This window comes from Lamprobacter modestohalophilus (assembly GCF_016583905.1).
In the GTDB taxonomy this organism is placed as follows: Bacteria; Pseudomonadota; Gammaproteobacteria; order Chromatiales; family Chromatiaceae; genus Lamprobacter; species Lamprobacter modestohalophilus.
The window spans coordinates 1-88,383 of sequence record NZ_NRRY01000021.1 but is presented as its reverse complement, the minus strand read 5'-3'; the positions used below and the strand labels follow the sequence as shown (position 1 = coordinate 88,383).

General features: G+C 62.9%; 77 protein-coding genes and 2 tRNA genes. 44 read left to right on the top strand and 35 right to left on the bottom strand.

The window, feature by feature from the left end:
- Window positions 1-538 (top strand): nickel-responsive transcriptional regulator NikR (gene nikR, locus CKO42_RS13660; RefSeq protein ID WP_420844296.1); only part of this gene is annotated, 538 nt, incomplete at its 5' end.
- A gap of 48 nt (window positions 539-586) precedes the next feature.
- Here nikR and CKO42_RS28530 read toward each other — a convergent pair.
- The 3 genes from CKO42_RS28530 to CKO42_RS13645 all read right to left on the bottom strand — a co-directional run bounded on the left by CKO42_RS28530 (window position 587) and on the right by CKO42_RS13645 (window position 3,902).
- Window positions 587-763, bottom strand: a complete 177-nt coding sequence (locus CKO42_RS28530; protein WP_420844298.1) for a BPTI/Kunitz-type proteinase inhibitor domain-containing protein — start codon at window positions 761-763, stop codon at window positions 587-589.
- Window positions 764-881: 118 nt separating this feature from the next.
- Entirely contained in the window at window positions 882-2,630 is a 1,749-nt protein-coding gene (locus tag CKO42_RS13650; RefSeq protein ID WP_200244894.1) for a sugar phosphorylase, read from the bottom strand.
- A gap of 3 nt (window positions 2,631-2,633) precedes the next feature.
- Window positions 2,634-3,902 (bottom strand): glycosyltransferase family 4 protein, encoded by a 1,269-nt coding sequence (locus CKO42_RS13645; protein ID WP_200244892.1) that lies wholly within the window; start codon window positions 3,900-3,902, stop codon window positions 2,634-2,636.
- Between the two features lie 353 nt (window positions 3,903-4,255).
- On the opposite strand from CKO42_RS13645, the gene CKO42_RS13640 reads away from it, so the two are divergent.
- Complete coding sequence (locus tag CKO42_RS13640) at window positions 4,256-5,740, top strand: glycosyltransferase family 4 protein (protein WP_200244890.1); 1,485 nt, start codon at window positions 4,256-4,258, stop codon at window positions 5,738-5,740.
- A 70-nt stretch (window positions 5,741-5,810) separates the two neighbouring features.
- Entirely contained in the window at window positions 5,811-6,851 is a 1,041-nt protein-coding gene (locus tag CKO42_RS13635) for an HAD family hydrolase (RefSeq protein ID WP_200244888.1), read from the top strand.
- A 35-nt stretch (window positions 6,852-6,886) separates the two neighbouring features.
- On the opposite strand, the gene CKO42_RS13630 is transcribed toward CKO42_RS13635, so the two are convergent.
- Entirely contained in the window at window positions 6,887-7,675 is a 789-nt protein-coding gene (locus tag CKO42_RS13630) for an HAD family hydrolase (protein ID WP_200244886.1), read from the bottom strand.
- A gap of 155 nt (window positions 7,676-7,830) precedes the next feature.
- On the opposite strand from CKO42_RS13630, the gene dksA reads away from it, so the two are divergent.
- Window positions 7,831-8,265 (top strand): RNA polymerase-binding protein DksA, encoded by a 435-nt coding sequence (gene dksA / locus CKO42_RS13625; RefSeq protein ID WP_200244885.1) that lies wholly within the window; start codon window positions 7,831-7,833, stop codon window positions 8,263-8,265.
- 82 nt (window positions 8,266-8,347) lie between these two features.
- The gene (gene gluQRS / locus CKO42_RS13620; RefSeq protein WP_200244880.1) at window positions 8,348-9,304 is read left to right on the top strand and encodes a tRNA glutamyl-Q(34) synthetase GluQRS; all 957 of its coding nucleotides are present in this window, start codon (window positions 8,348-8,350) and stop codon (window positions 9,302-9,304) included.
- A 135-nt stretch (window positions 9,305-9,439) separates the two neighbouring features.
- Here the strand turns inward: gluQRS and mgtE are convergent, their stop codons facing one another.
- A complete protein-coding gene (gene mgtE / locus CKO42_RS13615) occupies window positions 9,440-11,110 on the bottom strand; it encodes a magnesium transporter (protein WP_200244878.1) in 1,671 nt (556 codons plus the stop codon).
- 493 nt (window positions 11,111-11,603) lie between these two features.
- Between mgtE and CKO42_RS13610 the strand changes: the two genes are divergently transcribed.
- A complete protein-coding gene (locus CKO42_RS13610) occupies window positions 11,604-13,451 on the top strand; it encodes an AAA family ATPase (protein ID WP_200244876.1) in 1,848 nt (615 codons plus the stop codon).
- On the opposite strand, the gene CKO42_RS13605 is transcribed toward CKO42_RS13610, so the two are convergent.
- The 3 genes from CKO42_RS13605 to ppk2 form a co-directional block, all read right to left on the bottom strand.
- Window positions 13,434-13,634 carry a type II toxin-antitoxin system PemK/MazF family toxin gene (locus CKO42_RS13605; protein WP_200244872.1) on the bottom strand — a complete coding sequence of 67 codons (201 nt, stop codon included), beginning with the start codon at window positions 13,632-13,634 and terminating at the stop codon, window positions 13,434-13,436. The genes CKO42_RS13610 and CKO42_RS13605 overlap by 18 nt on opposite strands.
- Before the next feature lie 138 nt (window positions 13,635-13,772).
- Window positions 13,773-14,723, bottom strand: coding sequence for an Rpn family recombination-promoting nuclease/putative transposase (locus CKO42_RS13600; protein ID WP_200244862.1), 951 nt, complete (start codon window positions 14,721-14,723; stop codon window positions 13,773-13,775).
- A gap of 194 nt (window positions 14,724-14,917) precedes the next feature.
- Window positions 14,918-15,808, bottom strand: coding sequence for a polyphosphate kinase 2 (ppk2, locus tag CKO42_RS13595; protein ID WP_200244903.1), 891 nt, complete (start codon window positions 15,806-15,808; stop codon window positions 14,918-14,920).
- A gap of 402 nt (window positions 15,809-16,210) precedes the next feature.
- Here ppk2 and CKO42_RS13590 point away from each other — a divergent pair, with 402 nt between their 5' ends.
- The 5 genes from CKO42_RS13590 to CKO42_RS13570 all read left to right on the top strand — a co-directional run bounded on the left by CKO42_RS13590 (window position 16,211) and on the right by CKO42_RS13570 (window position 22,721).
- Window positions 16,211-18,595 carry a phosphoketolase family protein gene (locus CKO42_RS13590; RefSeq protein ID WP_200244859.1) on the top strand — a complete coding sequence of 795 codons (2,385 nt, stop codon included), beginning with the start codon at window positions 16,211-16,213 and terminating at the stop codon, window positions 18,593-18,595.
- A 76-nt stretch (window positions 18,596-18,671) separates the two neighbouring features.
- The gene (locus tag CKO42_RS13585; RefSeq protein WP_200244858.1) at window positions 18,672-21,167 is read left to right on the top strand and encodes a glycogen/starch/alpha-glucan phosphorylase; all 2,496 of its coding nucleotides are present in this window, start codon (window positions 18,672-18,674) and stop codon (window positions 21,165-21,167) included.
- Between the two features lie 46 nt (window positions 21,168-21,213).
- The gene (locus CKO42_RS13580) at window positions 21,214-21,576 is read left to right on the top strand and encodes a hypothetical protein (RefSeq protein WP_200244857.1); all 363 of its coding nucleotides are present in this window, start codon (window positions 21,214-21,216) and stop codon (window positions 21,574-21,576) included.
- Between the two features lie 274 nt (window positions 21,577-21,850).
- On the top strand, window positions 21,851-22,357 hold the full coding sequence (locus CKO42_RS13575; RefSeq protein ID WP_200244856.1) for an SCP2 sterol-binding domain-containing protein: 507 nt from the start codon (window positions 21,851-21,853) through the stop codon (window positions 22,355-22,357).
- Between the two features lie 121 nt (window positions 22,358-22,478).
- Window positions 22,479-22,721 carry a hypothetical protein gene (locus CKO42_RS13570; RefSeq protein ID WP_200244855.1) on the top strand — a complete coding sequence of 81 codons (243 nt, stop codon included), beginning with the start codon at window positions 22,479-22,481 and terminating at the stop codon, window positions 22,719-22,721.
- On the opposite strand, the gene CKO42_RS13565 is transcribed toward CKO42_RS13570, so the two are convergent.
- From CKO42_RS13565 to CKO42_RS13535, 7 genes are all read right to left on the bottom strand, one after another.
- Window positions 22,718-24,250, bottom strand: coding sequence for a DUF3422 family protein (locus tag CKO42_RS13565; protein WP_200244853.1), 1,533 nt, complete (start codon window positions 24,248-24,250; stop codon window positions 22,718-22,720). The genes CKO42_RS13570 and CKO42_RS13565 overlap by 4 nt on opposite strands.
- Window positions 24,240-24,902, bottom strand: a complete 663-nt coding sequence (locus tag CKO42_RS13560; protein WP_200244851.1) for a hypothetical protein — start codon at window positions 24,900-24,902, stop codon at window positions 24,240-24,242. The genes CKO42_RS13565 and CKO42_RS13560 overlap by 11 nt, the downstream gene beginning before the upstream one ends.
- 121 nt (window positions 24,903-25,023) lie before the next feature.
- The gene (gene pstB, locus CKO42_RS13555) at window positions 25,024-25,854 is read right to left on the bottom strand and encodes a phosphate ABC transporter ATP-binding protein PstB (protein WP_200244850.1); all 831 of its coding nucleotides are present in this window, start codon (window positions 25,852-25,854) and stop codon (window positions 25,024-25,026) included.
- Between the two features lie 25 nt (window positions 25,855-25,879).
- Entirely contained in the window at window positions 25,880-26,788 is a 909-nt protein-coding gene (gene pstA, locus CKO42_RS13550; RefSeq protein ID WP_200244848.1) for a phosphate ABC transporter permease PstA, read from the bottom strand.
- A 3-nt stretch (window positions 26,789-26,791) separates the two neighbouring features.
- Window positions 26,792-27,760 (bottom strand): phosphate ABC transporter permease subunit PstC, encoded by a 969-nt coding sequence (pstC, locus tag CKO42_RS13545; protein ID WP_200244847.1) that lies wholly within the window; start codon window positions 27,758-27,760, stop codon window positions 26,792-26,794.
- Window positions 27,761-27,942: 182 nt separating this feature from the next.
- Window positions 27,943-29,010, bottom strand: a complete 1,068-nt coding sequence (gene pstS / locus CKO42_RS13540) for a phosphate ABC transporter substrate-binding protein PstS (protein WP_200244846.1) — start codon at window positions 29,008-29,010, stop codon at window positions 27,943-27,945.
- A 176-nt stretch (window positions 29,011-29,186) separates the two neighbouring features.
- Entirely contained in the window at window positions 29,187-29,642 is a 456-nt protein-coding gene (locus CKO42_RS13535) for a hypothetical protein (protein ID WP_200244842.1), read from the bottom strand.
- Window positions 29,643-29,908: 266 nt separating this feature from the next.
- Here CKO42_RS13535 and mfd point away from each other — a divergent pair, with 266 nt between their 5' ends.
- The 5 genes from mfd (at window position 29,909) to CKO42_RS13520 (ending at window position 34,526) form a co-directional block, all read left to right on the top strand.
- Window positions 29,909-33,562 (top strand): transcription-repair coupling factor, encoded by a 3,654-nt coding sequence (gene mfd, locus CKO42_RS13530; RefSeq protein WP_200244841.1) that lies wholly within the window; start codon window positions 29,909-29,911, stop codon window positions 33,560-33,562.
- Between the two features lie 101 nt (window positions 33,563-33,663).
- Window positions 33,664-33,786: a hypothetical protein gene (locus tag CKO42_RS27960; RefSeq protein ID WP_274608918.1), complete on the top strand. Its 123-nt coding sequence runs from the start codon at window positions 33,664-33,666 to the stop codon at window positions 33,784-33,786.
- Entirely contained in the window at window positions 33,747-33,842 is a 96-nt protein-coding gene (locus CKO42_RS28725; protein WP_476737471.1) for a hypothetical protein, read from the top strand. The genes CKO42_RS27960 and CKO42_RS28725 overlap by 40 nt, the downstream gene beginning before the upstream one ends.
- An 18-nt stretch (window positions 33,843-33,860) precedes the next feature.
- On the top strand, window positions 33,861-34,094 hold the full coding sequence (locus tag CKO42_RS13525; protein WP_200244840.1) for a FitA-like ribbon-helix-helix domain-containing protein: 234 nt from the start codon (window positions 33,861-33,863) through the stop codon (window positions 34,092-34,094).
- Window positions 34,095-34,106: 12 nt separating this feature from the next.
- The gene (locus tag CKO42_RS13520) at window positions 34,107-34,526 is read left to right on the top strand and encodes a type II toxin-antitoxin system VapC family toxin (protein ID WP_200244839.1); all 420 of its coding nucleotides are present in this window, start codon (window positions 34,107-34,109) and stop codon (window positions 34,524-34,526) included.
- A 295-nt stretch (window positions 34,527-34,821) separates the two neighbouring features.
- Here the strand turns inward: CKO42_RS13520 and CKO42_RS13515 are convergent, their stop codons facing one another.
- From CKO42_RS13515 to CKO42_RS13505, 3 genes are all read right to left on the bottom strand, one after another.
- On the bottom strand, window positions 34,822-35,181 hold the full coding sequence (locus CKO42_RS13515; RefSeq protein ID WP_200244836.1) for an HVO_A0114 family putative DNA-binding protein: 360 nt from the start codon (window positions 35,179-35,181) through the stop codon (window positions 34,822-34,824).
- 86 nt (window positions 35,182-35,267) lie between these two features.
- Window positions 35,268-35,699, bottom strand: coding sequence for a PIN domain-containing protein (locus tag CKO42_RS13510; protein WP_200244834.1), 432 nt, complete (start codon window positions 35,697-35,699; stop codon window positions 35,268-35,270).
- On the bottom strand, window positions 35,696-35,983 hold the full coding sequence (locus CKO42_RS13505) for a type II toxin-antitoxin system Phd/YefM family antitoxin (protein WP_200244833.1): 288 nt from the start codon (window positions 35,981-35,983) through the stop codon (window positions 35,696-35,698). Before CKO42_RS13505 ends, CKO42_RS13510 begins: the two co-directional genes overlap by 4 nt.
- Before the next feature lie 526 nt (window positions 35,984-36,509).
- Here CKO42_RS13505 and CKO42_RS13500 point away from each other — a divergent pair.
- Together CKO42_RS13500 and CKO42_RS13495 are read left to right on the top strand one after the other, a co-directional pair.
- Window positions 36,510-36,749 (top strand): CCDC90 family protein, encoded by a 240-nt coding sequence (locus tag CKO42_RS13500; RefSeq protein ID WP_200244832.1) that lies wholly within the window; start codon window positions 36,510-36,512, stop codon window positions 36,747-36,749.
- 126 nt (window positions 36,750-36,875) lie between these two features.
- Window positions 36,876-37,670 (top strand): Fic family protein, encoded by a 795-nt coding sequence (locus tag CKO42_RS13495; RefSeq protein WP_242479376.1) that lies wholly within the window; start codon window positions 36,876-36,878, stop codon window positions 37,668-37,670.
- A gap of 91 nt (window positions 37,671-37,761) precedes the next feature.
- On the opposite strand, the gene CKO42_RS13490 is transcribed toward CKO42_RS13495, so the two are convergent.
- On the bottom strand, window positions 37,762-38,709 hold the full coding sequence (locus tag CKO42_RS13490) for a DUF1186 domain-containing protein (RefSeq protein WP_200244831.1): 948 nt from the start codon (window positions 38,707-38,709) through the stop codon (window positions 37,762-37,764).
- A gap of 249 nt (window positions 38,710-38,958) precedes the next feature.
- Between CKO42_RS13490 and CKO42_RS13485 the strand changes: the two genes are divergently transcribed.
- On the top strand, window positions 38,959-40,701 hold the full coding sequence (locus CKO42_RS13485; RefSeq protein WP_200244829.1) for a chloride channel protein: 1,743 nt from the start codon (window positions 38,959-38,961) through the stop codon (window positions 40,699-40,701).
- An 83-nt stretch (window positions 40,702-40,784) separates the two neighbouring features.
- On the opposite strand, the gene CKO42_RS13480 is transcribed toward CKO42_RS13485, so the two are convergent.
- From CKO42_RS13480 to CKO42_RS13470, 3 genes are all read right to left on the bottom strand, one after another.
- A complete protein-coding gene (locus CKO42_RS13480; RefSeq protein ID WP_200244826.1) occupies window positions 40,785-41,720 on the bottom strand; it encodes a patatin-like phospholipase family protein in 936 nt (311 codons plus the stop codon).
- 146 nt (window positions 41,721-41,866) lie between these two features.
- Window positions 41,867-41,942, bottom strand: a tRNA-Glu gene (locus tag CKO42_RS13475).
- Window positions 41,943-42,020: 78 nt separating this feature from the next.
- A tRNA-Ala gene (locus CKO42_RS13470) sits at window positions 42,021-42,096 on the bottom strand.
- 379 nt (window positions 42,097-42,475) lie between these two features.
- On the opposite strand from CKO42_RS13470, the gene htpX reads away from it, so the two are divergent.
- The 3 genes from htpX (at window position 42,476) to odhB (ending at window position 48,102) form a co-directional block, all read left to right on the top strand.
- Entirely contained in the window at window positions 42,476-43,363 is an 888-nt protein-coding gene (htpX, locus tag CKO42_RS13465; protein WP_200244822.1) for a protease HtpX, read from the top strand.
- Between the two features lie 375 nt (window positions 43,364-43,738).
- On the top strand, window positions 43,739-46,663 hold the full coding sequence (locus tag CKO42_RS13460) for a 2-oxoglutarate dehydrogenase E1 component (protein ID WP_200244820.1): 2,925 nt from the start codon (window positions 43,739-43,741) through the stop codon (window positions 46,661-46,663).
- A gap of 41 nt (window positions 46,664-46,704) precedes the next feature.
- The gene (gene odhB / locus CKO42_RS13455) at window positions 46,705-48,102 is read left to right on the top strand and encodes a 2-oxoglutarate dehydrogenase complex dihydrolipoyllysine-residue succinyltransferase (protein WP_200244818.1); all 1,398 of its coding nucleotides are present in this window, start codon (window positions 46,705-46,707) and stop codon (window positions 48,100-48,102) included.
- A gap of 114 nt (window positions 48,103-48,216) precedes the next feature.
- Here odhB and rplI read toward each other — a convergent pair whose 3' ends face one another.
- From rplI to rpsF, 3 genes are all read right to left on the bottom strand, one after another.
- Window positions 48,217-48,672, bottom strand: coding sequence for a 50S ribosomal protein L9 (gene rplI, locus CKO42_RS13450; protein WP_200244816.1), 456 nt, complete (start codon window positions 48,670-48,672; stop codon window positions 48,217-48,219).
- A gap of 43 nt (window positions 48,673-48,715) precedes the next feature.
- A complete protein-coding gene (gene rpsR, locus CKO42_RS13445) occupies window positions 48,716-48,940 on the bottom strand; it encodes a 30S ribosomal protein S18 (protein ID WP_200244815.1) in 225 nt (74 codons plus the stop codon).
- A 195-nt stretch (window positions 48,941-49,135) separates the two neighbouring features.
- The gene (rpsF, locus tag CKO42_RS13440) at window positions 49,136-49,585 is read right to left on the bottom strand and encodes a 30S ribosomal protein S6 (protein ID WP_200244814.1); all 450 of its coding nucleotides are present in this window, start codon (window positions 49,583-49,585) and stop codon (window positions 49,136-49,138) included.
- Between the two features lie 203 nt (window positions 49,586-49,788).
- Here rpsF and CKO42_RS13435 point away from each other — a divergent pair, with 203 nt between their 5' ends.
- Window positions 49,789-50,916 carry an NAD(P)/FAD-dependent oxidoreductase gene (locus CKO42_RS13435; RefSeq protein WP_200244813.1) on the top strand — a complete coding sequence of 376 codons (1,128 nt, stop codon included), beginning with the start codon at window positions 49,789-49,791 and terminating at the stop codon, window positions 50,914-50,916.
- 7 nt (window positions 50,917-50,923) lie between these two features.
- Here CKO42_RS13435 and CKO42_RS13430 read toward each other — a convergent pair whose 3' ends face one another.
- On the bottom strand, window positions 50,924-51,385 hold the full coding sequence (locus CKO42_RS13430) for a hypothetical protein (protein WP_200244811.1): 462 nt from the start codon (window positions 51,383-51,385) through the stop codon (window positions 50,924-50,926).
- A gap of 207 nt (window positions 51,386-51,592) precedes the next feature.
- Complete coding sequence (locus tag CKO42_RS13425) at window positions 51,593-52,414, bottom strand: arylesterase (RefSeq protein WP_338034915.1); 822 nt, start codon at window positions 52,412-52,414, stop codon at window positions 51,593-51,595.
- A 238-nt stretch (window positions 52,415-52,652) separates the two neighbouring features.
- Here CKO42_RS13425 and CKO42_RS13420 point away from each other — a divergent pair, with 238 nt between their 5' ends.
- The 10 genes from CKO42_RS13420 to rfbC all read left to right on the top strand — a co-directional run bounded on the left by CKO42_RS13420 (window position 52,653) and on the right by rfbC (window position 65,385).
- Window positions 52,653-53,327, top strand: a complete 675-nt coding sequence (locus CKO42_RS13420; RefSeq protein ID WP_338034919.1) for an ABC transporter ATP-binding protein — start codon at window positions 52,653-52,655, stop codon at window positions 53,325-53,327.
- Window positions 53,324-56,083: an ABC transporter permease gene (locus CKO42_RS13415; protein ID WP_200244803.1), complete on the top strand. Its 2,760-nt coding sequence runs from the start codon at window positions 53,324-53,326 to the stop codon at window positions 56,081-56,083. The genes CKO42_RS13420 and CKO42_RS13415 overlap by 4 nt, the downstream gene beginning before the upstream one ends.
- A gap of 146 nt (window positions 56,084-56,229) precedes the next feature.
- Window positions 56,230-56,568 carry a DUF2782 domain-containing protein gene (locus CKO42_RS13410; RefSeq protein WP_200244801.1) on the top strand — a complete coding sequence of 113 codons (339 nt, stop codon included), beginning with the start codon at window positions 56,230-56,232 and terminating at the stop codon, window positions 56,566-56,568.
- A 117-nt stretch (window positions 56,569-56,685) separates the two neighbouring features.
- Entirely contained in the window at window positions 56,686-57,720 is a 1,035-nt protein-coding gene (locus CKO42_RS13405; protein ID WP_200244800.1) for an amino acid ABC transporter substrate-binding protein, read from the top strand.
- Window positions 57,721-57,771: 51 nt separating this feature from the next.
- Window positions 57,772-59,160: a DUF1015 domain-containing protein gene (locus CKO42_RS13400; protein ID WP_200244799.1), complete on the top strand. Its 1,389-nt coding sequence runs from the start codon at window positions 57,772-57,774 to the stop codon at window positions 59,158-59,160.
- Window positions 59,161-59,232: 72 nt separating this feature from the next.
- Window positions 59,233-60,150: a Uma2 family endonuclease gene (locus CKO42_RS13395; protein ID WP_200244798.1), complete on the top strand. Its 918-nt coding sequence runs from the start codon at window positions 59,233-59,235 to the stop codon at window positions 60,148-60,150.
- Between the two features lie 16 nt (window positions 60,151-60,166).
- A complete protein-coding gene (locus CKO42_RS27315) occupies window positions 60,167-62,746 on the top strand; it encodes a RelA/SpoT family protein (protein ID WP_242479375.1) in 2,580 nt (859 codons plus the stop codon).
- Window positions 62,747-62,873: 127 nt separating this feature from the next.
- Window positions 62,874-63,932 carry a dTDP-glucose 4,6-dehydratase gene (rfbB, locus tag CKO42_RS13380; protein ID WP_200244797.1) on the top strand — a complete coding sequence of 353 codons (1,059 nt, stop codon included), beginning with the start codon at window positions 62,874-62,876 and terminating at the stop codon, window positions 63,930-63,932.
- Between the two features lie 14 nt (window positions 63,933-63,946).
- Window positions 63,947-64,831 carry a glucose-1-phosphate thymidylyltransferase RfbA gene (gene rfbA, locus CKO42_RS13375; protein ID WP_200244796.1) on the top strand — a complete coding sequence of 295 codons (885 nt, stop codon included), beginning with the start codon at window positions 63,947-63,949 and terminating at the stop codon, window positions 64,829-64,831.
- Window positions 64,828-65,385, top strand: a complete 558-nt coding sequence (gene rfbC / locus CKO42_RS13370) for a dTDP-4-dehydrorhamnose 3,5-epimerase (protein WP_200244791.1) — start codon at window positions 64,828-64,830, stop codon at window positions 65,383-65,385. The genes rfbA and rfbC overlap by 4 nt, the downstream gene beginning before the upstream one ends.
- 8 nt (window positions 65,386-65,393) lie before the next feature.
- On the opposite strand, the gene CKO42_RS13365 is transcribed toward rfbC, so the two are convergent.
- Window positions 65,394-65,801, bottom strand: coding sequence for a globin domain-containing protein (locus CKO42_RS13365; RefSeq protein WP_200244790.1), 408 nt, complete (start codon window positions 65,799-65,801; stop codon window positions 65,394-65,396).
- Window positions 65,802-66,236: 435 nt separating this feature from the next.
- On the opposite strand from CKO42_RS13365, the gene CKO42_RS13360 reads away from it, so the two are divergent.
- Window positions 66,237-68,195, top strand: a complete 1,959-nt coding sequence (locus CKO42_RS13360) for an SLC13 family permease (RefSeq protein ID WP_200244789.1) — start codon at window positions 66,237-66,239, stop codon at window positions 68,193-68,195.
- On the opposite strand, the gene CKO42_RS13355 is transcribed toward CKO42_RS13360, so the two are convergent.
- The gene (locus CKO42_RS13355) at window positions 68,192-68,803 is read right to left on the bottom strand and encodes a hypothetical protein (RefSeq protein WP_200244788.1); all 612 of its coding nucleotides are present in this window, start codon (window positions 68,801-68,803) and stop codon (window positions 68,192-68,194) included. The genes CKO42_RS13360 and CKO42_RS13355 overlap by 4 nt on opposite strands.
- Window positions 68,804-68,900: 97 nt before the next feature.
- Window positions 68,901-69,947, bottom strand: coding sequence for a cyclopropane-fatty-acyl-phospholipid synthase family protein (locus CKO42_RS13350; RefSeq protein WP_200244787.1), 1,047 nt, complete (start codon window positions 69,945-69,947; stop codon window positions 68,901-68,903).
- Between the two features lie 128 nt (window positions 69,948-70,075).
- Here CKO42_RS13350 and CKO42_RS13345 point away from each other — a divergent pair, with 128 nt between their 5' ends.
- A complete protein-coding gene (locus tag CKO42_RS13345) occupies window positions 70,076-70,885 on the top strand; it encodes a hypothetical protein (protein WP_200244786.1) in 810 nt (269 codons plus the stop codon).
- Between the two features lie 21 nt (window positions 70,886-70,906).
- Window positions 70,907-72,577 carry a sensor domain-containing diguanylate cyclase gene (locus CKO42_RS13340; protein ID WP_200244784.1) on the top strand — a complete coding sequence of 557 codons (1,671 nt, stop codon included), beginning with the start codon at window positions 70,907-70,909 and terminating at the stop codon, window positions 72,575-72,577.
- Here the strand turns inward: CKO42_RS13340 and tsaC are convergent.
- The 5 genes from tsaC to CKO42_RS13315 form a co-directional block, all read right to left on the bottom strand.
- Window positions 72,537-73,118, bottom strand: coding sequence for an L-threonylcarbamoyladenylate synthase type 1 TsaC (gene tsaC, locus CKO42_RS13335; protein ID WP_200244782.1), 582 nt, complete (start codon window positions 73,116-73,118; stop codon window positions 72,537-72,539). The two genes, CKO42_RS13340 and tsaC, sit on opposite strands and share 41 nt — an antisense overlap.
- A gap of 154 nt (window positions 73,119-73,272) precedes the next feature.
- Window positions 73,273-75,624 (bottom strand): type I DNA topoisomerase, encoded by a 2,352-nt coding sequence (gene topA / locus CKO42_RS13330; protein WP_200244778.1) that lies wholly within the window; start codon window positions 75,622-75,624, stop codon window positions 73,273-73,275.
- Between the two features lie 157 nt (window positions 75,625-75,781).
- Window positions 75,782-76,258 (bottom strand): Smg family protein, encoded by a 477-nt coding sequence (locus tag CKO42_RS13325; RefSeq protein ID WP_200244776.1) that lies wholly within the window; start codon window positions 76,256-76,258, stop codon window positions 75,782-75,784.
- Window positions 76,259-76,323: 65 nt separating this feature from the next.
- Complete coding sequence (dprA, locus tag CKO42_RS13320) at window positions 76,324-77,574, bottom strand: DNA-processing protein DprA (protein ID WP_200244774.1); 1,251 nt, start codon at window positions 77,572-77,574, stop codon at window positions 76,324-76,326.
- A gap of 3 nt (window positions 77,575-77,577) precedes the next feature.
- Window positions 77,578-78,786, bottom strand: coding sequence for a LysM peptidoglycan-binding domain-containing protein (locus CKO42_RS13315; RefSeq protein WP_200244768.1), 1,209 nt, complete (start codon window positions 78,784-78,786; stop codon window positions 77,578-77,580).
- Between the two features lie 225 nt (window positions 78,787-79,011).
- Between CKO42_RS13315 and def the strand changes: the two genes are divergently transcribed.
- The 8 genes from def to CKO42_RS13275 all read left to right on the top strand — a co-directional run.
- Window positions 79,012-79,551 (top strand): peptide deformylase, encoded by a 540-nt coding sequence (gene def / locus CKO42_RS13310; protein ID WP_200244764.1) that lies wholly within the window; start codon window positions 79,012-79,014, stop codon window positions 79,549-79,551.
- Window positions 79,552-79,618: 67 nt separating this feature from the next.
- A complete protein-coding gene (gene fmt, locus CKO42_RS13305; RefSeq protein ID WP_200244762.1) occupies window positions 79,619-80,569 on the top strand; it encodes a methionyl-tRNA formyltransferase in 951 nt (316 codons plus the stop codon).
- Window positions 80,550-81,950, top strand: a complete 1,401-nt coding sequence (rsmB, locus tag CKO42_RS13300; protein WP_200244760.1) for a 16S rRNA (cytosine(967)-C(5))-methyltransferase RsmB — start codon at window positions 80,550-80,552, stop codon at window positions 81,948-81,950. Before fmt ends, rsmB begins: the two co-directional genes overlap by 20 nt.
- 56 nt (window positions 81,951-82,006) lie before the next feature.
- Window positions 82,007-82,579 carry a DUF4390 domain-containing protein gene (locus tag CKO42_RS13295; protein ID WP_200244758.1) on the top strand — a complete coding sequence of 191 codons (573 nt, stop codon included), beginning with the start codon at window positions 82,007-82,009 and terminating at the stop codon, window positions 82,577-82,579.
- A 2-nt stretch (window positions 82,580-82,581) separates the two neighbouring features.
- Entirely contained in the window at window positions 82,582-84,786 is a 2,205-nt protein-coding gene (locus CKO42_RS13290; RefSeq protein ID WP_200244756.1) for a sensor histidine kinase, read from the top strand.
- The gene (locus CKO42_RS13285) at window positions 84,783-86,150 is read left to right on the top strand and encodes a sigma-54-dependent transcriptional regulator (RefSeq protein WP_200244754.1); all 1,368 of its coding nucleotides are present in this window, start codon (window positions 84,783-84,785) and stop codon (window positions 86,148-86,150) included. Before CKO42_RS13290 ends, CKO42_RS13285 begins: the two co-directional genes overlap by 4 nt.
- A gap of 277 nt (window positions 86,151-86,427) precedes the next feature.
- Window positions 86,428-87,804, top strand: a complete 1,377-nt coding sequence (trkA, locus tag CKO42_RS13280) for a Trk system potassium transporter TrkA (protein WP_200244752.1) — start codon at window positions 86,428-86,430, stop codon at window positions 87,802-87,804.
- Between the two features lie 80 nt (window positions 87,805-87,884).
- Window positions 87,885-88,383 (top strand): potassium transporter TrkG (locus tag CKO42_RS13275; protein WP_274608917.1); only part of this gene is annotated, 499 nt, incomplete at its 3' end.

Genomic DNA, 88,383 nt, shown 5'->3' with positions numbered 1-88,383 from the left:
CCCCGCTCAGCGACACGCACCCGACCCCCAGCCAAGGCGACTGACTACGATGCAACGCGTCACCATCACGCTAGACGATGCCCTGACCGACGCCTTCGAGGGCTACATGGACAGACGCGGTTATGGCAACCGCTCCGAGGCCATCCGCGACCTGATCCGCGACCGGCTGCATGCCGAGCAGCTCGCCGGCCAGCCTGAAGGCGATTGCATTGCGACCTTGAGCTATGTCTACAACCATCACGAGCGCGAACTCGCTGCGCGCCTGACTAGCGCCCATCATCAGCATCACGACCTCACGGTCTCGACCATGCACGTACACCTGAGCCACGATCACTGTCTTGAGACCGTCATCCTGCGCGGACCCAGCAACCGGGTGCAGGCGTTTGCCGACGCCGTCATCGCCCAACCCGGGGTCCACCACGGCCATCTCGCCATCCTGCCGGTCAAGACCCGCGAAGAGGCGCATCGGCACGGGTCTGAGGACATCGCCAGCGCGAGCGACAGTCATCGGCACCTGCATCTCGAGCCACTCGCCTAGCGCCGGCCCTGCTGCCCATCCAACCCCTAGTCCCGGCGATAGGCCTGCTCAGGGCGACGGGCGTCCTCCGCAGGTCTTGACACAGTCGCGTAACGACTGGAATGGCCAGTCCGGATCACAAACGCCCTGCCTGAACGGCCTGCAGCTATCAGACTGGTAGTCATAATAGAAGGCCGGGCGAGATCGACTACAGCGGCCAGGCTGCGGCTCCTGCAAACAGCTCACATGCAACAGATCCCCCTTATCGCCAGCATCCGGACCGCCCGCACAGCCGACGAGCAGGCTCAAAAGCAGCAGCAAGACCAGCGCGGCAACCGGAGGCGAGCCCCGAACAGCGCGCCGATCATCGCCCGACCAGCCAGGCCACCTGGTAGGGCTCCAGCTCGAAACGGCTCGGTAGTTGCTCTCCACTTTGGTGCCAACCTCCAATCAATTCCGTCCATTGCAGCTCGCGCGGCCGCCGCACGAGGCGCGCAAACCCCAACTGCACCGGCGCGCCGGTCAGATTAGCGACCATCCAGAGCGTTTGGCTGTTATCCGGCGCCACACGACGCACACCAAACAGCCCCGCCGGCAGCTCCAGCACCCGCTGCGGGCCGTCCGGATGAAACGCCGCCTGCGAGCGACGAATCCTAAGGCGTCGCAGGTACTCGGGCAATAGGCGCTGCGCCTGATGGCTCGAGTCCTCGCCCAACATCACCTCGAGCTCTGGAAGCGCCCATTTTTGTCGATTGATGGTACGTGCGCGGCCACTCTGCTCGGCCCCGCGCAGATTATTGGACGCACCGAGCAGGCTATTGAAGTAGATGCCGGGCAGGCCCTGCAGACTCATCGCAATGGTCTGGACACAGAGGAAACGCCGAATCGAGGCCTCCTGATCACCGGGGATGCCAACCGCATCGAAGTAGGTGATATTCAGCTCGTAGGGCGTTGCCAAGCCGTCGGGATTACTCCGCCTCGAGATCAGCCCACCGCGCTCCTCCATCGCGGCGACCAACCCATCGAGCTGCGATTGGGGCAACAGCCCCTCGAGCGGCCGCACCCCAATGCCATCGTGCGAGGCAGTGAAATTGAAATAGGTACAGCCTGGCGGCGGCGGTGCCAGCGCCGCCGCCCACTCGGTCAAATAGCGCCCATTGCCGCTATGCATCGCGTGCAACAGGAGCGGCGGCAGGCTGAATTGATAGACCAGATGCGCCTCGTCGCCATGGCCAAAATAGCTGATGTTCTCGGCATGCGGAACATTGGTCTCGGTCATCAGCAGCACCGTTGGCGCCACCAGCGTCAGCAGGTCTCGCAGCAGCTTGACCACCTCATGCGTCTGCGGCAGATGGATGCAGGCACTACCCAGCTGTTTCCAGAGATAGGCGATCGCATCCAAACGGATGATCTGCGCGCCGTGATGGACGTAGAACAGCAGGATATCCAGATACTCGAAGAGCACATCTGGATTGCTGAAATCGACATCGATCTGATCATGGCCAAAGGTGGCCCAGACGTGGCGCTCACCCTGAGGTGTCTGCACCGACCGCAGCAGCGCCGATGTCCTTGGGCGCACCACCTTAGAAAGGTCGGCCTTGGGATCAACCTCGATGAAATAATGGCGTTCAGGCGCCATGCCGTTTGTATAGGCACGAAACCAGCGGCTCTGACTGGAGACATGGTTGACCACCAGGTCCAGCATCAGCCGATAGTCTTCGGCCAGCGCGTCGACATCCGCCCAGCCACCAAACGCGGGATCAACCTGCCGATAGTCGGTGATGGCGAACCCGTCATCGGAGCTGGAGGGGAAAAACGGCAGCAGATGCAAGCTCGAGATCGCATCGCCGACATGCTGCTCGAGGAAGCGCCGCAGCGTCGCCAGCGGCGCCTCATTGTTGGCGCAGACCATATCGCCATAGGCGATCAGCACCGCATCGGTCTGGTCCCAAGGCGCGCAACCGGATGCCTCGGGCGGGCATTGAGCGCCCACGCCATAGCGCCCGATGATCAGCTGCAACCGATCCATCAAGCGCGGTAATGCATCCTCGCCATAGAGTCGGCACAGACGCTCACGAATGCGCTCATAGACGCGCCGCTCGACCACAAACATGGCTTACTCCGTCATATTGCGCACGTTATTGATCATGCTGCGCAGGCTGTCGCGCAGCACGCGGTAACTGTAGAAGCGACTGGCGACCTGATAGTTGTGCTCGACCAGCTCGGCACGATAGCCCGGGTCGGCCAAGATCGTCCGCGTCTGCTCAACCGTGGATTTGTCGATCACCCCATCGATGACCGGCAAGCGAAAGCCCTTCGGCTCGATATCGCGCTGATAAACGCTGTAGCGACCGATCACGATCGGCAGCCGGAAGTAGATCGCCTCCAGCAAGGCATTGCCGAAGCCCTCATAGAGGCTCGGGAAGGTGACCAGGTCGGCATGCGGATAGAGATCGCTCAGCACGTAGACCTTCTGCCCCGTCTGATCCAGCTGACGGCGATCGGCCATGCGCTCGCCGAACAGCTTCAGCGACACCCCTTCATCCTGCGCCAGCTGCTGGATCTGGCGTTCGTACTCATAGCCCTCGTCACCGCTATGATGCGAGATCACCAGGTGAGCATGCGACAGCTTGAGCCGGCGGATCAGATGGATGGCGTTCTCGATGCCCTTGCGTGGCACGATTCGCGTCGGCTGCAGCACCAGCAGCTCCTCAGCGGTCAGCCCTAGGGCCTGGCGCACATCGGCCGCATAGGCGTCCGGCGGACCCGGCGGGTTCTCGAAATCGAACACATTCGGAACCAGGATGCTCGGCAGGCCCTTACGCCAGGCGATCTCCTCGCGCGCGGCCTGATTGATCACCACATGCTGCAGGTGCGGCACGCGCGGCGGAAAGGCCATCTCGAGGTAATCATCGACCGCCGAGATCTGGAACCGCTGCCGCTCCCACATGAAGTCGTGGTGATGGGCAATTGCCGGCATCCCGGTCTCGAGCAGAAACTCGGTGATCGCGACGCCAAGCGGGATATGCATCGGGATCGTCAGCGCGTTCTCGACGATCAGCACATCAAGATCAAAACGCGCGCGAAACGCATACAGCGTCGACTTGAGATAGGCCGCAAGCTCCCGGATGCGACGACTCACCTCCGGGCTGCGGCGCGTGCAGCCCCAGAGCTGGGCGTTGATCCACTGATTCTCTGAATGATCGAAGAAGGCCTCCGGGATGCAGAGACTCATCGCCGGATCGCGATCGAGCACGCCGCCATACCAGGCGCTGACGTGCCCGCTCTGCCAGAGCACCTCGGCCCATTTCGCGGCCTCCAAAGAGACGCCATCGGTCCCGGCGAAGCGGGTGGAGACAAAGCCGATATTTTCCGGTTGCTTCATGCGTACTGCGGGAGCTGTCTGGGAGCTGACTGGGAGCTGTCTAGTAACTGTCTGAAAAGTCGTCAAGATGAGCGATCCGTAAGAGCCGGGCCTGGGGTCCAGCAAACTCGCGGGTCAGTCAGCCGAGGATGCAGAGCGCCCGCAGCGCACTCGATGCTGCATAACCTGTGCCCGATACGCGCATCTGTCATTGAGCCAACAAGCCAGCATAGCGTCCACTGTACCTGACCGAATTGCCGCCGTGGTGGTAACAATGGTGGTAACAGCGGTAGTGACAGTGGCGGCAAGCATCTCAATCAGATCATCGAGCCAGCCAGCCATTCGACCAGCGATCCGAGCTATGATCCCACAGCATGCGTATCGCGATCGTCCATTTCCATCTTCAGACCGGCGGCGTCACGCGCGTGATCCAGCACGCCTGCGCGGCCCTTGCGTCAGCGGGTCACTCCGTCGTCGTGCTCAGCGGCGAGCCACCGCAACAGCCAGGCTCGCTCGCGGCCCGGGTCGAGGTGGTCTCCGCGCTTGGCTACGAGGAGCGCCGGCAGCCTTTGGGTGCCAGCGCCTTACAGCAGGCCATGGAGCAGGCCGCGGCGCGCGCCCTCGGCGGACCCCCTGACCTCTGGCACATTCATAATCATTGCCTCGGCAAGAACCTCGCCCTCCCCGAAGCACTCCGCAGACTCGCCGAGGCCGGCCACCGCTTATTGCTGCAGCCGCATGATTTCGCTGAGGACGGCCGCCCTGCCCTCTACCGGCGCATGCTTGAGACCATCGGCGCCCAAGATGGTGCAGGACTCTCCGCGCATCTCTATCCAGTGGCCCCGCAGATCCATTACGCAACGCTGAACGAACGTGATCACGGCTTTCTTGCGGCGGCGGGCGTGCCGAGCACACAGCTCCATCGTCTTCCGAATGCGGTTTCCTTCGCGGGCGAGCAGGACAGCAGGGCCAGTCGTCCGCCCAGCAGCCAACAAACCGCAGCGCGCAGCGATCATCGCCGCTGGCTCTATCCGACCCGCGCCATCCGCCGCAAGAATCTCGGCGAGCTGCTGCTCTGGGCCGCACTCGCCGACCCTGAGGATCGCTTTGCGACCACCCAAGCGCCGCAGAATCCGCTCGAGCAGCCGATCTATCAGCGCTGGGTGGCGCTGGCGCAGGCACTGGCCTTGCCGGTCGACCTCGCGCTTGGCGCCGGCAACAGCGATTTCGGCGCTCTGCTCGCCTCTAGCCATGCGCTGATGACCACCAGCGTCGCCGAGGGCTTCGGCCTCGCGTTCCTCGAGCCCTGGCTCATCGGCCGCCCACTCGCCGGTCGCGATCTGCCCGAGATCACCGCCGACTTCCGCGCCGACGGGCTCGACCTCAGCGGTCTCTATCAGCGCCTGCCAGTGCCGCTCGACTGGCTCGATGCAGCAGCGCTGCGCCGGCGCCTCGACCAGGCCCTTGCGGCCGCCGCCAGCGCCTATAGTCGCGAGCGCGAGGCGGATGACCTCGAGCGTACCTGGCGCGCGGCCGTGGATGAGGAGGGCCGCGTCGACTTCGGCCGCCTCGACGAAGACGCGCAAACACAGGTGCTGCGGCACGTCCGCGCCGACCCGGCCGCCGGCTCCGCCCTCGACGCAACCTCACCGCCGCTCACCGCCGATGCCGAGCTGATCGCGCGCAACCAGGCTGTGGTCGAGCGCGAGTACCTGATCGATGGCTACCGACACCGGCTCGAGGCGATCTACCAATCCCTGCTCAACGCCCCCGCCACCCCGCTGCGCGACCAGGCCGATGGCCAAGCGCTCATCGCCCGTTTCCAGGCCCCGGAGCGCCTCCATCTGCTGCGGACCTGAGCCAGAGGCCACGAGCCGATGCCACGAGCCCCGGAATGACAAAAGCCCATCACCCGGCTGGAAGCGCCGCATGACCGACCAGACACTCATCGCACGTATCCGCGACCTCAGCACCCCGCTCGAGCCCAAGCCGACCGGCATGGCGCCATGGCTGGAGCCGCTCCCGGGGATCAAAGCGGTGCTCTTCGACGTCTACGGCACCCTGTTGATCTCCGCCAGCGGCGATATCGGACTCAGCGGCAACCCGCCGGGATCGATCGACCTCCAAGCACTGCTCGCACATGCAGGCATCAACCCAGGGATCAACGCAGGCATCAACGCAGGGATCAACCAGGAGCGCGCGCAGGCCGATCCTCAGATGCGTCACCCGCAAGCGCGGTTGAGCGGACAGGATCACCCCACAAGCGAGCCTGGTCGCCACCATCGCAATGAACAAACGCCCCAGCAATCGCCGATCGGCATCCAGCAACAGCTGAGAACCCCCATCGGCGAGCGCCTGAGCGCCGCCATCCGCACCGATCATGCACGTGCTCGGGCCAGCGGCAGGCTTTACCCGGAGGTGGATATTCGAGCGATCTGGTCAACCCTGCTCGACGCGCAGGGATACCAGCCAACCGCGCAACAGTTGGAATGGATCGCCTTGGAGTACGAGTGCCGGGTGAATCCAGTCTGGCCGATGCCCGGTCTGGCCGACGTGCTCGACGCGCTACGCCAACGCGACCTGGTGCTCGGCATCGTCTCCAACGCCCAGTTCTACACGCCCCTGATCCTGGAGGCCTTTCTCCGCCAACCCCCGGCCGCGCTCGGACTCGAGTCCAGCTGCAGCGCCTGGTCCTATCAGCGGCGCGAAGCCAAGCCATCAACCGCCATCTTCCAATTCGCACTCGATGGTCTCGCACGCGCGCACGGCATCCGGCCAGGACAAGTACTTTACATCGGCAACGACCGCCGAAATGACATCTGGCCTGCGCAACGGCTTGGACTCAAGACCGCGCTCTTTGCTGGCGATGCACGTTCACTCAGACTCCGAGAAGATGACCCTGAGCTGATTGGCGTCAACGCTGACCGCGTGATCACCGAGCTTGCCCAAGTCAAACAGCTCATTGGCTAGATCGGGTTAAAGACTCAATCCACACCCTGGAGCACCTAGCCGAACACCTGATCAAGCAGCCTGCGCAGCACATCAAGACCCACATACTCAGCACCGCCGAGGTCGCCCATCAGGGCGCTAGCTGGGTCACCAGGCTCGCCGAGTTGGTCGACCACTAGGGTGGCGCCGCCGAAGTCTTGGCTTTCGGTGTAGGAGCTGGTTGTCACCAAGAGCGCATCGAGGCCAGCGCCGAGCGCCGAGCGAACGCCGTTCTCGGAGTCTTCGATCGCCACACAGGCCGCAGCGGGCAGATTCAGCTGGGCCAGGGCGAACTCGAAGATATCCGGAGCGGGCTTCTTCTCGCGCACCACGTCACCAGCGGCAATGACCTCGAACCAATTCACCAAGCCCGGCTCCGGCCCGGAATCGAGCAGCGCCGTGACATTGGCCGGCGTGGTGGTGGTGGCAATCGCAAGCCTGACGCCAGCGTCACGGGCCTCGCGTAGCAGCCGCAGCACGCCGCTGCGCAGCGGGATACCCCCCTGCCCCAACCGCTCGACGTAGAGTTCGGTCTTGCGCTTGTGGAGCTGCACAATCAGCGTATCGAGGTCTGAATAGCGCTGCTTGTCGAGCTCGAAGTCGGGTCGGTACTGGGCCAGGTAATGCCGCATCCGCTCCTTGCCGCCGGTGACGGCGAGCAGCTCGCCGTAGAGCTCGACAGACCAATGCCAGTCGAGACCGGCCTCGGCAAAGGCCGCATTGAAGGCCGGGCGATGGCCATCGCGCTCGGTATCGGCCAGGGTGCCGTCGACGTCGAAGATCAGAGCTTGGAGACCCGTCTGCATCGGGGATTCCCTATGTCAGTGGTGAACCTAATCGGCGCGCAAGATTAGCACAGCCTCATCACTCTGCCGGCGCGCAATGCTTGTCGCGGCCGAAGCGATCTGCTAGAAGGAGCGGCTTCTATTTTTCAACATCGCATCGTCTCCGGGAGCAGATCATGGCCGAGACAGAGAAGAAAGGCGCGAGGTCGCTCGGTTTTGAGCCCTACGCAATCGCACAGGACGAGGAGTACATGAATGCGGACCAGGAAGAGCACTTCCGTGGGCTGCTGCTGGAATGGAAGCGGCAGCTCATGGAAGAGGTCGACCGCACGGTCCATCACATGCAGGATGAGGCCACCAACTTCCCGGACCCGAACGATCGGGCCACGCAGGAGTCTGAGTTCAGCCTCGAGCTGCGCACCCGCGACCGCGAGCGCAAGCTGATTCGCAAGATCGACGAGGCGCTCGAGCGCATTGATGATCACGACTATGGCTACTGCGAGGCCTGCGGGGTCGAGATCGGCGTCCGCCGGCTCGAGGCCCGGCCAACGGCGACGCTCTGCATCGACTGCAAGACGTTGGACGAGATCCGCGAGAAGCAGCGCGGCTAATCAGCCTTGCTGGCGCGGCGGCTCAGGTTGCAGCGCCAGCAAGCCGCCTCGCGAACCGCTGACCGACCCCGTCGTATCGACCATGGGCGGCACTGTATCCGCGCCTTATCGTGGTCGGTTCGCGCCCTCCCCGACCGGCCCACTCCACTTCGGCTCACTGCTTGCCGCCGTCGGCAGCTTCGCCGATGCGCGCGCCAATGCCGGTGTTTGGCTGGTCCGGATCGAGGACCTGGATAGGAATCGGACCGTTGCCGGCGCCGACGCGCACATCCTTTCCACACTCGAGACGTTTGGCCTTTGGTGGGATAAGCAGGTCGTCTACCAGAGCCAACGCAACTCGCATTACGAGGCCGCGCTCGAGCGCCTGCGCCGTGATGGATTGAGCTACCCCTGCGCGTGCACACGCCGCGAGATCGCCGCGCATGGCATCCAGGGACCGGAAGGCCCCATTTATACCGGTCACTGCCGCAACGGGCTCCCGCAAGGCCGCGTTGCACGCAGCGAGCGCTTGCGCATCGATGGCGACCAGCTCAGCCTGACCGACGCGGTCCAGGGGCCGATCACGCAGCAGCTGATGACCGAGGTGGGTGATATCGTGCTGCGCCGCGCCGATGGCTTCTACGCCTATCAACTCGCTGTTGTCGTCGACGATGGCGATCAGGCCATCACGCAGGTGGTGCGTGGCGCAGATCTTCTCATCTCGACACCGCGCCAGCTCTATCTGCAGCGCTGTCTTGGGCTACCCCAGCCAGGATATGCGCATCTGCCTTTGGTCCTGGGCGACGACGGGCGCAAGCTCTCCAAGAGCCTTGCTGCAGCCCCAGTCGATCCCAGCGACCCGCTGCCAGCACTGGATCGCGCCTGGCGCTTTCTAGGCCAGACGCCGCTCGCAGCGCAGCCCCACAGCGTCTCCGAATTCTGGCAGCAAGCCATCCCGCGCTGGGATCGTGCACGCATCCCGCGCGGACCTCTGCGGATTGACGCCGAGGCAGCCACTCGCTTAGGTCAGGCGCCAAGCCAGCAGCCAAGCGGACCATAGCCGCGAGTGCAGGTCGCTCGATTGCTTGACGGCCCCGAAGGCTTGCAGATGAGTCAAGCTTGCGTGCAGTGCAGCAACATCATGACGCGTCGGACTGAGGCGGAGCCTCGCGAGCAGCGAGCGCAACAGGCCTGACTACAACAGCACCAAGGTCGCCAAACCGAGGAAGGCAAAGAACCCGACCACATCGGTCACGGTGGTCAACACCACGCTGCCGGCCAGGGCCGGATCAATGCCTAGTCTTCGCATCACCAGCGGGATGACGACCCCAGCCAGCGCAGCGCAGAGCAGATTCAGCAGGATCGCGACGCCAATCACGGCGCCAATGGCCCACTGACCGAACCAGAGGATGGACAGCGCGGCCACGACCACCGCCCACAGCAGCCCATTCAGCACGCCGATACCAACCTCCTTGAGCATCAGGATGCGGGCATTGCCAGCGACCAACTGGCCGGTTGCGAGTCCGCGAATCACCAGGGTCAGGGTCTGGCTGCCGGCGATGCCACCCATGCTGGCGACGATCGGCATCAGCACCGCAAGCGCGACGACCTGCTCCAGGGTGCCTTCAAAAAGGCCGATCACCCCTGCCGCCAAGAACGCGGTGAGGAGGTTGATACCGAGCCAGACCGCGCGTCGACGGCTGCTGGACAGGACCGGAGCGAACATGTCGGTCTCCTCATCCAAGCCGGCCAGTCCCAGCATCGAGCGCTCGCCTTGCTCACGGATCAGGTCGACGATATCGTCGATGGTGATGCGTCCGAGCAGATGGCCGCCGGCGTCGATCACTGGAACCGAAATCAGGTCTTGATCCTCGAATCGGCGCGCCAGATCCTCGCCCGGCTGATCCACCGACACCGGCTCGAAATCGGTTTCCATTAGATCCGCGATCGAGGTTTCTGGGCGCGCGGTCAGGACTCGGTCGGCACGGAGGATGCCTTGGTAGCGCCCCTTGCGGTCGACGATGAAGAACTTGTCTGTATTCGGCGGCAGCACATCGAGCACGCGCAGGTAGCGCAGGAGTGTGCCGACGCTGATCTCGGCGCGGACAGCAATCTGATCGAGGTTCATCAGGCCGCCCGCGCTCTCTTCGTCGTAAGACAGCATCGACTCGACGCGCTCGCGCTCACGCCGGTTCAGCGCCAGCAGGATCTCCCGTCCGAGCTTGGCCGGCAGATCCTGGATCAGGTCGACCAGATCGTCGGGCTCGAGGCCGCGGGCCGACTCGACCAGGTCATCCAGATCCATCTCGGCAGCGAGCCGCCGGCGGACCTCTTCGTGTAGATGGCGCAGAACCTTACCGGCACGCTCGTGATCCACCATGTCCCAGGCCACAACGCGCTGAGCGGCCGGCAGCGACTCCAACAAACCAGCAATGCGCGCCGGATGCAGCTTGCGGAACAGCCGGGCGATCCGTTTGAGCTTACCGGCCTCGAGCGCCTCCAGCACCAACCTGAGCTGCGTCTGCACGGCCGGCTTAGACTCACCGGCCGCGTCGGCCAGCGTCTTGGTGCTCGACGTCTGGCCCTGGTCGTCCTGATCGTCGAGACCGTCTTGATCGCCCTCCCGCCTCAGTTCGTCGCGCATCGTTGGCGACAGGTGGGCAAGGACCTTTGCCTCGTGCGGCTCATCGATTTGCTGCCAGACGGCGACGCGCTGCAGCGGCGTTAATGTCTCGAGCAGACTGGCGATCTTGGCGGGGTGCATAGTCCTGAGGATGCGCCGAACGCGTTTGCGTTTACTGCGCGCCAAGGCATCGCGCAGCAGGTCGCCCTCAGTCTGGATCGCATTCTCGTGCTCTGTGCTCATCATGGATGTTCCGCCAAGTCATTGCTCCGCCAAGTCATTGCTCCGCCAAGTCAATGGGTCTCGACGCCCCGCCCGCATGACGCGCTGGCGTGCAGAAAAGATCGAGCGTCTGGCACCGGTGCTCAAGACGCCTATTGAGCCGCTGGAGCGCAGCGCCGCACTCGACCTGCTCAAGCAGCCCATCGCCTTGATGGAGCACGAACCATACCGGCTCAAGCTGCGCGTTTCGGAGCGGATATTCAACCGATGTCAGTACCGCCCAGATCGACTGGCTGACGCGCCTCCCCCAGTTGGCGGCATGCTGATGGGGCTTGGCCTCGTGTTCTACGGAATGACCGGGGATTTGCGATTGATGCTTGCCCGGCGGCAGCGTCGTTGCTTACCACAGCGGCAAGCAGCAGAACAGACGAGAAGAGCTAGGATTTTTCATCCCTCGGCGTCAACTGCCAGCTCTTCTATACTGTCCGCAAGCCTCGCTGCTCGGTCATTCGCCATGAAATTCCCTTACGGCACCGCTGATTTCCATGCCATTCGCTGCGAAGGCTACTACTATGCCGATCGCACCGACCGCATCCGCACGCTGGAGGAGGCGGGCAAGCAGCTGCTGTTTCTGCGCCCGCGCCGCTTTGGCAAGACCGCCTGGCTCACGACGCTCGAGAACTACTACGATCTCGCGCGTGTTGCGGAATTCGACGCCCTGTTTGGATCACTCGCCATCGGCCAAGACCCCACGGCGCGGCGCAATCACTACTTCGTGCTGCGCTGGGACTTTTCCATGGTCGATGCCAGCGGCAATCTAGCTGAGATTCGCCAGGCGCTGCACGATCACCTCAATAGCCAAGCCAAAGGCTTCTTTCAGCATTACCGCAAACATCTTGGCGGAACCGATCTCGGTGCACCAGCGCTTGGGTTGCGTGAAGACAATGGCCTAGTCGCCCTAGCTTCTGTGGTGAATGCCGCACGTGCTCAGGGCCATGACCTCTACCTGCTGATCGATGAGTACGACAACTTCGCCAATGAGCTGATGCATGGGCGCAGCGCGGACTACGAGGCCTTGGTCTCCGGGGAAGGTCTGCTCAAGACCCTCTTCAAGGCGGTCAAATCGCTGGCCTCAGGCCAAGGCATCGACCGGGTGTTCATCACCGGTGTCTCACCGGTGGTGCTTGCCGATATCTCCAGCGGTTACAACGTATCGAAAGACCTGAGCCTCGATGCCCGCTTTGTCGATTTGTGCGGCTTCAGCGAAGGCGAAATCGCGGCCGTGCTGGATCAACTGGCCGTCGAGCAACAACGCGATCAGCGCTGGTCCAGCCGTATGCTCGAGACCATGCGCATCTGGTACAACGGTTACCGCTTCGGCTATGAGCCTGGTCCTGGTCTCTACAATCCCACTCTGGCGCTCTACTTTTTCGAGGCCTTGGCCACCACCGGCGCGCCCCCGCGCGAAATGCTCGACAGCAACCTGGCGATGGACCGCAACCGCATCGACTTTGTCGCCCGTCAGCCGCATGGGGCGGAACTCATCGGCGCCGCGCTCGACCCCGAGCACCCGCCGGTCATCGCCAGCCTGGCGCACCGTTTTGGTGTCGAGGACCTGCGTCGTGCGCCCAAGGACGCGCCCTATCTCGGTTCCCTGCTGTACTTTCTTGGCGCGCTAACCCTCAAGGACCAGACCCCATTCGGCGAATTGGTCATGGGGATTCCCAACCTGGTCATCCGCAAGCTCTATGTCGAGAAATTCCGTGACCAGCGCTTCCCCAACTACCCCGAGCGCGAAAGCCTCCGTCAGGCCGCCAAAGCCCTGTACGCGGAGGGCGACCTCGCCCCCTTGGTCGAGGTGCTGGAGGCCAACCACTTGCGTGTCTTCGATAACCGTGACTACCGCTGGTCCAATGAGCTGACCGTCAAGACCGTGTTCCTGGTCGCGCTGTTTGCCGATATCTTCTACGTCATGGACTCCGAGACCGCCATCGCGCGCGGCCATGCCGATCTCTCCTTGATCGTGCGCGAGGAGATGCGCCGCTTCGCCCTGCTCGACCACCTGTTTGAGTTCAAATACCTGGGTCTTCAGGAGCTCGGACTGGACGCGCAGAGTCTGCGCGAGCTGTCACACGCGGCGCTCAGCGCCCAGCCCAAGGTCGCCGCCTGCTTGGATGCCGCCGAGGCCCAGCTTGCCCGCTACCGACAAAGCCTGGAGCAGGCCTATGGCGAGCGCTTGCATCTGCACACCCATGCTGTGGTCGCACTCGGCTTCGAGCGCTTGGTTTGGCGTAGCACCTCGGCTGGGCGAGCGTTAGCGGAGAGCCAGCGGTTTCGCGGAGCCTCAGCCCAGCCGCAATAGCGTTATCATTTTTGCCCTGATGTCGGCAAGCTCCACCGCACTTGCGGCTCCTTTACGCTCTGCCTGCCGACTTTTCCAGTCGAGACTCTTGACTTGGTCGGCGAGTGCAACGCCGGTTGCCGCGCTGCCTTCAAGCCTGACCTCAAAGGGATCCTTCGGCGCGACCGAAATCCTGTTCGTCATGACGGTTCTGCGGTGTGATGCCCGATAGCAAGTCCTCAAGGACGTAGCTCGGAGGCGCAGGCTCGATGATCACCCGCCCATTTTCCGCGCGGATTTCGACAGCCTGATCCAGGGGAAGCTGTAGGCCCGCCGCCACGGCTAATCCGTTGCGCCGCGCAGTTGTGCCTTGAGACGCTCAAGCTCGGCTAGGGCGGATTCCTTGGCCGCGCGTTCTAGCTTGAGTGCGCCCTGCTCTTGTTCAAGCGCCATGCGCGCCTGCGCTTCGCCCGCTCGAGCTTGCTCAGCCGCCTGGCGCTCATGCTCAGCCGCCTGGCGCTCACGTTCGGCCGCCTGGCGCTCACGTTCGGCCGTTTGCTTTGCTTGCTCAATTTCAGCCCGGCGCTCGTCCAGCTCTTGCTGGATACTCATCTGCTGACGCAGGTAGTTCTGTCGCGCTTGATAGGCATGGTAGGCACGGTCTTTATCGGAAAAGCGTTCTAGGGTGCTCATGGCTTGCCTCATCTCGGGGGTCTGCATCCAAGGGGGGAGCGCCTCGCGGTCGAGGGTGGCGCCTTCCTTGAAGAATTTTAGCCAACGCTCTTGCTCGGTGCTGACCCGCTCAGCGTGGAATTTGTTCAGTTCTAAGAGCCAGATGCCGCCGTGATCGACCAGACTGCGGCCTTGGGCGTCGCGCAGGCGAAAATCGTGCAGGTAGCGATCAGGGTCCGGAAGCAAGTCCTGGGCGAGCAGCCAGATGGCGTAGGTGGGCTTGAGCTTGGTGTAGGACTCGCCGCTGCTGAGCTGGGAGCTGTAGAGATCGGCCCAGCCATAGCTGATGCGCGCGGGCAGGTCGCGATAGCTCAACAGCTGGATCTCGATCTGGTGCAGACCGCCCTGATCATCGCGGGCCTTTACATCGACGACGCTGAGCTTGTCGTCGAGGAATTCGCGCTCGTTGTAGGGGTTAAGGATCTCGACGTTGCTGATCGGGGCGGGCAGCTCGGCGCCGAGCATGGCGTTGAGGAAGTGGATCAGCAGCGCGCGGTTGGTCTCGGCGCCGAGTAGGGCTTTGAAGACGCAGTCGATCTTGGGGTCGATGGGGTGGCGCATACTGGGAGTCTAGCTGAGACCCGGTCGGCGGAGTAGTGGCATGACGATCGGCTCCGTCTGGCCGGGGCAGATGTCAGTCGATATGGCCGGCGTCAGCACTGCAGGCGGGGCGGGCCGTCTCGGCCGTCGCACTAAGGCGATTGCCGGCAAGCCTGATGCTGCTAGACCCACTGATCGAGGGCGAGCAGGTAAAGTCAGTATCGCGCGGGCACGAAGAGTTCGTTCGGCAGCACAGCCCGGTCATAATCAGGGCTGAAGACGCGATCCGGCAGCGTGATCGACTCGTGCGGGACATCCCCATAGGGGATCTGATCCAGCAAGTGATGGATGCAGTTCAATCGCGCGCGCTTCTTGTCATTGGCCTCGACGATGAACCAGGGCGATTCTGGGATGTTGGTGCGGGCAAAGGTCTCCTCCTTAGCCTTGGTGTAGTCCTCCCAACGCACCCGCGACTGCAGGTCCATCGGGCTCAGCTTCCACTGCTTGAGCGGATCATGGATGCGCATCAAGAACCGCAGCTGCTGCTCTTCATCGGTGATCGAGAACCAGTACTTGACCAGCCGAATCCCGGAGCGCACCAGCATCCGCTCGAACTCCGGGACATCCTGAAAGAACTGCTCGACCTGATCGGGCGTGGCAAACCCCATCACACGCTCAACACCGGAGCGGTTGTACCAAGAGCGATCGAAGAGCACGATCTCACCGCCCGACGGCAGATGCGGCACATAGCGCTGGAAATACCATTGCGTGCGCTCGCGATCACTGGGCTTGGTCAGCGCCACGACCCGACAGACGCGAGGATTCAACCGCTGCGTGATGCGCTTGATCACGCCGCCTTTGCCAGCGGCATCGCGCCCCTCAAAAATGATGGCGATCTTTTCGCCGGTATGCTCCACCCAGTCTTGAAGCTTGATCAGCTCGGCCTGCAGGGCCAGCAAGGCCTTGAAGTAGGTCGCCCGATCCAGCGTTGCTGGATGCCGCTTCTTGTAGATCCGTCTCAGCTCGAGCGATAGCGCAGGCTCTGACAGCTCAAGCTCGTAGTCTTCATCGAGCTCCGCCTCAAGCTCAGCCTTCAACCAATCCATTCCTCCGAGGTCCGCACTGGTGTCGTTCACAGATTGCTCCTGGCTTCGAACATCAGCGCCGCCGCCGGACCGGTCGCAGTCGGGTCGGGCAACAGCGATTGATCAATTTAGAGTGACAGAAGATTGACAGAGGTTGATGACAAAAAGAAGACGACAACATGTCGATCGAGAGGCCGAGGTGGAGAGAGACCATCGCCGCAACAACCCTGCAATCCAAGCGCAAGCCCCCAGTTGCCAGAACCCAGCCTTAGACTAAGGTTACCGTAAAACAAGCGCTTCATCGTCTGGGGTGGCGACGCGCTACGTCCGTTAGCGTCACCAAATGTTCACTGAAACGTTCTAACTTGAACCATAACCTGGTCCATTACCTGATCCACAACACCGCGAGCTCAGGAGATCATCATGGCCGAAGAAAACACCACTGTTTCCACGACCCTCAACCAGGCTCAGCTCGAGAAGATCGACGCCTACTGGCGCGCCTGCTGCTATCTCGCGGCCGGCATGATTTATCTGCGCGACAACCCGCTGCTGCGCGAGCCGCTGCGTGAGGATCATCTGAAGCAACGTCTGCTCGGCCACTGGGGCTCCAGCCCGGGCCTGGCCTTCATGTACGTACACATGAACCGGCTCATCAACACCCATCAGCAAGAAGCGATCTTCCTCGCCGGGCCCGGGCATGGCGCCCCTGGCGTCTTGGCGCCGGTCTATCTGGAAGGCACCTACTCCGAGATCTACCCGAACAAGAGCGAGGACGAGGCCGGCATGCAGGCCTTCTTCAAGCAGTTCTCGTTCCCCGGCGGCATTGGCAGCCACTGCACCCCCGAGACCCCCGGCTCGATCCACGAGGGCGGCGAACTCGGCTATTCGATCTCGCATGCCTTCGGCGCTGCTTTCGATAACCCCGACCTGCTGGTGACGGTCGCGGTCGGCGACGGCGAGGCCGAGACCGGCCCGCTCGCGACGAGCTGGCATTCGGCCAAGTTCCTGAACCCGATCCGCGACGGCGCGGTGCTGCCGATCCTGCATCTCAACGGTTACAAGATCAACAACCCGACCCTGCTCTCGCGCATCCCGAACGAGGAGTTGGCGAGCCTAATGCGCGGCTATGGCTGGACGCCGCACTTCGTCGAGGGCGATGACCCGATGACGATGCACCGGCTGATGGCCGATACGCTGGATAGCTGCTACGCCGAGATCAAGGCGCTGCAAGACGAGGCGCGCAGCTCGGGCAAGGCGACCCGCGGCCATTGGCCGATGATCGTGCTGCGCACCCCCAAGGGCTGGACTGGACCCGAGGAGGTCGACGGCCACAAGGTCGAAGGCTTCTGGCGCGCGCATCAGGTGCCGCTCGCCGGCATGCATAATAATCCGGCACATCTACAGCAGCTCGAAGCCTGGATGCGTAGCTACAAGCCGGAGGAGCTGTTTGACGCGAACGGCCGACTGATCCCTGAGCTCAAGGCCCTCGCGCCCAGCGGCACCCTGCGCATGAGCGCGAATCCGCATGCCAACGGTGGGCTCTTACGCCGGGCGCTACGCCGACCGGACTTCCGCGACTATGCGATCCCGGTCGACAAGCCCGGCACCATCCGGCACATGAACACCAAGCCGATCGGCGCGCTGCTGCGCGACCTGATGGCGAAGAACATGGACAATTTCCGTGTCTTCGGCCCAGACGAGAACAGCTCGAACAAGCTCGACGCGATCTACGAGGTCTCCAAAAAGCTCTGGCTCTGCGACTATAAGGATGAGGATGCCGACGGCGGCGAGCTGTCACCCGACGGCCGCGTGCTCGAGATGCTCTCCGAGCACACCCTCGAGGGCTGGTACGAGGGCTATCTGCTGACCGGCCGCCACGGCTTCTTCGCCACCTACGAGGCCTTCGTCCATGTCATCGACAGCATGTACAACCAGCATGCAAAATGGCTGGCGATCTGCGAGGACATCCCCTGGCGCGCACGCATCTCGTCGCTCAATCTGCTGATCACCTCGACCGTCTGGCGCCAGGATCACAATGGCTTCACCCATCAGGACCCCGGCTTCCTCGACGTGGTGGTGAACAAGAACCCGGAGGTCACGCGCATCTATCTGCCGCCAGACGTCAACAGCCTGCTCTCGACCGTGGATCACTGCCTGCAGAGTCGCGATGACATCAATGTCATCGTCGCCGACAAGCAGAATCATCTGCAATACCTAGACATGGACGCCGCCATCAAGCACTGCACCAAGGGCCTCGGCATCTGGGACTGGGCCAGTAATGATCAGGGTGAGGAGCCGGACGCGGTATTGGTCGGCTGCGGCGATATCCCGACCAAGGAGGCGCTCGCCGCCACCGCGCTGCTGCGCGAGCACTTCGATGATGTCAAGATCCGCTTCATCAACGTCGTCGACCTGTTCCGGATCACCACCCCGAATGAGCATCCGCACGGCCTCACCGATGCCGATTTCGATAGCCTGTTCACCAAGGATCGGCCAGTCATCTTCAACTTCCACGGCTATCCTTGGCTGATCCATCGGTTGGCCTATCGGCGCACCAATCACAAGAACCTGCATGTGCGCGGCTACAAGGAGCGCGGCAACATCAATACGCCGCTGGAGCTGGCGATCGAAAACGAGATCGATCGTTTCACACTGGCGATGGATGTGATCAAGCGCGTGCCGCGGCTGCAAGTAGCAGGCGCGCATGTGATGGAACGACTCAAGGACATGCAGATCGACTGCCGCAACTATGCCCATGAGTACGGCATCGACAAGCCCGAGGTCGACGATTGGGTCTGGCCGTTCTGAAGACGGCTCTAGAACACGGTTCTAGAACACGACTCTAGAGCACGACTCTAGAACACGATTGCACAAGAGGCGCGCAATGAGCACAGCTGACAACCGCTTGGACGAAGAACGCACCCGCACCGGCTTATCAAAGGACGCACTGAACCGCGCCTTCCTCGACAACCTGTTCTATATCCAAGGTCGCTCTCTGGAGGTCGCGACCGACAACAACCTGTATCAGGCCGCCGCCTACACGGTCCGCGATCGGATGCTCGAGCGCTGGATCAAGTCGGCGCGCATCTACAAGGATCAGAGCGCCCGTACCGTCTGCTACCTCTCGGCCGAGTTCCTGCTTGGCCCGCACCTGGCCAACAACATGATCAACCTCGGCATCACCGAAGTGGCGCGCGAGGTCGCCGAGGAGTTGGGGCTCGACTTCGAGCGCATCATCGAGAGCGAGGAGGAGCCGGGCCTCGGCAACGGTGGACTCGGCCGGTTAGCGGCCTGCTACATGGACTCCCTGGCCACGACCCAGATTCCGGCCATCGGCTATGGCATTCGCTATGAGTTCGGCATCTTCGACCAAGTCATCGTCGACGGTTGGCAGGTCGAGAAGGGCGATACCTGGCTGCGTAACGGCAACCCCTGGGAGATCATGCGACCGAAGCTGGCGTTCCCGGTCGGCTTCGGTGGCTATAGCGAGGCCTATACCGACGAGCATGGCGTCCCGCGCCAGCGCTGGCGCCCGAACCTGGTCGTCAACGGCGTCGCCTATGACACCGCCATCATGGGCTATGGCGTCACCAACGTGAATCTGCTCCGGCTGTGGAAATCAGAAGCCCCAGAATCGTTCAATTTTGGCGCCTTCAATGTCGGCGACTATTACGGCGCCGTACATGCCAAGATCGAGGCCGAGACCATCTCCAAGGTGCTCTACCCGAATGACGAGCCGGTGGCCGGCAAGGAGCTACGCCTGAAACAGCAGTTCTTCTTCGTCTCCTGCTCGCTGCAAGACATGATCCGGCTCGAGCTACGCCATACCGGCCATCTGGAGCGTTTCCATCACAAGTACGCGATCCAGCTCAATGATACCCATCCATCGCTGGCCGTCGCCGAGCTGATGCGGCTGCTCCTCGACGATCATCTGATGACCTGGGACCAGGCCTGGGAGATCACCCGCAACAGCTGCCACTTCACCAATCACACGCTGTTACCGGAGGCACTGGAGACCTGGTCGGTCGAGCTCTTCGAGTGCCTACTGCCACGCCATCTGGAGATCATCTACGAGATCAACCGGCGCTTTCTCGATGAGGTGCGGGTGCACTTCCTGGGTGATGACGAGCGCGTTGCACGCATGTCGCTGATCGACGAGCAAGGGGGGCGCCGGGTGCGCATGGCGCATCTCGCCGCGGTCGGCAGCAAGGCCATCAATGGCGTCGCCGAATTGCACACCGAGCTGCTCAAGTCGACGGTGATGAAGGACTTCAATGACCTCTGGCCAGAACGCTTTCACAACGTCACCAATGGGGTGACACCACGGCGGTTCATCGTCGCCAGCAATCCCGAACTCGCCGCGCTGATCACCGAGACCTGTGGCAATGACCGTTGGGTACAGGATCTCGAGTGTCTGCGCGATCTCGAGCCACATGCCGAGGACCACGCCCTGCAGCAACGCTGGCGCGAGGTCAAGACCAACGCCAAGCGCAAGCTCTCGAACTGGCTCGGCGAGCGCACCGGCTTTGCCCCAGACCCCGAGACCCTGTTCGATGTCCAAGCCAAGCGCTTCCATGAGTACAAGCGCCAGCACCTGAATCTGCTGCATATCGTCTGGCTCTATGAGCAGATCAAGCAGCGCCCAAACATCGATCTGACGCCGCGCACCTTCATCTTTGGCGGCAAGGCCGCGCCTGGCTATTTCATGGCCAAGCTGATGATCAAACTGATCAATGCCGTTGGCGAGGTGATCAATACCGATCCCCAGGTCAATGGCTATCTGCGCGTGCTGTTCATGCCCGACTTCAACGTCAAGAACGGGCAACGGCTCTACCCGGCCGCCGATCTTTCCGAGCAGATCTCCTTAGCCGGCAAGGAGGCCTCCGGCACCGGTAACATGAAGTTCTCAATGAATGGCGCGCTCACCATCGGCACCCTGGATGGCGCGAATATCGAGATCCGCGACGAGGTCGGGCATGAGAACTTCTTCCTCTTCGGCATGACGGCGGCCGAGGTGCAGCAACAGCAGGCCGCTGGCTATGAGCCCTGGGAGCTGTATCAGCGCGACGAGCAGCTGCGCGCGGCCGTGGATCTCATCAGTTCTGGCCTGTTCTCGCACGGCGACACCGAGCTGTTCCGCCCACTGACCGAGAACCTGATCCACAGCGACCCATTCATGGTACTGGCCGACTTCAACGACTATCGTGAGCGCCAACAGGAGGTGGACCATGCCTATAAAGACCGGCATCACTGGAATCGGATGTCGATCCTCAACACCACGCGCATGGGCAAGTTCTCGTCTGATCGCTCCATCAAGGAGTATGCCGAGCGAATTTGGCAGGTGACACCCATGTCGGCCGACCTCAGCAGTCCCTTTTGACCAGCGCCAACCATCGATCTTTCAACAATCGAGCTTTCAGGCCAAGATGACTAAGACCACACTGCCTCTCACTCTCCTCCTCATTCTGCTGCTGCTCAGCGTCGCCATGCTGGGCTGCACCCAAGAGACCCAAAACAAGATTGGCCGCTCGCTTCAGAACTGGACGGGCGCCAACGGCGTGCTCGAGGTCTACTCGGGCGGCAAGGTCGTCAAGCGCTTCATCAAGATCGACAAGCTCTCGACAGCCACAGCGACCAGCGGCGGCGACATGAACCGCCCGTATCGTTTTGCCTACGGCGTCCTCGATACCAACCTCAATGGCGAGCAAGACGACAACGAGCGCAAGGTCTATTTCGAGATCAGCGACTACTCGACCAACTACGTTTTCTATGGAGACCCTGGCACCTGATACCGGCTCACAGCAAAGGTCGGTTGACTTCGGCAGCGGCCCACCTAGCCGGCGCAACGATCAGCAAGGCCTCCCGATAGGCTCATTGCCACCTTCTTGCGCCTCGCGTAGCATCCTGCTCGCCAGAGGATGATGTTTGCGCAGCCCTTTGGTCACTGACGAAGCCAATGGATCCCCAACGCCAACCGTAAACTCACTGCAGCGCGTGTTGGTATCTCCTGCGGCTCACGACAAAACACAACAGCGTCTAACGACCCCACAGGAGGAGCTGACCATGATTACAACACGCGCCACTGCCCTAGCTGCACTGCTCGCAACCGGAAGCCTCAGCGCGCACGCTGAGGTCTTCATGAGCGAGGCATGGGCCAAACAGGCCTGCGATGCCTGGAACAAGAGCAGCACCCTGACCGCCGAGCTTGCCGACTGGGCCAAGAATGACGATGGCCGCGGTTTCAAGACGATTCAGATGTATCGGGACAAGTGCGGCCTCGGCAGCAAGGTCGAGTTGAAGATCTCGAACAAAGACGGCAAGGCCATCTGTACCTATGGCGGCGCGGTCACCAACAGTAATCCAGATTACGGTGTCGACTACCTGATGCACGCCACCGACGAAAACTGGACCTGCATGGGCAAAGGCGAGTGCAAAGCGGCGGGCTCGATGATGACCGGCAAGCTCAAGTTCAGCGGCCCGAAGATGGAAGCCATGGGCGTGATGGGACCCTTTAACGCGTTTCTCGCACTGACCGGCAGTGTCGGCGGTGACAAGAGCGCTTGCCCATAAGCACCGCCTCCTCAGAACGGCCAAGGCGACCGGACGCGGATGCGACACCATGCTTCGCCGGTCGCCGCCCAGCCCGGGCCGATACGCCGAATCCTGACCGCGATTCACTTGCGGAGGGCGCATGGAGTACTACGTTTTGCTGGTCGAGAAGAACGGCGACGCAATCGCTCGCGTCATCGGTACATCGCCTTCCTCATCGGCCGCTCGCGAGTTGGCGCAAGCCCTCGACATCAAGCAACACGGACGGATCACGGGGCGGACCTTCTATCTCGACCACGATGCGCTGATTTCCTGGCGGAGTCAGGGGAAGGTCACAGCCATCGGCTCGCTCAGGCCGGAGCTTGAGGTACGAGCGCCTGACTAAGGCGCTTGCCGACGCGGACCCGGCTCAGCATCGTCTTTTGCAAGTTCGTGACCCTTGCGCGTGGGCGTGTCGGCCGAGCCGCTGCCGTCTGCTGGTGCTGTGTTCGCCTGCGAACGCTCGGCATCCTGATGTAAGCGACGTTTTGCACGCCTGAGTCCGAGCCAAGCCGTGCCCACCACCAGCGGTACCGCAATGCCGATACCGAGTGTCGCATTGAACGGCCAGCCGCTCGCCTCGAACCCCTTCAGCAGATAACCGATCAGCCCGACGCCGTAATAGCCGATCGCGACCACCGACAGCCCCTCGACCGTCTCTTGCAACCGCAGCTGAAGCTTGGCGCGCCGGTCCATCGAATCCAACAGGCCACGGTTTTGCTCCTGCAGCTCAACCTCGACTCGAGCGCGCAGCAACGCAGTCAAGCGCGCCGCCCGTTCGGCGAGATGTTGCTGACGTTGGGCGGTTGCGGTGCAGGTGGCGATCGCCGGCGCCAAACGCGCATCAAGGAATTCGGTCAGCGTCTGCACGCCTTGAATGCGCTCTTCGCGCAGCTGCTCGAGCCGCTGTCGCACCACCTGATAGTAGGCTTGCGAGGCATCAAACCGGGTTGCGGTCTCAGCCGCGACCGACTCGATCTCAGCCGCCAGTGCGGTGAGTTCGGCCAGCAGCTCGCGCTCTGGGGGCAGCGTCAGACCCTCGTCAGGGCTCGCGTCATCGCTGTCAGCGGCGTCCAATTGGCCATCGACCATGCGCGCGGCCACGCCTGCCAGGCGCCGCTCCGCATCGCTCAAGAGCAACGCCGCTTCCCGCGCGGCCGGCAGCCCCAGGAGCGCCATCGCGCGATAGGCATTGATCTCGAGCACGCGCTTGATCAGCCGACCCGCCTGCTCATCTGACAGACAGACATCGCGCAGCAGAATATGGCCAAACCCGTCGGCATGAATCCGCAGATCAGACCAGACGAAACCAGCCCCACCGGCGACCTGACCACCCACGACGGGATGATGCCCGAACAGCGTGACCAACTCGTCGAGGCTGCGCTCGGGCATATCGGCTGACTCGAGCGCTAGCTGCACCGCAGTGACCACCTGGCCGGGAAGATTACGCAGCCAGACCTGCGGCAATTCACCCAGTAGGTCGGAGCCAAACGGCTGATCAAACGGGCCCTGACGGCTGAGCGTGTAGGTGACGAATTCGGTATGCCGCTCCCAGCGCAGCCAGAGCCCACCAAGATCGATCGCGAATTGCAGGCCAACCTTGGGTGGCAGCTGAATACCAAAGTGGGAGAGCAATCGCGCCAGATACTGTTGCTGGCGCCCGCTCCCCCGCTCGCCACAGAGATAGGCAAGATGTGCGACCCGAACCGGCGCCTGCATCGGATCGAAGGTGCGGGCATGCAGTTCGGAGGTCACCAGCTCGCGCAGCGGATGCACCGGAAAGGGCAGGCCAGAGCTCTGCGCATAGGGCTCTGGCAGCACGCTTACGATGGGCGTGGCCTTGTCGCGTTTTTCGTCGTCAAGTCTAGTGACCATCAAGGTGTATCTTCTCCGCGTCCTCCTTGAGCAGGTCGGCAAATCGTTTTACCAGTTTAGGACGTTCTAGCAACAACCGCAGCGAATGTTTGCGCGAGCTCTTGACCAGCGCCGAGGGATCGAAGTAGGCCTTAGCATTCTCAACCGAGAGCACGAAGGGCGGCTTGCCGTCGTTGGCGAGTATCCAGCTCATCACCAGCGAGCCGGTGCGATGGTTGCCCTCGATGAACAACTGCGGCTGACTCAAGATATGAATGTAGGTACTCGCGGCCCGACGCCGAGCAGGTGCGCCGTTAAGACCTCGCACCCAGTTGACTAAGGATTCGACCCCGCCGTCGGTGGCCGCGTAGAAGTGTTCTTCGGTCGCCTCGAGCTGCGAGCTGCACTCGGGCCGCAGCGCGGCATCGAGCCCACAGAGTACCCGAACATTGAGTTCAAGCAGCAGCGACGAGTGCCCGGTCGCGAATAGATCCACCCCATCGGCAAGGTAGGCATCGACCAGCTCGTAGCCAAGCAGCATGCGCTCGAGGACGGCGTTGCCGAGTGGATCACGCGGCGTATCCAGGGTCGCGTTGATCCGCTCGAAGTCCGCCTGCACAGCGCGCAGTGAGGCCTCTATGGCATCAAGATTCAGTCGTCTCGCCTTCGGCATCGAGATCCATTTGCAAAACTAAAGCAAAAGCCCTGCCTTGCCAGGGAAGCCGAAGGCTCCCACAGCGTGGCATTATTGGAGGCTGAGGTGCCTAACAGCTGCCGAGCAAAGCCGCTGCCGATCAGCTGAATTCGCCGGAAACGTATTCCTTCGTCAGCTGGGCCTGCGGGTCCTCGAAGACCTGGCGCGTCTCGCCCATCTCGACCAGATAGCCGGTGCGCCCACCCTGAGAAATGTCGACCGAGAAGAAGGCCGTGGTGTCGGCGACACGCGTGGCTTGCTGCATGTTATGGGTCACCAGCGCCACCGAGTAGTTTTCCTTCAGCTCCAGCATCAGCTCCTCGACCTGACGCGTCGCGATGGGGTCCAGCGCCGAGCAGGGCTCGTCCATCAACAGCACATCAGGCTCGGTGGCCACGGCACGCGCAATACAGAGACGCTGCTGCTGGCCGCCGGACAATGACAGGCCGCTGTTCTTCAGCTTGTCCTTGACCTCGGTCCAGAGCGCCGCGCTACGCAAGGCCTTCTCGACCCGCTCGTCCATGTTGCCCTTGTAACGATTCAGGCGCAGGCCGAAGGCGACGTTGTCGTAAATGCTCATCGAGAAGGGGTTCGGCTGCTGGAACACCATGCCGATATAGCGCCGCACCAAGACCGGGTCGATTGACTTATCGTAGATGTCTTGACCGTGGTAGGTCACGCTGCCCTCAAAGCGGAAGATCGGGATCAGATCGTTCATCCGGTTGAGGCTGCGCAGTACGGTACTCTTGCCGCAGCCAGACGGCCCGATAAAGCCAGTGATCTTGTTCTTCTCGATCGGCACGATGCTGTTGCGCACGGCCAGGAAGTCGCCGTAGAAGATCTTCTGCAAGCGACAGTCCATCACCGTGTCTTTCGGGTCGACCGACCAGGCCGCAGCCTGGCTGGTCTCTGCTTCTGCAATCGCGTTCATGTCGGAGTTACCTCATCAATCGAAATCAAAACTTCTGCCGGCCGAGAACGCGGGCCAGAATGTTGAACACCAGGATTATCAGCACCAGCACCAACGAGGCCGTCCACGCCAGCTCGATCTGGTTGTCATAGGGCATGCCCGAGAAGTTGTAGATCAAGATCGACAGCGACGAGGTAGGCTCACTCAATCCTTCCCAACCATTGATGAAATAGGTACTGAACAAGGCGGTAAAGAGCAGCGGGGCCGACTCGCCTGCAGCACCGGCCACCGCCAGGAGCACACCGGTCATCACGCCCGGAATACCGGTCGGTAAGGTCACCTTGCTGATGACCTGCGCTCGGGTGCAACCCATACCGTAGGCAGCATCCTTCATCTTCTGCGGCACCTGCTTCAGCGCCTCCTCGGCGGTCAGGATCACCGTTGGTAGCATCAGCACCGCCAGCGCGATACCACCGGCCCAGGCCGAATAGCTCTTCATCGCCACCACCAGGGCCGCATAGACAAAGACACCGGCGAGGATCGACGGAAAGCCGGTTAGTACCTTGGCTAGGAATCGCGCGGTATGCGCCAACTTGGTATGCGGGTCGATCTCAGCCAGGTAGATAGCGGCGAGAATACCGATCGGGATGCTGATGGCAGCGCCGATGCCAACCATCACGCCGGTACCGACGATCGCCGGGCCGATACCGCCGCCGACCTCGAATGCCGACGGTGGCAGCTCGGTCAGGGTCTCCCAGTTGATGCGGGCGCCACCCTTGGCGATCAGCATGTAGAGCACCGAGAACAAGGGAAACGCGGCCAGGATGGCAAGCAACCAGGTGATGCCAGTATAGATGCGGCTCTTGAGGCCACGGCCCTCGAGCACCGAGCCCTTGAGCTGCGGCATCGACGCGAGATCCTGCTCGAGGATCGCTTGGCTAATGTTACCGGTCATGGCCTATCTCCCCTCAAACTTGCGCGTTGCGGCCTTCATGATCCAGAGGCCGAAGATGTTCACCAGCAGCGTGATAGCGAGCAGCGCGATGGCCGCATACATCAGCGCCTGCACCTCAATCGGCCCTGCCTCCGGGAAGCTGGAGGCGAGCAGCGATGCCAATGTGTTGGCCGGCGCGAACAATGACAGGCTGATCTGGTTGGAGTTACCGATCAGCATGGCCAGCGCCATGGTCTCGCCAAGCGCGCGCCCGAAGCCAAGCACCAGCGCCGCAAGGATGCCGCTCGAAGCGCTCGGCAGCATCACCTTCAGGATCGCCTCCCAACGCGTGGTGCCCATGCCATAAGCGGCTTCCTTGACCTTATAGGGCACGCGCTTGAAGGCATCGACCGAGATCGCCGCCACGGTCGGCAGGATCATCACCGCGAGTACCAGCGCGGCCGGCGCCATGCCAGGGCCGCTCAGCGAGGTGCCGAAGAACGGGAACCAGCCGAGCGTGTCGTGCAGCCAATTGGCCCCAGGCCGAATCAGCGGAATCAGCACGTAGATGCCCCAGAGGCCATAGACCACCGAGGGGATCGCGGCCAGCATCTCGACGATGGTGCGAAAGACATTGGAGACGCGATGGTCAAGAAAATCTTGGGTCAGAAAGATGGCGATCGCCACGCCCAAGATGCCACCGAGCAGCAAGGCCAAGAGTGAGCTATAGAGCGTGCCCCAGATCTCGGGCAGGATGCCAAATTGCTTGGCCTGGACATCCCAGGTGGTGCTGTAAATGAATTCGGGGCCAAACTCGAGCATCGCCGGAAAGGCCTGGCGACCGAGCTCGAAGACGATGTAGGCCACCAGCAGCAGGATGACCGCGGCCGCGCCCCAAACCACCCCTCGGAGCAGTTTGTCCGCTCCGTAGTCGACAGCCGAGGGCGGCCCGCTGACCTTGGTGACAACATGAGCGAAAGGATTGGAAGCCATAGCAAGTGCGCCGTTCTTGAGATCGCCAACGCTGGCGAAGCTGAGCGATAGGGAAGCGACAAGGAAGCGATAAGGAAGCGTCAAGGAATCGATAAGGATCAGGCCAACAAGCTGCCGGTGAACGGCGCGACCTCCGATCGCACCGACCCCAGCTTTGCCTCAGTCAGGCTTCAGCCGCAGCGTTATTTGCTGCTGCCGACCAGCTTCATAGCCTCTTCAACCTTGGCCTTGACGTTCTCCGGCAGCGGAATGAAGCCCATCTTGGTGGCGTCCTTTTGGCCTTCGGTCAGGCCATACTCGATGAAGTCACGCAGCACCTTGGCATTCTCTTGATCCTGGTTCTGATACATCAGCATCCAGGTGAAGGTCGCGATAGGATAGGCCTGCTCACCCGCCGGATCTTCAACCCAAACGCGCAGATCAGGCGTACCCGGATATCCCGGCAGATCAGTTGTCGGGAACTCGGCGCTCGCCAGTGCCGCTGCTCCAGTCTCCTCGCCCGGCTTGACGAAATTGCCGGCCTTGTTCTGCAAGATCGCCATCGGCTGCTTCGTCGCCTCGGCATAACCGTACTCGATGTATCCGATCGCACCTGGCGTCTGCTTGATCATCGCCGTCACGCCGTCGTTCTTCGGCGCGCCGACAAAGCTCTTTGGCCAGTTCACGCTCTTGCCGTGACCGACCTGGCTCTTGAACTCATCGCTAATGGCGGCGAGGTGACCCGTAAAGACATAGGTGGTGCCTGAAGAGTCAGAGCGACGCACGACAGTGATCTTGTCATCGGGCAACTCCACGTCCGGATTCGCCTTGGCAATGCGCTCATCCGACCAATTGTCGAGCTTGCCGGTGAAGATATCGATGAACACATCCCGCGGCAGCTTCAGCTCCGGGTTGCCGGGCAGATTGTACGAAAGGACGACCTCACCGGCGGTCATCGGCAGCAGGACCACGCCTTTATCCGTCGGCACCTTGCTGATCTCGTCGTCGTTCATGGCGGCATCGCTGGCCGCGAAATCGACGGTTTCGGCAATAAACGCCTGAATGCCTGCACCACTACCGACCGCCTGGTACTGGACGCGCACGCCCTTGTTCTGTTTGCTGAAGTCCTTCGCCCACTTGGCATAGAGCGGGAACGGAAAGCTGGCGCCGGAGCCATTCACGGTGGTGTCGGCGCTGACCGCCGCAGAGAAGGCGAACGTCGAGAGACAGCCGGCAAGTGCCGCTGTCTTCAGTGCATGCAGAAGCGTCATGGCGGGAGAACTCCTAAAGATCATGGTGCGTAGAAGGGTGGCCCAAACTCAGGCCAGCGCTATTGTGACGACCGCATACTGCCATTCTGTGAATTTTTCGTGACCAACCGATGCCAGACGAGACCGCCTTGAGGTTTCCCCGACTGGGAGGTTTGCCGACTGGCACGGCGGCGGTGTCAATGGCGACGCCCAGGGCGGTCGACCTGAAAATTCTTCGACGGGTCGACCTGATCATAGACCGAAAAGCGTGAAAACAGGGTCATGGAGGAGCCGTCCATGGCCGTTAACGCGCAGAGCCCCATATCGAGATCGCGAAAGTAGAAGGTCACGCCGAGCAGATGTCCGAAGGTAAAGCCGCCATGGGCAAACCCGTACTGTTTGAGTCCGGCCAAGGTCATGGTGCGCGGCTTGATCTCGGTGTCTGGCGCCATGCGCTGTCGGAGAACCTCCAGCACCCCGTAGAAGCGTGACTCGATCTGCTCGTCCCTGAGCTTCTTGCCCTTGGCAAGAAAGGCTGGGTCATCGACCAGGGCATCAAAGAAGTAGGTCATCGGCTCGGAAAATTCCTCGGCATTCACCAGCAGGGTCTTCAGGTGAGCGATCTTGCCGGCAAGGTTGGTTGGCTGCTTCATCGATGCGGTCTCCAAGGCTGACGAGAGGGTGGCTATGGCGAATGGCGAATGGCGACTGGCGACTGGCGACTGGCTTTCTGGCTAGCATGATGCCAGCATCCCGGTGAAGGTTGCAGCCGCTGTTCCACCAGGCATTGCTGCACCCAGAGGTGTGCTGTGCGAAGATTCGGTTCTCACCTTATCAGTCTGCTGTTCTGCTCTTCCTTGTCGCTGTGTCCCAAAACCTGACCGCCTCTTCCTCGGATGCGCCCTCGGCGCTCACCGCCATGCCTCCAGATGGCCTCACAGATGCTCTAACCGAGGATGCGCGAGCGCCATCGCCGCTCGCACCGCCCTTGCCGCAGCGCCAAGGCGAACGGCTGTTGTGGGGGAAACTCTATGGCGCTGCTTCAGCGCTGGCCATTGCCGAAGCCGCCCGCAAAGCACGGGCTCCGCTGCTCTGCGTGGTCGCGGATATGCCGGCGGCGGTTCAGCTCAGCGAGGCGCTGCGCTTCTTCCTCGATGAACACGACATCAGCGCAAACAATGCGTTGGCAAACGCCGGCACGGGCGCTAACGCCGGCAAGCCGAGTGCCGAGCGGGCTCGCGGCCAAGCCGTGCCAGTGCTCAGCTTTCCAGATTGGGAGACGCTGCCTTATGACGTCTTCTCACCACTGCCGGAGCTGGTCTCGGAACGGCTGCTGACCCTGCACCGACTGCCGCAGCTCAAACGTGGAGTGCTCGTGGTACCGGTCGCGACGCTGATGCAACGCCTGCCGCCACCGGACTTCGTCGACGGCCAGTCGCTGGTGTTAGCGGCCGGTGATCGGCTGGATCTCGATCGTACCCGCGAGCGCCTCACCCGAGCTGGTTATCAGTACGTCTCGCAGGTCATCACCCATGGCGAATTCGCGGTGCGTGGCGCGCTGCTCGACATCTTCCCGATGGGCAGCCGAGAGCCACTGCGTATCGATCTCTTCGACGACGAGGTCGAGTCGATCCGCACCTTCGATCCAGACAGCCAGCGCTCGATCGCCAAGCTCGAGCAGGTGCGCCTGCTGCCGGCGCGCGAGTATCCGTTCACCGAGGAGGCGATCGCCGGCTTCCGCCAACGCTGGCGTGCCAGCATCGACGCCGACCCCAAGGCCAGCCTGATCTACCGCGAGGTCTCCGAGGGCCGGGCGCCGGGCGGGCTCGAATACTACTTGCCGCTGTTCTTCGAACAGACCGCGACCCTGTTCGACTATCTGCCCACGGGCGCGCTACTGTTCGAGCCAGAAGGCGCGCGCGAGGCGGCCGAAGCCCGTTTTGAGGATATCGGCACCCGCTACGAGCAGCGCCGCCACGATATCGAGCGGCCGCTGCTGCCCCCTCAGCGACTCTATCTGAGTCCGGACGAGCTTGCTGGCCAGCTCAATGCGCTGCCCGGCGTGCGCTGGCAGAGTGCCGAATGGGCCGAGCGACGCAAGGGCTTTGCGCAAGTGCACAACTTTGCCACCGGGCGACCGCCAGCGCTGGCGATTCAGGCCCGCGCTGCTGATCCGGCTGCGGCGCTGAAGGCCTTTGTCCAGGATGCTGCCGAGCGCCGTATCCTCTTCGTCGCCGAGAGCACGGGCCGGCGCGAGATGCTGATCGACAACCTGCGTGGCTTTGGCATCCAGCCAACCGCGGTCGACGACTGGCGCGACTTCCTCAGTGGCACAGCGTCGCTTGCCGTCACCGTTGCCCCGCTCGAAGAGCCGCTGCTGCTGCCAGGCATGCCCCCCGCCAGCGCCGAGCAAGACTCCAAGCAAGATCCCGATCTAGGCCCCCAGCAGCCTGCGCTCGTCCTGCTCACCGAGACCCAGCTCTATGGCGAGCGCGTGCGTCAGGAGCGCCGGCGCAAGCGTCGCGAGCGCGATGGCGAGGCGGTGGTGCGCAACCTCACCGAGCTGGTCGCTGGCGCCCCGGTGGTGCATGAGGAGCACGGCGTTGGCCGCTTCCTCGGTCTGCAGACGATCGCTGTCGGGGGCACCGCAGCCGAATTCCTCGCCCTCGAATACGCCAAGGGCGACAAACTCTATGTGCCGGTCAGCTCGCTGCACCTGATCTCGCGCTACACCGGCGCCGAGCCCGAGCATGCGCCGCTGCATCGGCTTGGCAGCGATCAATGGGAGCGCGCCAAGCGCAAGGCGGCCGAAAAGGTGCGCGACGTCGCCGCCGAGCTGCTCGACATCTACGCCCGCCGCGCCGCGCGCCAAGGCGTTTCCTTCCCGACCCCAGGGCCGGAGTACGACGCTTTCGCCACCGCCTTCGCCTTCGAGGAAACCCCCGACCAGCAACGCGCCATCGAGGCCATCCTCACCGACATGGCCGACCCCAAGCCGATGGACCGGGTGGTCTGCGGCGATGTCGGTTTCGGCAAGACCGAGGTCGCGATGCGCGCCGCCTTCGTTGCTGTCAACGCCGGCAAGCAGGTCGCGCTGCTGGTACCGACCACCCTGCTCGCCCAGCAGCACTTTCAGAACCTCTCCGATCGCTTCGCCGACTGGCCGATCAAGGTCGAGAGCCTGTCGCGCTTCAAGAGCACCAAGGAGGTCAAGACGATCATGGATGGACTCGCCGCTGGCACCATCGATATCGTCGTCGGCACCCACAAGCTGTTGCAGCCGTCGGTCAAGTTCAAGAACTTAGGACTCGCGATCATCGACGAGGAGCACCGCTTTGGCGTCCGCCACAAGGAGCAGCTGAAGAGCCTGCGCGCCGAGGTCGACGTGCTCACCCTCACCGCGACACCGATCCCGCGCACGCTCAACATGGCGATGGCCGGGATGCGCGATCTCAGCATCATCGCCACCCCACCGGTCGAGCGCCATCCGATCAAGACCTTCGTCTCCACTTGGAACGATGCGCTGATCCGCGAGGCCTGCCAGCGTGAGATCAACCGCGGCGGCCAGGTCTACTTCCTGCACAACGAGGTCGAGACCATCGAGAATATGGCGCAGAAACTGGAAGCATTGGTGCCCGAGGCGCGGGTCGAGGTCGCCCACGGTCAGATGCGCGAGAAGGAACTCGAGCGGGTCATGCGCGACTTCTACCATAGGCGCTTCAACCTGCTGGTCTGCACGACGATCATTGAATCCGGCATCGACGTGCCGAGTGCCAACACCATTGTCATCCACCGCGCCGACAAGCTCGGCTTAGCGCAGTTGCACCAGCTGCGCGGACGGGTCGGCCGCTCGCACCATCGCGCCTATGCCTATCTGATCACCCCGCCGCCGAAGAGCATGACCGCCGATGCGAAGAAGCGGCTGGAGGCGATCGAGTCCCTGGAAGACCTGGGCGCCGGTTTCACGCTGGCCACCCATGATCTGGAGATCCGCGGGGCGGGTGAGCTGCTCGGCGAGGAGCAATCCGGCCAGATCCACGAAATCGGCTTCACCCTCTACATGGACCTGCTCGAGCGCGCGGTCGAGGCGCTCAAATCCGGCAAGACCCCGGAGCTGGACCGCCCGCTCGACCACGGCGCCGAGATCGATCTCGGCCTCCCTGCCCTGCTGCCGGACGACTACCTGCCCGATGTCCACACCCGGCTAGTCACCTACAAGCGCATCGCCAGCGCCGCCGACCGTGCCGAGCTGAAAGATCTGCAAGTCGAGATGATCGACCGCTTCGGCCTACTGCCTGAGCCCACCAAGACCCTGTTCGCGGTCACGGAGCTGAAGCTCAAGGTCCAGCCTTATGGCATCAAGAAGATCGAGGCCGGCCCTAAGGGCGGGCGCATCGTCTTCGGCGAGCAGCCGAATATCGATCACATGAAGTTGATCCAGCTGGTGCAATCACGGCCCAAGGACTTCAAGCTGGATCAGGCTGCGGGGGCGCTGCGGTTCACGATGGAGATGACTGATCCGGCCAAGCGGGTGGATCAGGTCAGTACGGTGGTGGCGCGGTTGACCGGGTAACGGGCGATCTTATCTGAACATCGACCGAAGACTTGTGTTGGAGAAGTCGTCAGAACGACCCTATCCACGACCAGCGACAGCATCGAGATCAGGCGACCGACATGACCTTAACCCTCAACATTCCCGATCCGCTGCAGCAGCAACGCCTGGGCTGGAACGACTTGATCTGGGTGAAGCAGCAGCCATTCGACTCGCGCTTGCGCGCAACGCCAAGCTGCTCTTGATCGACGAGCGTATCGGAAGATGCGCTATCAATGCTATCATGCTAACCACCAAGTGAGCCTAGATTAAAGATGTGATGGCCAATCTATTGGTACGCAATGTCGATGCTGACATCAGCCAGGCGCTTAAGGAGCGTGCGAGTGCTCATGGAGTGAGCGCCGAAGCGGAGCACCGGCGCATTTTGGAGGAAGCCCTGCTGCGCCCGAAGCGTCGCAGCTTTCTGCAAGTGCTCGCAGACATGCCGGACGTGGGGCACGACGAGGACTTTGCACGCAGGCAAGACGAGGCCACGCCGCCGGTCTTCGACTGAACCGAAACCAGGATGTATTTGTTCGATACCAATGTTGTCAGCGAGCTGCGCAAGGGGAAGCGGGCCAATGCCGGAGTCGTGGAATTAGTCCGAACTCTGGATGCCGATCATGCCCGCGTCTACCTCAGCGTCGTCACCCTTGGTGAGCTAAGGCGTGGAGTTGATCTGTTGCGGCATCGGGGAGATAGATCGCAGGCGGAGCGGCTTGAACGCTGGCTCAATTCGGTGATGGATGACTACGCGAACCGAATTCTGGATTTTGGCCGCGCGGAGGCGTTGCTGTGGGGACGACTGCGCGTCCCTCACCCCGAGAACGCACTCGACAAGCAGATCGCTGCGACGGCGCTGATAAGTGACCTGACCTTGGTCACCCGCAACACCGACGATTTCACTTTGACCCGCGTCAAGCTCCTGAATCCGTTCTCCTCCTGAGCGTTCGGCCGGATGGATGCTCATCGTCCTTCTGCTCGACAGCGACCTCTGCGATCCGGTCTCCGGGCTCTGCGAGCTTTGCCTACCCAACCAGGGCGGCTTGCGCGATCATCTATGGCGAACGGCGATAACTGGCGGTCGACCCTGGTTAGGCAGTTGATGGGGGGGATGAGCGCGTGATGAAAGCCGACATCGAGCAAGCCCGGGCGCCAATCCGCACCGATTTGACACTTTTGAAGTGGATGATGGGCGCTATGCTGTACGCGGGCGTTCATCAGTTGCAAGCCCCCAACAGCTAAGCCACCCTCGCCAACTGCAGGATGATCTCAATCGAAGCAAAAGGCACAAATAGCGTTCCATCCTCGTGACGCTCCAGCAGACCAAGGGTCTCGAGTCTCTCCAAATGGTGTGTAAACACAGTGGGATCGCTTGAGGCCGGCAGTTGGTCCGCCAACTCCTCCGCACGACAAGGACCGATACGCCGCAGGTGATCGAGAAGTTCCAGTCGCTCGGGTGTCACCTCGGCGAACAGCGTCTGCGTCGATTCGAAGCTGAGCCGATAATCGACCGGCCGGCCCGCTCGGCTTTCGGCCACCTGGCTGGAAACGGCATCAAAGATCGAGCCACGGTGGCCAACTTCGATAATGGCTTTCATCGGCTACCCCCAACGAGCGATATCGGCGCGCGTTCCTGGCCATCTCGCGTTCCTAGCCATCTGATTCAGAAGCTGATCTGCTTGCGTCAAGCGGACTCGCACCACGGATTGAACACCGCAACCCCGGCCGCGACGAAGTCATCCGTATCCCTGGTCACCACGGTGAGTCCATGCCGCGCCGCGCTCGCCGCGATCAGTACGTCGGGATGACTGAAGGTGTGGCCGCGCTTTCGGCCGGCTTCGATCGTCAGACGCCATTGCAGCAGGGTGTCCTCGCACAAAGGCAGGATACGACCTTCAAACATTGGTCGCAGCCGATGGTCGAGCCAATGGATCAATGCAGCGCGACGCGTCGCGTCGCCGAGTAATTCAATGCCATAGCGAATCTCGGCGAAGGTGAGGGTGCTCACGTGGAGTGCGTGCAGGGACTGGGCTGCGACGAAGTCGATCACCGACGGCGTTGGCCGCTGACGCCGCAGCTCCGATAGGACGTTGGTGTCAAGCAGCCAGCCGCTCACAGCTCGATGTCGCGGACTGGACCAGGGGCCTTGATGTGGTCGAATTCGATATCGTCGAGGTCGGCCTCAGCGAGCAATCGGACCAAGGCATCTCCCATGGGCTCGCTGCGCAGGCGCCGGTAGTCCTTGGCGGACAAGAGCACGGCCTTTTCCTTGCCGTTAACAGTGACATGCTGGGGCCCGGCCTCGCCGGCAAGACGGACCAACTCGCTGAAACGGGCTTTGGCGTCTTGGAGCTTCCACTCGCGGGGGCGTCTGGCAATTTCGGAAGGCGTTTCATTCATGGTTAAGATCGAAAATCTAGTCAGCTTGACTAGATCTTAGTCGCTACTCCCCCTCTCCGCAAGCCAATGCAGCCTTCGATCCGATTCATGATCATAGACGAGCTGTGTTGGTCTGATTGGACCATGCGGGCGTCGAGCGCCTGTTCCGCACCAATCAGCTGTTGATCGCCAGCGATTTCTTCTAGGCCCGTGCTGGCACCCTTGGCGCACCGCCCGAGGCCTATCTGGAATGGAGCGAGACCAACCCGGTCGCGCCCACGCAGATGCTGGCCGAGGTCCAGCAGGCCGGCAGCCAACGCCAAGCTGCTGCAGCCTTCGGTCACGTTCAAAAAGGGGTAACCGGAATCTACTGTTGGTCCGGGCTTTCTGCACTGCGTGGCATAGACGGTCACCTCAGATGTTACTGTTGGAACGGACTGATCTATACTTCCCGCCAGGCTCGGATTGCAGTATTGGTCCTGCCAAATCGACCACTTCATCGTCATCCACGACAGGGTTTGGATTCTTTCAACACCTGAGAACAATCATGGCGACAGTCACCTTCGATACCCTGGAATTGGTGGACAAACTCAAGACTGCAGGCTTTGCGCCCGAGCAGGCAGAAGCGGTCGTGCGCGCCATCGGGACAGCGCAGGATGAACTCGTCACGAAAGCCAACCTAGAGCAAGCCTTGGCGTCAATCCGCACCGATCTGACACTGTTGAAGTGGATGATGGGCGCCGTGCTGGCGGGAATCGTCTCGCTGATCATAAAGGCACTACTCTGATTCCAGCACCCGTCAAGAGTCATCGATGCCGTAGCGAATCTCGGCGAAGGTGACGGTGCTCACGTGGAGTGCGTCCAGGGAGTGGGCTGCGACGAAGTCGATCACCGACGAGCTGTGTTGGTCTGATTGGGCATCTTCCTCATCCAGCCGAAGTCGAATCCGAGTCGTTTAGGCGCGGGAGGCTACAATCGTAACCGCAGGAGACGCGCTGATCGAACTGGAAGTCGGGCTCGGCAGCGCGCCACGCGACATTCCACCCGCATCGAGGGCAATACCCTGGGCTCGGAGGAGATCGGTCGGGCGGTGATCGTCTTGGACCGCACCCAGACCGAGATGCAGCAGGAAGTTCGCAACTACTGGCGTGCCCTGGAATGGCTCGAGGAGCAGATCGAGGCCGAGCGCCTGCCGTCGGAGGAGCTGATCCGCGAGCTGCACAGCATCATCCTGGTGCATGGTCTGGGCCGACGGCGACGGCGCAGTGACTACCGCGTCGACGAATGTCCGGTGGTGGACAGCGCAACCCGTCGCATCGACTACGCACCGCCCAAGCCGGCAGAGGTGCCCGATTACATGGCCGATCTGGTCGCCTGGTGGCAGGGCGAGCGCGCGGCAATGCTGCCCGGCCCCGTGCACGCCGGCCTGCTGGCTCATCGCTTCGTGAGCATCCATCCCTTCCCGGACGGCAACGGCCGCACCGCCCGCGCACTCGCAACCTTCGAACTATGGCGCAGCGGCTATGAGATGCGCGGATTTCTGTCGCTGGAAGAGCACTACACCGCTTTAACACAAGTAAAAACCTGGACGAAAATAGCGCATCGCGATAAAAACAAGGCGTTACCAGAGCTATGCTCCCGATTTAGCACAAGTGCAGCCTGGTGGTTAACGCAGTTTACTGAAGTCCAGGAGCCGCACTTGAACTGACCCAACTCGACAATGGAGCGCCCGCTGATGAGCAAGATCGATGCAGGTCAACCATTGGACATCCAGGCCACCTCGGTGTTTTGGTGCCAGATCAAGACAGGCAACACTTCTTGTACTTCTTACCACTGCCGCAGGGACAGGGATCATTGCGTCCGACCTTGACGCTCTTGGCGGGCGATGACGGCCTGGCCGGCTGGGGCGGCGCCGCAGCCCTAAGCGATGCTCGCTCCTGCAGCGCCTTTTGCTGCGCCTTGTGCCGGCCTGGGAATCGCTCAGCCTCCCGCTCCGCGGCATCGAGCTCAAAGCAAAGCCAGTGCTCCATCTCCGCCACAGTGTCATCGATCAGGCCAGGCTCGCGCTGCCGGGTCTCCTCCAAGGCCGCCTCCTTGCCTCTTGCCAAGTGCTGTTTGAAATCGTGCAGGCCGATGAACCAGGTATCAATCAGCTCATCCTCATAGGCCTGCTCGATATCCTCGATCAGCTCCTCTGGGTAGAGTTCATAAGCCACCAGGACCAGGCTGGTCCAGAACGGATGATCGTACTCACGCCCGAGTTTGCCGCGAAACAGGGTCGCCAAATAGGCAACCGCCTCGTCACGCGCGAGTTGGCCTTCGCAAACCAGAATCGGTAGCGTCCTCAAAGCGGCCCCACGCACATACTCGTTGACCGTCGGCGTCTCGATCAGCCCTTTGATCGGCTCAAGATCACCAGCGCAGACCGAGGCGAGGATGCCGCAGAGATCGTCGGTCACCAAATCGCCGGTGATCTCCAGGCTGATCTCGCCCGGGGTCGAAAACAGTTTGATCAGCAGCGGATAGGCAGCCGGCTCGCGAAACTGTGCCAAGAGATACATGGCATAGAAGTGCGTCATCCGCGTCGGCTCATCGGCCAGGGCCAGCGGGTCATCGGCGCACTGCGCCAGTTGCTCCAATAGCCAGGGCGTGATGGCCTCGCGCTGCGCGATCGCGGCGCGCACGGCGTCGCGCGGAAATCGTGGTGTCACAAATTCAAGTTGCTGTTTGATGTCGTCGATATCCAATGCTCTCTCCGAGTCCTGTGCTTAGTGGCTGCCCATTTTCTACTTCCCGATAATCGCCCTCCCTGGGCCCTCAAATCGGGAAGCAGTTGATGGACAGTTTCTTAGTCGCTGTGCATCTACTTGACGCCATAGCGATCGGCGATCGGCCCTCATCCACTATGCAACGGCTTGCAAAGGCAGACCGGCTTCAAGGCTAGACTCATCAGGTCTGTTTGCTGATTCGCGCTCGGTTTACCCATAATCACTCTCATGGGCAAACGAAGCTTCATGCGCGGACGGCGGCCGAGCCTAGAGCGGTTGCGACTGCAGCTGGCGCGGCCGGACGCATTATTCTCACATGCGCTGCTCGGACTCGTCACCGGCCTCGCAACCGGGATCGTCATCGTCGTCTTCCGTCTCGCCGTGGAGGGGACGCAGGCGGTCATGCTTCCCGATCATGGCGAGAACTACGAGGCCATCGCGCCGCTGTGGCGCTTTCTGCTGCCGGTACTGGGCGCGGTACTGATCGGGCTGCTATTCCTGCGCTTTGCCAAGGGCATCTATGTGCTCGGCGTCGCCCGCGTGCTGGAGCGCATGGAATACCATCAGGGCCACATGACCCTGCGAGGCTTCGTGCTGCAGTTCCTGGGCGCGGCCATCGCCATCATCAGTGGCCACTCAGTCGGGCGCGAGGGTCCGCATGTCTATCTCGGCGCGGCCGGTGGCAGCCTGATCGGCCAGTGGCTGAGCCTGCCGAATAACAGCATCCGCACCATGGTCGCCTGCGGTACCGCGGCAGGGATCTCGGCCTCGTTCAATACGCCGCTCGCGGGCGTCATCTTTGCCCTGGAGGTGCTGGCGCTCGAGTACAGCATCACTGGCTTCATCCCCATCATTCTCGCCGCTGTCAGCGCCAACGCGCTCTCGGTGTGGCTGTTCGGCAGCGCCCCGACCTTTGCCATCCCGCCCTTCTTGCTCACCTCGCTGTCGGATCTGCTGCCGGTGTTGCTGCTCGGTCTCTTCGCCGGCGCTGTCTCCGCCGCCTATATCCAGCTCTTGCAGTCGATCGCCAGCGCCAGCAAGCCGCTCAGTTTCTTCACGCGCGTCTGCCTGGCGGGTCTGGCCGCGGGTACCTTTGGCGTCCTGGTCCCCGAGGTCATGGGGCTTGGCTATGACTCGCTGGGCGACCTGCTGACGCAGACGCTGCCCTGGACCTTTCTGCTCGTGCTGCTGATCGCCAAGCTGTTGGCGACCTCGACCAGCGTTGGCCTCGGCATCCCGGGCGGCACCATCGGGCCGGCGCTCTTCATGGGCGCCACTGTCGGCCATCTGACCGGCGTGATGGCTGACAGCTTGACGGGCACTGATGCATCGCACGCCAGCTTTTACGCCCTGCTGGGCATGGGCGCCATGATGGGCGCTAGCCTGCAGGCACCACTGGCGGCGTTGACGGCGGTGGTCGAGCTGACCCACAGCCCCGGCGTCATCATGCCAGGCATGCTGACCATCATCCTGGCCGCGGTCACCAGTAAGCAGCTCTTCCGAAAAGACTCGTTGTTCGTGACCATGCTCAGGGCCAACGGCTTGGATTATCGGTCCAATCCGGTGGTCGCGATGCTGCGCCGCAGCGGTGTGACCAGCGCCATGAACACCCGCCTCTCGCGCCAAGAGCCCCTGCTCAGCCGCGAGCAGGCGCAGCGTCTGATGAGCGAGAACCTGGATTGGATCATCGTCGACCGCGACGGTAAGCCGGCCTTTGCCATGCCTGGCATCGCCATTGCCAGCCATCTCTCACAAGATGAGCAGGCCGAAGAGATTGACCTGCTGGAGATCCCGGCCGACCGTCTCGAGCTCGCCCCGGTGCATCTGCAGGCAACACTTCAGGAGGCCCTGGACATCCTCAATCGCGAGGGGGCGGAGGCACTCTATGTGACCCGTCCCATCGCGCCTGGCATCAACCACATCTATGGCGTGCTGACACGCGGCCGAATCGAGTCGGCGTATCGCTATTGAAGCGACATCCCCTGGAGCCGGCAGCAGGCCAAGCGCGGGGCCTTTCATTGCACAGCGATAGCGGTCAGCTGCCGTTGCAAGGATCAAGCGCTCGACGGCGCTGCGTCCGCTATCGCTCGCTCGGCCAGCCGATAGCCAATCTCGATGAGTTCGCGCGCACGATGAAACTCGTGGGCTTCGCAAACATCGCGTGGAACGTTGATCAGCACATCCGGCGCATAAGCGGCGAGCTTCATTGCCGAGATCGCGTTCTGCATGGTCTCGAACGAACGACTCATCAACTCGAACATCCCCAGCTCGCGGGCTTCCACATCATCAGATTTCAGGCTTTCGCCGATGCCGTCCAAGAACTCGAGGATGCGTCCGCGGAGGTCATCGTCCCGCTTTTGGTTAGACGACGTCTTGGACGCAGAAGCGGGGCCAGGAGCGAGCGTTGTGGTTGACGCGGGGGCATCCTCGGGATCGCCGTTCAGGTTCACAGCGATGGTCAGATCGGTGAGATCGCGGAAGGTAGGCGCGATCGGAACCGGATTCAGCAAGCCACCATCCACCAAGGTGAGGCCGAGATAGCGATGCGGGGTGAACACCGTCGGCACCGCGATCGAGGCGCGGATCGCATCGAAGAGCGGCCCCTTGGTGATCCAGACCTCGCGCTGGCGCTCGATATCGGTCGCGACCGCGGTGTAGGTGATCGGTAGCTGCTCGATGTCGTGCTCACCCACCATCTCCCGCAGACGGTCTATGATCCGATCGCCCTTGATCAGACCTGACGAATGGAAGGCGAGGTCCAGAAAGCGCAGTACATCGGTGCGCCGCAGCGCGCAGACCCAGTCGCAATAACTGTCCAGCTTACCGGCAGCATGGATGCCGCCAACGAGTGCCCCCATCGAGCAGCCGGCGATGGACTCGATCCGATAGCCCTGCGCCTCTAGCCATCGGATGATGCCGATGTGCGTCAGCCCACGCGCGCCGCCGCTACCGAGGACCAGGGAGACACGTGGACCAGTCCGATCGTTCATTCGGTTTGACTCCGGTCGGCAGGATGCACACAAGCGTTGAAGCAGCCTGAACGATCTGATCGATGACGATGGTGATCAAACAAAAAGGCCGTGGTGCTCAAACAAAAACGGGTTAGCCGATCTCTCAGCTAACCCGTTGTTCTAATTGGCGTCCCCACGGGGATTCGAACCCCGGTTGCCGCCGTGAAAGGGCGGTGTCCTAGGCCTCTAGACGATGGGGACAGAGGCTCTCTATGTAAAAACCGGCAGACCGCCCTTCGCGGTCAGAGCACGGGCTGATGTGCCGGATCTCTTCAAAATTGGTGGAGCCAGGCGGGATCGAACCGCCGACCTCAACACTGCCAGTGTTGCGCTCTCCCAGCTGAGCTATGGCCCCGTCACCGAGCCGGTTATATTAGTGGCCTCTCACCGCGTTGTCTAGCGAAAAGTGATGCTGCCATCAGCCCAGGGAACAGGCCAAATGCGCATGGAGTCTGCAGGCCGAATCCTCCAGCCGAGCGAAACCTTGTCAACCCCCTACAAAACATGCATGTTTAGCCCGTTTTTAACCTGAATCTCACGCGATTCATTTTCCGGGGTGGCACCGCGCCATAATCGGTTAGGTGCAGCCGACTGCTCGGCGGTAGTTCTGATCACGCTTCTCAGCAATCGCCAGATTTCCGCTGCAAGACGGACACAGTCCGCCACCAACCCAAGCGACGATGAAGCGCCTGTTTCACTGTAACGTCTTTTCCACTCGACGAGGTCTAAACACCATGATGCGCATCCTTCTGTTCTTGGGCACCAACATCGCGGTGCTCGTTGTCATCAGCATCGTTTTCAACCTGCTGGGAATCGGCGGCCTGCTGGCGGCAAACAACGTTGATCTGAACCTGGGAGCCCTACTTGTTTTCGCGGCAGTGATCGGTTTCTCCGGCTCGTTGATCTCGCTGTTCCTCTCGAAGTGGATGGCTAAGCGTTCGATGGGGGTGCAGATCATCGAGCAGCCCTCGACCCCGTTCGAGCATTGGCTGATCGATCTGGTCCGTCGCCAGTCCGAGCAGGCCGGCATCCGCATGCCCGAGGTCGGCATCTTCGATCAGCCCGATCCGAACGCCTTCGCCACCGGATGGAACAAGAACGACGCCCTGGTCGCGGTGAGCACCGGCCTGCTGCAGCACATGAGCAAGGATGAGGTCGAAGCCGTGGTTGGTCACGAGATCAGCCACGTCGCCAATGGCGACATGGTCACGCTGGCGCTGATTCAGGGCGTGGTCAACACCTTCGTGGTGTTCCTGGCGCGGGTAATCGGCCACACGGTCGACCGGGTGGTGTTCAAGAATGAGGAGGGCCATGGCATCGGCTATTTCGTCGTCAGCATCCTCGCCGAGATCCTGCTCTCGGTGCTCGCCTCGATGATCGTGATGTGGTTCTCGCGCTATCGCGAATTTCACGCCGATGCCGGTGGCGCCGATCTGGCTGGACGCCAAAAGATGATTGCCGCGCTGCGCGCCCTGCAGCGCGTGCACGAGCCACGCGACCTGCCTGCCGGCGAGTTTGCGGCCTTTGGTATCTCGGGTAAGATTGCGCAGGGCTTTATGGCGCTGTTTGCCAGCCATCCACCGCTGGAGCAGCGCATCGCCGCGCTGGAAGCTGCACGCTGAGTCAGGACGCATAGGCCAACAAAGCGCCGGCTAGGGACAAGGTCCGGCGCTTCGCGGAGGCTAGGCGCTCAGTTCCTTGAGACGATTGCGCTGCGAATAGGGCGGACATTGAATCGCGGCCGACGCCGTCTGGGCCGGCCGCGCTTCATCGTCTGGAATGACGGCGCGCGATGTACCTGGCGCCACCTTAAGGCGCAACGCCCCAACCTATCCACAATGCCGTCTGAGCACGCCGCTCACGAACCTGATAATGGATATTGGGAATTGGACCGACGGCAACAGGATGCTCTGCGCTAAACTCAGGAGTCTCATCCAGGGCCCTGGCAGAAATCTGGCCGGCGCCCCAGACCCATTCCGACTGCCGTCGATAACGTCATGAGCGCGCTTCTCGAGCTATTCCGAAACTCGTCTGCCTACTACGGGGGCAACGCAGCCTTCATTGAGGATCTCTACGAGCGTTTCCTGAAGGACCCGGAGAGTGTCGATCTCGCCTGGCGCCAGCGCTTCGAGCTGATCCATCAAGAGGCCGCCAATGAGGTCCCACATGGACCGGTGCGGGAGAACTTTCAGCGCCTCGCCAACGAGAGCCGCAACCGTGCTCAAACGCGGTCACTGAGTCGCCTAGAGCCTGCCGCCGCTGAGAAGCAAACCGCGGTTGTGCGGTTGATCAATAGCTTCCGCTACCGCGGTCATCAGATCGCGAACCTGGACCCACTGAAACTGCGACCAGCGCCGAAGGTTGCGGATCTGCTGCCGAGCTACCACGGTCTCGAAGACGCCGACCTCGACCAGGTCTTCCACACCGGCTCGCTCTACGCGCCGGATCGGATGCCACTGCGCGGCATCATCGACTTGCTGCAGCGCATCTATTGTGGTCCGGTCGGGTCTGAGTACATGCACATGACCTCGACCAGCGAGAAGCGCTGGCTGCAAAAGCGTATCGAGGGCTACCAGGCGCGTCCGGAGCTGAAGGCCGCCGATCGGCGTTGGCTGCTCACCTTGCTGACCGCAGCCGAGGGTTTAGAGAAATACCTACACACCCGTTATGTCGGCCAGAAGCGGTTTTCGCTCGAAGGCGGTGAGGCGCTGATCCCGCTGCTCGACGAGTTGATCCAACGCGCCGGGCGCAAGGGCGTGCGCGAGATCGTCATCGGCATGGCGCATCGCGGCCGGCTGAATGTGCTGGTGAATATCCTCGGCAAGCCGCCGCAGGAGATCTTCGCCGAGTTCGAGGGCAAGGTGCGCCTGAGCCCGCGCCAGCTCGCCGGCGATGTCAAATACCATCTCGGCTTCGCGACCGATATCGACACGCCCGGCGGGATCACCCATGTCGCACTCGGCTTCAATCCCTCGCACCTGGAGATCATCAACCCGGTCATCGAGGGCTCGGTGCGCGCACGCCAGCGCCGCCGTGGCGATCGCAGCGGCGATCATGTGATGCCGGTGCTGATCCATGGCGATGCCGCCTTCGCCGGCCAGGGCGTGGTCACCGAGACCTTGCAGCTCTCGCAGACCCGCAGTTATGGCACCGGCGGCACTGTCCATATCGTCATCAATAATCAGATCGGCTTTACCACCAGCAACCCGCTCGATACCCGCTCAACCTTCTATTGCACCGACGTCGCCAAGATGGTGCAGGCGCCGGTCTTCCATGTGAACGGCGATGATCCGGAGGCGGTGATCTTTGTCACCCGCTTGGCCCTCGACTACCGCAACCAGTTCAAAAAGGACGTCGTCATCGACCTGATCTGCTACCGCCGCCTCGGCCACAACGAGGCCGATGAGCCGGCGGTCACCCAGCCGATGATGTACAAGCGCATCCGCCAGCACCCCACCGCTCGGGCCATCTACGCTGATCGGCTGATCGACCGTGGCCAACTCAGTCGTGATGAGACAGGGGCGTTGATCGAGGACTACCGATCCAGCATCGAGCACGGGATCGTGGTTGCCCGTCCCGTGCTCTGCGGCCTTGAGCATAGCTACCGGGTCGACTGGAAGTCGCGCTTTGGCGATGACTGGCACCTGCCCGCGGACACCGGCTTCCCGCGTGAGCGGCTGCAAGAGCTGGCCGAGCGCCAGCTGCAGCTCCCGGATGGCTTCGAGCTGCATGCCCGAGTCGCCAAGGTCTGGGCCGAACGGCGCAAGATGGCGCAGGGCGATCAGCTCGCGAACTGGGGCTTTGCCGAGAACCTGGCCTATGCGACGCTGCTCGACGCTGGGTATCCGGTGCGGCTTTCGGGTCAGGATGCGAGTCGAGGCACCTTCGTGCATCGCCACGCCAAGGTCCATTGTCAGCGCACTGGCAACGACTACACCCCGTTGCAACACATCGCCGCGCCTCCGGGCCAAACCCTCGAGCAGACCGAGCAACAGGCTCCGTTCATCGCCATCGACTCAATCCTGTCGGAAGAGGCGGTACTGGGTTTCGAATACGGCTTCGCGACCGCCGAGCCGAATGCACTGACGCTCTGGGAGGCCCAGTTCGGCGATTTCGCCAATGGCGCTCAGGTCGTCATCGACCAGTTCATCAGTTCGGCGGGCAGCAAGTGGGGGCTCGACTGCGGGCTGGTGATGCTGCTGCCGCATGGCCTCGAAGGACAGGGCGCCGAACACTCATCGGCGAGGCTGGAGCGTTTCCTGCAGCTCTGCGCCGAACACAACATCCAGGTCTGCGTGCCAACCACGCCGGCACAGATGTTCCATCTCTTGCGCCGGCAGCTCTTGCGCGATTATCGACGGCCCTTGGTGGTGATGACGCCGAAGAGCCTACTCCGACATCGGCTCGCCGTCTCATCCTTGGACGATCTCGCACATGGCGCCTTCCAGCCGGTTATTCCGGAGCCTGATCCGCTCGACCCGGCAGCGGTCGAGCGCCTGATCTTCTGTTCCGGTAAGGTCTACTATGACCTGTTAGAGGCGCGTCACGCGCGCGGTCTGACCGATGTCGCCATCATCCGTATCGAGCAGCTCTATCCGTTTCCGAAAGAGGCCTTCGCGGCGGTGCTGGCCGATTATCCGGACACCCAAGAGATCATCTGGTGCCAAGAGGAGCCCCAAAACCAAGGCGCTTGGGATCAGATCAAGCACCGCTTTCATGGGCTCATCCTGAGCGGCAAGCAGGCGTTTTACGTCGGCCGGCCCGCGGCAGCCACCCCCGCCGTCGGCCACCGCGCCGTGCACGTGGAGCAACAAGAGCGTTTGATCGACGAAGCCCTGACCGGGCGTATCAATCCGAGCATGAATCGTCGCATCCCGATCCCGCTCGACAACGGGCTTGGATCAGATGACGATCAATCCTAGCAGCCGTCCGCGCAACCCATCACTCGATCAACCGGAGCCCCATGCCCACTGAAGTTCGTGTCCCTGCCCTACCCGAATCGGTTGCCGACGCAACGGTACTGACCTGGCATTTCAAGCCTGGCGATCAGGTTCGTCAAGACGACACCCTGGTCGATCTCGAGACCGACAAGGTCGTGCTCGAGGTGCCCTCACCGGCCGATGGCATCCTGCTCGACATCACTGCCGACGAGGGCGCCCTGGTCACGAACGACAGTGTGCTCGGCAGCATTGAGCCGCAGGCCTCTCAGCCAACAGACAACAAGAGCCCGACAGCCAAAGAGCCGGATGCCGCGGCGCACACGGCGCGCGCGCCCCAAGGCACGAGCCCGGCGACTCGCGTCGGCGGCAGCGCCAGCGTCGACGCTAATGCCGACGTCGATGCCAGTGCCGGCGAAGCGGCAGGCACTGAGAACAAGGCGACTGATCAGCGCTCAGCCCGCCCTGGCGACCCAGTTCTCGCGCCCGCTGCAAGACGCCTGGTCAAGGAGATGAACCTCGACGCCAGGCGTATCCGTGGCAGCGGCAAAGGTGGCCGCATCACCAAGGCTGACGTGATCGCCTGGCTCGATGTACAGGAGGCGGCCGAGCCGGCGATCGATCCCGATGCCGCAGCCCTGGCCAAGAAGTGGGCCGTTGCCCATGAGCTCGAGTCCGAACCGCTCGACAAGCCCCAGTCACCAAGACTCACCGGCGAGGCAGGGCGACCCGAGCAACGGGTACCCATGACCAGACTGCGGGCACGGATCGCAGAGCGCCTGGTCGAGGCGCAACAGACTGCCGCGATGCTGACCACCTTCAACGAGGTCGACATGGCAGCGGTACTGGCACTGCGCCATCAATACAAAGAACGCTTCGAGCAGACGCACGGCGTGCGCCTCGGGCTGATGTCGTTCTTCGTCAAGGCGGCGGTCGAAGCGCTGCAGCGTTTCCCGATCATCAACGCCTCAGTGGATGGCAACGACATCATCTACCATGGCTACTACGATATTGGCATCGCGGTCAGCTCAGAGCGGGGGCTCGTCGTGCCGATCCTGCGCAACTGCGACCAGCTCAGCATGGCTGATGTCGAGCGCGGCATCGTCGACTTCGCCAACAAGGCAAAGGACGGCTCCCTGAGCTTCGAGGAGCTGACCGGCGGCACCTTTTCGATCACCAACGGCGGGGTCTTCGGGTCGATGCTCTCAACCCCGATCCTGAACCTGCCGCAAAGCGCCATTCTCGGCATGCACAAGGTTCAGGAGCGTCCAATCGCGGTCGACGGAGCGGTCGTGATCCGCCCGATGATGTATCTGGCACTGTCCTACGATCACCGCATCGTCGACGGGCGCGAGGCCGTGCAGTTTCTGCAGACCATCAAGGACACCCTGGAAGATCCCGCACGGCTCCTACTGCGGATCTAAGCGGGGCCAGAGTAAACGAAAAGCGCCGGAAGCCTAGGCTTCCGGCGCTTGCTGTTTTCGGCCTCACAGCCAAGCCTAAGCCTGGCCGATCCGCCGGCAGCTCATCGGATCGCGTCAGGTTGCCGGGATGACCTCGATGCGAACGGTCACAGCGACATCGGAATGCAGATGCAGTTCGACATCGTAGTCACCGACGGCCCGGAACGGACCGTCTGGCAGGCGAACCTCACTTTTGAGCAGCTCCATGCCGAGACCGCCTTCGGTGATGGCCGCGGCGATATCGGCGGTGCCGACCGAGCCGAACAAACGCCCCTCATCGCCAGCCTTACGTGGGATCGTGACAATCACACCCTCGAGCTTCGCCTTGCGTGCTTCAGCGGCTGCGAGTGCGTCCGCCGCCTCGCGCTCGAGCTCGGCACGGCGCTCGTCAAAGGCCTTCAAGTTGTCGGCGGTGGCAGGCTTAGCGAAGCCTGATGGGATCAGGAAATTGCGGCCGTAGCCAGCGCGCACCGAGACCTTGTCTCCGAGCTCGCCTAAGCCACGTACCTTCTTCATTAGGATCAGGTCCACTGGGGATCTCCTTCGTGAATGCGTTTAGGGATTCAGCTCAGGCTCAGTGGCCGTCGGTGTACGGCAACAGCGCAACGAAACGTGCGCGCTTGATCGCCGTCGCGAGCTGGCGCTGGTAGCGCGCCGAGGTGCCGGTAATGCGGCTCGGAACGATCTTGCCTGACTCACTGACGAAGGCCTTGAGCAGGTTGAGATCCTTGTAATCGATCTCGGTGATGCCTTCAGCGGTGAACCGGCAGTAGCGTTTGCGGCGGAAGTAGCGTGACATGAGGTGCCTCGACAGTATGTAGACTGAGGATAAGGATTGCGGTTAGCGGAATGGATCGCTGATTCGGAACGGCGTCAGAGGTTACCGTGACACCAGTGCTTCATCGTCCGGGGTGGTGATGCGGGTGGTGATGCACAGTGTGAGCTACCGTAAAACAAGCGCTCCATCATCCGAGTTAGCGATGCGTTCTATGGGTTAGTCGCGATCCGAATCGCGGTCTGAATCACGCGACCGCTCGCCGCGACCCTCGCCACCCTCGTCGTAGCGTCTCGGACGACGCTCGCCCCGGTCTCCGCCGTCATCATCCCCAGAGCCCTCACGCTCATCACCCGTCTTCAGCAGCGGCGATGGCTCGGTGACCGCCGCGTCGCGCTTGATGATCATGTTGCGCAGCACCGCATCGTTGAAGCGGAAGGCGCTTTCGAGCTCGGCCAAGGCCTCAGCATCGCACTCCACGTTCATCAGCACGTAATGCGCCTTATGGATCTTATTGATCGGATAGGCCAGCTGGCGCCGCCCCCAGTCCTCCAACCGATGGATCTGGCCACCGCGCGACTCGATGCTGGTCCGGTAGCGATCCAGCATGGCTGGCACCTGTTCGCTCTGGCTCGGATGAACCAGAAAGACGATCTCGTAATGACGCATAATGCTCCTCACGGATAAAAAAGCCCCCAGCGACGCATCGCTTGACGTGCATGCTATGGAGCAAGGAGTTACGCCCTGTTTCGGACGTAGCCGAGCATTATGCGGGGTGGCCACCGAGTTGGTCAAACCGATTCAGCCGCCCCCTAGCAAAGGACAGGACGAACGCCCACCTCAAACCGACACCAGCAGCTTTGGAGACTCTTATGCAACGCGTGACCATCGTCGGCGCCGGATTCGGCGCGCTGACGTCCCTGAAGACCCTCCGCGATGAGGGCTTCAAGGGCCAGATCACGGTCGTCAGCCCCCGCCCTGAGTTCGTCTACTATCCGGGCCTGATCTGGGTGCCAAGCGGACTGCGCAGCGGCGAGGACCTGCGGCTCGATCTCGGCCACTTCTTCCGCAAGATGGATGCCGAACATCTGGCCGCCTCGGCGACCGGCCTGACTGACGGCGGCCGTGTCCTGCAGACCGACGTCGGGCCGATCGAGAACGACGGGCTGATCATCGCCAGCGGCGGTCGCTTCATCAAGAAGCTGCCCGGCATCGAGCATGCGATCACACCCTGTGAGGGCATTGCCGCAGCAGAGGCCATCCGCGACCGACTGCGCTCAATGGATGGCGGCACCGTCGCCATGGGCTTCTCGGGTAATCCGAAGGAGCCCTCGTCGATGCGCGGCGGACCGATCTTCGAATTCCTGTTCGGGCTCGACCGGCAATTGCGCAAGGAAGGCCGCCGCGAGCGCTTCCGTATCGTCTTCTTCACCCCCGCCGAACGGCCCGGCAATCGGCTCGGCCCCAAGGCGGTCGACAAGCTGCTCGGCGAGATGCAGCGGGTCGGCATCGAAACGCATCTCGGACATAAGCCGAAGCAGTTCACCGCCGAAAAGGTGGTCACCGAGGGTGGCGAATTCCCCGCCGACCTGATCATCTTCATGCCCGGCATGACCGGCAATGCCTGGTTCGACGACACCGACCTGCCACGCTCACCCGGCGGGCTCCTGCAAGCCGATGCGCAGTGCAGGGTGCCAGGCTTCGAGCGCACCTATGTCGCCGGTGATTCGGGCAGTTTCCCGGGGCCGGACTGGATGCCAAAGCAAGCGCACATGGCCGACCTGCAAGCACGCGCCGCGGCCAAGAACCTGATCGCGGAACTGGCCGGCAAGACACCGAATGAGACCTTCAAGGTCGAACTGCTGTGCATCGTCGACGCCAACGACCGCGGCATGCTGGTCGCCCGCACGCCCAAACGCAACCTCGTGCTACCCAGTTCGCTGGCCTTCCACTGGCTCAAGCGACTATTTGAATGGTGGTATCTGCGCCGTTTCCGCTAATATCCACTCAATACACGGGCTTGGCGCCAAAGCGGCGCTTCAGGTCCTTACCGAGTGGTTTAACAATGTCGTCGAGGGCGTCACGGTTTCCCGACGCCTTACCTCGGTAGCGCTTGCTGAAACCATCGCCAGCGTCATTCTTGCGGTAAGCGCGCACCTGCAACAGCAGGCGTTCGAACCCCTCACGACTCGGCACCGCCTCGACCACGGCCGGTTCGATCAAGACCTCGACCTCCGTGCTCTGATGCGGCGAATCCAGCGGATACAGGCCGGCGAAGGCAGCCATTGGGTCAAGCCCGGCGATCAGGCGACGCTGAATGACGGCTCCCTGTGCGCCAGGCGGACGAACAATGCCGGCCGCAGCCTGGCCATCGTAGACCTCTTGCCCGGCCACCCGTGGCCCTGAGGCGCAGGCAGCAAGCATGGCGGTGAGACCGAGAACGAGCAGAAGCGTGAGAAATCGATTCATGACGGATGCATCTTCGACGCCTGGGAGTATCGAACCATCGACACAAGGTTCGGGCGCTGAGATTTCAACATAACCCAAAGGTCGAAGCGATCTTTTGCAAGCCGTCCGCCTTCGTCGCTGATGTCGGTGCAGAGTGTGTTATTGGGTTGAAGACGGCAGCGCCGAGCCCGCACAAACGAAATTCGTGCAAGCCAGCGGCGCCTATGCTCAATCAGTACTAATGAGCAATGGAGCGAGTAACGGCCAAACCGTCTCAAGAATCATCGGCTGGGCTTCAGCGGTCGGATGCAGACCATCGGCTTGCATCAGCGCGAGATCATCGGCGACGCCAGCAAGCAGGCGAGGAACCAGAGCGACCCCCGTCCGCTCCGCAGCATTTGCGAACAGTCGTTGAAAGCGCTTGGTGTAGGCCGGACCATAGTTGGGTGGGAGACGTAGACCAATCAGCACCACTTGAGCATCGGCCGCTTGCGCTTGCTCAACCAGCGTCACCAGATCGTCTTCGATCTTTGACGGCGGAAAACCCCGCAGTCCGTCGTTGGCGCCAAGCTCGATGAGCACGATCTCCGGCTGATGATCGGCGAGCAAGGCCGGCAGCCGGCTCAGGCCACCGGCGATCGTATCCCCCGAGATCGCGGCATTGACGACTCGATAGGGAAGAGCGCGCTCGTCGATTCGCGCCTGCAACAGATTCACCCAGCCCTGGTCCAACGGCAAACCATAGGCAGCACTCAGGCTGTCGCCGAGCACTAACAGCACCGGCGTAACGGTCTGTCCGGCGGCTTGGGTCGACTCTGCAGCCTCGATTGGCCCTGCGGTATCAGCTGCCGTTTTGGCTTCTGCTGTCGCTCTGGACTTGGCTAACTCTTTGGTCTCGGTGAGTTCAATGGCCTCGGTCATTGGCGCCTCGGCAACGCGATCGACCTGGCCCTGATCGAAGGCGCGAGCCGCCACAGGCGCGCTCGGGAATGTCTCGGTCATGGCCGAGAGGGGCAGCAGCAACAGTAATGACAGGAGAACACGCAGCATGTTGGATCAGGCTCCGAATACCGAAAATCGCAAGGTCAACGCGGGCAAGGGTACCGACCCAGCGCCAGCTAAGCCAAGCATTGCGGCCTCAGCCGAGCCGACAGCCCAGACGCCGCCGGCAACAGAAGCGCCCCCTCAGTCTCACCCGGCTTCAAAAACTGGCCCGAAAAACGCCTCCACCTCAAGCAATGGCCTTGATCGCGGCCCCGGCAGCGCACTTAGCACCTCTGACAGCCCGATCTGTCGCGCAAGAGGCCTAGCCAAGCAGGTCATCGGCCCAACCGGCCCGCTCGATATCCTCAACGCGGTCGATCTCGATGTCGCGCCAGGAGAGGCGGTGGCGATCATCGGTGCCTCCGGCAGCGGCAAGTCGACCCTGCTTGGGCTACTCGCCGGATTAGACCGCGCCAGCAGCGGCTTGGTTGAGCTTTGCGGCAGCCCACTCGAGCCACTCGACGAGGACGCCCGTGCCGCCTTGCGTGCCGGCCGGGTCGGCTTCGTGTTTCAGAGCTTCCAGCTGATCCCGACCTTGACCGCGCTTGAAAACGTGTTGCTGCCATTGGAGCTCGCCAGCGGCCTCAACGCCGGCTCGGCCAAGCGGACTGCCGAGGCCGCACTCGAGCGCGTGGGGCTGAGCGAGCGACACGGCCATTATCCGCGCCAGCTCTCCGGCGGCGAGCAGCAGCGGGTGGCGATCGCCCGTGCCTTTGCGCCCGGCCCCGAGGTGCTGTTCGCCGATGAGCCCACCGGCAATCTGGACGAGGCCACCGGCGCGCGCATCATCGATCTGCTGTTCGGGCTGCGCGAGGACGCCGGCGCGGCGCTGGTGCTGGTCACCCACGACCCAGCCCTGGCCCGCCGCTGCGACCGCCGGCTCAGCATGAGCGGAGGACGTCTCGAGGTGACCGCATGAGCAGCGAGTCACGAAACGAACATGCCCAGTTGGTGGGGGCGGCGCCGAGCCCGATCGCCGCCTGGCGGCTTGCCGTGCGACTGCTGCGTCGCGACTGGCGCAGCGGTGAGCTGTATCTGCTCGCCGCCGCGCTGATCTTGACCGTCGCTGCGATCACCGCCGTCGGTTTCTTCACCGATCGCATCGAGACGGCGATGCAGCGTCAAGGCGGCGAGCTGCTCGCTGCTGATCTGGCAATCGACGCGACTGGACCTATCCCGGCCTCGCTTGCCGATGCGGCTGAGGATCGCGGGCTGAAGCTGGCGCGCACCCTGACCTTCCGCAGTGTCGTCTTCGCCGGTGAGACCAGCCAGCTGGTGCAGGTCAAGGCTGTTGATGAGGGTTACCCGCTACGCGGCGAACTGCGGATCAAGCATCGCTTGAGCGGCCTTGACGCATCGAATCGCGTCGTCAACGAAGACATCACAACCCCCGCAACGACGCTAGCAGGCGGCAGCCTCCGGGAGACATCGCCCGAGGGCGCGACTGAGGCCTCAAGCCCAACTGAGCGCACGACTTCGGCTCCACCCGCTCCGACTAACTCGTCATCATCGTCAACCTCAGTTGCGACCGCAGCCGCAGCCGCGGTCTCAGGCCCAGCCGAGATTCCAGTCGCGACCGGCCCCGCGTCCGGCGAGGTCTGGGTCGAGCCGCGCCTGCTGCATGTGCTTGGCAAGCAGACCGGAAGCCTGCTGACCTTGGGCGAGCGCGAGCTGCCGATCAGCGCCGTGATCGCCTACGAGCCAGACCGTGGCGGTAATTTCTTCCAGATCGCGCCGCGCGTAATGATGGCGCTGACCGATGTCGAGACGACCGGGCTGGTCAACGAGGCGAGCCGTGTCAGCCATCGGCTGCTGATCGCCGGTGAATCGGACGCCGTGGCCGCCTATCGCGATTGGGTGGCGACACGACTGCCACCGGATGCGGAGCTGATCGATGCGCGTAACGCCCGCCCGGAGTTTGAATCCGCGGTCGACCGCGCCAGCCGCTTCCTGCATCTGGCCGCGCTGACGACGCTACTGGTCGCCGGCGCGGCGATGGCGTTGGCCAGCCGGCGGCTGGTCGAGCGCCAGACCGACGCCGTCGCGGTGATGCGCTGTCTCGGCGCGCCACGACATCTGCTGACGCGAGTGTTCGCGCTGCGCCTGCTGTTCTTCGGCCTGGTGGCGGGCGTCGTTGCTGTCGCGCTCGGCTGGCTGGCGCAGTTTGGGTTGGCGGCGTTGCTCGCAGACTGGTTCCCCGGCGAATTGCCGGCCGCCGGCAGCGCGCCGGCTTGGGTCGGGCTGGGCACCGGCCTGGTCGCGCTGGCCGGCTTTGGCCTGCCGCCACTGCTCCAGCTCGCCGATGTGCCGCCGCTGCGGGTGTTGCGGCGCGATCTGGGTCCGCCGCGGGCCTCGGTCGCGGTGAGTGCCGCCGCCGCGCTGGGTGCACTGGCCCTGTTGATCCTGTGGCAGGCCGGCGATCCGGCGCTCGCCGGCAAGCTGCTCGGCGGGGTGACGGCGGCCGTGCTGGTGCTCGGCCTGGTCGCGGGCCTGCTGGTCTGGCTCGCTGGTCGCGCCACCAATCATGCACGCGGGGTCTGGCGGCTCGGGTTGGCGGGGCTGTCGCGCCGACCCACTGCGTCCGTGCTCAGCATCGTCGGTCTGGGGCTGGGTATCCTGGCGCTGCTGCTGCTCGCGGTGGTACGCCTCGATCTGCTGCGCAGTTGGCAAGAGACCCTGCCCGAGGGCGCGCCGAACCGCTTCTTGATCAATATCCAGCCCAACGAGGTCGATGCCCTCGCCGCCTTCCTGCGCCAGCAGGGTCTGGAATCCTCTGGCATCTACCCGATGGTGCGCGGCCGTCTGCAGGCCATCGACGGTGAGGCCGTAAAGCCAGACGAAGACTTTGAGGAGCCACGCGCGCAGCGACTCGCCGAGCGCGAGTTCAATCTCAGCTTCGCGGTACAGATGCAGGACGATAACGAGATCGTCGCCGGGCACTGGTGGGCCGATGCCGAGGCGCCGGGGCAGTTCTCGGTCGAGGAAGGCATCGCCGAGACGCTTGGCATCGAGCTGGGCGAGACGCTGCGTTTCTGGGTCGCCGGACGCGAGCTAGAGGCGCCGGTGACCAGCCTGCGCCAGGTGCAGTGGGACAGCTTCAACGTCAACTTCTTCGTCATCGCCCCACCCTCGCTGCTCGCGGCGGAACCAGCGACCTATGTCACCAGTTTCTACTTGCCCGATGGCGAGGAAGCGTTGGTCAGCGAGCTGATGCAGGCCTTCCCCAGCGTGACACTGATCGATGTCGGCACCCTGCTCGACCAGGTGCAGGGGATCATTCGACAAGGGATTCAAGCGGTCGAATTCGTCTTCCTATTCACCCTGGTCGCGGGCCTGCTGGTGATGTACGCCGGCATTCAGGCCAGCCTGGCCGTGCGGCGCGCCGAGCATGGCGTGCTGCGCGCGCTCGGGGCACAGCGCCGCCAGCTGCTGTTGGCGCTCGCCGTCGAGCTGACCACCGCTGGCCTGCTGGCCGGGCTGATCGCCTCACTGTTCGCCGAGCTGACCGGCTGGGTGCTGGCGCGCGAGTTGTTCGGGCTGCCGTTCGCCTTTAATCCTTGGCTGTGGATCGGGGGTGTGCTCGGCAGCGGTCTGCTCGTCGGCGCTGCTGGTACTCTGGGGACTTATGGGCTGTTGGTGCGCCCGCCCTTGGCCGCGCTGCGCCAGTCTGGCTGAACGCAATGAACAGCGATCAGGATGAGCAACCAGCGAGCAACGAGCAACGAGCAACGAGCAACGAGCAACGAGCAACGAGCAACGAGCAACGAGCAGCTTAGCGTTCCTGCTATCATCTCTGCTTACTTTGACTGCCGGGAAACCCCATGCGCCAACTCAGGTCCTGCCGCCCCTATGCCATCGGTCTGCTTGGCGGCTGCGTCGCGACCTTGGCAACGACCGCTTGGCCGCAGCCATCGCTGAGCGAGCTCGATCTGCGTGTCACCGAGGCCGATATCGCGCCTCAGGTGCGCGTTCGCGATTATCAGAACCGCACCGTCGAAGAGTTCAGCGTCAATAATAACGTCTACATGGTGCGCATCACCCCCGCGGCCGGCGCCCCTTACTATCTGGTGGATACCGACGGCTCCGGCGATATGGAATGGAATCGCGGACGACCCGGCTTCGACCTGCAAGTGCCGCAGTGGGCCTTGCTGTCCTGGTGAGCACTGACTGAGACTCCAGTTGCTCGCCCGCCCGGGCGCGATCAACGGAGAGCGTAGCGCAGTGCCGAGAAACCTCTGCCAGCCATTTTTTAGGTTTTTAGGAATAGGATTCGATCGATGCAACTCGCAACCTACCGGCCCCTCGGGCGCTTGCTGGCGCTGCTCCTCGCACTGCTGCTGATGCCGCTGGCAGCGGCCGCCGACCAACTGGATGAGGTCCGCGAGCGCGGGCTGCTGCGCTGTGGCGTCAATGGCGAGATCCCCGGCCTCTCCTATCGGGATGACGACGGCGACTGGAGCGGCATCGACGTCGACCTCTGCCGCGCCGTCGCCGCCGCGGCACTGGGCTCAGCCGACAAGGTCAAGCTGATCCCACTGACCACGGCCGAGCGCTTCGATGCGCTGCGTGACGGCAAGATCGATCTGCTCGCCCGCAACACGACTTGGAATCAGGCGCGCGACCTCACCCAGGGCGTCAGCTTCGCCGCCATCCTCTACTACGACGGCCAAGGCTTCATGGTGCCGCGCTCGACCAACACCCTGAGCACGCTCGAGCTTGGCGGCTCCCAGATCTGCGCCATTGCCGACACCACCAGTATCGACAGCGCCAAACGCTACTTCCAACGCCACCAGATGCCGATGGAGCTGAAGCAGTATCCGGACCTCAAGGGCGCGACCAAGGCCTACCTCGAGGGCGAGTGCACGACCTTGACCGGCGACCGCTCGCAGCTCTACGCGCTGCGAGCCCGGCTCGAGCAGCCCGAGAGCCAGCGCATCTTGCCCGAAGTGATCTCGCGCGATCCGCTCTCGCCCGCAGTGGTCAAGGGCGAGACCCGGATGCTGGATCTGGTGCGCTGGACGCTCTACACGCTGGTCAACGCCGAGGAGATGGGCATCAGCTCGGATAATGTCGCCACCGCCAAGGCGCGCGCGCAGACGGATGCCGTGCGCACCCTGCTCGATCTCGACGGCGAGAGCGCCGAGGTGCTTGGCATCGAGCCAGAATGGGGCTATCGGGTGATCCTTGCGGTCGGCAACTATGCGGAACTGTTTGAGCGCAACCTAGGCAAGGCCTCTGGGCTCAACATCAAGCGCGGCCTGAATGCGCTCTGGACCCAAGGCGGTCTCCTTTACGCACCGCCACCACGCTGAAGCCGCCACCGCCCTGAAGCGATAGCGCCAATAAGCCAGACTGGATTGCCAATGAGCCTGATTGCACCCTTTGCTGGTCTCCGACCGCGTGCCGAGCTCGCCGCCGAGGTGGCCGCGCCCCCCTACGATGTAATGAGCACCGCCGAGGCACGCGCGATGGTGCAGGATCGGCCGCTGAGCTTCCTGCACATCTCCCGCGCCGAGGTCGACCTGCCAGAAGGCACCGATCCCTATTCGGAGGCGGTTTACGCGAAGGCGCGCGAGAACCTAGAGCGGCTGCGCGCGGATGGCACCCTGCAGCAAGATCCGACACCGCGCTACTACGCCTATCGCCTCAGCCTTGGCGAGCATCAACAGACCGGCCTGGTCGCCGCCGCCTCGGTAGCGGCCTATCTCGAGGGCCAGATCCGCCGACATGAGCTGACCCGCCCGGCGAAGGAGCAGGACCGCGTGCGCCAGATCAGCGCGCTCAATGCCCAAACTGGCCCGGTGTTCCTCGCCTATCGTGCTGCGTCGGCGATCGACGACCGGCTGCAAGCGATCTGCCAAGGTCCGTCGGCCATCGACATCCGCGCTGCGGACGGCGTGCGCCATCAGCTCTGGTCAATCGATGCCGGCGATGAGATCGGCGCCTTCAACCAGGCCTTCGCCGCAGTCGATCGACTCTACATCGCTGATGGTCATCACCGCGCCGCAGCCGCCGCGCGCGTCGCTGAAGCACGGCAGCAGAGTACGACCGCAAAGGCAACGCCAAACGCGAACGCAACCGCAGCCAAACAGACAACCGCAACGACACAGGCATCAACACACGCAACTGCAACGACAGACGCGCCCTCAACCGCCAGGACAACGGCAACCACAACCACAACCACAGACGGCGAAACTAAGTCGCAGCCGCAGCCGAGCGATCACTTCCTCGCCGTGCTGTTCCCGCATAATCAGCTCCGCATCCTGCCCTACAACCGTGTGGTGCGAGACCTCAACGGCCTCGAGCCCGCCCAATTCCTCGACCGTATCGCCAAGTCCTATCGCCTCGAGCCGAACACGCAGCCGGTGGCACCCACCGAGCGCGGAGAGGTCGGACTCTATTTAGCAGGACGCTGGTATCGGCTGAGTCTGTCGCCTGAGCGTATCCCGGCCACAGACCCGATCGGTCGACTCGATGTGAGTCTGCTGCACGATCAGCTGATCGAGCCGGTGCTCGGTATCACCGATCCACGCCGCGATGAACGGATCGACTTCGTCGGCGGCATCCGCGGACTCGAGGGGCTCAGCGCACGCGTCGACAGTGGCGAGATGGCGGTGGCCTTCTCGCTACCCGCAACGCGGATGGAGGACCTACTAGCGGTAGCCGACGCCGACGCCCTGATGCCGCCCAAGTCCACCTGGTTCGAGCCCAAGCTCGCCGATGGGCTTGTGTCGCATTTACTCAGCGGGTAACCGACCTGCATCAGGCATTCACCCGCTAGAGCGCAGCCTGAACATCAGTCAATTTGCATGAGGTGTTTGACGATGCCCCACGTCTTACCCGACCTGACCACACCAACAGCCAGGCGCCCCGCACCCACCGAGCGGATGGACGAAAACGCTGTGCAGGAACCCTACGATGGGATGCTGGTAAGCGAGACTGCGTATTGGCGGTTTTATGCCGATTGGCCAGATGTGACCTATGAATGGCATAACGGACGACTGGAGGCCAAAGGCGTGTCCGACTGGGCAACGATTCTCGTGTTTCAATGGTTCACTGGGCTCATCCGCTACTTTCTCGACAGCCATCAGGGTGGGCAACTGGTCAACCAAGAGCTGGGATTTACGCTCTCCCTCACGGCGCATGGGGCGAGCAGGCGCAGTATTCGCCGCCCAGATACGGCCGTCATCCTGACAGACAATCCGCACCAGTTGCAGCCGACCGACCGGCGCTATCAGGGGGTCTTCGACCTGTGCCTGGAGGCCCTCTCCGACAGCGATCCCGAACAAAAGGCGCGCGATCAGGTGATCAAGTACCGGGAATACGCCCAAGTGGGGGTCGAGGAATACTACATTCTGGCGGGAAACCTCGACGACTGCGCCTTTTTTCGTCGTGATCCGCAAGGCCGCTACCAACCGTTGTTGCCCGATCAGGACGGGGTGATGGCGTCCGTGGCGCTGCCAGGATTGCAGTGGCGCCAGCGCGACCTGGTCCGACAACCGTCCCTGGAAGCGCTGCTGGCCGACCCCGTCTACCAAGACTATGTCCTACCGGAATTCAGCCGGGCACAGGCGGACAAGGCCGCCGCGCTTCAGCGCGCAGATCAAGAGGCTCAGCGGGCAGATCAAGAGGCCCTGCGGGCAAAGAAAGAGGCCCGGCGAGCCGATCAAGAAGCCGCGCGGGCAGAGCGGCTAGCCGAGCGCTTACGGCAACTCGGCATCGATCCACATCTGCTCGAGTAAGGTGCCTATCGGCTCCATGGTCACGTCACGAACAGCCCTACCCACCGCCGAGATCGACGACGACACCGCCGCCGAACTCTGGCTCGAGCAGATCCCCGCGCACTATGGCGAGCAGGGCCGCACCCGCATCGCCGACGCCATCGCGCTGATGCAGCGCTGCGTTGGGGACGAGCTGCTCGAGACCGGCGAGAGCGCCGCGCGCCATCGACTTGGCACCGCCGACATCCTGATGGGGCTGCGGCTGGACACCGAAACCCTCTGCGCGGCGCTCCTCGGCGGCTGTATTGGCCGCGGCGAGATCGACTCGAGGACGCTCGATGCACACTGCGGGGCCGGCGTCTCCCGCATGGTCCAGGATCTCGGGCGCATCGCCCAGCTCGCCGAGCTGGAGCCAAAGGCAAACAGCGAACCACGCGATAAACCGCGCCACAAGCCACGTGAGCACGCGCGCCGCGAAGAGAACCTCAGGCGCATGCTGCTGGCGATCGCCGAAGACGTGCGTGCCATCCTGGTCGTGCTCGCCGAGCGCCTCTATCTGATGCGCGCGGCCAAGCAGCTTCCCGCCGAGCGGCTGCGCGAGCTGGCCGAGGACACCACCCGGCTCTATGCCCCGCTCGCCAACCGACTCGGCGTCTGGCAGCTCAAGTGGGAGCTCGAAGACCTCGCGCTGCGCTATTCGCAGCCGAGCGAATATCAGCGCATCGCGCGCCTACTGCGCGAGCGCCGCGATGAGCGTCAGCAGTTCATTGCCGAGGTCGTCCAAAGCCTGCAAACCGAGTTCGATCGTATCGGGCTGCGCGCGAGCATCACCGGCCGACCGAAACACATCTACAGCATCTGGCGCAAGATGCAGCGCAAACGCGTCGATATCGACGGCATCTTCGACCTGCGCGCGGTGCGCATCATGGTCGATAGCGAGGATGACTGCTACACGGCGCTGAGCGTCGTGCACAGCCTCTGGCCGTACATCCCGGACGAGTTCGACGACTACATCTCCAAGCCTAAGGGCAACCTCTATCGCTCGCTGCATACCGCGGTCACCGGACCCGACGGCAAGGTGCTCGAGGTACAGATCCGCACCCCGGAGATGCACCAGCATGCCGAATACGGTGTCGCTGCACATTGGGCCTACAAAGAGGCCGCCGGGCATGATGCGGCCTTTCAGCGCCGAATTGTGCTGATGCGCAACTGGTTAGAGCGCACCTTGGAAGCCGAGCCTGGTGCAGGTGCAGGTGCAGGTGCAGGTGCGGACGCTAGTGGCCCTGTAGGCGCGATCGCTGGCGCCACGGCGGGTGATGTTGCCGGTTCCAATGCTGGTGTGGGTGCAGTCGCTGGCGTCGGTGTGCGCGCCGTTTCAGGTGCTGGTGCTGGTGCGTGTGCAGTCGCTGGTGCTAGCCCAGGGACAAGTACAGGCGCCGCCGCGCGTACTGGGTCCGCCGCGGGTGCAGGTCCGAGCGCTGCAATGAGCCTGGGCCCTGACAGAATTGTTAGGACCACTGATCGCGCCGACTCGAATGCCAGCGACAACCCATCATCGGGGCACGGGAGCGCCGCGACCAGGCACCAGGAGGTCGCGGCGAGCATCTATGTGCTGACCCCACAAGCCAAGGTGATTGAGCTGCCGCCAGGCTCGACACCGCTCGACTTCGCCTATGCAATCCATTCCGAGGTCGGTCATCACTGCCGTGGCGCCCGCGTCGATGGCCGCATCGTGCCGCTGACGCATAAGCTCGCCAATGGCGAGACAGTCGAGATCATCACCCAGAAGAACGCGGCCCCGAGCCGCGACTGGCTCAGCATCCATCACGGTTATCTGACCACCTCGCGAGCGCGCAACCGAGTGCGCCAATGGTTCAAGCAACAAGACTTCGAGCGCCATCTGACCGAGGGCCGCAGCCTGCTCGACAAGGAGCTCACGCGCCTCGGCATCGACGCCAAGCCGCCGCTCGAGCAGCTGGCCGAACGCTTCAACCTGCAGCGCGGCGATGACGTGCTGGCCGCCATCGGCCGTGGCGATCTGTCGGTCGGCACCGCCGCGCGTCAGGTCGGTGAGCCGCGTCATGAGCGCCGCGACGCGCTGACCGAGTCCGAGCAGGGCGCGCAGCTTGCTCAGAGTCGACGCAAGCGTCAGCACCAGGGGCAGCCAGAGGTCGTGGTCGCCGGGGTGCCGGACCTGATGACGCAGATCGCGAGCTGCTGCCATCCGGTCCCTGATGACCCGATCATCGGCTTCATCACCCGTGGCCGCGGGGTCGCCGTACATCGCGCCAATTGCAGCAACATCACCAACCTGGCCGACGAGGACCAGGAGCGACTGATCGAGGTGGAATGGGCTGAACAGCCCAACCATGCCGCCTACCCCGTCGATATCATCATCACGGCTGCTGACCGCAAGGGGCTCCTGCGCGATGTCTCCTCGGTGTTGGCCGATGAGGATGCCAACGTCATCGCCACCGAGACCCAAACCGATGCCACCAATGACCGCGCCAGCATGCGCTTTCGGGTCGAGGTCAGCGACATCGATCAGCTCGAGCAAGTCTGCGCCAAGCTACGCCAGCTCAGCGATGTGATCGAGGTTCGGCGCACCGGCGGTTGAGCAGATCAGAACGTCGTTCAGCATCTAAGGTCAGCGCAGATGCAGGATGACGCCACGACCAGGCAGGAATAGCAACCCTGAAGTGGTATCATACTGACCTTGTTCAGGAAGGCCCCATCATTTGACTATGAGAACGCTCCTCGTCACCGGCGGCGCCGGCTTTATCGGCGGTAACTTTGTTCACCTCAAGATGCGCCAAGGCGATGAGCGGGTGATCAATCTCGACAAGCTCACCTACGCCGGCAACCCAGACACCCTCGCCGGGTTTCGCGATGATCCGCGGCACGTCTTCATCGAAGGCGATATCGGCAACCAGGCATTGGTCGGACATCTGCTGCGCGAGTATCAGGTCGATGCGGTGGTCAACTTTGCCGCCGAGAGCCATGTCGATCGTTCGATCGACGGCCCCGCCGCCTTCATCGAGACTAACGTGCTCGGGACCTTTAGCCTGCTCGATAGCGCCAAGTCCTATTGGAACGCCCTCGATGCAGGCCGGCGCGAGGCCTTCCGGTTTCTGCACGTCTCGACCGATGAGGTCTACGGCTCGCTGGGGCCGAACGGCAAGTTCACCGAGACCACCGCCTATGCGCCGAACTCGCCCTACTCCGCCTCCAAGGCCGCCTCGGATCATCTGGTGCGTTCCTGGCATCACACCTACGGGCTACCGGTGCTGACCACCAACTGCTCGAACAACTATGGTCCGTACCAGTTCCCGGAAAAGCTCATTCCGCTGATGATCGCCAAAGCGCTTGCCGGCGAGCCACTACCGATCTACGGCGACGGCGGCAACATTCGCGACTGGCTTTATGTCGAGGATCACTGCCGCGCGATTGATCGGGTGCTTGAGGCCGGCCGCCCAGGCGAGGTCTATAACATTGGCGGCGACAGCGAGCGCACCAATCTCGAGGTGGTCGACACCCTCTGTCGTCTGCTCGACGAGGCCGTACCCGACTCACCGCATCGCCCGCATGACCAGCTCAAACAGTTCGTCACCGACCGCCCTGGCCATGATCGTCGCTACGCGATCGATGCGACCAAGATCCAGACCGAGCTCGGCTGGCAGCCCACGGAGACCTTCGAGACCGGGCTCGCACGCACCCTCGCCTGGTATCTCGACAACCAAGCATGGACCCAGCGCGTGACCGATGGCAGCTATCGCGGCGAGCGTCTTGGCGGCCAGGCATAAGGAACAGTAACCACATGAAGCGAAAGGGCATCATCCTCGCCGGGGGCTCCGGCACCCGGCTGCATCCGCTCACGCTGTGCGTCAGCAAGCAACTGCTGCCGGTCTACGACAAGCCGATGATCTACTATCCGCTCGCGGTGCTGATGATGGCTGGCATCCGCGAGGTGTTGGTGATCACCACCCCGCACGATGCGCCGGCCTTCCACAAGCTGCTTGGCGACGGCAGCCAGTGGGGCCTGCAGATTACCTACGCGGTGCAACCGGAGCCAGGTGGTTTGGCGCAGGCCTATCTCATCGGGCGTGATTTCCTCGCGGGGGCACCGTCCTGCCTGATCCTCGGTGACAACATCTTCTATGGCGGTGGCCTGCGCACGCATCTGCGTGCCGCGGCAGCCCACACCGAGGGCGCTAGCGTGTTCGGCTACTGGGTGCGTGATCCGGAGCGCTATGGCGTCGCTGAGCTCGACGCCGAGGGTCGGGTCATCGGGCTCGAAGAGAAACCGTCCAAGCCGCGCTCCAATTACGCCATCACCGGCCTGTACTTCTATGACGAGCACGCCTGCGACTATGCCGCTGAACTCGAGCCCTCTCCACGCGGTGAGCTCGAGATCACCGATCTCAACCGTCGCTATCTGCAGCAGAGTCAGCTGCATGTCGAGCGGCTAAGCCGCGGCATCGCTTGGCTCGACACCGGCACCCATGAATCGCTGATCGAAGCGGCCAACTTCATCGAGACCATCGAGAAGCGCCAAGGGCTGAAGATCTGCGCCCCGGAGGAGATCGCCTACACCAACGGCTGGATCGATGACGAGGCCCTGCGCGCGGTGGCTGAGCCGTTGCGCAAGAGTGGCTACGGCGACTATCTGCTCGGGCTCATCACGCGAGGACCTGCGCCATGAAGATCACTGCCACCGCCATCCCGGATGTCCTGTTGATCGAGCCCAAGGTCTTTGGCGATCACCGCGGTTGGTTCTGCGAGACCTGGCAGCAGGAGCGTTATGCCGAGCAGGGCATCGGGCCGGCCTTCGTCCAAGACAATCAGGCCTTCTCGGGGTATGGCACGCTGCGCGGGCTGCATATCCAGAATCCCTACGGACAGGGCAAGCTGGTGCAGGTGATCACTGGCGCGGTGTTCGATGTCGCCGTCGATGTGCGCAAGGGCTCGCCGACCTTCGGGCACTGGGTCGGCGCCGAACTCAGCGCTGAGAACAAGCACCAATTATGGGTGCCGCCGGGTTTCCTGCATGGCTATCTGGTGACCAGCGACACGGCGATCTTCAGCTACAAGTGCACCGACACCTATCATCCAGAGACGCAGTTCGGAGTGCGTTGGGATGACCCCGACATCGGCATCGACTGGCCAGCAGGCATTCAGCCTATCTTGTCGGATAAGGATCGGGAGGCCCCCTTGCTGCGCGAGATTCCGACCGAGCAGTTACCGAGCGTTGGCTGACAACAGGCTCAATGCGCGGCGCCAGCTTGCATCGTCTGCGAGAGCGTTTCGAACACCTCGCGCCAAGCAGCCAGCCCCTCGGCATCCAGCTCATCGCCTAGCGTCTCCTTGAGGGTATCGAGCAAGGTCTTCTCAAACTTCGCATAATCCTCGGGGCGCACACCGTAGTCGGCATGGCGCACCCCAAGGATCTCAATCAAGGGCCGCACCCGCTCGGGATGTTCGAGTGCACTGATCACGGTGTTGATCATGGTGACGAAGAGGTCGGCCTGCTCGCCGATCTCGCCCTTGAATAACGGTCGGAGTTCGGGATAACGGTCGAATAAGCGCTGGTAGAAGTCGCGGCACACGGTTTTTCGCTGCGGCAGGATCAGTGCCCAGGATTGCCGAACGCGCGAGGCCGTATCAGGATGCATGGATAGTCCACCAAAGCTGCTTGGCGCGCACCGGGCGCGCCTTACTCTGATACTAGGCCAGGCTGAGCTGGGCTTCAACGCGATACAAGGGCTGAAAATGACGGCGCGCAGCGGACGGGCAAACGACCGGTTTGGCGTTCGCGATCTGACGCTCGCGGTGATCGGAGCTCGTGATCTTGCGCGTGCGGTTTTTGGAGCCCGCCAGCACGCGCTTGCGGTTGTCGGCGCTGCCACCCGCCGTCGAGCCGAGCCCAGTTTCAGCATATCCCCGAGCTTTTCGTCGCGTTAGCCTCGCGCGAGCTGCAATCCATCAAGCGAGCCGTGGCGGGTTTGAGTAGCATTGACGGATTTTCAACCTCACCCCCGTCGCACAGGCTGATCAGCATCAAGGTCGATCGGTCTGATCGCCAGAGCGAACCTTCGGAGAATGATGACATGGGCAAACTCCTACCTAGGATCAGCATGACCGACCTCGCCGGCGCTGTGCTGGCGGTCTTCGCGATCTGGCTCGCGGGGCAGGTGCCGTCAATCGAGATCGCCTGGGTGATGGCGGTCTTGGTACTCACGGTCTTCCTGTTCGCGTTCGAGGTGGTCCCGGTCGACGTGGCCGCGGTCAGCGTGATGGTGCTGCTCGGGCTGACCACACTCGCCGCGCCGTTGATGGGGCTGGAAACCGGTCTGGTGCCCTTGGCCAATCTCTTCGACGGCTTTGCCTCGAACGCGGTGATCTCGATCATCGCGGTGATGATTATCGGTGCCGCGCTGGACAAGACCGGCCTGATGACGCGGGTCGCAAGCTTCATCATGCGCATCGGTGGCAGCACTGAGGCACGCATCATCCCCTTGGTCTCGAGCACCGTCGGCGTGATCTCCTCGTTCATGCAGAATGTCGGCGCTGCCGCCCTCTTCCTGCCAGTCGTCAGCCGCATCTCGGCCCGCACCGGTTTACCGATGTCACGGCTGCTGATGCCAATGGGCTTTTGCGCCATCCTCGGTGGCACCATCACCATGGTCGGGTCAAGTCCGCTGATCCTGCTCAACGACCTCATCAAGACCACTAATCAAGGGCTACCACCAGAACAGCAGATGCAGACCTTCGGCCTGTTCTCGGTGACGCCAATCGGCCTGGCGCTGGTGGCAACCGGCATCCTCTACTTCGTGCTCGCCGGTCGCTTCGTGCTCCCTGCCCGCGGCACCGACAAGCTGCTGCAGGCTCGCGACCCGATGGATTATTACGCCGAGACCTATGGCGTCAGCGACTTCAGCGTTCAGGAGGCGCGGGTTCCCGCCGACAACCTCGTTGCCGGGCTCAGTGTCGATCAGATCGAGCGACGCTGGAACCTGCGTATCGTCGCCGTCGACAAGGGCGACGGCGTGCGCCTCGGCGCCTCTGGGGTCGATCGTAGTCTCGGTATCGAGAAAGGCACGCTGCTCGGCATCCTGGCCACTGAGGAGCGTTTCAAGGCCTTCCTCGCCGAGACCCAGATCGAGCCCCGCCCCGAGCTTGAGACCTTCGCCGAGGCCCTCTCCGCGACCAAGGCCGGTATCGCCGAGATCGTCATCCCGCCGGGCTCGGCGTTGCTCGGCAAGTCGGCACGCGATGTCTATATGCGCAAGGTCTATGGCCTCTCGCTGTTGGCCATACGGCGCGGTGACGAGACCCTCACCTATGCCACCGGCGGCGTGCGCGATATGCCATTCAAGCCCGGCGACACCCTCGTCGTGCACACAGCCTGGACGGATCTGGCCCGACTCGAGACCAACCGCGACTTCGTCATCGTCACCACCGAGTACCCGCACGAGGAACTACGTCCGCACAAGCTACCGATCGCCTTGCTGTTCTTCGCGATCACCCTCGGGCTGGTTTTATTCACTGACCTGATGCTCTCAGTCGCGCTGCTGACCGGAGCGGTCGGCATGATCCTGAGCGGGGTGCTATCGATCGACGAGGCCTATGAGGCGGTGAGCTGGAAGACGGTGTTCCTGCTCGCATCGCTGATTCCGCTGGGCCTCGCAGTCGAGACCTCGGGCACCGCGGCCTGGATCGCGCAGGAGACACTGGTGGCGCTCGGCGACGTGCCGATCTGGGTGATCCAAGCGGCACTCGCAATCTTGGCCACCTTCTTCACCCTGGTGATGTCGAACGTCGGCGCGACCGTGCTGCTGGTGCCGTTAGCGGTCAACATGGCGCTTGGCGCTGGCGCCAATCCGGCGGTGTTCGCGCTGACGGTCGGCATCGCCACCTCGAACTCGTTCCTGATCCCGACCCATCAGGTCAACGCCCTGATCATGGGCCCAGGCGGTTATCGGGTGCCGGACTATTTGCGCGCCGGCGGCATCATGACGGTGCTATTCCTCGTGGTCTCACTGCTGATGCTAAACCTGGTGTTCTAAAAGGCACCACCAACAGCGGCGTAACCGAAGACGATGTCACCGGTTGAGCCGCTCGCCATCCAGAGCTTGCCGATGCCATTGCGCCCGGTCTGATCGAGCACGATCTGCGCTCGCCCTTCCCGGCCGTCATCGCAGCGGAGACGAAAGACGGCTTCTGCATCTCCCGCAAAGGCGTTATAGCGCCCGCGACAGATCGCCTTGCCGTTGCTCACTGAGAAGGCGGCGGCGAAGGGATTCGAGACATAGCTGCCGCGGTAGCGCTGCTTATCGATGAAGGCGACGAAGGGGCCATCGATGGCTTCCATTGGCGCAATGTCCCGGTTTCGATGCTCGCGATAGTGGCCAACCACCGAGGTCATGCAGGTATGGCGCTCGGCCATCGGCTCGAGCTGACAGAGGATGCGCGCATAGTCCATCGGCGTCACCTCGACGAAGACTAGGTTGAGATCCACCGGAGCGCGACTCGCCGAGCAACCGGCGAGCGAAGCGGCAAGCGCAGTGGCGAGCGAAACGGCAAGCGCAGTGACGCAGAGCTGCGCCAGGGCTAGCGCTGGCCGCCGCAGCCAAAGTAACGCAGCCTTCGCGGAGCAGCCCGTGAGCGTCTTCACATGCAACCGTCCTTGGCTCCTGCACGGGAATTTTCGGCGCGCAGTCGTCAACATGGCCAGCTGACCCAGATCACCCGCAAGAATCGAGCACTCACCCTTAGGCTGGGCGCTCGAACAGGTAGTGCCCGACGTACCATTCCTGCCCATTGTGAAGCCCAAACAGCTCGGCACAGGCCATGAAGAACAGCCGCCAGCGCATCCACCAGATGCCGACCTGATCCTTGCCATAGGTGGCCTCCAGGATCGGCCAGACCTCAGCCCGCGCAGCATCCATCTGCGCCAGCCAGGCGTTGAGCGTCTTCTCATAATGACGTCCATCCCAGCGCCAGCGATCGACCAGCTGCAGCTGTTGCTGGAAGTGCAAGGGCAGATCATCACTTGGCATGATGCCGCCGGCGAAGAAGTAGTGGCTCATCCAGTCGTCCGGCCCGGTGTCCTCGTAGGGATAGGGATGGTCGCGATGGCAGAACACGTGCATGAAGAAGCGCCCGCCAGGCTTGAGCCAGTCGTGCACGCGACCGAACAGGGTGCGCCAATTGCGCATGTGCTCGAACATCTCCAGCGAGACGATGCGATCGAACGACTGATCGATCGCGAAGGCATTCATATCGGCGGTGATGACAGTGAGATTCTCGATCCCGCGCCGCTTGGCCTCGCCTTCGATGTAGGCGCGCTGCGAGCTGGAGTTGGAGACTGCGGTGAACTGGCTCGATGAGAACTGCTCAGCAGCCCAGAGACTGAACGAGCCCCAGCCGCAGCCCAGTTCCAGCACCGCCATGTTGCTGCCGATGCCAGCGCGGCGCGCGGTCTCGGCCAGTGACGCCTCCTCGGCCTCGGCCAGGCTGTTGACCCCATCCGGCCACCAACAACTGCTGTACTTGCGCCGCGGACCCAACACCGTCGCGAAGAACTCGGCCGGCACCTCGTAGTGCTGCTCGTTGGCACGCTCCGGCACCGCCGCGACCGGGGACAAGTCCATCATCGTGATAAAGGCCTCCTTGTGCTCAGCGGCGCGCTCACAATCATGCATCGGCAGCTCGGCCAGGGTCTTGCGCAGGCGCTGACGAATGCCAGCGCGGATGATCGGATCGGGCACGATGCCGCGCTCCACTAGGGAGATGATCAGGGTCTCAGAGATCGGCATTCATGACTCCGGTGTCGACGATTTCAGCATAAACAGTCAGGTATTGGCGCGGGCGTTTGTTTACAATCAGGGATCGGTCGCACGCACACAAATCTACGTACACAAATCATTGTCGTGAGAAGAGCGAGATGAGGAGGCCACCAACACGCCTGCTGGTCATCTGCAGCCTGATCACCTGGCTGCTCGCCTGTCCAACCACTGGACTCGCTCGGGACTATCGGCTCAACGTCGGCCAGCTGCCCCTCTATGCCGAAACCAAAGACCGCGGCATCCTCATCGATGTGATCAAGGCGATGGACGAGGAATACCAGGCAGGACGCCTGATCATCGAGGTCTATCCCTTCGAGCGCTCGATCCACAATGTCGCACAGGGCTTGGCCGACCTGCACTTTCCCATTGTCGGCAGCGCCGACTGGGGCCCCGAGGCTGGCCCCTACGAGGAGCAGCTGCGAGCACGCGGGCTGCGACGCTCGACCTGCAGCCTGACCAAGAGCCACTTCGCCCTCTATCGCCATCGCGACCGTCCACCACTGGATCTGACCCGGCTCGATGACTATCGCATCGAGACCGACGCGGGACACAGAAGCTTCTTCGAGATCCCAATACAAGGCACGACCTGCCTGCCCTGCAGCGTCGAGAAACTCAGCGCCAAGCGCATCGACGGTCTGGTATTCGCTTCACGGGAGATCGATCTGATGATCCGCGAGGCCGGCTTGACCAACATCGCGCGCCAGAACTTCCGGATCTTCGGCTCCAAATTCATCCTGCCGAACACGGCCGAAGGCGCCCAGACCGATGCGATGCTGTGCGAGGTCATCGGCCGCATGATCCGCAAGGGCAGCCTCGCGCGGGTTGCGCGTCCCTATAGCAGCTACTTTTTGCGCGAGTATGGCGATCCTTATCTCCCCGATCTCGAGGATCTGTCACGCCTGGACTGACCCCAGCGAGCGACGACTCCGATGCTCTCCTTCTTCCTCTCACGCCGCCGCTCTCCACTGGCGCTGCGCCTGCTGATCACGATCCTGGTGACCAGCTCGCTGATCACCTTACTGGCGGTCGCGCTCCAGCTCTATGTCGAGTATCGCAGCGACGTCGAGCTCATCGAGCAACGCCTGAACCAGATCCAGGGCAGCTACAGCGATTCCGTCGCGCTCTGTGTCTGGAACTTCGACCGCAAACAGTTCAACAGCCAGCTCGAGGGCATCCTACATTTTCCCGATATCGTCTATGCCGAGATTCGCGGCGAGGACGGCGAATTGATCGCGGCGCGCGGCACCCCTCAAGACAAGGGCTTCATCCGTAAGGAGATCGCGCTGTCCACCACCGACTTTGGCCGCAGCGTCCAGCCCGGCCGTCTGGTCATCGTCGCCAGCCTCGAGCGGGTCTACAACAACCTCTTCCAGCGCGGCCTGATCATTCTGGTGACTCAGGGCATCAAGACCTTGATCGTTTCGATCGTCATCCTCTTGGCCTTCCACTGGATGGTGACCCGACACCTGTACCGGATTGGGACCTACGCCAGGCAGATCGATCTCGGCTCCGAGCAGCGCCTACAGATGCAGCGCGCCCCCGGCACCCACGATGAGCTGGACTTCATCGCCCGCGCCATCAATGACATGCAGGACAACCTCCAGCACAGCTACCGGACCATCGCCGAGCTCAATCAAAGCCTCGAGCACAAGGTCGAGCAACGCACACGGGCGCTGCAGGCGTCGACCGAGAAGTTCCGTTATCTGTTCCAGAATGCGCTTGAGTCGATCGGCATCTTCGATCAGGAGCACTGTGTCGATCTCAACAAGGCAGGCCTCGAGCTGTTCGGCTTCAGCTCGCTCGCGCAAGCGCAGGGCCTGCATGCGCTTGACTTTGTTGCCCCCGAATCGATGGCGATCGTGCGCGAGAAGATCGCCCGCCAGGATGCCGAGCCCTACGAGGCGATCGGCAGAAAACGCGATGGCAGCCAATTCCCGATGCTGGTCAAAGGCCAGAACGCCCTCATCGATGGCAAACCGACGCGCATCACCTCCGCCATCGATCTCACCGAGATCAAGCGCAGTGAAGCGGCCCTGAGACAGGCCAACCAGGAACTGGCGAGGATCGCACACACCGACCCACTGACCGGGGCCTTCAATCGCCGTTACCTCGATGAGGCGGCAACCAGCCTCGTGGCCCTGGCCAAGCGCGAGGGCCGCGATATCGCCATCGCGATGATGGACATCGATGACTTCAAGCCCATCAACGATCGCTTTGGCCATGATATGGGCGACCGGGTGATCGCCGTGCTCGTCGACCTGATCCGGCAGCAGATTCGACAGAGCGATCTGATCGTGCGTTTCGGCGGCGAGGAGTTCGTCCTGATGCTCCCCAATACTGGGCTCGAGGATGCCGAGCAGGTGGCCGAGAAGATCCGCCAGCAGGTCGCGAACAGCCAAGCCGTTAGCCCCGTTCAATTTACCCTGAGCATCGGCCTCACCGTCGTCTCGAGCCTGGATCAGAACATCAGCGACAGCATCGCGCGTGCTGACAAGGCGCTCTATCAGGCCAAGCGCGAGGGCAAGAATCGCGTCTGTCGCACGCCGACGCCAGAGCCGCTCAGCCGCGCAGCACCGTCCCGCTGCGAGCATCACGAATGACCGACGGGCGGTCACTGCCGCCGCAAGGGGCATTGAGCAGCAGATCCGGGCCGCTGGGTAAGCGGTGGCGAACCTCGAGCGCGGTGCGCGCCGGCGGCCGAGCGGCGATATTGGCGCTGGTCGAGACCAGTGCCCCGCCGCCATAAGCGGCCCAAGCCGCGCACAGAGCACGGGCGATGGGATGACCGGGGATGCGCACCGCGATGGTCTCGTGCGCACCGGTGAGCCAGGTCGGCGTATCAGGTCGCGCCGGCAGTAGCCAGGTGTTCGGACCCGGCCAGGAGGCATCGATCTCCGCCATCCGCGCCGGCGCCAGCGGCAGGATGAACGGCCAGAGGGCATCGAGATCAGCGGCGATCAGGATCAGACCCTTGTGCTCGGGGCGACGCTTGATCGCGAGGATGCGCCGCACCGCCTGGGCGTCTAGCGGATCGCAGCCCAGCCCATAGACTGCCTCGGTGGGGTAGGCGAGGATTTCGCCAGCGGCGATCGCCTGGGCCGCGAGCCGCAGCCCAAACGGCGAGGTGCCGATGGTTCTCATGCTGATTTGCCGCGACAACTATCGCGCCCTGCGCTCATTCCATTAGCCAATTGCATCGACTGCTCGTCCCTAACTGGATGGATGCAGGCTACCGAGCGCATGGGACATAAGGAGTACATGGAGCAGATGTGGCATTACGACAGCATCAGCGGCATCAAGCGACCGGCTCGGGCGCCGGCTTGCTGCGGGCGCTCGCCGCATCGGCATCCGGCCCATCCGATCCGCCATCCTCGTCCACAGGCGCCATATAGCCACACTCCTTCTGCGGACAGACCTTCTGCGCTCCCTTGGACTTGGTGACCTTGATGGTCAACACCGGCCAGCCGCAGTTCGGGCAGGGCTCGGCGATCGGTTCGTTCCAGACCGCGTAGTCGCACTTTGGGTAGGTCGAGCAGGAATAGAAGATCTTGCCGCGCCGCGACTTCTTCTTTTGTAATGTCCCAGCCTTGCATTTCGGGCATTCAACGCCGGTGTCCTCGGGCTTCTCGAGCGGCTCGATATAACGGCACTTGGGATAGCCGGTACAACCGATGAACTTACCATAGCGGCCGCGCTTGACCGCCAGTGGCGAATCACACTCTGGGCAGGTCTTGCCCTCGACGATCTCGGGCTCATCGCTGGCCCCTTTATCGGCATTCAGGTCGCGGGTGTAGTCGCACTCGGGATACTTCGAGCAACCGATGAAGAAGCCATTGCGGCCGAGACGCTTGGCGAGCTGCCCACCGCACTTAGGGCATTCCTCGTCGATCGCCTCCTGGGTGACATCGCTGCGCTGGACGTGCTCCTGGGTATAATCGACTTGGTCCTTGAACGGCTTCCAGAACTGCTCCAGCAACGGTACCCATTCTTCCTCGCCACGTGACACCGCATCCAGCTCGTCTTCGAGTCGAGCGGTGAAGTCATAGTCGACGTAAGAGGTGAAATGCTCGGTCAGGAACTTGTTGACGATGCGCCCGACGTCGGTCGGCGTGAAGCGTTTCTTGTCGAGTTCGACGTATTCACGATCTTGCAGGGTCGAGATGATCGACGCATAGGTTGAAGGCCGACCGATGCCGAGCTCTTCCAGCATCTTCACCAGCGAGGCCTCGGAGTAGCGCGGTGGCGGCTCGGTGAAGTGCTGTTCGGGGCGGATGGCGACCAGGTCGACCGTCTGACCCTGCTCGAGATCAGGCAGCATCCGCTCCTCGTCGTCATCAGCGCTGCTGATGTCGTCGCGGCCTTCGAGATAGACGCGCATGAAGCCCGGCTCGGCAATAGTCGAGCCGGTCGCGCGGAACCGATTGCCTTCGCCGCAGCCAAGATCGATCGAGACCAGATTCAGCAGCGCATGGGCCATCTGGCAGGCGACGGTGCGCTTCCAGATCAGCTCGTAGAGTCGCGCCTGATCATTGGTCAGATGCGCCTTGATCTGCTCCGGCTGATAACCAACCGAGGTGGGCCGGATCGCCTCATGCGCCTCTTGCGCGTTCTTCGACTTGGTCTTGAACAGCCGCGCCTGGGGTGGTAAGTGGTCGGCACCATAACGCTCGGCAATGAACTCGCGCAGCTCGCCCAGCGCATCTTGAGACAGATTAACCGAGTCGGTTCGCATGTAGGTGATCAGGCCCACAGCACCACTGCCGATGTCGATCCCTTCATAGAGCTGTTGGGCGGTGCGCATGGTGCGCTGGGTAGTGAAGCCCAGTTTGCGCGCCGCCTCCTGCTGTAGCGTTGAGGTGATGAACGGTGGCGCTGGATGCCGCTTGCGCTGCTTGCGCTCGACCTTGTCGACGCTGAGCTTGCCATTGGCCGCGGCAAGTAATGTACGCTCGACCTCTCGAGCGCGGGTCTCATCAGTGATACTGAACTGCTCGACCTTCTCGCCCGCGTACTCGGCCAGCTTGGCGCTAAAGGCCTTGCCCTGCTCGGCGGCATCGGCCTCGACGCTCCAGTACTCGCGGCTCTTGAATGCCTCGATCTCCTGCTCGCGCTCGACGATCAGACGCAGGGCTGGGCTCTGCACGCGCCCGGCCGAGAGTCCGCGACGGACCTTCTTCCACAGCAGCGGGGATAGATTGAAGCCGACCAGATAATCCAACGCCCGGCGCGCCTGCTGGGCGTTGACCAGGTGATAGGACAACTCGCGCGGGTTGGCAACAGCATCTTGGACGGCACGCTTGGTGATCTCGTTGAAGACCACCCGATACACCGGACGCTGCCCGATCTGGCGCCGCTTGCGCAGCAGCTCGTACAGATGCCAGGAGATCGCCTCACCCTCACGATCAGGGTCAGTCGCGAGATAGAGCGCGTCGGCGGTCTTGAGCAGTTTCGAGATCGCTTGGACGTGCTTCTCGTTGCGCTCGATGATCTGGTACTTCATCTCGAAGCCGTGATCTGGATCGACCGCGCCCTCTTTGGGCACCAGATCACGGACGTGGCCATAGGAGGCCACGACCTCGAAGTCCGGTCCCAGATACTTCTTGATGGTCTTCGCCTTGGCCGGCGACTCGACGACGACGAGGTTCATAGTCTTGCCAATGCGCTCAAATGGAGCGCTAGGAGATACGATCGGCGACCGTTACGTCAAGGCCGACGTCACAAAGAGAAGCGCGCTGGTCAAGCTACGGCAAACGAGAAGCCGCTTCGGCAGCACAGCACCAACAACCGTTTGGCCCTTTGCTACGCTAGTGTAGATAAGCGGGCTCATCGCCATAGATCAGCTCTTCCATCTGAGTGAACGCGTCCTCTTGCCCAGGGCGGTTCATCAGCACCAGCAGCACCACCCACTTGAGCTCATCGGTCGACACGAAGGCCTGCTCGATGGCCAAGGCGCGATCGATCACCAGCTCACGACTGAGCGGATCGAGAATCCCGTTTTGCTCCAAGAAGAGCAGCAGACCGCGGGCGTCGAGATCGAGCTTGGTCGCCTCCGCATCGGTATAGATGCGCATTGCGCCGAGGTCACGCGGCCGGTAATCACTGTGCTCCATGCGCCGGGCCAGATCATCGAGCCAGGTCAGCGCCTGCGCGACCTCGTTGCTGGTGAAGCCGGCCCGGGTCAGCTCGTCCTCGAGTTCGCCGTGATCCTCCGGCGGCATCGCTTCGCCGGTCATGTAATTTTCGAATAGGTAGATCAAGACATCGACCATGTTGTCGTGCATTCAAAATCCTCGGATGTCGTGACAAGCCTCGGCACGCCCGGCAGTCGTCTATCGACGACGCCCCGCTAGCCGAGATGACGGCAGTACCGACCGCCTGCGAGGCATGATACATGGCCCTGCAGCTCGAGGAGCAACAACATCGACGACACCTCTTGCGCCGACAGCCCGGTGCGAGAAACCAGCTCATCCATGGCCACGGGATCCGCCCCCATCGCCTCGAGCAGGTGCCGATAGTCCGCGTCGAGCCCATTCTCGCCGGCCATAGCGCCTGTTTGAGCGTATGTTCCAGCGCCTGTTCCAGCACCTGTTTGAGCGCCTGTTCCAACACCTGTTTGCGACGACGCTGCCATCAGTGATCGACCCGTTTGCGGCGTCCTCGGCTGGGTGGCGGCTCGCGCCGTTACCGCCTCTGATGCAGGCATCGCCAAGTAGCTCACCAATTGTGGCGCGAGCTCCTCGAGCAGCTGATCAGCGCTGTCGATCAATTTCGCACCTTCACGGATGAGCTGATGACAGCCTCGCGCCAGCGGGTTATGGATCGAGCCTGGAATCGCGAACACCTCACGGCCTTGCTCTGCCGCATAGCGGGCGGTGATCAGCGAGCCGCTGCGTGGCGCTGCCTCGGTCACCAAGGTGCCCAGACTCAAGCCACTGATAGTCCGGTTACGACGCGGGAAATGACTGGATTGTGGTCCAACGCCGGGAGGGAATTCGGTGACCAGCGCACCCTCGGCGCTGATCCGACGCGCCAGCTCTCGATGCACGGCGGGGTAGACTCGGTCTGGGCCTGTCCCAAGCACCGCGATGGTGCGCCCGCTCTCGAGTGCGCCTACATGCGCCGCGGCATCGACACCCAAGGCCATGCCGCTGGTGATGACCAGACCGAGCCCGGCCAGATGCGCAGCAAAGGCGCGTGTGGTCTGCACGCCTCCGGGCGTCGGGTTGCGGCTGCCGACGATGGCGAGCTGCGGCTCCTGCAGCAACGCCAGATCGCCACGCACGAAGAGTAACGGCGGTGGTGACGAGATCGCGCTGAGGCGCGCTGGATAGCGCGGATCGGAGAGGGTCAGAATCGTCGCCTGAGCATGCTCAGACCAGCGCAGTGCGGCAGCAATCGCGGCCTGGTCTGGCGCGCGGATGACCTCGAGCATCGGCTCGCTGAGCCCGAGCGAGCGCAGGGTAGAGGTCGGCGCCGAACAGGCGGCCTGAGCACAGCCAAAGGCAGCAAGTAGCTTGGTGATGCGCTGTGAGCCCAGACGCGGCGCCTGCAGCAGTGTCAGCCAAGCGATCAGCTCCGCTTCTTCGATATCGGCCATGGGTCAACGCCCGTCCGGCGACGCAATCATCTCGCCGACGTGCATCGCCTGATTCGCCCGCATCACCAAGGCGAAGCTGACACGCGGAAAGACCCGAAACACCATCAGGATGCCTGAGCGCGAGTCCGGGACGATGTAGGTCTCTGACAATCGCTCAGCCTTGCGATGCAAAGGCAGCGGCGCGTTGGGATCTGGTCGGTCTCGCTCCCAGCCGGTTATCTGCCATTCACCCAGCCAAAATGCGCTGTCCAGCGGGCTCTCGTTACGCCAATTCCACTCATTGCGATGGCCGATTACCTGATCACGGGCCTCTGTGCCGCCGCGATAGACGCCAAACACTTGCCCAACCTCGACGCCATCACGCGCACCGCGATCGAGCACGACGACGTCGAACTGACCGATCTGCGAGACGCCATCCATCACCGAGATGATGTGACCTTCCAGCCCGACTGGCGCTGGACGCGGCAGAAAGCTGCGAATCGCCGTCTCGTCTCGCGATGGACGCACGCGGTCGCCCTGCTGCACCTGCATCGTCGAGCTGGTGATCAGGAGTGTCGCAGGATCACCCGTGCGCTCTAATTCAGCCTCCGCGACATAGATCGCCTCATAGCCGAGGAGCTCGTTGGTCACTGAATCGCGTAGCGCCTCGCCCGGGCGCAGGATCTCGAAGCCGGCATTGCTCGCCGCCATGATCCGCCGCACGAAGATCCGATCGCCGCTACCGACAAGGATGCGCTCGCGCGGAAAGCCGACCACATACGGGGCGTCATCGAGCTCACGCGAGTCGGTGACCCAGGGTCGCGACAAGAAGGGCGCGACGGTACCGATCGGGATGGTTGGAATCGCGGCATCCAGCTCGCTCACCCTGACCCGCGGCGAGAGCTTGACCACACGCAGGCCACTGGCCGCGGCGCGCACGCGCGGTGCTTGGGCATTGCTCGTATCGAGCACAAGCCGCTCGCCGGGAAAGATGCGGTTTGGATCAGAGACCTCTGGATTGCCCTCCCAAACCTCAGGCCAACGCCAAGGGTCGCGCAGGAATCGACCCGCGATCCCCCACAGGGTGTCCCCCGCACGAACGGTGTAAACATCAGGCGCATTCGGCTGCAGCGCCACTTGCGCCGTCAGCAGCCCAGGCCATGCGACTAAGCTGATGAGGCCCAAAAAGACGCAGCACCAGGTTCGGCCTCGGTAGGATTCGTGCGTAACCATCGAGCCCATCTGACCTCCAAACGGCACACCCAGCCGCAACCCAATTATGACCACCGCGCGAACGGCAAGCGTCTGCGTTCGAGCACAGACTGGCAAGCCGAACGGGCCTCTTGCACAATAGGGTATCATCGCAACGTTATTTAGACGTTTTATGCTCGGCTTGGCCCAACGCTTGGCCAGCCGCTCGACCCGGCGCTTGGCCAGCCGAACTTACCCAGAACCACTATGGCTTTACTCGATATCTTGACCTTTCCCGACGCCCGTCTGCGTCGAACCGCCGAACCTGTCGCACAGGTCGATGACAACACGCGCCAATTGGTCGACGACATGCTCGAGACCATGTACGCCGCGCCCGGCATCGGTCTCGCGGCGATCCAGGTCAATGTGCCTCAGCGCGTGATCGTGATCGATGTGTCCGACGACCGCTCGCAGCCATTGTGCCTGATCAACCCTGAGCTGATCGAGCGCGAGGGCGACGAGGAGATGGACGAGGGTTGTCTCTCAGTGCCCGGCTTCTTCGAGACCGTCAAGCGGGCTGAGCGCGTGCGCGTGCGCGCGCTCGACCGCGACGGTGAGCCGTTCGAGCTCGAGACCGACGGTCTGCTCGCGGTCTGCATCCAGCACGAGATCGATCACCTCGATGGTCGGTTGTTCGTCGACCATATCTCCTCGCTGAAGCGTCAACGCATCCGCAAGAAGCTTGAGAAAGAGCAGCGCACACCGCAGGCCGGCGCCGGCACCGCGACTCAGCGAAAAGTCATCTGATGCCGACCGGTCCCCAGCTGGAGCCGGCACTCAGCGTGACGACCCTCGAACCGTTACGGAGTGATTGATGGACCGCCCGCGCATCCTCTTCGCCGGTACCCCCACCTTCGCGGTGCCGGCACTGAGCGCCCTAATCGCAGCCGACTGGCCGGTGGTGGCCGTCTATACGCAGCCCGATCGCCCGGCTGGTCGCGGCCGGAAGATCACGCCAGGCCCGGTGAAGCAGACCGCGCTCGACGCCGACATCCCGGTCTTCCAGCCGACCACACTGAAGCGTCCAGAAGCACTCGAGCAGCTCGAGACACTGGCCCCGGACCTGATGGTGGTCGCCGCCTATGGGCTGATCCTTCCGCCCGCAGTACTCGACTGCCCGAGGCTAGGCTGCATCAACATCCATGCCTCGTTGTTGCCGCGCTGGCGCGGCGCGGCGCCGATTCAGCGCGCCATCGCTGCAGGCGACGAGCAAACCGGCATCAGCCTGATGCAGATGGAGATAGGGCTCGACACCGGGCCGGTCTATGCCACGCAGCGCACTCGCATCGGTCCACGGGAGACCGGCGGCAGCCTGCACGATCGGCTCGCGGCGATCGGCGCCAAGCTTTTGCTCGACAGCCTGCCGGCGATCTGTGAGGGCGTCCTGACGCCCGAGCCGCAAGACCCGGAACGAGCGACCTATGCGAGCAAGCTCGAGAAGCAGGAATCGACCATCGACTGGCAGCGCTCGGCGATTGAGATCGACCGGCAGATCCGCGCGTTCGATCCCTGGCCGGTCGCGCAAACCCGATACAACGATGAGACCTTGCGCATCTGGGAGGCCTGTCCGCTCGACGACGCTAGCGGCAACCATGCCGACGAAGCCCGACCCGGCACCGTACTGAGCAGCAGCGCCGAGGGCATCGATGTCGCAACCGGCGATGGCAAGCTGCGTATTCAGCGCCTGCAAGCTCCAGGCAAGCGACCGATCAGCGCGGCCGACTTCGCGCACGCCCGGCAGGTCGATGGGACCGTCTTTGTCTAAACCCAAGATAGCCTCTGAGCGGACAGCGTCTCAGCGCACGGCGTCTGAGCGCACGGCCCCTGGGCGGACGGCGTCTGAGCAAACCGGTGCAGCAGTTCGCGCGCAGGCAGCCAGGGTGTTGCATGCAGTCCGCGCCGACGGCCGCTCGTTGACCGATGCGCTCGCCGCCAGCCCACCAGCGGATGCAAGAGACCGGGCCCTGCTCAGCGAGCTTGCGTTCGGCGCCGTCCGGCTCTTGCCGCGCTTAGAGGCGATCACCGATCAGCTCCTCCAGCGACCGCTGAAACCGAACGATCGCATCCTCGGCTCGCTGCTGATGATCGGCCTGTACCAGCTCATCGCCTTGCGCATCCCGGATCATGCAGCGGTCTCGGCAACGGTTGCCGCCACACGGCTTCTAGAGCGCCCGCGCGCAGTCGGGCTCATCAATGCGAGCCTGCGGCGCTTCCAACGCGAGCGCGCGGAGCTGCTGGAGCAGGCAGAGCGGAACGAGTCGGCACGCTGGTTGATGCCAACCTGGCTCCTGCGCCGCCTGCGTGCTGCCTGGCCCGAGCACTGGGAAGCACTGGTCGCCGCCAGCAATGGCCGAGCGCCCATGTTCCTGCGCGTCAACCGCCAGCGCATCCGCACAGATGACTATGCCGCACAGCTTGCGGCGGCGAGCATCGAAGCCGAGCCCTTACCCGATCAGCCGCAAACCCTGCGGCTGCTGCAGCCGGTTCCTGCGGACAGCCTGCCCGGCTTTGGTGACGGCTTGGTCTCAGTGCAAGATGCTGGCGCACAATGGGCCGCGCCACTGCTCGCGCCACAGCCGGGTGAGCGCATCCTCGACGCCTGCGCGGCGCCGGGCGGCAAGACCGCACACCTGATCGAGCAGGCTCAAGGCCAGATCGCACTGACCGCGATCGACATCAGTGACGAACGGATGGCTTCGGTTCATGTCAATCTGCATCGCCTTGGCTTGCAAGCACGGATGATGGTCGGTGATGCAACCCAGCCCGCGCCAGCCTGGGCCGACGGCCCCTATCAACGCATCTTGCTCGACGCGCCTTGCTCGGCGACCGGCGTGATGCGCCGACATCCTGATATCAAGCGCCTGCGCCTCGACCAGGACATCGCACCGCTCGCCCAGGTCCAGGCCAGGATGCTCGAGGCGCTCTGGACCTTGCTGGCGCCTGGCGGACGACTGCTCTACCTGACCTGCTCGTTACTGCCGGACGAGAACGAGGCACAGATCGCCGCATTCTTGGCGCGCCACAAGGACGCAAGCGAGCTGCCGCTGCCGGCAACCTTAGGCATTGCGCGCACCCACGGCCGTCAGCTGCTGCCAAGCGAGGCCGGTCCGGATGGCTTCTACTTCGCACTCTTGCTCAAGCGATGACCTTGGTCCGACCTCCGCGCTGGCTCACTAGGACCCTCAGCTGGGTGCCGCTCAGGATGGTGTTGCCCCTTGCGTTGACCCTAGCCTTGACCTTGGCGCTGAGCCAGGCCGCACTCGCAGCAGACGATTTCAGCGTCATCGATGCCAACACCCGCAGCGTCGACGGCAGCATCCTGCTCTCGGCCGAGATCGACTATGGCTTTAGCGAGCGGGCGCTGGAGGCGCTCGAAAACGGTGTTCCGCTGACCATCCTGGTCCACCTACAGGTCCGCGAGCAGGGTGCCTGGATCTGGGATGAAAGTCTCGTCGATCAGCGCCTTCACTATCGCATCCGCTACAAGCCGCTGTCCGAACGCTACCTTGTCTCGCGTCTCCCCGGCGAAGAAGGGGGGCGCACCTTCGTCACCCGACAGGCTGCCATCGCCGCCCTCGGCGACCTCGACGACCTCTATCTGATCAGTGAGAAGCGGCTCGATCCACAGCAAGCCTACGAGCTGCACCTGCGGGCTTCGCTCGACATCGAAGAGCTCCCGCTGCCGCTGCGTCCGATGGCCTATCTGCGCTCCGGCTGGAAGCAGAGCACGGGCTGGACCAAGTGGCCGCTGAAAAAGTGGCCGCTGCAACCTTGAGCATGCTGAAACGACAGCTGCTGCAGCCCGGCGCCATCGCCGTCGGGTTGCTCCTGGTCATCCTGATGGTGGCCCTCCACCTGATGACCAACGCGGTACAGAACTCCGAGGCGTTGAGCCGTGTGTTCGTCCCGTTGCTGGTCTTGGTGCTGCTCGGCCTGCTCGCACTCGCGCTGCTGGTCAGTGTCAACTCGGTGCGTCTGGTGCGGGCGTTGCGTCGCCAGGCCGCGGGCTCGCGTCTCGCCGCGCGGCTGCTGGCGATGTTCGCGCTGATCTCGCTGCTGCCGGTGGGCGTGGTCTATTACTACTCGCTGACCTTCCTGATGCGGGGTATCGATAGCTGGTTCGATGTCGAGATCGATACTGCCATGGAAGATGCCTTGACCCTCAACCAGGCCTCACTCGACCTCAATCAGCGCATCCTCATGAAGTACAGCGCCCAGCTGCTCAACGGCATCCAGGACCGCTCCGCGACCGCGCTCACGCTGACCTTGGGCACCCTGCGCCGCCAGGCAGGCGCGCTGGAGCTAACCCTCTTCGATCGCAGCGGCCAAGTCCTGGCGACGGCGAGCGATGACCCCTTGCAGCTGGTACCTAACCAGCCAGAGCGAGAGGTCATGCAACATGTGCGCGGTGGCATCAACTATGTGAGCCTGGAGCCTGGCCCCAGCGGGGAGCTGGTGGTGCGGGTGCTGGTGCGCGATCCCAGCGCGCGCCCCTTATTGCTGCAAGCGATCTTCCCGACCTCGGCGCGCATCACCGAGCTCGCCTCGCGTCTCGAGAGCGCCTACAACCGTTATACGGAGCTGTCGTTCCTGCGCCAATCGCTCAAGTTCAGCTTCTCGATCACGCTCTCGCTGGTGCTGGTGTTCAGTTTCATGGCGGCCTTGCTGATCGCATTCCGGACCGCCCGGGCGCTCTCTGACCCGATCGCCGACATCGCCCACGGCACCCGCGCCATTGCCGACGGCGACTATGAGCAGCAACTCCCGCTGCCACGCCATGACGACGAACTCGCCTTCCTAGTCGCCTCCTTCAACGCCATGACGCGGCGTATCGCCCAAGCGCGCGACGAGGCCGAGCAGAGCCAGCAGGCAGTCGAGTCACAACGGGCTTATCTCGAGACCTTGCTGAGCCGACTCTCATCAGGGGTCATCGCCTTCGATGAGCACAACACGCTGCGCACCAGTAATGCCGCGGCGCGCCAGATACTGGCGATCGATCTCGACGACGACACACCGATGCCACTAGCCGCCTTGGCAACCCAATATCCACGACTCGCGCACTGGTGCGAGATCGTCGGCCGCAGGATCGGCAGCGGCCGCGATTGGCGCGAAGAGGTCACCCTGTTCGGCGCCGACGGCCGCCAGGTACTCATGTGCCGCGGCAGCCCACTGCCGGTGACCCTGTCCGGCAGCGCCGAAGACGCCGAGCCAAATGCCGATCACGTGCTAGTCTTCGACGACATCACGACCTTGATCCGCGCGCAGCGCGATGCGGCCTGGGGCGAGGTCGCACGCCGGCTTGCACACGAGATCAAGAACCCACTCACACCCATCCAACTCTCGGCCGAGCGCTTGCGACACAAGCTGCTGCGCAAACTCCCAGAGGCGGATGCGAAGGTGGTTGACCGCTCGACGCACACCATCGTGCAGCAGGTCGAGGCGATGAAGGCGATGGTCAATGACTTCGCCAGCTACGCGCGCACCCCCGAGATGCAGCAGGAGCCGTTCCTTCTAGATAAGCTCGTGAACGAGGTGATGGAGCTTTATCGGGCGGGACCGGTCAGTATGAGCAGACAGCTCGAGGCCGGCGACGCGATGATCCGCGGCGATTCGAAACGGCTGCGCCAGGTGATCCACAATCTGGTCAAGAATGCGATCGAAGCCCTTGAGGAGCGCGAAAATCCTCGTATCCTGGTTGCCACGCGACGGGTCGACGAAGAAGACACCCCATCTGTCGAACTGCGGGTCGAAGACAACGGCAATGGTATCGACCCAAACTTCATCGGACGCCTGTTCGACCCCTATGTCACCTCAAAAGCCAAGGGCACTGGACTCGGACTTTCTATCGTGAAGAAGATAATCGAGGAGCACGGCGGTATCATTCGGGCCGATAATATCGAATCCGGCGCCCGGTTCACCGCGCGATTGCCGATCAGCACCGCCTCCCGAACCCCCAGCATGCCTCAAGCAGGAACATCATGAGCGCAATCCACATCCTGGTCGTCGACGACGAGCCGGACATCCGCGAGACCGTTCAGGACATCCTCGAGGACGAAGGCTATGAGGTCGCAGGTGCCGAGAATGGCGAAGCCGCGCGACACGCACTGCGCGACCGGCGCCCCGATCTCATGCTGCTCGACATCTGGATGCCCGACCTCGACGGCATCACGCTGCTGAAGGAATGGTCTGAGAACCAGGGCCTACCCTGCCCGGTGATCATGATGTCTGGTCATGGCAACGTCGAGACCGCGGTCGAGGCCACCCGGCTCGGGGCCTACGATTTCCTCGAGAAGCCGTTGTCGATGGCGAAGCTGCTGCTCACGGTCGAGCGCGCGCTCGAGGCCGATAAGCTGGTGCGCGAGAATGTCGGCCTGCGGCGACGGCCAGCGCTTGTGCTCGAGCCTGCCGGACGCTCAGCGGCGATGCAACGGCTGCGCGAGCAGGTCAAGCGTATCGCCCAGCACGACACCTGGGTGTTGATCACCGGCGAGGCCGGTACCGGGCGCGAGACCTTCGCCCATTATCTGCACACCCAGAGCGCACGCAAGGAGCGCCCGTTCGTCGACCTCGGCGTGTCCGCGATCGCGCGCGGCAATGCCGCCCGCGAGCTGTTCGGCAGCGAGGAGAATAACCAGGTGCACTACGGCAGCCTCGAGCAGGCGGCTGGTGGCACCCTGCTCCTCGATGAGGTCGCCGATATGGACCTTGAGGCCCAAGGCCAGCTACTCGGTGCGCTCGATACCGGCTCCTTCATCCGCGTTGGCGGCAGCGAACCCGTGTCGATCGATGTGCGCATCGTCGCCGCAACCCAGCGCGACCTGAAAGAAGAGGTGCGCGCCGGCCACTTCCGCGAAGACCTGTTCTATCACCTGAACGTAGTGCCGCTGCATATCCCGCCGCTGCGCGAGCATGCCGAAGACATCCCGGATCTGCTCAACTACTACGTCGACTACTTCGCCACGCACGAGAAGCTGCCCTATCGGCGCTTCAGCGTCGGCGCGCAGAACTTCCTGCGCAACTACGGCTGGCCGGGCAATGTGCGTGAGCTGAAGAACCTGGTGCAACGCGTGCTGATCCTCGGCGCCGGCGACGAGATCACCCAAAACGAGGTCGAGACCGCGCTCGGCTCGAGCCCGCCGGCGCCGAGTCAACCGCTCGAGGGCCTGGTCTCATTCGATCAGCCGCTCAGACAGGCGCGCGAGCAGTTCGAGAAGGCCTATCTCGAATACCAGCTCGGCAAGCATGCCGGCAACGTCAGCAAGATGGCGAAGGAGGCCGGCATGGAGCGCACGCATCTCTATCGCAAACTCCGCTCGCTCGGCATCGAGATCAAGGAGCGCAGGTGACCAACGTCGCCTTAGGCGATTGCCGGAAAAGCTCGTACCGGATTGCACAAGATTTTCCTTTGCTTTCAACGAGCGTCGTCGGAAGCATAGCCGGGCTATCTGACCGGCGACGCGACGCAGAAGGCGAGCGAAAAGCCAAGCAAGGCGGTGTGAGCTTTGACAGAAATCGCCTTAAGCGTCGCCCGTGGATCACCAGCGATCCGCGTCTAGCCGCTAACGTACATGGCGCGTCGCCACCCCGAACGATGAAGCGCCTGTTTCACGGTAACCAATCGCCATGAAGATCATCATCCTTGGCGCTGGCCAGGTGGGCACCTCGGTGGCCGCGAACCTGGTCAACGAGGCCAACGACATTACCGTGGTCGATACCGACGCGCGGCGCCTGCGCGAGCTTGCCGACCGCTTTGACCTGCGCACACTCCAGGGGCATGGCGCCCAGCCCGACGTGCTCCTGCGCGCTGGCGGCGAGGATGCCGAGATGATCATCGCGGTGACGAATAGCGACGAGACCAATATGGTCGCCTGCCAGGTCGCCTACACGCTGTTTCATACGCCGACCAAGATCGCTCGCGTGCGCGCGCAGGGATTTCTCGATCACCATGAGGCGCTGTTCGGCGGCGATGCCTTCCACGTCGACGTCACCATCAGCCCTGAGCAGCTGGTAACCGACTACACCCTGCGCCTGATCCAGACCCCTGGCGCCTTGCAGGTCACGGATTTCGCCAATGGTCGGGTGCGGCTGGTGGCGGTGCGCGCCTATTACGGCGGCCCATTAGTCGGCCAAGAACTGCGCGCCCTCTACGACCACATGCCGCATATCGATGCGCGGGTAGCGGCGATCTACCGCCAGGATCGGGCCATTCAACCCGAGGGCGATACCGTCATCGAGGCCGATGACGAGGTCTTCTTCGTCGCCGCGCCGAAGCACATTCGCTCGGTCATGGGCGAGCTGCGGCGACTCGATAAGCCCTATAAGCGGCTGATCTTCGCTGGCGGTGGCAATATCGGCACCCGCCTCGCGCGGGTCACCGAGCATGACTACCGGGTCAAGGTCATCGAGAGCAATCTCGAACGCTGCAAGCAGATCGCGGAGTCGCTGGAGCGCACCATCGTGCTGCACGGCGACGCCGCCGATGAGGAACTGCTGCTGGAGGAGAACATCGAGGACACCGATGTCTTCTGTGCGGTGACCAATGACGACGAGGCCAATATCCTTTCGGCGATGTTGGCGAAGCGGCTTGGCGCGCGCAAGGCGATGGCGTTGATCAACCGCTCAGCCTATGTAGACCTGGTACAAAGCGGCCCGATCGATGTCGCCATCTCACCGCAGCAAGCCACCATCGGGACCCTGCTCAAGCATGTACGCCGCGGCGATGTGGTGATGGTGCACTCGCTGCGCCGCGGCGCCGCCGAAGCGATCGAGGCCATCGCCCATGGTGACAAGAGCTCATCGAAGGTGGTCGGACGGGCGATCGACGCCATCAACCTGCCCAAGGGTGCCAGCATCGGCGCCATCGTGCGCGGCGATCAGGTCTTGATCGCGCATCACGATACCGTCATCGAGTCCGAGGATCATGTGATCCTGTTCCTCCAGGACCGCTTGCGAGTGCCCGAGGTTGAAAAGTTGTTTCAGGTCGGCGTCACCTTTTTCTAGCGGTGTGATACGAGCACCCGCGCAGACACGGCTCAAAACGCATTGCCCGTTGACTCAAGGTCCAAGGAGACGATCCCCGCATGCACTGGCGAGCTATCGTGCGCCTGTTCGGTATCTTGTTGCTGCTCTATAGCATCAGCTTTTTACCCTCTATCCTGGTCTCATTCTGGTACGCCGACGAACAGTGGCCGGCCTTTGCGCTGTCCCTGGCGCTGACCGCGAGCGCGGGTCTGGTTCTCTGGCTGCCAAACCTGCGGGAGCGTGAACAGCTCTCGGTGCGCGATGGCTTCTTGATCGTCACCCTGTTCTGGGCGGTGCTTGGTATGCTGGGCGCGCTGCCGTTCATCCTCGGCCTGGATTGGGGCGTCACCGATGCGGTGTTCGAATCCATCTCTGGATTCACCACCACTGGGGCGACGGTGATCGAAGGCATCGACCGCTTGCCGCAGTCGATCCTCTACCATCGCCAGCAGATCCAATGGCTTGGGGGCATGGGCGTGATCGTGCTCGCGGTCGCAATCCTACCGCTGCTCGGTGTCGGTGGCATGCAGCTCTATCGGGCCGAGACCTCCGGCGTCG

Excerpts from the sequence above, each read along its gene's own strand:
- CKO42_RS13605 (WP_200244872.1), bottom strand. The coding sequence starts at position 13,634 with ATGACGAACAGGATTTCGGTCGCGCCGAAGGATCCCTTTGAGGTCAGG.
- CKO42_RS13570 (WP_200244855.1), top strand. The coding sequence starts at position 22,479 with ATGGAGTACTACGTTTTGCTGGTCGAGAAGAACGGCGACGCAATCGCT.
- mfd (WP_200244841.1), top strand. The coding sequence starts at position 29,909 with ATGCCTCCAGATGGCCTCACAGATGCTCTAACCGAGGATGCGCGAGCG.
- CKO42_RS13630 (WP_200244886.1), bottom strand. The coding sequence starts at position 7,675 with ATGCAGACGGGTCTCCAAGCTCTGATCTTCGACGTCGACGGCACCCTG.
- CKO42_RS13350 (WP_200244787.1), bottom strand. The coding sequence starts at position 69,947 with ATGCCGATCTCTGAGACCCTGATCATCTCCCTAGTGGAGCGCGGCATC.
- rpsF (WP_200244814.1), bottom strand. The coding sequence starts at position 49,585 with ATGCGTCATTACGAGATCGTCTTTCTGGTTCATCCGAGCCAGAGCGAA.
- CKO42_RS13645 (WP_200244892.1), bottom strand. The coding sequence starts at position 3,902 with ATGAAGCAACCGGAAAATATCGGCTTTGTCTCCACCCGCTTCGCCGGG.
- CKO42_RS13635 (WP_200244888.1), top strand. The coding sequence starts at position 5,811 with ATGACCGACCAGACACTCATCGCACGTATCCGCGACCTCAGCACCCCG.
- CKO42_RS13520 (WP_200244839.1), top strand. The coding sequence starts at position 34,107 with ATGTATTTGTTCGATACCAATGTTGTCAGCGAGCTGCGCAAGGGGAAG.
- CKO42_RS13515 (WP_200244836.1), bottom strand. The coding sequence starts at position 35,181 with ATGAAAGCCATTATCGAAGTTGGCCACCGTGGCTCGATCTTTGATGCC.
- ppk2 (WP_200244903.1), bottom strand. The coding sequence starts at position 15,808 with ATGGATTGGTTGAAGGCTGAGCTTGAGGCGGAGCTCGATGAAGACTAC.
- CKO42_RS13295 (WP_200244758.1), top strand. The coding sequence starts at position 82,007 with ATGGTGTTGCCCCTTGCGTTGACCCTAGCCTTGACCTTGGCGCTGAGC.
- rfbA (WP_200244796.1), top strand. The coding sequence starts at position 63,947 with ATGAAGCGAAAGGGCATCATCCTCGCCGGGGGCTCCGGCACCCGGCTG.
- pstA (WP_200244848.1), bottom strand. The coding sequence starts at position 26,788 with ATGACCGGTAACATTAGCCAAGCGATCCTCGAGCAGGATCTCGCGTCG.
- rsmB (WP_200244760.1), top strand. The coding sequence starts at position 80,550 with ATGGGACCGTCTTTGTCTAAACCCAAGATAGCCTCTGAGCGGACAGCG.
- CKO42_RS13485 (WP_200244829.1), top strand. The coding sequence starts at position 38,959 with ATGGGCAAACGAAGCTTCATGCGCGGACGGCGGCCGAGCCTAGAGCGG.
- CKO42_RS13480 (WP_200244826.1), bottom strand. The coding sequence starts at position 41,720 with ATGAACGATCGGACTGGTCCACGTGTCTCCCTGGTCCTCGGTAGCGGC.
- CKO42_RS13345 (WP_200244786.1), top strand. The coding sequence starts at position 70,076 with ATGAGGAGGCCACCAACACGCCTGCTGGTCATCTGCAGCCTGATCACC.
- CKO42_RS13585 (WP_200244858.1), top strand. The coding sequence starts at position 18,672 with ATGAGCACAGCTGACAACCGCTTGGACGAAGAACGCACCCGCACCGGC.
- rfbC (WP_200244791.1), top strand. The coding sequence starts at position 64,828 with ATGAAGATCACTGCCACCGCCATCCCGGATGTCCTGTTGATCGAGCCC.
- rpsR (WP_200244815.1), bottom strand. The coding sequence starts at position 48,940 with ATGTCACGCTACTTCCGCCGCAAACGCTACTGCCGGTTCACCGCTGAA.
- CKO42_RS13360 (WP_200244789.1), top strand. The coding sequence starts at position 66,237 with ATGGGCAAACTCCTACCTAGGATCAGCATGACCGACCTCGCCGGCGCT.
- CKO42_RS13315 (WP_200244768.1), bottom strand. The coding sequence starts at position 78,786 with ATGGTTACGCACGAATCCTACCGAGGCCGAACCTGGTGCTGCGTCTTT.
- CKO42_RS13340 (WP_200244784.1), top strand. The coding sequence starts at position 70,907 with ATGCTCTCCTTCTTCCTCTCACGCCGCCGCTCTCCACTGGCGCTGCGC.
- fmt (WP_200244762.1), top strand. The coding sequence starts at position 79,619 with ATGGACCGCCCGCGCATCCTCTTCGCCGGTACCCCCACCTTCGCGGTG.
- CKO42_RS13565 (WP_200244853.1), bottom strand. The coding sequence starts at position 24,250 with ATGGTCACTAGACTTGACGACGAAAAACGCGACAAGGCCACGCCCATC.
- CKO42_RS13460 (WP_200244820.1), top strand. The coding sequence starts at position 43,739 with ATGAGCGCGCTTCTCGAGCTATTCCGAAACTCGTCTGCCTACTACGGG.
- pstB (WP_200244850.1), bottom strand. The coding sequence starts at position 25,854 with ATGAACGCGATTGCAGAAGCAGAGACCAGCCAGGCTGCGGCCTGGTCG.
- CKO42_RS13430 (WP_200244811.1), bottom strand. The coding sequence starts at position 51,385 with ATGAATCGATTTCTCACGCTTCTGCTCGTTCTCGGTCTCACCGCCATG.
- CKO42_RS13400 (WP_200244799.1), top strand. The coding sequence starts at position 57,772 with ATGAGCCTGATTGCACCCTTTGCTGGTCTCCGACCGCGTGCCGAGCTC.
- htpX (WP_200244822.1), top strand. The coding sequence starts at position 42,476 with ATGATGCGCATCCTTCTGTTCTTGGGCACCAACATCGCGGTGCTCGTT.
- CKO42_RS13290 (WP_200244756.1), top strand. The coding sequence starts at position 82,582 with ATGCTGAAACGACAGCTGCTGCAGCCCGGCGCCATCGCCGTCGGGTTG.
- mgtE (WP_200244878.1), bottom strand. The coding sequence starts at position 11,110 with ATGAGCACAGAGCACGAGAATGCGATCCAGACTGAGGGCGACCTGCTG.
- CKO42_RS13600 (WP_200244862.1), bottom strand. The coding sequence starts at position 14,723 with ATGCGCCACCCCATCGACCCCAAGATCGACTGCGTCTTCAAAGCCCTA.
- CKO42_RS13365 (WP_200244790.1), bottom strand. The coding sequence starts at position 65,801 with ATGCATCCTGATACGGCCTCGCGCGTTCGGCAATCCTGGGCACTGATC.
- trkA (WP_200244752.1), top strand. The coding sequence starts at position 86,428 with ATGAAGATCATCATCCTTGGCGCTGGCCAGGTGGGCACCTCGGTGGCC.
- def (WP_200244764.1), top strand. The coding sequence starts at position 79,012 with ATGGCTTTACTCGATATCTTGACCTTTCCCGACGCCCGTCTGCGTCGA.
- CKO42_RS13415 (WP_200244803.1), top strand. The coding sequence starts at position 53,324 with ATGAGCAGCGAGTCACGAAACGAACATGCCCAGTTGGTGGGGGCGGCG.
- CKO42_RS27315 (WP_242479375.1), top strand. The coding sequence starts at position 60,167 with ATGGTCACGTCACGAACAGCCCTACCCACCGCCGAGATCGACGACGAC.
- CKO42_RS13285 (WP_200244754.1), top strand. The coding sequence starts at position 84,783 with ATGAGCGCAATCCACATCCTGGTCGTCGACGACGAGCCGGACATCCGC.
- CKO42_RS13435 (WP_200244813.1), top strand. The coding sequence starts at position 49,789 with ATGCAACGCGTGACCATCGTCGGCGCCGGATTCGGCGCGCTGACGTCC.
- CKO42_RS13610 (WP_200244876.1), top strand. The coding sequence starts at position 11,604 with ATGAAATTCCCTTACGGCACCGCTGATTTCCATGCCATTCGCTGCGAA.
- CKO42_RS13640 (WP_200244890.1), top strand. The coding sequence starts at position 4,256 with ATGCGTATCGCGATCGTCCATTTCCATCTTCAGACCGGCGGCGTCACG.
- gluQRS (WP_200244880.1), top strand. The coding sequence starts at position 8,348 with ATGGGCGGCACTGTATCCGCGCCTTATCGTGGTCGGTTCGCGCCCTCC.
- pstS (WP_200244846.1), bottom strand. The coding sequence starts at position 29,010 with ATGACGCTTCTGCATGCACTGAAGACAGCGGCACTTGCCGGCTGTCTC.
- CKO42_RS13590 (WP_200244859.1), top strand. The coding sequence starts at position 16,211 with ATGGCCGAAGAAAACACCACTGTTTCCACGACCCTCAACCAGGCTCAG.
- CKO42_RS13395 (WP_200244798.1), top strand. The coding sequence starts at position 59,233 with ATGCCCCACGTCTTACCCGACCTGACCACACCAACAGCCAGGCGCCCC.
- pstC (WP_200244847.1), bottom strand. The coding sequence starts at position 27,760 with ATGGCTTCCAATCCTTTCGCTCATGTTGTCACCAAGGTCAGCGGGCCG.
- dksA (WP_200244885.1), top strand. The coding sequence starts at position 7,831 with ATGGCCGAGACAGAGAAGAAAGGCGCGAGGTCGCTCGGTTTTGAGCCC.
- CKO42_RS13560 (WP_200244851.1), bottom strand. The coding sequence starts at position 24,902 with ATGCCGAAGGCGAGACGACTGAATCTTGATGCCATAGAGGCCTCACTG.
- rfbB (WP_200244797.1), top strand. The coding sequence starts at position 62,874 with ATGAGAACGCTCCTCGTCACCGGCGGCGCCGGCTTTATCGGCGGTAAC.
- CKO42_RS13575 (WP_200244856.1), top strand. The coding sequence starts at position 21,851 with ATGATTACAACACGCGCCACTGCCCTAGCTGCACTGCTCGCAACCGGA.
- CKO42_RS13580 (WP_200244857.1), top strand. The coding sequence starts at position 21,214 with ATGACTAAGACCACACTGCCTCTCACTCTCCTCCTCATTCTGCTGCTG.
- CKO42_RS13505 (WP_200244833.1), bottom strand. The coding sequence starts at position 35,983 with ATGAATGAAACGCCTTCCGAAATTGCCAGACGCCCCCGCGAGTGGAAG.
- CKO42_RS27960 (WP_274608918.1), top strand. The coding sequence starts at position 33,664 with ATGACCTTAACCCTCAACATTCCCGATCCGCTGCAGCAGCAACGCCTG.
- CKO42_RS13425 (WP_338034915.1), bottom strand. The coding sequence starts at position 52,414 with ATGCTGCGTGTTCTCCTGTCATTACTGTTGCTGCTGCCCCTCTCGGCC.
- tsaC (WP_200244782.1), bottom strand. The coding sequence starts at position 73,118 with ATGAGAACCATCGGCACCTCGCCGTTTGGGCTGCGGCTCGCGGCCCAG.
- odhB (WP_200244818.1), top strand. The coding sequence starts at position 46,705 with ATGCCCACTGAAGTTCGTGTCCCTGCCCTACCCGAATCGGTTGCCGAC.
- CKO42_RS13525 (WP_200244840.1), top strand. The coding sequence starts at position 33,861 with ATGGCCAATCTATTGGTACGCAATGTCGATGCTGACATCAGCCAGGCG.
- CKO42_RS13535 (WP_200244842.1), bottom strand. The coding sequence starts at position 29,642 with ATGAAGCAGCCAACCAACCTTGCCGGCAAGATCGCTCACCTGAAGACC.
- topA (WP_200244778.1), bottom strand. The coding sequence starts at position 75,624 with ATGAACCTCGTCGTCGTCGAGTCGCCGGCCAAGGCGAAGACCATCAAG.
- CKO42_RS13500 (WP_200244832.1), top strand. The coding sequence starts at position 36,510 with ATGGCGACAGTCACCTTCGATACCCTGGAATTGGTGGACAAACTCAAG.
- CKO42_RS13325 (WP_200244776.1), bottom strand. The coding sequence starts at position 76,258 with ATGCACGACAACATGGTCGATGTCTTGATCTACCTATTCGAAAATTAC.
- CKO42_RS13405 (WP_200244800.1), top strand. The coding sequence starts at position 56,686 with ATGCAACTCGCAACCTACCGGCCCCTCGGGCGCTTGCTGGCGCTGCTC.
- dprA (WP_200244774.1), bottom strand. The coding sequence starts at position 77,574 with ATGGCCGATATCGAAGAAGCGGAGCTGATCGCTTGGCTGACACTGCTG.
- CKO42_RS13410 (WP_200244801.1), top strand. The coding sequence starts at position 56,230 with ATGCGCCAACTCAGGTCCTGCCGCCCCTATGCCATCGGTCTGCTTGGC.
- CKO42_RS13650 (WP_200244894.1), bottom strand. The coding sequence starts at position 2,630 with ATGTTTGTGGTCGAGCGGCGCGTCTATGAGCGCATTCGTGAGCGTCTG.